This window comes from Winogradskyella sp., from assembly GCF_965228925.1.
GTDB lineage: Bacteria > Bacteroidota > Bacteroidia > Flavobacteriales > Flavobacteriaceae > Winogradskyella.
On the sequence record NZ_OZ245845.1, the window covers coordinates 3,921,656 to 4,036,998 of the forward strand.

At 36.8% G+C, this 115,343-nt stretch carries 105 protein-coding genes and 1 other RNA gene (1 of these 106 cut by a window edge); 40 read left to right on the forward strand and 66 right to left on the reverse strand.

Features of this window, described 5'->3' with window-relative positions:
• The first annotated feature begins 23 nt into the window (after positions 1-23).
• Positions 24-2,192, forward strand: coding sequence for a tetratricopeptide repeat protein (locus tag ACO052_RS16330; RefSeq protein ID WP_422104859.1), 2,169 nt, complete (start codon positions 24-26; stop codon positions 2,190-2,192).
• 11 nt (positions 2,193-2,203) lie between these two features.
• On the opposite strand, the gene ACO052_RS16335 is transcribed toward ACO052_RS16330, so the two are convergent.
• The 3 genes from ACO052_RS16335 to ACO052_RS16345 form a co-directional block, all read right to left on the reverse strand.
• Complete coding sequence (locus ACO052_RS16335; protein ID WP_422104860.1) at positions 2,204-3,601, reverse strand: hypothetical protein; 1,398 nt, start codon at positions 3,599-3,601, stop codon at positions 2,204-2,206.
• On the reverse strand, positions 3,598-4,152 hold the full coding sequence (locus ACO052_RS16340) for an RNA polymerase sigma factor (RefSeq protein WP_422104861.1): 555 nt from the start codon (positions 4,150-4,152) through the stop codon (positions 3,598-3,600). The genes ACO052_RS16335 and ACO052_RS16340 overlap by 4 nt, the downstream gene beginning before the upstream one ends.
• A gap of 99 nt (positions 4,153-4,251) precedes the next feature.
• The gene (locus ACO052_RS16345) at positions 4,252-5,529 is read right to left on the reverse strand and encodes an LVIVD repeat-containing protein (RefSeq protein WP_422104862.1); all 1,278 of its coding nucleotides are present in this window, start codon (positions 5,527-5,529) and stop codon (positions 4,252-4,254) included.
• A gap of 286 nt (positions 5,530-5,815) precedes the next feature.
• On the opposite strand from ACO052_RS16345, the gene ACO052_RS16350 reads away from it, so the two are divergent.
• Both ACO052_RS16350 and ACO052_RS16355 read left to right on the forward strand, forming a co-directional pair.
• Positions 5,816-8,053: an AAA family ATPase gene (locus ACO052_RS16350; protein WP_422104863.1), complete on the forward strand. Its 2,238-nt coding sequence runs from the start codon at positions 5,816-5,818 to the stop codon at positions 8,051-8,053.
• Positions 8,054-8,065: 12 nt separating this feature from the next.
• Positions 8,066-9,058, forward strand: coding sequence for a hypothetical protein (locus ACO052_RS16355; protein ID WP_422104864.1), 993 nt, complete (start codon positions 8,066-8,068; stop codon positions 9,056-9,058).
• Positions 9,059-9,089: 31 nt separating this feature from the next.
• Here the strand turns inward: ACO052_RS16355 and ACO052_RS16360 are convergent, their stop codons facing one another.
• The 21 genes from ACO052_RS16360 to ACO052_RS16460 form a co-directional block, all read right to left on the reverse strand.
• The gene (locus ACO052_RS16360) at positions 9,090-10,628 is read right to left on the reverse strand and encodes a YifB family Mg chelatase-like AAA ATPase (protein WP_422104865.1); all 1,539 of its coding nucleotides are present in this window, start codon (positions 10,626-10,628) and stop codon (positions 9,090-9,092) included.
• 104 nt (positions 10,629-10,732) lie between these two features.
• Complete coding sequence (locus ACO052_RS16365) at positions 10,733-12,031, reverse strand: ATP-binding protein (RefSeq protein WP_422104866.1); 1,299 nt, start codon at positions 12,029-12,031, stop codon at positions 10,733-10,735.
• Positions 12,032-12,325: 294 nt separating this feature from the next.
• Positions 12,326-14,089 (reverse strand): DUF4157 domain-containing protein, encoded by a 1,764-nt coding sequence (locus ACO052_RS16370; protein WP_422104867.1) that lies wholly within the window; start codon positions 14,087-14,089, stop codon positions 12,326-12,328.
• A 12-nt stretch (positions 14,090-14,101) separates the two neighbouring features.
• Positions 14,102-15,358, reverse strand: a complete 1,257-nt coding sequence (locus ACO052_RS16375; protein ID WP_422104868.1) for a DUF4157 domain-containing protein — start codon at positions 15,356-15,358, stop codon at positions 14,102-14,104.
• Between the two features lie 20 nt (positions 15,359-15,378).
• Entirely contained in the window at positions 15,379-17,136 is a 1,758-nt protein-coding gene (locus ACO052_RS16380) for an eCIS core domain-containing protein (protein ID WP_422104869.1), read from the reverse strand.
• Between the two features lie 42 nt (positions 17,137-17,178).
• On the reverse strand, positions 17,179-17,664 hold the full coding sequence (locus ACO052_RS16385; RefSeq protein ID WP_422104870.1) for a hypothetical protein: 486 nt from the start codon (positions 17,662-17,664) through the stop codon (positions 17,179-17,181).
• A 32-nt stretch (positions 17,665-17,696) separates the two neighbouring features.
• Positions 17,697-19,082 carry a DUF4157 domain-containing protein gene (locus ACO052_RS16390; protein ID WP_422104871.1) on the reverse strand — a complete coding sequence of 462 codons (1,386 nt, stop codon included), beginning with the start codon at positions 19,080-19,082 and terminating at the stop codon, positions 17,697-17,699.
• Positions 19,083-19,094: 12 nt separating this feature from the next.
• On the reverse strand, positions 19,095-20,579 hold the full coding sequence (locus ACO052_RS16395; RefSeq protein WP_422104872.1) for a contractile injection system tape measure protein: 1,485 nt from the start codon (positions 20,577-20,579) through the stop codon (positions 19,095-19,097).
• Between the two features lie 6 nt (positions 20,580-20,585).
• Positions 20,586-21,146, reverse strand: a complete 561-nt coding sequence (locus ACO052_RS16400; protein WP_422104873.1) for a hypothetical protein — start codon at positions 21,144-21,146, stop codon at positions 20,586-20,588.
• A gap of 19 nt (positions 21,147-21,165) precedes the next feature.
• A complete protein-coding gene (locus ACO052_RS16405; RefSeq protein ID WP_422104874.1) occupies positions 21,166-23,727 on the reverse strand; it encodes a hypothetical protein in 2,562 nt (853 codons plus the stop codon).
• The gene (locus tag ACO052_RS16410) at positions 23,724-26,765 is read right to left on the reverse strand and encodes a hypothetical protein (protein ID WP_422104875.1); all 3,042 of its coding nucleotides are present in this window, start codon (positions 26,763-26,765) and stop codon (positions 23,724-23,726) included. The genes ACO052_RS16405 and ACO052_RS16410 overlap by 4 nt, the downstream gene beginning before the upstream one ends.
• Positions 26,762-29,974, reverse strand: a complete 3,213-nt coding sequence (locus ACO052_RS16415; protein ID WP_422104876.1) for a hypothetical protein — start codon at positions 29,972-29,974, stop codon at positions 26,762-26,764. Before ACO052_RS16415 ends, ACO052_RS16410 begins: the two co-directional genes overlap by 4 nt.
• Before the next feature lie 8 nt (positions 29,975-29,982).
• Entirely contained in the window at positions 29,983-30,396 is a 414-nt protein-coding gene (locus ACO052_RS16420) for a GPW/gp25 family protein (protein ID WP_422104877.1), read from the reverse strand.
• Positions 30,397-30,407: 11 nt separating this feature from the next.
• Positions 30,408-30,698 (reverse strand): PAAR domain-containing protein, encoded by a 291-nt coding sequence (locus tag ACO052_RS16425; protein ID WP_422104878.1) that lies wholly within the window; start codon positions 30,696-30,698, stop codon positions 30,408-30,410.
• A gap of 2 nt (positions 30,699-30,700) precedes the next feature.
• The gene (locus tag ACO052_RS16430; protein ID WP_422104879.1) at positions 30,701-32,368 is read right to left on the reverse strand and encodes a phage baseplate assembly protein V; all 1,668 of its coding nucleotides are present in this window, start codon (positions 32,366-32,368) and stop codon (positions 30,701-30,703) included.
• A gap of 2 nt (positions 32,369-32,370) precedes the next feature.
• On the reverse strand, positions 32,371-33,138 hold the full coding sequence (locus ACO052_RS16435; RefSeq protein WP_422104880.1) for a hypothetical protein: 768 nt from the start codon (positions 33,136-33,138) through the stop codon (positions 32,371-32,373).
• Positions 33,135-33,308 (reverse strand): DUF5908 family protein, encoded by a 174-nt coding sequence (locus ACO052_RS16440; RefSeq protein ID WP_422104881.1) that lies wholly within the window; start codon positions 33,306-33,308, stop codon positions 33,135-33,137. The genes ACO052_RS16435 and ACO052_RS16440 overlap by 4 nt, the downstream gene beginning before the upstream one ends.
• A gap of 11 nt (positions 33,309-33,319) precedes the next feature.
• Positions 33,320-33,772: a phage tail protein gene (locus ACO052_RS16445; protein WP_422104882.1), complete on the reverse strand. Its 453-nt coding sequence runs from the start codon at positions 33,770-33,772 to the stop codon at positions 33,320-33,322.
• Between the two features lie 3 nt (positions 33,773-33,775).
• Positions 33,776-34,210 (reverse strand): phage tail protein, encoded by a 435-nt coding sequence (locus tag ACO052_RS16450; protein WP_422104883.1) that lies wholly within the window; start codon positions 34,208-34,210, stop codon positions 33,776-33,778.
• 16 nt (positions 34,211-34,226) lie between these two features.
• Positions 34,227-36,134, reverse strand: coding sequence for a phage tail sheath C-terminal domain-containing protein (locus tag ACO052_RS16455; RefSeq protein ID WP_422104884.1), 1,908 nt, complete (start codon positions 36,132-36,134; stop codon positions 34,227-34,229).
• Between the two features lie 11 nt (positions 36,135-36,145).
• Positions 36,146-36,829 (reverse strand): DUF4255 domain-containing protein, encoded by a 684-nt coding sequence (locus ACO052_RS16460; RefSeq protein ID WP_422104885.1) that lies wholly within the window; start codon positions 36,827-36,829, stop codon positions 36,146-36,148.
• A 385-nt stretch (positions 36,830-37,214) separates the two neighbouring features.
• On the opposite strand from ACO052_RS16460, the gene ACO052_RS16465 reads away from it, so the two are divergent.
• The 4 genes from ACO052_RS16465 to ACO052_RS16480 all read left to right on the forward strand — a co-directional run bounded on the left by ACO052_RS16465 (position 37,215) and on the right by ACO052_RS16480 (position 39,965).
• Positions 37,215-37,904 (forward strand): hypothetical protein, encoded by a 690-nt coding sequence (locus ACO052_RS16465; protein WP_422104886.1) that lies wholly within the window; start codon positions 37,215-37,217, stop codon positions 37,902-37,904.
• A gap of 363 nt (positions 37,905-38,267) precedes the next feature.
• The gene (locus tag ACO052_RS16470) at positions 38,268-38,594 is read left to right on the forward strand and encodes a hypothetical protein (protein ID WP_422104887.1); all 327 of its coding nucleotides are present in this window, start codon (positions 38,268-38,270) and stop codon (positions 38,592-38,594) included.
• Between the two features lie 50 nt (positions 38,595-38,644).
• Positions 38,645-39,322 (forward strand): sensor histidine kinase, encoded by a 678-nt coding sequence (locus ACO052_RS16475; protein ID WP_422104888.1) that lies wholly within the window; start codon positions 38,645-38,647, stop codon positions 39,320-39,322.
• Positions 39,312-39,965: a response regulator gene (locus ACO052_RS16480; RefSeq protein WP_422104889.1), complete on the forward strand. Its 654-nt coding sequence runs from the start codon at positions 39,312-39,314 to the stop codon at positions 39,963-39,965. The genes ACO052_RS16475 and ACO052_RS16480 overlap by 11 nt, the downstream gene beginning before the upstream one ends.
• Positions 39,966-40,042: 77 nt before the next feature.
• Here ACO052_RS16480 and ACO052_RS16485 read toward each other — a convergent pair whose 3' ends face one another.
• From ACO052_RS16485 to tilS, 4 genes are all read right to left on the reverse strand, one after another.
• Positions 40,043-41,005 (reverse strand): YheT family hydrolase, encoded by a 963-nt coding sequence (locus tag ACO052_RS16485; RefSeq protein ID WP_422104890.1) that lies wholly within the window; start codon positions 41,003-41,005, stop codon positions 40,043-40,045.
• Positions 41,006-41,211: 206 nt separating this feature from the next.
• Positions 41,212-42,864 carry an adenine deaminase gene (gene ade / locus ACO052_RS16490; protein ID WP_422104891.1) on the reverse strand — a complete coding sequence of 551 codons (1,653 nt, stop codon included), beginning with the start codon at positions 42,862-42,864 and terminating at the stop codon, positions 41,212-41,214.
• 61 nt (positions 42,865-42,925) lie between these two features.
• Positions 42,926-44,494: a T9SS type A sorting domain-containing protein gene (locus ACO052_RS16495; protein WP_422104892.1), complete on the reverse strand. Its 1,569-nt coding sequence runs from the start codon at positions 44,492-44,494 to the stop codon at positions 42,926-42,928.
• A 130-nt stretch (positions 44,495-44,624) separates the two neighbouring features.
• On the reverse strand, positions 44,625-45,938 hold the full coding sequence (gene tilS, locus ACO052_RS16500) for a tRNA lysidine(34) synthetase TilS (RefSeq protein ID WP_422104893.1): 1,314 nt from the start codon (positions 45,936-45,938) through the stop codon (positions 44,625-44,627).
• Positions 45,939-46,056: 118 nt separating this feature from the next.
• Here tilS and ACO052_RS16505 point away from each other — a divergent pair, with 118 nt between their 5' ends.
• A complete protein-coding gene (locus tag ACO052_RS16505; RefSeq protein ID WP_422104894.1) occupies positions 46,057-46,746 on the forward strand; it encodes a hypothetical protein in 690 nt (229 codons plus the stop codon).
• Between the two features lie 6 nt (positions 46,747-46,752).
• Here ACO052_RS16505 and ACO052_RS16510 read toward each other — a convergent pair whose 3' ends face one another.
• Positions 46,753-47,337 carry a hypothetical protein gene (locus ACO052_RS16510; protein ID WP_422104895.1) on the reverse strand — a complete coding sequence of 195 codons (585 nt, stop codon included), beginning with the start codon at positions 47,335-47,337 and terminating at the stop codon, positions 46,753-46,755.
• Between the two features lie 80 nt (positions 47,338-47,417).
• The gene (locus tag ACO052_RS16515) at positions 47,418-48,710 is read right to left on the reverse strand and encodes an anthranilate synthase component I family protein (protein WP_422104896.1); all 1,293 of its coding nucleotides are present in this window, start codon (positions 48,708-48,710) and stop codon (positions 47,418-47,420) included.
• A gap of 77 nt (positions 48,711-48,787) precedes the next feature.
• On the opposite strand from ACO052_RS16515, the gene ACO052_RS16520 reads away from it, so the two are divergent.
• Positions 48,788-49,678 (forward strand): aldose 1-epimerase family protein, encoded by an 891-nt coding sequence (locus tag ACO052_RS16520; RefSeq protein WP_422104897.1) that lies wholly within the window; start codon positions 48,788-48,790, stop codon positions 49,676-49,678.
• Between the two features lie 44 nt (positions 49,679-49,722).
• A complete protein-coding gene (locus ACO052_RS16525) occupies positions 49,723-51,078 on the forward strand; it encodes a DEAD/DEAH box helicase (RefSeq protein WP_422108076.1) in 1,356 nt (451 codons plus the stop codon).
• A gap of 96 nt (positions 51,079-51,174) precedes the next feature.
• On the opposite strand, the gene ACO052_RS16530 is transcribed toward ACO052_RS16525, so the two are convergent.
• From ACO052_RS16530 to ACO052_RS16555, 6 genes are all read right to left on the reverse strand, one after another.
• The gene (locus tag ACO052_RS16530; RefSeq protein WP_422104898.1) at positions 51,175-52,008 is read right to left on the reverse strand and encodes a mechanosensitive ion channel family protein; all 834 of its coding nucleotides are present in this window, start codon (positions 52,006-52,008) and stop codon (positions 51,175-51,177) included.
• A gap of 32 nt (positions 52,009-52,040) precedes the next feature.
• The gene (locus ACO052_RS16535; RefSeq protein WP_422104899.1) at positions 52,041-52,214 is read right to left on the reverse strand and encodes a hypothetical protein; all 174 of its coding nucleotides are present in this window, start codon (positions 52,212-52,214) and stop codon (positions 52,041-52,043) included.
• Entirely contained in the window at positions 52,198-52,794 is a 597-nt protein-coding gene (locus ACO052_RS16540) for an RNA polymerase sigma factor (RefSeq protein WP_422104900.1), read from the reverse strand. The genes ACO052_RS16535 and ACO052_RS16540 overlap by 17 nt, the downstream gene beginning before the upstream one ends.
• 86 nt (positions 52,795-52,880) lie before the next feature.
• Entirely contained in the window at positions 52,881-53,285 is a 405-nt protein-coding gene (locus ACO052_RS16545) for a DUF2721 domain-containing protein (protein WP_422104901.1), read from the reverse strand.
• Between the two features lie 114 nt (positions 53,286-53,399).
• Complete coding sequence (locus ACO052_RS16550; RefSeq protein WP_422104902.1) at positions 53,400-54,653, reverse strand: alpha/beta hydrolase-fold protein; 1,254 nt, start codon at positions 54,651-54,653, stop codon at positions 53,400-53,402.
• 19 nt (positions 54,654-54,672) lie between these two features.
• On the reverse strand, positions 54,673-55,074 hold the full coding sequence (locus tag ACO052_RS16555) for a MotA/TolQ/ExbB proton channel family protein (RefSeq protein WP_422104903.1): 402 nt from the start codon (positions 55,072-55,074) through the stop codon (positions 54,673-54,675).
• 370 nt (positions 55,075-55,444) lie between these two features.
• Here ACO052_RS16555 and ACO052_RS16560 point away from each other — a divergent pair, with 370 nt between their 5' ends.
• From ACO052_RS16560 to ACO052_RS16570, 3 genes are all read left to right on the forward strand, one after another.
• Positions 55,445-56,356, forward strand: coding sequence for a sensor histidine kinase (locus ACO052_RS16560; RefSeq protein ID WP_422104904.1), 912 nt, complete (start codon positions 55,445-55,447; stop codon positions 56,354-56,356).
• Positions 56,349-57,080 (forward strand): LytR/AlgR family response regulator transcription factor, encoded by a 732-nt coding sequence (locus ACO052_RS16565; RefSeq protein ID WP_422104905.1) that lies wholly within the window; start codon positions 56,349-56,351, stop codon positions 57,078-57,080. Before ACO052_RS16560 ends, ACO052_RS16565 begins: the two co-directional genes overlap by 8 nt.
• Before the next feature lie 69 nt (positions 57,081-57,149).
• Entirely contained in the window at positions 57,150-57,740 is a 591-nt protein-coding gene (locus tag ACO052_RS16570) for a hypothetical protein (protein WP_422104906.1), read from the forward strand.
• Between the two features lie 129 nt (positions 57,741-57,869).
• On the opposite strand, the gene lpdA is transcribed toward ACO052_RS16570, so the two are convergent.
• The 5 genes from lpdA to ACO052_RS16595 all read right to left on the reverse strand — a co-directional run bounded on the left by lpdA (position 57,870) and on the right by ACO052_RS16595 (position 62,699).
• Positions 57,870-59,270: a dihydrolipoyl dehydrogenase gene (gene lpdA / locus ACO052_RS16575; protein WP_422104907.1), complete on the reverse strand. Its 1,401-nt coding sequence runs from the start codon at positions 59,268-59,270 to the stop codon at positions 57,870-57,872.
• Positions 59,271-59,278: 8 nt separating this feature from the next.
• The gene (locus ACO052_RS16580; protein ID WP_422104908.1) at positions 59,279-59,833 is read right to left on the reverse strand and encodes a porin family protein; all 555 of its coding nucleotides are present in this window, start codon (positions 59,831-59,833) and stop codon (positions 59,279-59,281) included.
• 81 nt (positions 59,834-59,914) lie between these two features.
• Positions 59,915-61,519, reverse strand: coding sequence for a S41 family peptidase (locus tag ACO052_RS16585; protein WP_422104909.1), 1,605 nt, complete (start codon positions 61,517-61,519; stop codon positions 59,915-59,917).
• Between the two features lie 94 nt (positions 61,520-61,613).
• Positions 61,614-62,240, reverse strand: coding sequence for a CPBP family intramembrane glutamic endopeptidase (locus ACO052_RS16590; RefSeq protein ID WP_422104910.1), 627 nt, complete (start codon positions 62,238-62,240; stop codon positions 61,614-61,616).
• A 3-nt stretch (positions 62,241-62,243) separates the two neighbouring features.
• Entirely contained in the window at positions 62,244-62,699 is a 456-nt protein-coding gene (locus ACO052_RS16595; protein ID WP_422104911.1) for an Lrp/AsnC family transcriptional regulator, read from the reverse strand.
• Positions 62,700-62,862: 163 nt separating this feature from the next.
• On the opposite strand from ACO052_RS16595, the gene ACO052_RS16600 reads away from it, so the two are divergent.
• Complete coding sequence (locus ACO052_RS16600) at positions 62,863-64,077, forward strand: aminotransferase class I/II-fold pyridoxal phosphate-dependent enzyme (protein WP_422104912.1); 1,215 nt, start codon at positions 62,863-62,865, stop codon at positions 64,075-64,077.
• 13 nt (positions 64,078-64,090) lie between these two features.
• Here ACO052_RS16600 and ACO052_RS16605 read toward each other — a convergent pair whose 3' ends face one another.
• Positions 64,091-65,113 (reverse strand): metal-dependent hydrolase, encoded by a 1,023-nt coding sequence (locus ACO052_RS16605; protein ID WP_422104913.1) that lies wholly within the window; start codon positions 65,111-65,113, stop codon positions 64,091-64,093.
• Positions 65,114-65,288: 175 nt separating this feature from the next.
• Here ACO052_RS16605 and nhaC point away from each other — a divergent pair, with 175 nt between their 5' ends.
• Positions 65,289-66,779: a Na+/H+ antiporter NhaC gene (nhaC, locus tag ACO052_RS16610; RefSeq protein ID WP_422104914.1), complete on the forward strand. Its 1,491-nt coding sequence runs from the start codon at positions 65,289-65,291 to the stop codon at positions 66,777-66,779.
• An 81-nt stretch (positions 66,780-66,860) separates the two neighbouring features.
• Here nhaC and ACO052_RS16615 read toward each other — a convergent pair whose 3' ends face one another.
• From ACO052_RS16615 to katG, 3 genes are all read right to left on the reverse strand, one after another.
• On the reverse strand, positions 66,861-67,664 hold the full coding sequence (locus tag ACO052_RS16615; protein ID WP_422104915.1) for a prohibitin family protein: 804 nt from the start codon (positions 67,662-67,664) through the stop codon (positions 66,861-66,863).
• A gap of 135 nt (positions 67,665-67,799) precedes the next feature.
• Positions 67,800-68,270 carry an ankyrin repeat domain-containing protein gene (locus ACO052_RS16620; protein WP_422104916.1) on the reverse strand — a complete coding sequence of 157 codons (471 nt, stop codon included), beginning with the start codon at positions 68,268-68,270 and terminating at the stop codon, positions 67,800-67,802.
• A gap of 105 nt (positions 68,271-68,375) precedes the next feature.
• Positions 68,376-70,589: a catalase/peroxidase HPI gene (gene katG / locus ACO052_RS16625; protein ID WP_422104917.1), complete on the reverse strand. Its 2,214-nt coding sequence runs from the start codon at positions 70,587-70,589 to the stop codon at positions 68,376-68,378.
• A 266-nt stretch (positions 70,590-70,855) separates the two neighbouring features.
• Between katG and ACO052_RS16630 the strand changes: the two genes are divergently transcribed.
• Positions 70,856-71,575, forward strand: a complete 720-nt coding sequence (locus ACO052_RS16630) for a hypothetical protein (protein WP_422104918.1) — start codon at positions 70,856-70,858, stop codon at positions 71,573-71,575.
• Positions 71,576-71,638: 63 nt separating this feature from the next.
• Positions 71,639-71,878 carry a putative signal transducing protein gene (locus ACO052_RS16635; protein ID WP_422104920.1) on the forward strand — a complete coding sequence of 80 codons (240 nt, stop codon included), beginning with the start codon at positions 71,639-71,641 and terminating at the stop codon, positions 71,876-71,878.
• A 75-nt stretch (positions 71,879-71,953) separates the two neighbouring features.
• Here ACO052_RS16635 and ACO052_RS16640 read toward each other — a convergent pair whose 3' ends face one another.
• Positions 71,954-73,579 carry an ABC-F family ATP-binding cassette domain-containing protein gene (locus tag ACO052_RS16640; RefSeq protein ID WP_422104921.1) on the reverse strand — a complete coding sequence of 542 codons (1,626 nt, stop codon included), beginning with the start codon at positions 73,577-73,579 and terminating at the stop codon, positions 71,954-71,956.
• Between the two features lie 133 nt (positions 73,580-73,712).
• On the opposite strand from ACO052_RS16640, the gene ACO052_RS16645 reads away from it, so the two are divergent.
• Positions 73,713-75,179 carry a hypothetical protein gene (locus ACO052_RS16645; RefSeq protein WP_422104922.1) on the forward strand — a complete coding sequence of 489 codons (1,467 nt, stop codon included), beginning with the start codon at positions 73,713-73,715 and terminating at the stop codon, positions 75,177-75,179.
• Positions 75,180-75,212: 33 nt separating this feature from the next.
• On the opposite strand, the gene fsa is transcribed toward ACO052_RS16645, so the two are convergent.
• The 4 genes from fsa to ffs form a co-directional block, all read right to left on the reverse strand.
• A complete protein-coding gene (gene fsa, locus ACO052_RS16650) occupies positions 75,213-75,866 on the reverse strand; it encodes a fructose-6-phosphate aldolase (RefSeq protein WP_422104923.1) in 654 nt (217 codons plus the stop codon).
• A 136-nt stretch (positions 75,867-76,002) separates the two neighbouring features.
• On the reverse strand, positions 76,003-76,401 hold the full coding sequence (locus ACO052_RS16655; protein ID WP_422104924.1) for a hypothetical protein: 399 nt from the start codon (positions 76,399-76,401) through the stop codon (positions 76,003-76,005).
• Positions 76,402-76,447: 46 nt separating this feature from the next.
• Positions 76,448-77,251, reverse strand: a complete 804-nt coding sequence (locus ACO052_RS16660) for an SDR family oxidoreductase (RefSeq protein ID WP_422104925.1) — start codon at positions 77,249-77,251, stop codon at positions 76,448-76,450.
• Between the two features lie 128 nt (positions 77,252-77,379).
• Positions 77,380-77,478: signal recognition particle sRNA small type (gene ffs / locus ACO052_RS16665), an RNA gene on the reverse strand.
• Positions 77,479-77,575: 97 nt separating this feature from the next.
• On the opposite strand from ffs, the gene ACO052_RS16670 reads away from it, so the two are divergent.
• From ACO052_RS16670 to ACO052_RS16685, 4 genes are all read left to right on the forward strand, one after another.
• Entirely contained in the window at positions 77,576-78,604 is a 1,029-nt protein-coding gene (locus tag ACO052_RS16670; protein ID WP_422104926.1) for a glutaminyl-peptide cyclotransferase, read from the forward strand.
• 7 nt (positions 78,605-78,611) lie between these two features.
• Complete coding sequence (locus tag ACO052_RS16675) at positions 78,612-79,001, forward strand: acyl-CoA thioesterase (protein ID WP_422104927.1); 390 nt, start codon at positions 78,612-78,614, stop codon at positions 78,999-79,001.
• 147 nt (positions 79,002-79,148) lie between these two features.
• Positions 79,149-79,913 carry a carboxypeptidase-like regulatory domain-containing protein gene (locus ACO052_RS16680; protein WP_422104928.1) on the forward strand — a complete coding sequence of 255 codons (765 nt, stop codon included), beginning with the start codon at positions 79,149-79,151 and terminating at the stop codon, positions 79,911-79,913.
• A 120-nt stretch (positions 79,914-80,033) separates the two neighbouring features.
• Positions 80,034-81,602, forward strand: coding sequence for a right-handed parallel beta-helix repeat-containing protein (locus ACO052_RS16685; protein WP_422104929.1), 1,569 nt, complete (start codon positions 80,034-80,036; stop codon positions 81,600-81,602).
• Here ACO052_RS16685 and ACO052_RS16690 read toward each other — a convergent pair.
• Together ACO052_RS16690 and ACO052_RS16695 are read right to left on the reverse strand one after the other, a co-directional pair.
• Positions 81,586-82,131, reverse strand: a complete 546-nt coding sequence (locus tag ACO052_RS16690) for an RDD family protein (RefSeq protein ID WP_422104930.1) — start codon at positions 82,129-82,131, stop codon at positions 81,586-81,588. The two genes, ACO052_RS16685 and ACO052_RS16690, sit on opposite strands and share 17 nt — an antisense overlap.
• Positions 82,132-82,286: 155 nt before the next feature.
• Positions 82,287-83,228, reverse strand: a complete 942-nt coding sequence (locus tag ACO052_RS16695) for a DUF5694 domain-containing protein (RefSeq protein ID WP_422104931.1) — start codon at positions 83,226-83,228, stop codon at positions 82,287-82,289.
• Positions 83,229-83,426: 198 nt separating this feature from the next.
• Here ACO052_RS16695 and ACO052_RS16700 point away from each other — a divergent pair, with 198 nt between their 5' ends.
• Positions 83,427-84,461: a sensor histidine kinase gene (locus ACO052_RS16700; RefSeq protein ID WP_422104932.1), complete on the forward strand. Its 1,035-nt coding sequence runs from the start codon at positions 83,427-83,429 to the stop codon at positions 84,459-84,461.
• On the forward strand, positions 84,458-85,141 hold the full coding sequence (locus ACO052_RS16705) for a LytR/AlgR family response regulator transcription factor (protein WP_422104933.1): 684 nt from the start codon (positions 84,458-84,460) through the stop codon (positions 85,139-85,141). Before ACO052_RS16700 ends, ACO052_RS16705 begins: the two co-directional genes overlap by 4 nt.
• Before the next feature lie 2 nt (positions 85,142-85,143).
• On the opposite strand, the gene glyA is transcribed toward ACO052_RS16705, so the two are convergent.
• Complete coding sequence (gene glyA / locus ACO052_RS16710) at positions 85,144-86,418, reverse strand: serine hydroxymethyltransferase (RefSeq protein ID WP_422104934.1); 1,275 nt, start codon at positions 86,416-86,418, stop codon at positions 85,144-85,146.
• Positions 86,419-86,530: 112 nt separating this feature from the next.
• Between glyA and fahA the strand changes: the two genes are divergently transcribed.
• A complete protein-coding gene (gene fahA, locus ACO052_RS16715) occupies positions 86,531-87,823 on the forward strand; it encodes a fumarylacetoacetase (protein WP_422104935.1) in 1,293 nt (430 codons plus the stop codon).
• Between the two features lie 354 nt (positions 87,824-88,177).
• A complete protein-coding gene (locus ACO052_RS16720; protein WP_422104936.1) occupies positions 88,178-89,359 on the forward strand; it encodes a hypothetical protein in 1,182 nt (393 codons plus the stop codon).
• 116 nt (positions 89,360-89,475) lie between these two features.
• Here ACO052_RS16720 and ACO052_RS16725 read toward each other — a convergent pair whose 3' ends face one another.
• The 3 genes from ACO052_RS16725 to ACO052_RS16735 all read right to left on the reverse strand — a co-directional run bounded on the left by ACO052_RS16725 (position 89,476) and on the right by ACO052_RS16735 (position 92,511).
• Entirely contained in the window at positions 89,476-90,312 is an 837-nt protein-coding gene (locus ACO052_RS16725; protein ID WP_422104937.1) for a PD-(D/E)XK nuclease domain-containing protein, read from the reverse strand.
• Positions 90,309-91,040: a sensor histidine kinase gene (locus ACO052_RS16730; protein WP_422104938.1), complete on the reverse strand. Its 732-nt coding sequence runs from the start codon at positions 91,038-91,040 to the stop codon at positions 90,309-90,311. Before ACO052_RS16730 ends, ACO052_RS16725 begins: the two co-directional genes overlap by 4 nt.
• Positions 91,041-91,770: 730 nt before the next feature.
• Entirely contained in the window at positions 91,771-92,511 is a 741-nt protein-coding gene (locus tag ACO052_RS16735; protein ID WP_422104939.1) for a class I SAM-dependent methyltransferase, read from the reverse strand.
• A 354-nt stretch (positions 92,512-92,865) separates the two neighbouring features.
• Between ACO052_RS16735 and ACO052_RS16740 the strand changes: the two genes are divergently transcribed.
• Positions 92,866-94,080, forward strand: coding sequence for a hypothetical protein (locus ACO052_RS16740; RefSeq protein WP_422104940.1), 1,215 nt, complete (start codon positions 92,866-92,868; stop codon positions 94,078-94,080).
• Positions 94,081-94,281: 201 nt separating this feature from the next.
• Here ACO052_RS16740 and ACO052_RS16745 read toward each other — a convergent pair whose 3' ends face one another.
• The 8 genes from ACO052_RS16745 to ACO052_RS16780 all read right to left on the reverse strand — a co-directional run bounded on the left by ACO052_RS16745 (position 94,282) and on the right by ACO052_RS16780 (position 99,477).
• Positions 94,282-94,887 carry a hypothetical protein gene (locus ACO052_RS16745; RefSeq protein WP_422104941.1) on the reverse strand — a complete coding sequence of 202 codons (606 nt, stop codon included), beginning with the start codon at positions 94,885-94,887 and terminating at the stop codon, positions 94,282-94,284.
• 539 nt (positions 94,888-95,426) lie between these two features.
• Positions 95,427-96,149, reverse strand: coding sequence for a VOC family protein (locus ACO052_RS16750; RefSeq protein ID WP_422104942.1), 723 nt, complete (start codon positions 96,147-96,149; stop codon positions 95,427-95,429).
• Between the two features lies 1 nt (position 96,150).
• A complete protein-coding gene (locus ACO052_RS16755; protein ID WP_422104943.1) occupies positions 96,151-96,666 on the reverse strand; it encodes a hypothetical protein in 516 nt (171 codons plus the stop codon).
• Positions 96,667-96,730: 64 nt separating this feature from the next.
• Positions 96,731-97,558: an ABC transporter six-transmembrane domain-containing protein gene (locus tag ACO052_RS16760; RefSeq protein ID WP_422104944.1), complete on the reverse strand. Its 828-nt coding sequence runs from the start codon at positions 97,556-97,558 to the stop codon at positions 96,731-96,733.
• Positions 97,548-97,808, reverse strand: coding sequence for a hypothetical protein (locus ACO052_RS16765; protein WP_422104945.1), 261 nt, complete (start codon positions 97,806-97,808; stop codon positions 97,548-97,550). The genes ACO052_RS16760 and ACO052_RS16765 overlap by 11 nt, the downstream gene beginning before the upstream one ends.
• Before the next feature lie 68 nt (positions 97,809-97,876).
• A complete protein-coding gene (locus tag ACO052_RS16770) occupies positions 97,877-98,440 on the reverse strand; it encodes a Crp/Fnr family transcriptional regulator (RefSeq protein ID WP_422104946.1) in 564 nt (187 codons plus the stop codon).
• A 36-nt stretch (positions 98,441-98,476) separates the two neighbouring features.
• A complete protein-coding gene (gene ytxJ / locus ACO052_RS16775; RefSeq protein ID WP_422104947.1) occupies positions 98,477-98,854 on the reverse strand; it encodes a bacillithiol system redox-active protein YtxJ in 378 nt (125 codons plus the stop codon).
• Between the two features lie 149 nt (positions 98,855-99,003).
• Complete coding sequence (locus tag ACO052_RS16780) at positions 99,004-99,477, reverse strand: methyltransferase family protein (RefSeq protein ID WP_422104948.1); 474 nt, start codon at positions 99,475-99,477, stop codon at positions 99,004-99,006.
• Positions 99,478-99,735: 258 nt separating this feature from the next.
• Here ACO052_RS16780 and clpB point away from each other — a divergent pair, with 258 nt between their 5' ends.
• From clpB to ACO052_RS16800, 4 genes are all read left to right on the forward strand, one after another.
• Positions 99,736-102,342, forward strand: coding sequence for an ATP-dependent chaperone ClpB (clpB, locus tag ACO052_RS16785; protein ID WP_422104949.1), 2,607 nt, complete (start codon positions 99,736-99,738; stop codon positions 102,340-102,342).
• Between the two features lie 165 nt (positions 102,343-102,507).
• Positions 102,508-103,371, forward strand: a complete 864-nt coding sequence (locus ACO052_RS16790) for a TraB/GumN family protein (RefSeq protein ID WP_422104950.1) — start codon at positions 102,508-102,510, stop codon at positions 103,369-103,371.
• Between the two features lie 75 nt (positions 103,372-103,446).
• Positions 103,447-104,043 carry a TetR/AcrR family transcriptional regulator gene (locus ACO052_RS16795; protein WP_422104951.1) on the forward strand — a complete coding sequence of 199 codons (597 nt, stop codon included), beginning with the start codon at positions 103,447-103,449 and terminating at the stop codon, positions 104,041-104,043.
• Positions 104,044-104,092: 49 nt separating this feature from the next.
• On the forward strand, positions 104,093-104,581 hold the full coding sequence (locus ACO052_RS16800) for an acyl-CoA thioesterase (protein ID WP_422104952.1): 489 nt from the start codon (positions 104,093-104,095) through the stop codon (positions 104,579-104,581).
• 245 nt (positions 104,582-104,826) lie between these two features.
• Here the strand turns inward: ACO052_RS16800 and ACO052_RS16805 are convergent, their stop codons facing one another.
• Entirely contained in the window at positions 104,827-105,471 is a 645-nt protein-coding gene (locus tag ACO052_RS16805; RefSeq protein WP_422104953.1) for an OmpW/AlkL family protein, read from the reverse strand.
• A 339-nt stretch (positions 105,472-105,810) separates the two neighbouring features.
• Between ACO052_RS16805 and deoC the strand changes: the two genes are divergently transcribed.
• From deoC to ACO052_RS16840, 7 genes are all read left to right on the forward strand, one after another.
• Positions 105,811-106,473 (forward strand): deoxyribose-phosphate aldolase, encoded by a 663-nt coding sequence (gene deoC, locus ACO052_RS16810; protein ID WP_422104954.1) that lies wholly within the window; start codon positions 105,811-105,813, stop codon positions 106,471-106,473.
• Between the two features lie 27 nt (positions 106,474-106,500).
• Positions 106,501-107,199 carry a purine-nucleoside phosphorylase gene (gene deoD / locus ACO052_RS16815; RefSeq protein WP_422104955.1) on the forward strand — a complete coding sequence of 233 codons (699 nt, stop codon included), beginning with the start codon at positions 106,501-106,503 and terminating at the stop codon, positions 107,197-107,199.
• 75 nt (positions 107,200-107,274) lie between these two features.
• On the forward strand, positions 107,275-108,165 hold the full coding sequence (locus tag ACO052_RS16820; RefSeq protein ID WP_422104956.1) for a histidine phosphatase family protein: 891 nt from the start codon (positions 107,275-107,277) through the stop codon (positions 108,163-108,165).
• Positions 108,166-108,330: 165 nt separating this feature from the next.
• On the forward strand, positions 108,331-109,077 hold the full coding sequence (locus tag ACO052_RS16825) for an SDR family NAD(P)-dependent oxidoreductase (protein ID WP_422104957.1): 747 nt from the start codon (positions 108,331-108,333) through the stop codon (positions 109,075-109,077).
• A 10-nt stretch (positions 109,078-109,087) separates the two neighbouring features.
• On the forward strand, positions 109,088-109,906 hold the full coding sequence (locus ACO052_RS16830; RefSeq protein ID WP_422104958.1) for an SMP-30/gluconolactonase/LRE family protein: 819 nt from the start codon (positions 109,088-109,090) through the stop codon (positions 109,904-109,906).
• 10 nt (positions 109,907-109,916) lie between these two features.
• Complete coding sequence (locus ACO052_RS16835) at positions 109,917-111,149, forward strand: glycosyltransferase family 2 protein (RefSeq protein ID WP_422104959.1); 1,233 nt, start codon at positions 109,917-109,919, stop codon at positions 111,147-111,149.
• Between the two features lie 43 nt (positions 111,150-111,192).
• A complete protein-coding gene (locus ACO052_RS16840) occupies positions 111,193-112,467 on the forward strand; it encodes an ATP-grasp domain-containing protein (RefSeq protein ID WP_422104960.1) in 1,275 nt (424 codons plus the stop codon).
• Positions 112,468-112,507: 40 nt separating this feature from the next.
• Here the strand turns inward: ACO052_RS16840 and ACO052_RS16845 are convergent, their stop codons facing one another.
• A complete protein-coding gene (locus tag ACO052_RS16845; RefSeq protein ID WP_422104961.1) occupies positions 112,508-113,272 on the reverse strand; it encodes a DUF6503 family protein in 765 nt (254 codons plus the stop codon).
• 108 nt (positions 113,273-113,380) lie between these two features.
• On the opposite strand from ACO052_RS16845, the gene smpB reads away from it, so the two are divergent.
• Complete coding sequence (smpB, locus tag ACO052_RS16850; RefSeq protein WP_422104962.1) at positions 113,381-113,839, forward strand: SsrA-binding protein SmpB; 459 nt, start codon at positions 113,381-113,383, stop codon at positions 113,837-113,839.
• Between the two features lie 112 nt (positions 113,840-113,951).
• On the forward strand, positions 113,952-115,343 hold the 5' portion of the coding sequence (locus tag ACO052_RS16855) for a DUF5686 and carboxypeptidase regulatory-like domain-containing protein (RefSeq protein WP_422104963.1). The gene runs 1,071 nt beyond the window's last position; only the first 1,392 of its 2,463 coding nucleotides appear in the window; the start codon lies at positions 113,952-113,954; its stop codon lies off the right edge, out of view.

Genomic DNA, 115,343 nt, shown 5'->3' on the forward strand with positions numbered 1-115,343 from the left:
TATTAATAAAATAATTAGTCTCAATGTCCCCTGAAGTAAAAAAGAAATGGATTAATACCTTAAAATTCTTCGCCGCTTATCTTGTAGCGGCATGGACGTTTTTACAGTTTGTAGATTGGGTTCTCAATCGCTATAATATTTCACCGCATTGGGTAGATATTTTGCTGTGGTTTTTTATAGGTATTAGCCCTTCCCTACTCATTTACCTTTACCATCAGGAACGTTTAAGTAAGCGTATCGTAAAACTGAGAGAGAAAATTTTAATCCCTCTAAACTTTATTATTCTGTTTATTGGTTTATACTTCGGCTTCGGTAACACGGATTTGGGTGCAACAACTAAAGAGGTAAAATACACGGACGAACAAGGGCTAGCACAAAGTGAAATCATTACTAAAGAAGAATTTAGAATTGGTGTACCCATATTTGGCTTTAAAAATTTAACCAAAGATGAATCCTTAAATTGGATGCGCTATGGCATTGGTAGGTTACTCGAAGAAGACCTATATCAGAATAAAAGTTTGAGTCCATACTTTTCATTTATTACTAATACACGCACCAAAATAGAAGAAGCCTCTCTTTTTAATGACTTTTATATTGATGGCGACTACAAAAAAGAAGGCGATAATTATGTAATCAATGTTTTTAAGAAAAAAGCGACTAATGGTAAGATTTTAGCACAAGACACCTTCAGTGGTGCTGAGTTTTTGCCGCTAATCGATGAGATTACCGTGTTTATTATAGAAAATTCAGGATTCGTAGAAACTAGGCAATTACGCTATCTCGATTATCCCATCAATGAGTTTATGAGCGACTCCATGACAGCCATCAAAGAATATATCAATGGGAATTACACCAAGGCGGTCGCCATTGACAAAAAATTTGCGCTAGCCTATTTGGCCTATGCCAAACAATCTCTGCGAGTAAGTAGAGGAAAATTAGAAGTTCAAGATTTAACAGATAAGGCTTTTGAAAATAGAAATCGATTGCCCTTACAAAAACAACTCGAAGTTCATATTCAGCGTAATCTGGCCTATGAAAATTTTGAAGATGCTGCCGAACAGGTAAAGCTACAATTAGAAGTCGACCCACATAATGAGTTCTATAATCAAGTTTTGTTTAGTATATATGGCGAGACCCAAGAAACGGATAAGTACTTGGAGGCGTCGTACAAATTATTCGATATAGATCAAGATGCTGAGACCGGTATGAACTTAGCGATTGCTGCTTTGGTCAACGGAGATGATGACTTATTAATTCAAGAAATTAAGAAGTATGAAATCATAAGTCCAAACCTTAAAATATTTAGATTGCAACCTCTATTATTTAAAGGTGACCTCAAAAAGGCTGAAGATCTTTTGGAGGATATAGGGACCCTCTATCCTGGATATCGATACCGTGCTAGTGTTTACGATTCCGCAGTGGTTTATCTTAAAAAGAACGGATATAACATCAATAGATTTAAAAACTTTGAAGGAACCTACAGGGCCGGGTTTAATGAGCAGGTTCATACATTTTGGATTGAGCATAATAGAGTTATTCAGTATGTAAAGAACCAGATAATGTATGCGCTTTTGCCTGGGGGTGATCATATTTTAGTTACTGGTTTCATTAATAATGAAACCTATAAATACGAACTTATATTAGATGATAATGGTAAACCTATCGGCTATCTTTTTCATGAACTATATAATAAGAATAAGAATCTATACTGGTACTGGAAAGAAGACGAAGTCATAAAAAAAGCACATGAGGCGTTTGATAGTGGTAATCATGAGGAGGCCACATCCTTATATGAAATTGCCTTACGAGAGAATCCTAAGCACACCTATTTAAAGAATACTTTAGACCATTTGAATTATATTGTGGCAAAAGGCAAAGATTCTATACAATCACAAAACATATCTTTTGCGGGGGATTATGGGCCTAGAAAATTTTGGGTAGAAGATGGAAAATTTTATTACAAGCGGAAAGATGCCAATACTGAATTGCCTAAAGTAGAGCTATTGCCCATTTCTGAAAATCGTTATATGGACTTAACACGCTTAGGCACAATTATGGCCTTTGAGGAGGATCCATCCGGTAAAATGGCTTCGAAAAGTTACAGTTTTATTGTGGGTGAAGATTTGGAGTTTGTATGGAGACATAGTTCTGGAGACGATAATGCGACTAATTATTTTGTGAAGGATGATTAGATTTTTTCACTTTAAAGCTTATAGCGTAATCCAAATAGAATTCTCAATTGCGTATTGGAAAATTCCTGATCGGTAGTATTTACAGGTTTCTGAAAATAATTATAGCTCGGCTCTACAAATAGATTCATCTGCTTCGTCAACTGATAGGACAGATTCGAGTTCAGCGTCGCCCCAAAAACCGTCGCCTCAACACCTATGCTTTCTCCTATTTGCTCACCATCCAGAAAAGCTCTGTTATCCGTTAAAAAGTTGACATTACCACCGATACCTAAAGACAAGGCATATTTTTGATTATTGAGTACTTTATATGAAAATTCTAAGGGGATTTGAAGATAGTTGAACTGTTGCTCCAAGGTCCCAAAATCCGTTGTGGTTTCAGAACTGCCATCTTGACTAGCAAAGCCTGGAGACGCTACAAAAAAGATTTCTTGATTGCTTATGATGTTTTGTGGACCTCCCGAAAGCATAGGCGTATCTGCGCTGAGATAACCAATATTGTTAATCTCTTGACCTAATACATTATTACCAATACCAGATTTCACCACCAACCTGTCGGTCAGTGCATAGCCCACTCTTACGGTGTATACAAAATTGTTTTGCGACGTGGTATTTACCATGGTGCCTTGAAAAGAGGCATCTGAGGCCGTATTTGACAAGCCGCCTAAGGCCTCGACCGACCATTTAGAAACACCTTCAAGTCCAGTATTCAGCGTGTCCTTGGTTGACTCGTTTTCAGCCATCAGCACTTCAGAAATATCTAAAAGAGCAGGTTCTTTAGGTTTTGGAATGGAGTCATTATGGGCAATGCCTTTATCCTCCATACTATCCATAGCGCTTTCAAGTTCGCCTTTTGAAATTGAGACCGCCTCCTTAGCAGACTTTTTAGGTGCTTCTTCTTGGCTAGCTATGGCATAGTTACGATCAAATTTAGACGTCTCTTCTTTTTTATCTTGGGGCTTTTCAATACTATGTTCTGCCAAATTCTTCTTTTGTGCTTTTTGCTTTACTAAATTTTGATGGGATCGTTGTTTTTGATTCTCTACGTTATCGATTATCCCTTTATTGTTATTGGTAGTATCTGGTAAGGTTTCTTCGTCTTCTGTAATGGTAATTGCTTCGTTTATAGTTTTAGTAGTACGGTCTTTCAATTCATCAATCGTATCATGATCTTCGGTATGCTCTATATCTGTAATTTCCTTGATAGGACCGTTGTTATTGTCCAAATTGCTAAGCATATACCCAACAAATACTACCAATATAGCTGCAGCCGAGCCCCATAGCCAAAATACGCCACGACGCTTCTTTTTAGGATGCAGTCTAGCTTCAATATGATCCCACAATTCCGATGGAGGCTCCTTGGAAAAATCCTTCAGATCGCTATATAAATCTTCTATATGATCCTTCTTCATGATACTTTTTTACTTAATTCCTCATTTATTTTGGTTCTTAACATACGCTTTGCCCTACTCAATATGGACTTTGATGTGCCCTCTGCCATATTCAACTTTTCGGCGATATGCTTATGGCTCTCTCCCTCTAACACATAAAGGTTGAATATGAGCCTATAATTATCAGGCAATTGTTGTATGTGTTTTAACAGTTCATCTTGAGATATCTCGATACCTAAGTTAGGTGTCGTATCCTCAAACGTATTGGTTGCTTCCGTATCTTCAATGGCCACATGGACTTGGCGCTGCTTTTTCCGCAACACCTCAATGGCTTCATTTACGAAAATTCGTTTGGCCCAACCTTCAAAACTCCCCTTAAATTTATATTGTCCTATCTTTTGAAACAGAATAATGAACGCATCCTGAAAGACATCGTCTGCTTCGGTCTTGGTTTTCATATACTTTAGGCAAATACCATACAATACAGGAGAGAGCAGCGTGTATAATTCGCGCTGCCCTTCCCGATCTTTCTCAACACATTTTTGTATGAGTATTCGCAGTTTTTCGTCCAAGCTGGTTCTTATCTATATATGTATTATAAGGGTTAAATTTATTAATAACTAACAACATCAATAGACCGCCACCTAGAGTAAAGGGCTTTGATGGTTTCTTTAGAATTGAACTGTACTGATCAATTCTAATCCAAAATCCTCGGTATAGTCATATTGATGAATGACATTTTCTCCAACGGAGATGAGATGTGAGGATAGCGGAATAACATCTTTCGACACCACATTATAGGTATTTTCTAAAACAATGTTATTCGGGTTTTGTACATCGAATACATTGATACCTTGATCATTGCACACATACAAGACCTCATCTTTAATACCTAAACCATAAGGACTAGACAGAAAGTATGTGGAATATTCCTGGGGTGCACTAATATCGGAGATATCAATAACATTAACTTGATCTTCTATGGACCCACAACTATTTCCTCCTCTCACGGTAATATAAGCTGTATCGCCTTCCACCACTACGGGATCACAGCCAGTAGCGTGTAAAAATGAGGATGTGTAAGCCGGACTGAAGGCATTCTGCAAACCAACAATGTGCATTCCATTGGTTGCTCCAATAAATAAATAGTCCTTTCTTATGTAAGTGGTTTCGAGCACAGCGCCACCAAACCATCCTTCCATCCAAGTTTCTCCGACGAACGAAATATTATTATAATCAGTGATATCAAAGGTTAACAAAGAGTAATCACTTATGGTATATAAGGCGTTATTGTAGATCTGAAATTTTGCATAAGAGCCCCCTGTACCCACTTCATTGGCCGAAACTGCTCCAGCCGTATCTTCTAAAAACAAATTGAAATCCCAGTTATAGATAGCAGGATCGTTTTCAGCTTCTTGTCTTTCCATGTAGATGGTTGTATAATAGGCTACAAACTCATCCTCATTTATAGAGAAACTAGACTGAAAATATGATGCATCTGTAGGAAATGTAGCATAATACGGCAACATATCTTCCTCTACATTAACCATTTGAATGGCATTTAAATTGTTAATATCAAATACCACTAAATCCATAAAGTTATCCGCATATAAGATATTGTTCTTTATGGAAATATCATTAACGCCTTCTAGCTTGATAAAGCTTAGGTTCTGAGGAGATTCCGGGTTTTGATTATCGAAAATATGTATGCCCGAATTTTGTGCGATATAAAACAGCAAATCGTTATACACGTATATCTTACCATCTGAATTTGTGGGTTGCGCACTTTCGATGGATATATCATTTCGAATTTCGGATTTAGACTTAATCACAGGCACGGTTACGGCAACGGGATCTGTAATTCCAATTGAATCATCATCATTATTACAATTGATAAGCTGTAGGCAGAGTGCCACAACAAGAATGAAAGGTAAACTTTTGTGTTTCATATGGGTTGTTTTCTTATAAGATGAAAAAAAAATAAAAGGTTGCAGTGTTTTTGTGAAAAAGATATTTCAGTTACTTATTGACTTATCTGCTCTACTCGCAAACATTACTTGACAAAAAGCATTAATAGTCTACTCATTTTTTGTATTTTAGGTGATGCACCGAATTACTTTCGATGTTGATAATTCATCTCCTTAGACCTAATAGCATTTTTTAAAATTTAATAACCATACAGATTTACAGGTTTGTTAAGATTATTATGCATTTTAAATTAAAACATTTTGTATTATGATCAAACATAATAGAGGTCCTGAACCACCATTTTTTAGAGAAGATGTTATTCTTAGGGCAAAACATTCTGATGATCTCTTTTACGAGCAAGAACAAAATATACGTGCTCAAAAAAGATCACATACTCAGGAGGAAAATCTCATTACCGAACATAGGATTGAAACTATTCTTCGCGATGAGTTCAATGGCAAATGTGCATTCTGCGAACAGCAGGTTGACAGAAAAAATCTTTACCCTCTAAACCATCGCTTAAGACCTCGCCGCTCGGCAAAAAATCTTAATGGTGAAGTAGCACCTGACCACTACTATTGGTATACTTATGAATGGAAAAATCTCTATTTAATATGTAATGAGTGTAACGAACACAAATCAACCTTTTTTCCTGTAAAATCCTTTAGAGCAGATAGTAACATTGAAATTGAACAGGTTGATCGCGTAGAGGAAAGACTTTTTATTGATCCTTGCACAGAGGATCCGGAAGAACATTTTTATTATGAAGATGATGGCAGTATCCAAAGTAGAACGCGAATAGGACAAGTAACCATTGAGTTATTTCAATTAAATAGGATTAGCCTTAAAAATCGAAGGAAAGTCTTAGTTAAAAAGCTGTTATCGAGTAATTCAATTACTTCAATATCTTCAATGAATCTCAATGAAGAATTTATTGGATTAAAGCGGTTTTTTCTCAGAAAAAAAATATCTGAAAACCCATATTTAGCAGCTGATTTGACTGAAGTTATATCAACGAAAGATAAAGATCCATCTCTCGGCGAGAAAATTTTTGTTGACGTCGTTGAAAAGTTTAAACAGCAAGAGGAATTACAACATAAAAAAAGTGATAGTCCAAAAATACCCAAGGAAACATTCCCAAAAATAGATAGAACTGTAGAATTTGTCCAATTACATTCCTTAGAAATTACAAATTTTAAAAACATTACTAATCTCCGTTTTGAGTTTCCTCAAGACACCTCAAAAGGTACAAGCTGGGCTTTCTTTTTAGGAGAAAATGGTTCTGGCAAAAGTAGTATTATACAGGCGGTGACCCTTGCTTTAATTGGTGAAAGTGCTAGGAAGAAATTAAACCTAAATCCTAAGGAGTTCTTACAACGTGGAAAACGCAAGTGTACCGTAAAGCTCGAAACCAGTCAGGGTATTTACAATCTTGTTATTAGATCTAATAGCATTGAAGGCACCAATGAGGCCACAACAACATTTGTTATTGCTTATGGTTCAACAAGACTAATGGCAACTACAAGAGGTATAAAAGAACAAAATCATAAGTATCGTATTAAAGTGGGGAATCTTTTTGATCCTACTTTAGGGCTGGTCAATGCAGAGAAATGGTTATTAAGTCTAAAAAATAAAACCGGAAAAACTGACGACAAAAAGATTAAAGATGAAGCAACTTTTAACTTAGTCTCTGTTGTCATAAAAGAAGTTTTGGGTCTCACTAAAAAGCAGAAAGAAAAAGATGATGAGGGCAATATCATTGAAAAAAATGGTGAAATCTGGTTCATTGAGCCTGGACGACCAGATATGGTTCTTTCTACATTAAGTGATGGTTATAAAGTACTCATAGCACTTGTCTGTGATATATGTCGAACGATTAATGAAGTATTGACTAAAAAGAATGTAATGCATTCGGATTTTCAAGATGTCCAAGGTATTATAATTATTGATGAACTTGGAACTCATCTTCACCCTAGGTGGAAAATGAGAATTGTTAAAGCATTAAGAAGGGCTTTTAAAAAGATGCGATTTATAGTGACATCGCATGAACCTTTATGTTTAAGAGGAATACAGGATGGTGAGGCTATTGTCGTAGAATACGAAGATTCTGATGTGACGATAATAGATGATTTACCTGACCCATCCAAGTTTAGAATCGATCAGATATTGACTTCGCCTTTTTTTGGTTTGTACTCTGTTGTCGATCCTGAAGAAAGTGAGACCTTTTACAAATATTATGAGCTTTTAAGAAAACAAGAAGACGCCAACCTTAGTTCTGAGGATAAAGAAAAGCTTGGAGCTGAACTTAAATCCTTATCTGAAAAAGTTAAGCAATATAACCTCATGGGAAACACGCTTAGGGAAGAGCTTGCGTATTACGCTGTAGATCAATTATTGGCAAATCAAAAAGAAAAAAATAAGATAGATTGGAATGATCTTAAAGAGCGTACAAAAAATCATGTAAATGATTTATGGAAAGAATATGAGGACGAAATAAAAGAATAATACCTATTGCAAATGATTAAGATTAAACGCACAACAAAACCAGCATATTTAGATGACCCAAAAGTACTCGAAGAGACTGCAGAAGCAATAAAACTGTTTGCCCCTAATCAAAGCATTACACCATCACTGACCAAAAAGCGTAAGGAATTTAAATACAAGCGATATTCTCACGCAGCTGTTAAAGATGCTTTGAAAGATATGTGTAACAACAAATGTGCCTACTGCGAAAGTTCATTTTTACACGTATACTATGGAGATATAGAACATTTTAGACCTAAAAAATTTGTTGGCACCAAGAAAGATCAAAAGATTCCTGGCTATTATTGGCTGGCTAACGATTGGAATAATCTATTACTGTCTTGTCTATTCTGCAATCAGGCAAAAACCCAGATGATCGAAAAAGAAGACGAACTCATTAAAATCACTCTAGGCAAACAAAATCAATTTCCACTAAGCAATCAAACACTTTACAACAGAACACGTTCTCATATCAACTGGGAAAATGGTAACGATAAAAAAGACGATAAAGCGCGTTTAATTGTTAACCCTTGTATTGATGACCCAGAGAAGCACTTTAGTTACACTAAGGAAGGTATTGTTATTCCTAAAAAAATTAAAAGGAACAATAAGTTTATTGATGATCCAAAAGCCTCAGCTTCCATAGAGGTATATGCCTTGCAGCGCATTTATTTGGTACAAGAACGAAAAAAACGATTAGTTAACCTTGATTTGCACATCAATAGCGTAAGAGAGGTTTTAAAGAAACTTGATGACATGGATTTTAACTCTAATCCGGTGATTATTAACTATTATCAAGATAGGTTAAAAGCGGAAATAGAAACACTATTTTACTTTACCCATAGAAAAATGGCATATGCTGCTATGTGCAGACAATTCGTTTATGAATTTCTTCAATCTAATTTAAAGAAAACAAAATCTGTTATTAGAAAAGTAGAAGAAAGTATTCATAAAAAAATAGACCAAGGGGACATAGAACTTGTTTAGTAATATATGAAAAAGGGCTTCCTTTTTAAATCTACCCCAGCCACCCCTCGCGGTCCAAACTTCGGTACTGAATGGCTTCGCTAATATGGCTGCCAATGACATTTTCGGAATGTTCTAAATCGGCTATGGTTCTGGCGACTTTTAGAATTCTGTCGTAAGCTCTGGCAGATAAGTTTAAGCGTTCCATGGCTGATTTGAGCAACTGTAAAGAAGCTTCATCTAATTTACAGTATTCACGGATTTGTTTCGTGTTCATTTGTGCATTGTAATGCACATGCTCTAAGGCTTCAAAACGTTTAGTCTGTAGGTCTCGAGCTTCGGTAACGCGCTTTCTAATGGCGACCGACGACTCGCCTTTCCGATCGTCAGACAATTTCTCAAAAGGGACTGGTGTCACTTCGATATGAATATCGATACGATCTAGCAATGGACCAGAGATTTTGCTTAAATAGCGCTGCATTTCTGCTGGGCTAGACGTTACAGGCGCATCAGGATCGTTAAAATAGCCTCCTGGACTTGGGTTCATGCTAGCGACCAACATAAAGGACGATGGATAAGTCACCGTAAACTTTGCTCTAGAAATGGTCACTTCCCGGTCTTCTAAAGGCTGGCGCATCACTTCTAGTACGCTGCGCTTAAACTCGGGTAATTCATCTAAAAACAACACGCCATTATGAGATAAAGAAATCTCACCAGGCTGTGGGTAGGCGCCTCCGCCGACCAAAGCTACATCACTAATGGTATGATGCGGACTTCGAAATGGTCGCTGTGCCATTAATCCTGCATGTGCCTTAACACGACCTACTACTGAGTGTATCTTAGTCGTTTCCAAAGCTTCATGGAGGGTCATGGGTGGTAAGATGGAAGGGAGTCGTTTGGCCAACATGGTCTTACCTGATCCTGGCGGGCCAATGAGTATAATATTATGGCCACCAGCCGCAGCAATTTCCATACAGCGCTTAATACTTTCCTGGCCCTTGACGTCGGCAAAATCAAATTCTGGAACATCGAGATTTTTATAAAATTCTTTTCGCGTATCAATTATGGTTTCTTCTAAGGGGCCTCCTTTATCAAAGTGGTCGATGACCTGCGTAATAGTATCAACACCATACACCTTTAAATCATTAACGATAGCTGCCTCCTTAGCATTTTGAGAAGGCAAAATAAAATGTTTAAACCCCTCTTCCCTAGCCTTTACGGCAATGGGCAAAGCCCCTTTTATGGGCTGCAAGCTACCATCTAAGGATAATTCGCCCATGATAAGGTAATCTGCTAATTGGTCGGCTTTTATTTGATTTGATGCTGCCAATATACCTATGGCCAGGGTTAAGTCGTAAGCTGAGCCTTCCTTACGCAAATCGGCAGGTGCCATATTGATGGTAATCTTTTTACCGGGAATACGATAACCATTATTCTGCAATGCCGCAGCGATACGATAATTACTCTCTTTTATGGCATTATCGGGAAGTCCAACAAGGTGATAGCCTATACCTATATCCACATTGACCTCAACGGTTATGGTTGTGGCCTCAACACCAAATACGGCACTTCCAAATATTTTTTTGAGCATGAACGATTAGTTTTTCTAAATGTAGGAAGATTCCCTAAAAAAGCAAAACCCTTAATTGTATTATCAACAAAAGTTATTGTTTTAGGGCTCATTTTAATGCCCCGCTAGGCGTACAATGATTTAGGCTCAACAAATATTTTTTCTTCTTTTAAAAACTCTATTTTTATGGCGGAAAGCAGATCCTGAAACTCCAGTTTTTGTCTTTTCTGCTCTGCCAACTGAAGACAACAATACGCCATGGAATTATTAATCTGGGCCCCGGTGAGTTCGTAGGTGTTAGAAATTAAACGCAATGTTTCCTGTTCTGCCTTAAGTGTTTTTGGCAATGCCATTTCCCATAATTGCAGACGCTCTTCTGAATCGGGTTTTATAAAATTTATGATAGCATTAAAACGTCTGATAAAGGCCTGATCGATATTGTTTTTATAATTACTTGCTAAGATCACCACGCCATTAAAATATTCTATACGTTGTAACAGGTAGCTCACGCTCTGGTTGGCATAACGATCTTGGGCATTACGTGTATTGGAACGTTTTCCGAATAATGCATCGGCTTCATCAAAGAAAAGTATCCAATTTTTGTTTTCGGCACGAATAAAGATTTTCTCAAGATTCTTTTCGGTTTCTCCAATGTATTTTGATATAATCTGGGATAGGTCTATTCGGTATACGGGGCGATCGAATTCCTTACCCAACAACGAAGCCGTTAAGGTTTTTCCAGTACCAGAAGGGCCACAAAACAGGGCCTTATAACCAGGCGCCATACGCTTTGCCATACCCCAATCCTTCCGCAATAGCTCTTTGTGTTTAATCCATAAACGTATATGGTTGATTTGAGCCAAGGTATTGGTATTCAGCACCAAGTCCTTCCACTCCATTTGAGTTGCAATTTCCTTGGCAGGAAAATCTGGACCGAAACGTGGTTTTAAGGCTTCACCATACATTAATAAGTGCATACTCTCTGCTGGTACTATGAGTTTCCCGCTCATATATGGCATGCCTTCTTTAACAGCTTCCAGAAATAATACTTGATCCTTATAAAACCAATGGTCTTCGTTAAAATAGTTAATCAAATACAGTCTTTTCTGCATATCATTCCCAGCTAGAATATACTGAATGGTTTCGCCAGTTGGCTGCATACTCCTATACTTATCCTCTTTAACGCCGCCCCATTCTGGAAACTCACCACCTTCCGGATAGAGCCCTTTTAAGATGTCATCATAAAATCCTGGAATGATATGGGGCGCAATGGTTAGCAACAAGATTAATCCCTCCTCATGCGTTGTTGAGCGCCCCAAGACTTCTGAGAACAAATTCTGAAATGTATAATTAACAACACCCTCTTCTCCTTCAGGATTGAAGCGCTGTATGATATATTGTTTTAGACTATCTAATATCATCATTTTTATACGATTTGCAGTTCATAGTTCTTTAACCGACTAACGGTTTAGTTTTCATTCGGCCTAAAAAAAGGCTTTTTTACTTGCTTTTTTAGCCTATTTACTTTGCATCGTTTCGACCATAAAATTAACCTGTTTTTAATGTTTTAAGTAGGGGTTTTTCCTGTTATTTAAGGGGTTTTAACCTGAAAGTACATATTATGCATCGAGAGTCAATGCTAAACCAAGATCGCTTTTTGACTGCTTGTAGCACTATGTACTTTTTTAAATTTTGGAATGACACTGTTAGTATCTTAATCAATCCTCACTTGGTATGTTACTTTCACTAAGGTTACGTATAAGATGATTTAAAGAATTTTCGCAGCACCATAAGCCCAATGCGTTTAAAACATCATGAACCATTCTAAGGTTAATTACAGCTAAACTTTGATCATAACGACCACTTGTATGCTCTGTTTCTATATTTATATACCTGATTCGGTTAGCGATAGCATTAGTTAACGCAGTTATTAATATCTGACGAATATTCTGAGTGACTGAATTTGCTATAACAACGTCAAAAATCGTATCACTAATAATTGATTTTATTTCCTGAGATTGATTATTAAAAACATTTTCCACAAAAATATTAATCACTTCAGAAACCTCATAAATATCACTAACATCATGAATGTTATTCATCATAATATCCAAAAAATCTTGAGGAAGTCTGTTAACAGTGCGAATTGTATCTCTCAATAATATTAAGGGTAAATGACCGAAAAGAGTAGATAAATCCGTATCACCGTCAAAGGTGTTATCCTGTAAAACTGTATTCTCCCTTCCTCTGTTCCTAAGAATGTCGTAATCGCTTCGATTAGAAGTCCACACTACTCTATCTATATGGTCTCTATCGTTCATCACACCTTCCTGAATGGCATCAGACTGAATCCAACGTATAATATTTGTAGAACCCTGATGAGCTGTCGATCTTCTTCGTTCTGAATTTTGAATCACATTATTATGCAATGCAACTACAGGTTTTTGAAAATTACTGCTACACCTTTTTAAGTCGTTATAAAAGCAACATATTTTCGTCATATCAGCATCTCTTAACCTTCTATGTCTTCTTAAAAAAGTAGCTCTATCGGCTGCATTATCATCACAATGACTAATCACTTCATGCGAAAATATTTCATTTGGATCTGTTCTTGTAACAACACGACCGTTCATAAGTGTTCTAATCGGATTTCTTAAAAGCCTTGGGCTATTACTGTTAGATGCTGAATCCTTGACATCTATTAAATTATAGTTACAATTATTGTGTAGCAAATTAGCTACTGCTTTTGAGTTACGTTCGTCATTATGAATATGAACTAAACATGCGCAAGACTGATCATTCTTAGCATGAAAATCGTGAATTCCATCCTCACAACTAGTACTTATATCGTCTTGCGATTTTTGGATTAATTTCTTTCTAATTCCACCTTGCTGTATTGTATGTGTCAACTCATGTGCCAATAGGTGCTTTCCTGAATTAGAGTTTGGATTGTATTTCCCTTCATTAAAATAAATATCATTACCGACCGTAAAGGCCTGAGCATTTAAATCTCTGCTCATTTGAATGGCTTGCGTATCTGTATGAATCCGTACGCCCGAAAAGTCCGTTCCAAAACGACTTTCCATAAAACGCTGAGTCCCTTTATCCAAAGAATGGCCATTGCCTTGACTAGAATTGATTTGCTGGGTTAATGCTTGTGAAACTACTCCAGCTTCTGAACTATGGCTTTTGCGTTGAACCACAGGTGTAATCTCGGATGCTAGTGACTTCTTTTGGACCATTTCTTCTTCACAAGCTGCACATTTACGCTGTAATAGAGGTCCTGAATGTTGTTTGGCATGGATATATGAATCGCTCATGCCTAACACCTTATCCGCCATGGCATCGGCTTCTGCTTCATAAACATCATCAGCTGAACCAATAGCAAGTTTTCTTTGGATTACAGGAGTAGGAGACACAAATGCCTTTGGTTGGGTTTGTGCTTTAGATGGGGTGCTATGGTCGTGAGATACTGCTTGCATTTTTCCTATTACTTATTTGGTCACAGCATTACTAGGAATACTGGAAGGCATTCCAACTACAGCTTTTGTAGGAACCACTGGAATCGTTCCCTGCTTTTTGCTTGCTATTTTTAGTGCTATTGGTTTAAAGTATTGATTTATAAACATTAAAAATCGTAGTCTTCCAGATCCGCCAGCTTCCTCAGCTATAATGAGGACTTTTTTCTTCCCGATAGTAACCCAAACGAGCCCTGTTTTAATCGTTCTTTGGCGCCTTCCTAAATGTGGTTGTGGCGGAGTAGTTCTTGTCTTTCCAATACGTAAAACTAGGTCTCTATCTTTGGCATAGCGCCTAGATTCATTATATGCTACTCTTCCTTTATGCCAGATACCTCCTCTATCGTTAAAGGTATGATCCCACCAATCTGTTGAAGAGTCATAATCGTTTGGCGTGCCTCCACAATTTGCATATTCATGACTGCTTGTAACAAGATTTCCATAATCATCATAAAAGCATTCATTTTGTGGGTCGGATGGTGTTGGCGATCTGTCTTCTATTATTCCATCAAAACAACAATGAAAGATGCAAGAGTTTCCAAAGTATTTTTTCCATCCTTTAGGCGTCTTTTTAGGTTTCTTTGTAGGACATGCTAAAGCCCTCTGTATTTTTAATTGAGCTGTGTTTTTACTTTGTTGTAATGTATGCGTCAACTCATGCGCCAATAAGTGCTTCCCAGAATTAGAGTTTGGATTGTATTTCCCTTCATTAAAATAAATATTATTACCGACCGTAAAGGCTTGAGCATTCAAGTCTCTACTCATCTGAATGGCTTGCGTATCTGTATGAATCCGTACGCCCGAAAAGTCCGTTCCAAAACGACTTTCCATAAAACTCTGAGTCCCTTTATCCAAAGAATGACCATTGCCTTTACTTGAATTGATTTGTTGAGTTAGTGCCTGTGAAGCTGTACCTGATTCTGAACTATGGCTTTGGCGTTGAACCATAGGTGTAATCTCGGATGCTAATGACTTCCTTTGAACCATTTCTTCTTCACATGCTGCGCATTTACGCTGTACTAAAGGTCCTGAATGTTGCTTGGTATGGATATGTGAATCGTTCATGCCTACCACCTTATCCGCCATGCTATCGGCTTCTGCCTCTAGCGGATCATTAGGAGCACCTATTCCTAACTTTTTTTGTATTATAGGTACAGGAACTGGTGGCACAAAGGCTTTAGACTGACTTTGTGTTTGGGATTGGGTGATATGTTTTTGAAACGTTGCTTGCATGAGATCCTCAATGTTCTATTCTAAGGATTTGTTGTTCTTTTATGGGAACGATACTTTTCCAATACTTCTTTTGCATATTGTTCTTTATGTGGGCTACCGTTATAATCTCTTACGGCAGTTTCCCAATTTTGAGAGCGCGCATACTTTTGGAATAAAATTCTAACCCCAACTGCGATTTGAAGTGAGGCATTTTTATCAAACTGTTCTGTTTTGAAACCAGAAATTCCAGCAGTATATTTGGCAACTCCTTTACGCTCTCTGCCTATTACTTGTGTTAATCCACGTGCTTTACCACTACTAACAGCTTTTTTATTAAAACGTGATTCTCTCCATATAAGAGCCTTCATCAAGTCTGGATCTAAAGGATTAGGATTGCCCTTACTATCAACGGTTTTAAAAAGTCTGTTATAATAAGTAACCCAATACACTATTTGCGTATCATAAGTATTAGGATCTACTGCTGAATCTTCTGACTTTGCACTACCCCATTGGAAAATAGCTCCATTATCCAAAGTTGGTGATATAACTTGAGACTCTACATTTTCTCTAGTCAGAGTTAATGTATCTAAGTAGTTGTCCGTCGCTTTCATCAGCAGAGTAGCTTCTGTTGCAACACCATTAAGCATTTTATCTTTTGAAAGTTTCCTTAATGATCGCTGCGTTAAACGCTGAGCAAATGGGTTTCTTATTCTCATTGATTTACCTTCACTTTTACTTATATAATATAAGTGTGAATCGGCGTACATTAATAAATTTTTCCTGTCATGATCTCTAACATTGCTATATATAAGACGCATAGCTCTATGGGTCGGAGTACTAATGTTGTAATGTCTCATAATTTTTCTAAACATCCTATTCCAGCCTCGTCCGTTGTAATGCAAGCAAAATCCAGGCATGGGATAAGCCTGATTTATTAAATATTCAATATATTGTTTTCCATAGTTTGTGTTCTCCCTTACATGTCTTCCGAGTATATCAGTAAATTCTGTCCCCTTACCTTTTGAGATAATACCAAAGTCTATTAACCGCTTAACAAGTATAGATTTTTTAGGCGCCGCAGTATGGTCTATTTTGCACTTATTGGATGGTTCAACTTTTCTTTGATCTATATCTGACTCCTGTTTTTGTAATTGTATTGTTAGTCTTTGGATATTTTTTTTATGAATTTTACCTTCTCCTTGTTGTAAGGTATGCGTCAATTCATGCGCCAATAGGTGCTTCCCAGAATTAGAGTTTGGATTGTATTTCCCTTCGTTAAAATAAATATCATTACCGACCGTAAAGGCTTGAGCATTCAAGTCTCTACTCATCTGAATGGCTTGCGTATCTGTATGAATCCGTACGCCCGAAAAGTCCGTTCCAAAACGACTTTCCATAAAACTCTGAGTCCCTTTATCCAAAGAATGACCATTGCCTTTACTGGAATTAATTTGTTGAGTTAGTGCCTGTGAAGCTGTACCTGCTTCTGAATTATGGCTTTTGCGTTGAACCATAGGTGTGATCTCGGATACTAATGACTTCCTTTGAACCATTTCTTCTTTGTATGCTGCGCATTTACGCTGTACCGAAGGTCCTGAATGTTGCTTGGCATGGATATGTGAATCGCTCATGCCTACCACCTTATCCGCCATGCTATCGGCTTCTACTTCATGAGCGTCATGAGCTGAACCAATAGCAAGTTTTTTTTGAATCACTGAAATAGGAGATGCTTGCACAAAAACTTTGGGTTTGCTTTGTGGTTTAGACTGTTTGGTATGTTCGTGATTTATAACTTGCATATTAATTTTGTCTACCTTATAATTTTAATATTTATTTCGGTTTTAAGTAACAGTTATGGTAACATATTCACTTGTTGATTTTTTCTGCCAATTCAAAATATCCTGTTCAATATTTTCACTCTTAATGTCATCAAATTTTTCTTCAAAACCATATCCAACAGTTGCCTTGAGTTGATATTTACCTGGGCTCAAACGAACTTTATCTTCCTTATTCCAAATCATGTTAAGCCGCAAAGGAAAAATTAGTTTAAGCTTTCTATAAAACGTTTCTTGTGGACCTACTTTTTTCCTATTAGGATTGAAATATCCGAAAACCTCGACACCTGGCCTCATCTTCTCTCTAGCCAAAGAGATATGTATCTTTTCTCCTTCTTTTTTCCATACGAACCAATCATCATTTACTATCCAAATAGGCTCACGAAAGTTATTCTGAATTTCTATATGCAATAGTATTTCAGTTGGTGTTAAGTTCGTTTGAACATCAACAATTTTGACGTTAACAAATTCTTTTTCATCCTCACTAAGCATAATTAGATATTCTAAATATTAAAAGTCTTGTTTTAAGGAAGTATTTCTCCGGCTCTAACAGGAATATCTTGCGAAATAGTATAACGTGTTCCATTTAGACGGTTATATTCCCTCCTCCATCTTTCACACACTAATTTAAATCTGCTCCAAGTAACTGACCCGGGTGTAGCAGAAGTGCCTTTTCTATGTGAAAATGATTCTCCACAATAAGGCTGTCTGTGTGTTCCTCGCCGTTCTATTCCATGTTCATCTCTGATTAAGTTTTCTCTTTCAACAGTCGCCTGATGGCCACCTTCTCCTCTAGGTTTCACATGATCAGCACCATGAGTGCCCTGATCCATCATCCAAGCATGTCCGCATAATTCGTGACCCAAAATTAGCCAAGGATCGATGTCAACTAATCTCCCAGAGGCTGTAGCCGCTCCCCAAGCTTCTCTATCATTTGGTGACGGCGCAGTAACAATTCCACCCGTTCCTCCAGAATGAGGAGTGTTACCTCTAGTCGCATTATCAGGAATGGTATGAGGCCAGGTAGAATCGTCTATTTTTATTCTCCAGCGATTTGAAGACTTAACCATATCGCAAAGGCATCCACAACCTGTAGGGGTTGACGGCACTGCAACAATAGAGCAAATACCATTAAGACCAACTCCTACTTCACCACTATTATTAACATTAATATTTCCATCGGGACATAATCTTCTCAAATATTGTTTTGCAATATTTCTGTTAGTATCCACAACTCCTCTTCCCGTAGGATTGGCGATAAGACTTGAAGGATCTTCTACAACTATACTTCTTTGTATTTTTCGTTGTACCGCTCCTTGCTGAACAGTATGCGTCAACTCATGGGCCAACAAATGCTTTCCTGAATTAGAACTTGGATTATATTTCCCTTCATTGAAATAAATATCATTACCTACGGTAAAGGCCTGAGCATTTAAATCTCTGCTCATTTGAATGGCCTGAGTTCCTGTGTGGATACGAACACCTGAGAAATCAGTTCCGAATCGACTTTCCATAAAACCTTGGGTGTCTTTATCCATGGCTTGACCTCCACCTCTACTTGAATCGATTTGTTGTGTTAAAGTTTCTGAGGCTGTTCCTCCCTCTACACCATGACTTTTTCTCTGAACCATAGGTGTAATTTCAGTTGCCAATGATTTCTTCTGCACCGTCTCTTCTTCGCAAGCGGCACATTTTCGCTGTACTAAGGGTCCTGAATGTTGCTCAGCATTCACCTGAGAATCGCTCATGCCAACCACCTTATCTGCCATAGCATCGGCTTCTACTTCATAAGCATCGTTGGATGATCCAATAGAAAGCTTCCTTTGAATCGTTTGTGTTCCAAAGAATGGTCCATTATCTTTTTTCTGAATAGCAGGTTGAGTTATATGTTGTTGTACTAATGCTTCCATCTGATTAAATTTTTATAGCCATTGACATGTTAAAAAATGTTTCATCCAAGGCGTCTTTATAGTTCCGATGCCCCATGGTAAGTGATCTAAGAGTATATCAACACTTTGATGCTCTACGATAAGTTCATACTGTGCTTCTTTGTATTCTGTGAGCTTGGCATTGCGCTGTAAAAACGTATCTCGTAACGTTGCTACAGACGTATCCTTTAGTATAGACCAATGTGTAATCACTGATTCCAACAATTCTTGACATTGTACTTTTTCTTCTTTAGTAATGTCCCAGTCTGTTTTAACAGCAGTTGCTACGGCGACCCCGCAAAGGATTTTATTTAGGACCAATTCATTTTCAAAAATTTCTGCTGTTCCATAAACCAAATAATGCATCAACAATATGGCGCGATGTTGCAAGACTTCATCTTTCCATTGACTTGCCTCGAGATAACCCAATCGTTCAAATAACGGCACTAAAAAAGGACTTAAAATTACTATACCAGAATTTTTAATATACATATAGGATGTATCATCCTGAGATTCATTGTGACTATACCCTTGCAAAGCTTCTAAGATGGATTCAATATCAGTGTTTGTTGCATTTTTTAAAGACGTATCATCGTTTTTTTGTTTGGTGTTTGTATTAACTCCCGCTACTTTAGAGGCAATACTAACTAAGGTCTTCTGAAACCCTTTAAAGATAACCTTATTTTTAAAGGTCTTTGAATGGATTCTTGTTTGCCAGATTTCGATATGTTTTATGAGTTCTGGCTCTGATATACTAAAATAGGTATGCGCCGATTTTAAAATAGCATCGGTCAAGGTTTTTGTGTTACAATTTGGACCTGAACTGTTTATGATCGTTATCCATAACAAGTAAAGCGCAAATGGCTCCAAGGATTTTGGACCTTGCTTTAAAATAGCCCTAAGACCATCAATATCTTTTGTAACATTTAGCGTATCTGCCAATGCACGCTGAAGTTGATGAGGAAGATTTAAGACTAACCGCAAAACAACATTATGCAATAGTTCGGAGTCTTGTTCAATCGCATTGAACAACGCATCGGAAAACTGCTCATCAACCTTAACCACATTCATAATATGGCTTAAACGATCGGTAGATGTGTTTAATGACAATTTACCTTCTGTTAAATACTGTAACAATAGCTGTTGATATAGGAAATCCTTGGAAACAATTTTGTGATTATTGGATGTAGTTTTCTCATTAACTTTTTGTTTTTGATTGGCTGCAAAAAATACTTCAACTTGTTCTAAAATGGCACTGATCAAGTTGTGCTTCCAATTCGACATGGTTAAATTTGGAATGGACACCTCTAATGTTTCAACCTGCCATACATGATCAGAAACATCATACCTGCTTAATAGTTCGTCTAGTTTTGGGTACAAGGTTTGTTCAAAAACATATCCTATTTCATGCTGAATATGTTTTGCAGTACTTTGTTTGGCACAAGAGATTTCGATATGATGCTTTTCTATAAAGTTCAAGGTCTTCTAACTAAATTTTGGAGCATGAAATTGTAACGAAGTGTACACTTTAATAGCATTAGTCCTTTCCAACTGACTAACAAAAGTTAATGCAACTCTTCTTTGGGTAGACAGCTTAATACTCAATGTTCCTATTTCTATTTCATTAATATTATTTTTCTTTCGAATTGGAATAGCAAAAGACATCTCCTCCTTAAATTGGGCATTATTGTTAAAAAATTTCTGAAGTGTTGAAAATAGTCGGTCAGGAACTTGGAATAAATACGTAAAAACAGATTCAGAGTTCGTTTCAATCTTAAATGTAAAATTAACTGACTCGCCTTCCAATCCTTTGAACGAATACCATATTGCACCAACGCTATTACCACGTCTACCTATTAATTTTTCTGCCTTTCCATCATTAAAAAAATGAAATGGTTGTAAGCTACTTGGGCTACCGCCTCCTGTAGTATCATTTTCAGTATAGTCCAATAGTTTTGTTAAAACATCCCGAACTTCTGATGCTTTATTGTTTCCTTCGTCTTCTATTGCAGCTATGGCTGCTTCTACTTGTGGTCGTGTTGCCATAATATTAGTGTTTTAAAAATTATTGATCATTTGTAAAAAAGTCGTTGCAATCAAAATCATTGCCGTCAAAATCGGCGACAATAGGTTTTGGTGTTTCAGATTCAATGACGATATTGATATTGTCGCCTTCAGAACAGCAGATATAGGGCAAATAGAAATCGGCCACTATAGTTTTCTGAATAGCTGTATCGTTAGTTGGCTCTGCCCGCAAACCAGTTAAATAATTCGTTACGATGTTTTGGTTAAAATATCTCGCTACCGCAGTATTAAAATTATTAGCGATATGGCTAGAGATATGAGCTCTATAATCTAAAAGGGCTCTATTTACAGTATTGAAACTTGGATCGCTATTATCCATCCGACGCGATTCTAAGTAAGGATTATGTGTTTTTCTTTTGCGAAGTACATTTTCATTGGTAATTCTATCAACGGAAGCCTCCGTAAATTTAAATTTCGCCACATACTCTCTGACAAATTGAAAAAACAGCGGATTAATAAAAATTGGTGAAGACGCCTTTTGGAAAATAGAATAGTCGCTATATACCATTACAAAAGTCCCTCCTGAAACCACTCCTGCTTGATGTTCTAACCCAGGGTGTTTTTTTGAAAACTCAGATAGGAAGGTCGATTTTACACCACGAATCCAACGGTTTATAGCTTCTTGATAGATGACCGTAAAGCTGTCTTCTAAAATAATAGCATTAAAATCTTCTAAACGATTTTCAATTTCCTGTAAAACGGCTGAGTTGTTTCCGCGTTGGACAAAATCGATACATGCATTATGCAATAGGAATATATCATTTAATTGTTCTAAAGCATCATAAAACGTTTGATAATTTTCTAAAAACTCGGTTAAGTCCTCAGTTAGAAGCGTTTTGAATTCGTTTACGGTATCCTCGAGGCTTTTAAGGAAACTATCATTAAATACAGCATAGGCTTGTTGAACTGCAGCTTTGTTAGTCTTTAGCCAATTCACTATAAAATCTGTTGTATTAATGAGCCTTGTTTTGGCGAGGTCATACTCAATTTCCAAGTCATCCCAAGTATTTCTATCATTATTAAAAATAACAGTGCGTCCTGTATCATCGACGGCATTTATACCCACAACTTTAAACGGTAATCGATATTGCTCTTGTAATGCTGTTACTTGAGTTAATGCTTCTGTGTATGATTTACCGACATGACCTTCAATTCTAAAAAAGTCATAATCCTTTATGTCATATTCCAAAGGGTTTGTTACATGGGAAGCACCTGGATTATATTGCGCCGCATGATAACTCAATATATTTTTATGTTGATGCCTTCTTGTCAACTGAGGTGACCATTTTGTATTGAGTTCTGGGATGTCTGAATAATAAAACGGTATGGCCTTTTCGGATAAAGGCACTTTTCCCAAGTACGATGGTGTTATTTTTATACCTTCTTTTAATACGGCTTCTAGGTTGAGATTAAAAGTGCCCACTTGCCTTATTAATTTTTCTAAAAGTCCCTTTAATTCCTGTTCTAGCTCTCGTTCGCCGGACGCCATTATCCCTGTCTTTATAAAGGATGTTCTAAACTTAGCCAAACTGTTATCGTGAGATACAACTTCGGTAGCAATTTCTGCTGATCCTAAGAGTATGTGAAATGGGAACTTCTGTTTATCTGGACAGCATAGACTTGGGTTACATAAATGAAACTGGGCAATTTCATTATGGGTGTCTACTAAATCTGAAATCCAGTCCCAAATGTACTGCAAGTAATTCCCGTTTTTATTCTGGTTAACTACTGAAATTATTCTGCCCGAGACCTCATGAAGTCTAATATAATTATCTAAACTACTGAAGGCATCTGCATAATGATCGTGCAGCACATTGAAACTATTGTTGACTAAGGGAATGGATTTTTCTATTAAGCTTTTGTAGGATCCCAAAACATCAGCTACGATTTTCAATTCTGTTTTAGGAACATTATATCTGGGTAATACCAGTGGGTCGAAATAAACACGATTACAATGATTGAGGTCAAACTCAGATTCCGACAGTACATCAGCGTCTACCAAAAGTGGTCTTACTTTAAACTCTAGGCGTTTGCCTTTGTCATCACAATCCAATGACTCACAATTTTTCAGATTATTTAAGCTGGTTTCTACCAAAAGCATGACCACTTTGTTTTCTAACATAACAGCCGTAAGCGGTTGCTTTTCATCGTCAGTGGCATCTGAGGGCAGTAATTCTATAGACGTCTTAAAAGGTTGGTACATATTTGCATACTGATACAAATCATTGAGATAAGTGAGATCATCTTCTATTGCTGGATTTAAAAAGTTTTCCGCTAGGTTTACTGTCTTAAAATGTGTAAAGGTTGCGGCTTCAAATGGGATTAAATAACCCAATGAGGTCACACCTACACCACAATTGATACGTATACTTGTTGTGTTAGGTTTCGTAATCTCCATTCCACATACCAAGCCCATACCCAATAGTTGCACTCTAGAGGCGCGATCTTGCTCTTCTAAATAACTAATGAATTTGTTTAAGTGCTTTTGACTTAATACTTGATCGGCTTCAAAAATGGGATAGCTGTTATTTATTAATGTCATGGCTCAATTTTTTTAAGTGTTCCTAACGAACTGTTATTTAATATTATTGGATTGTCTAATTCACTCACTTTACAATCGTAAAGTATGCCACTATCATAAATTGTATTTAATTCCTTGAATACTACGATTAATTCCGAAAGGGCAAGGTTGTATTGTTTTTGCTGAGTTTTGCTTAGATTTCCCATACAATACTTCTGTTTTAATTTTTTATAGGCTTCTAACCATTTTTTATAGGCGTTTTGAAAAGCTAGCATATCCGATCTACCGACCCAGCATATTTTTATCATACAATGTGCTGGAGCTTCTTGTCTGCAGAGCGTTTCGGCATATTCGCGGAAATATCTATTCCTGAAGCGCGCCAACCAACCGGGTAAAACCAATGTTGCCTTAAATGAATATGGATCCATGTGATCTTCTGAATAGCAATCGTCATTAAGGCATACAGTTAAGAGGTCCTCATCTGTAAGGTTCTCATCAGAAACCAAAGGCCTTAGCAAGATATGTTCTAACAAATAGAAATTCTCTAAATGCGAATTGAGCCCTTGATACAATTTTGAGATATAGTCCTGAGCTTCTTTTTCACTTTCAAAGGCTTTATCTAATCTTGCTACTTTTTTGTGATCACTATTTATAACATAGATATAGGATTTAGAAAATGTAAATACACGATAAGCACTAATCGTATGAAGTAGCTCATGTGCTAATTGCCAATGTGCCTCTAATGGTAAAGTCACTGAGTTTAACAAGCGAAATTTCAATTCCCCAATAGCTGTTTGATAGGTCCATGTTTTCTTAGGAACATTATCAACTATATCTCCTAATACAATGGAATTAATCCCCAACAGTGCAGCAATTCTTTTTTCGTAGCCGCCTCTTTGCTCAATACCCCAAGGATAAGCCTCATCTGCATTGGTTACTTGGCAATAATTAAACCCCAAGCCGCGCGCATAGCTCAGTTTTGGATATTGCATCAAAAAGCGTTGCTTATCATCTATCAGCTCCTGATTCTGAAGCGTAAGTTCGGCAAGCCCCTGCGCATTTTGTTGTATCATATGTGTCATAAGCACATAGTCATTAAACGACTCACCAAAACGGGCCATTAAATGGTCTAAAACACGATTTCGTCTATCATAAAATGTGGCTTCTGTTTCGTAAATTGATCGATCACTGTCCCTCTCTCCATGCAATAGTATATTTTCAAAATCTTTGCTGTAAGCCTCATCTGCAAATGTTATTTCATCAATGCCACTGATGGTATTGACGTACTTTGGAAAGTAGGTTTTATCTATTTTATCCAACTTATCGATATCGAGATCAAACAGATGCTTAGCTTGGTACAACTGATTGAAAAAATCTGTCAATATCTGATCAAAATGTAACAAATAGGCTTTTAATTGTTTCGCTTGCGCTTTGCGTAAATCGGAGCTCGTTGTTAATAACTGTCCTTCCCCTATGCGATAGGTCTCAGGAAAGTCGTTTTGTATGCTGTAATATTCATTCAACTCATAGTATTGCCCTTCTGGAATAGGGAAATCATTGCTAGGGTTTTCTAGTTTTAGGCTATTGTTCTGTGTTTTTAGGTAGACAATTCCTTGACTCAGTTCTAAACCACCTGCCTCTGGTATCATAAAAGGAATACTGTCCCTAAACAACAAAAGCTTGGACTTGCCGTAAGCAAAAACAGCTCTTTTTTGTCCATCCAATGTGAGGCACCAAGCTTGATTTTTTGCGTCTTCGAGAGGTTTTCCATCAGCACCATATGCTGTTAAAAGCACATTCTTCACTGATTTAACCCCTGGTATATCTAGAACTGCAGCTATAATATCTGAGGCGTGAATGCAATCTTTTAAGTCAGCTTTCAACACATCTTCATCTAATAGAAAACCATGTGTCAATGATGGCCCACTAAATATCTCCCTTGGTGATTTGCCCATATTTAGCATGTCACCAAGCGTATAAAACGGTATTGGTGGGGCGAAGATTTCATCAATCGTCTGATTTACTTTTGCAAGGATTTCTTCAGCATCAAAGCCGTTTTCTAGTTCTAGATCCGCGCATATACCAACATCTATATTTCCTATCGTCTCAACACATAACCAATCTTCTGTCAGATTTCTATTTTCGCAAAGGATGTGATTGACGACTTTGAATATTTCAACAACTTTTTGTTTCTTTTGCGCTAGTAGATCGATGACATGGCTAATATTTTTTACTACATTAAAATAGTCTTTAACCGTATTTAACTCATCTGGATCTCTAGTCTTAAATAAAAGCGTCAAGGTTTGTGAATTATTACTACTTCGCTGAATAGTAACAGTAATCGTTCCGTTGTGATCGTCAATAGACTTAAGTTCTATTTTAGAGGGTGTATTCATTAACCTTAACCAATCGGCTTTATAATGATTCCAACTATCAAACTCAAGTGTGATATCAACTTCTACAAAATTGTTATCGTCGTCTAACCAGGCGTATTGTAACGCGACGTTGTTTAATTCTCCCAAAGTCATGTCGTCGCTTAGTTCTATGACCACTTTATTGAGTCCACGAATCGGCAAACGCTGTACATCATCATAATCATCGAGTGATTTTAGACTTAATTTATCTTCTTTTAGATTGACAAAAACAGGGATTTCATTATCTAATGGTAGATTGTGGTCTGAGGCATTTTTTTCGTGCTTACCGTAAATAAGCCAAGCATTGTTAATGCCTTCCACATCTATAAGTACTTTTCGATAATCCAGTACCGTCAGCGGGGCATTGGTAAGAATTTGTTTTGCCGTAAAAAAGGACTTGTTTTCAATTTTACCATTGGCATTTGCCAAAATATGTTCAATATCAAAATTGGTTCTGTAACCTAACTCTGTTATGGCATAGCAGAGTATTTCCATTATTGTAATCCCAGGGTCATGGGCATTATAGTCTGTCCATAATTTGTGCGTTAAGGATTCGATATACCGTTGTCCTTCTTTCCTTAGAAAATCAAAATCTTCTGCTGGTTTTAGGGTTCTGCCTTTATCTATATAAAAATCTGTTTTCATGAGCAGCAATGTGTTAAAGGAGTTATGTCATGAGTATCAGGAACAAACAAACTATAGACGGTTTTGGGAATGATTTTATCAATATCCTTCATCTCAGAAACGATGCTATCTGAACTTTCTTCAAGGATAAAATGATCGACTTTAAAATCCGAGATATAGTCTACATAAGTTTGTTGCTCTATGAGATGAATTAGGCTCGATTTATTTATTGGTTTTTGAAAGTCTATTGAGCCATCATCACTATAAGCCCAAGGACTTAAAAATGCATTGATGGTATCCTGTAATTGTTGCTTATATAAATTTGTATCTGCCCCAGGAATTTCAATGTATTTCACACTAAATCGAAGCTTCAACTTTTCTAGCCTTGGGGCTTTCACCGCTAAACGAACGTGCGGACTAGTTCTGTTTTTGATAAAGGTTTCTATGCGTTTCATAGTCCCTAAATCGACCAAGGGTTTATTGGAAGCCCTAGTTTTTGCTACAGGAATGAGCGTGACATATCCTGCACTACTGTTATCCAATTTGACATTGTCATAGCGATGATGGTTTAAGCATTTGACTTGAAATACTTCCGGAAAATTATCCAATACCAGCTTTTCATAATCCCAAATCGTAATGGCCTTTCCTTTGTGACGTAATCGTTCACTGGTCCTTTGATAAAAACGGTTTTGATCTTCTCTCGGCCGTCCCGAAAAAGAGCTGTAGGGTTGCTCTATTTTCTTGATATTGCGATTGGTAGATTGGAGCTTGGAGATGGTTCTGGCATCGGTATGTTCTATAAAGTCTGTACCTTTTAATTCAAAATCCACTAAGGTTGCTTTTAAGGCTTGGTCATGAATACCTATTAAGTCGCATATGGCATCAATGCGTTCTGGGGCTTGGATACGTATCCACCAATAATCTGAAGGCCATTCGGTCTGATCCTTTAGTTTAAGGTCATTTGGGCTGTTCAAGGTCACAATGCCCGATTGCGTAAGTCCATTGGTAGCATCGTTAATGGCATTACTTTCAAAATCGACCCATTCCGTTCCATAAAGATAGCTCCATGTTAAATCGATAGCTTCTAGTCTTGGATTTGCTGTACCATCGGCTACTTGAAACAATAAGTTTAATGCATTGCCGCCTTGAATATCCTTTATCCCAATAAACAATTCGCCTTCATTGGTGTAAGGTGGTAAAATGCGCATTCTTTCTGTAGAAAACACCTTGTAACCCTTAGGGTAAATCTGATAAAGCCCATAAGTATTTTGCGTCTCTGAAACAGAGAAACTTGCCGATACTGAATAATTAAACGACATCTCCAATATATTTGGCACATAAGGTAGTGCGGTAGCGCCCTCTGTCTTCTTTGCTTCTTCGATATAGTTATTTAAGAAGGTATTGTTACTATACGCCTCATCGTCTAGAACAAACTTAGCAAAACCCGAAGCATCCCCTGTTGTAATAGCTTCGTCCTCAGTGAAATCATAAGGAATCAAACTCGTATTAGTAAAGGCGTAATTTGAGTCTAAATCGCCATCTATCCAAGTGCCATTATTAAGAAGCGTAAAATTGGAAGAACCTTCCATATTAAAACGAACATAAGTCGGCACATCAGTGACAATATTTAATATATCTGGGGTATTAATATTCCAAACCCTCTTTTGAGCCACGCCCTTTACTAAGTTAACTGGCGCATCCGTGGTGATATTAAAGGTTCCTTGAGCACCTTCTTTCTGAAAGAATTCCTTGCATGCAAATATCAGTGCATTTCCGTTTTTTGGCAGCGCCCCATAAGGCTCAAAGCTTTTGGTGTGATCAACTTCTCCTGTATTATTAAACAATTTAAATTGCTTGTAGTTGGTAACCGTAATGTCTAGGTCGACTTTGTTGAAACTCTCATTATCTCCGGTCTTGCTGATTATTTTTAAAACTGGAAATGGTGTATTTATAAAAACACCTTCATGAACTTCAGGGTCAAAAGGAACAATGCCTTTCTCATCAGAATCTATGGTTAAAATTGTAATATTATTTTCAAAATTCGCATCAGCTTTATGCCAACCTTCTTCTCCTGTGAGATAAAACTCAAAATGTTCCGGCTGTATCTTAACGCTTTGGGTGTCATTGTTCCAAAATGTTAATTTAATATCACGTTTGCCTCCTCTGAGATATAGCAGCGGTGATGCCAAAGCAAAACCTATGTCATTGTATACGGTTTCTCCAGGAAAGGCTTTCCAGCTATCACCAGCTGCATTTAAATCCGTAACATCTTGAAAATAATAGGCCTTATCTCTGATACTACTTCCATAGATTTGAGCGATTTTGGCCTGATTTATTGCTGTATCTGATGCCGATTCGTAGTATTTGTTTCTGCCTTCACTGTCCTTACCCGCCAAAAAAACACTGCCCTTTTCAATTAGAAAAGCTGATGCATTTTTGTGTGGTTCAATACATAGATGCACCGCATCAGGGTTTGCCACCTCAGGATAAAGGTTTAATATTTTGTTGTAGTAAAAATCGAGATGACGTTCGGTAAACTCGTTAAGATTGTCTTGTGCAAATCCGAATAACTTCAAAAATGCTAAATACAAGGCATATTGCGGCGAATGCTTTGGATAGGTATCTAGATTCTTAGTAAGCTGATCTTGACTCTTGTTTTTCCATTGTTGTAATAAGCCAAATATATTTTGCACTTTCTTATTAAACAAATGATGCTGAAGTGTGAATAGTAAATCGGTCGATAAAGCCAACTCCTGCTGCACCGTATCAATTAAAAGTATTAAATTGCTTTGAGTATTCTTAAAATACGCTTTGATTTCAAAATCATTTGGGAGCTCCGCTATTTTGTCTGTTAATCCTATAACGGTTTTTGATATCGCTTGAAAAAATGGCAACACTATATCGCGTTGATCTGCCAGTACAGGCACAAAAAGCAATTCTCTTTTTTTCAATTTAAAGTCTTGGATCAATGCAAGAATATCCAATTCCGTAATCTGTGCCAGAATAGCGGTGGTTTCCCACTGAAAAAAGGTATCCCATCTATCCGTTAAGACATTATTATTATCATAAAAATTAATCTGTTGAGATAGCTTGTTGGTGCCCACAATGAGATCTGCTATCGTACGCTCATCGAGATGTATAAAACCTGGCTGCAATGCCTTTAGCATTCTGCCGGATTGTTTGGTTCCAGGTTTTTTATGTGTTGCTATGTCTATATCACAGTTGGCCATGATGCTCTTTAAGTTTTGATATAAGTGCCTTCCTTAATGTAAAAAGGATGCACGTAATTAAGCCTAGAATTGGTTGTTCTTATTTTATATTGAAGCTGAATATTTATCACGCCCTCTTCGGCCTTTGGACTCGTAAAGAAAATTTCTTCAAGATCTATTCTTGGTTCGTACAAGAGGATCGCCTTTTTGATAATGGTTTTCAGTTTCGTTAAAAATGTAACCGTGATGCTCTCAAATGGCATTACATGTATGCCACAACCATAATCGGATAGCAATACACGTTCACCCAATCGCGTCGACATTAGTATTTCTAGGCTTTGCCTAATGTCTTCCTCATCACTCACAGTTTCTACGGTTCTTTTATGCGGATTGAATGTTGGTGGAAAGCTCCAGCCTGTTCCTAAAAAATCGTCTTGATCCATATCCTATGTTTTTATCCTCCTATTATTACTGTTGGACAACCCATTACAATAGTCCCGCCATGGGCTGTGGAATCACCCATACGTGCCGCTGGGTTGCCAGATATCATTACACTAGATGAGCCTTTTATAATGCTATCTGTTGGCCCAACACAAGTGCAAGAATCACCAACAACGGCTGCTGGCTGCCCGCCTATCAGCACAGTTGTATTGGCACCTGGCAATATGGGACCACCAACGTGGGGTTTTGGCCCATCTGACATGGGACACACATGCATATCGTTTAATCTAGCAGCGTTGGGCATAATTAATTCAGTTTTATAAGTTGGCCAGATATTTCCATAGTGGAGCTGGCCTTTATCGTACTCTGCTGACCTTCTACCTTAATATTTCCCTGAGCTTTGAGGCTGATATCCTTAGTACTTTCTATGGTGATACCATCACCATTCATGACTATTTTATTGCCATTCTCATCTTCTAACACAAATCCTTTTTCAGCATCACTTACAAGGAGTTTATTGCCTTTATCCGTACTAATCTCAACTGATTTATCATCATCATTAATAATGATCTTCGTTTTCTCTTTTGAAACGATGCCTTGAATGTTGTTATCGGCTTCAATAGGAAATGGCATTGGATTAGAACTGCTATAGAGTTTTCCAAGAATTACAGGAGTATCTGGATTGTTATTGATACAGCCTAAAATGACTTCATCATCGACCTCTGGAATAAAAAATGCGCCGCGTTCATTACCTGCCTGAAATGATGATAATCGTGCCCATACGCCTTCTGCCGAATCAGAAATTGATGGAATTCTTACTCTTACCCTAAATTCACTGGCTGGATCTTCTTCTAATTGTGTTACAATACCTATTTGAAGCCCTTGCATACTATTGGTTTGCCCTATTAATGCTGCGCTACTACTCGGTGTGCTTTTGCTGATATTTTGAGCAAAGGATTGGTTGTCCTCTAAACCAAAAGTATACTCCGTATCCCAGCAACCATTTTCAATAGTATGGTACTCTGTTTTGATAAGCAATGCGGTACCATCGATATCTGGATTGACATTATCAAACTCCATATAAGTACCATATTTTGCCGTTAAATTTCCAAAGGTTTTTACTTTTCCCTTTACTGTAGCTAAACGATTTTTTGCCGCTCTGGCCTCAGTAATTTGAGCAAGTGTTTCCGTATTATAAGAAGATTGGCTCATATCTATGACCTCTCTCCCACTGCCATTGCTCACATTGGTAGTGCTTTCCTGGGTTTCAATGGATTGTGTTTCTGGATTCCAGTAGCGTACTTCAATATCTGAAACACTATCTTCTTGCTTAGCTTCAAATTCAAAAACATTAACTCCATTTTGGGCCAAATAACTGGTGTCACTTGGTTCTTCCGTAATGTCTGCAATAGTAAAAATACCTTCCCGCACTGTAGACATCATTCCAAGACTATCGAGATAACTTACCAGGTAATCCCAAGGTGTTATGTTCTGAGTTTTACTAACGGTTTCTTCTCCTAAAGCCTCTAATCGAACTTCATTAGTCATATCGACCTCACCAAGAAAACGGTCCATTTTTTCGGCAAAGGTTTCGTCAGCGACAACATCCTGTTGACTTGTTAGGTTAACAGCAATATCTTTACATTCGATCTTGGTTTCAAAACCTTCGGTCCCTTCAGCATTTTTTTCAACCCTATGGATAATACCTTTGAATAGTGTTTCAGCAGCTTCTCCAGTATTGGTGCGTACTTCAATCTCGTCGGTTACACTTAGTGCATCACTTTGCAGTGTATCACCCTCAGCATCTATTTCTGGATTTGAGGATATAAAGTGCAGTTTTGCACTGGGAATTTTATTTAACTCATAATTCACCTGCAGCTTTTTTAAAAGACTATGCAAACCCTCATTGGTGCCATTGATTAGGATCTCCAATTGCAGTGTTTTGTATTCAGGTGTATACGGAGTATCTGCCATGGTTATTTGATTGGGGGAAACATTAGTTTTTGTCCTGTTTCGAGTTTTCTAAAACTCAACAGACCATTCGCTTTTGCAACATCGATATAATACTTGTTCTGACTATAAGTTTGCTCTGCCATCAGCGTAAAACGATCTTGTTGATTCACAATTTTCATATGCGTTACATCTGGCGACTGCTGATTTTGTTCGGCTTGCATTTCCTTGTAGGATTGTGTCCCCTTGAATTTACATGTCGCCTTTGCCCTGATGGGTCTACCGTCTCGCCTAAAAACACTGTATTCTACTTGCATACTAACAAGCCTACATTTCATCTCGAATCCACCCCAAAGCAAGTGCAGATATCGTGTTTCGTGTGTTTCGCCATTATAGCCCAAAAGCAAATCTTTGAATTGCTTAAGTTCTTCTTCAACTGTATCTGCCTCCTCAAAAGGGTTAGAAATGGCTGGTTTTAGTACATCGACCAGACTATCTAAAAGTGGTAATTTCTCCACTTTACCTGACTCTATTTTGGCCGGTGGTATCACCCCCGAACTATCAAAAAGAAAATCGAAAGAAACTTCTTCTCCTCCAATACGATTGAACTTTAGGTTCTGACTAGAAGCTCCCATAGCCTGCCCTTCACAAAACTGCACTTCGTGATTTAGCGTATACTTATCTGGGTTGACCTGTACAAAGATTGTACTAATAGCCTCGCTTTCATTGTAGTCATCGTTGGGATAAACTTCAATGCGCATTTTATCAATGATTCCTAAAGCACCCTCTATCATCGTTCTTGTTGTTCTTTAAGTTTTTCTAATACTTCGCGCGTGCATTTTTTGATAATATCCGCCTTTAACCGTTCTACATCTTGATGTTTCTGAACAGTGACCACATTGGTCTTAACAGGCGACTCATCTACTACTACCTTAACCAGCAATTCTTTAATTTCTATAGCCATTATAATTGGATTTAAGGAATAGGTAATTCTTTAAAAAATTGATATTTTAATGTAAATGTTTCGATAACCAGCTTATTCTCTTCTGCACTAAAATCAGAGGTTTCGAGAGCAATCGGTATGGCCTGGGACACATACCAAACTTTGACCGGATTATGATTTTCATTGAGTAATGAAATCACCAGATTTGCCGGATGGTATACAAAATCATTGAGTGCTTTTGTAGTCCACATTCTAAGTCCAGAGAGTTCGTTTGTAAGCCCTCGTTTTAGAACCAGATTTTCATGAGTGGTCCGTTTAGGTAAGGTAATCTTATATTGATTTTGGCCTCCCTCTGAAATCGTTTCGGTTTCCATGGTTGCCTTTAAGCCGGCTACACTCTGAAATTTAGTATCGATACTAAACTGGGGCAAAAGCTCAAATACAACCGAAAAATGATATCCACTCAATGGCATGGTGCTCGACATGTTTTAGACGTGTTCCATGGTAAATCCGTGATTGGCAATCTCAACCGTGTCAATAGCATTGGCATTTTCGTCTGCCTTAAGATCAGTACATTTTAAAGAAACGATAAAGCAATCTTTTACCTTCCAAACAATGGCAGGCTCATGATTTTCATTTAATAGCGAAATAGTAATATCTCGTTTTTCGACCGTATTCATGGCCACAGTGTTGTACCAATCATAAAATTCGTTGTCGTTATGAAACACACCTCGTTTCAAGGTAATGTTACTGAGCTTATGCATACCTGGCATTTTATGCTTGAAATATTCTGGACTAGAGCCTTCTCTATATTCTAGGACCTCTACTTCTTTATTAAGTCCTGATACTTCTGAAAATCCTATGCGTGTACCTCCCCATTCTACTCTAAAATGGAACTTTGGTAATGGATAAGTTGTTGACATAATTAATTATTTTGTATTATGATTTTTGTTGAGTTTGAATAAATTCAAGAATAATAAATTCGGCTGGACGCGATGGTGCGTAACCTATTTTTACGATCATTCTCCCTTCGTTAATATCTTGGGGAGACATAGTTTCATTGAGTCCAACACTCACGAAGAAGGCATCTTCTGGTTTAGATCCGGCCAGAGCGCCATCGCTCCAAAGTGTAGTCAAGTAGTTTTCTATCATACCTTTAACATTGACCCACGTTTGCTTTACATTGGGTTCAAAAACAAAGTTCATACATGCCTTTTTGGTGGACTCTTCAATCATATTGGCCAAACGACGTACATTGACATAGCGCCAGTCGTTACTATTACCATCTAAGGTTCTTGCACCCCAAACCAACAAGCCTTTACCCGTAAATTTTCTGATGGCATTAATGGATTTGCCTGACTCATGAATATTCATATTGCCCTGTTCTTTGTGGGTAATATCATCCGTAAGACCTATAATACCATTGACACTGGCATTTGCCGGAGCTTTCCAAACACCGCGTGTAGCATCTGTATTGGCATATATTCCCACAATAGCACCACTCGGTGGTACAGTATTCATGCTTTTGTTTAAACCGCTAAGAATAGATGGATAGATTGGTAGTTGGGATACTAAATCATTCTCTTTTTTCAAATCATAGTCTGCAATCGCCGAAATAACAGCGTTCACCGTGTTTGTTACTTGTGTATGTAGTTTATTTAAGTGTGACTCAACTTTGGGGTAGCTCACATTATCATCACCAGTATCTGGGTTGGCACTTATTAGTTTTGCATATTGATTACCCCCTGCAGTTACGGTAAAATCAGTAGCTCCTCCTTTCCAACTGTTATCATCAAAACTATCATCTGCTACTGCTCCTCCAAGCACTATGGTATAAGTAGTATCCGAAAAACTTTCTATTTGATTTTCAAAATCAAAAAGCTTTTGAGCTAATGGACTTAATGCATTGCTTATTAAATTGGCCACAAATTCCTGTAGCTTATAGGGAGCATCGTTACTAAGCGTTGTAGGATTATTAAGTAAGCCTAAGAGATTCCAACACTGTGTTACATAAGCATTAACCTTAGCTTCATCATCTATGGGAGAGGCTGGTTTTTCTTTATCGCCTTTTAATGGGTTGGTAGTCCATGAGTTCTCCAATGCCTTAAGTTCTGAATGCATGGTCTCATAACCAGAGATGTCATTGATTAAAGCGGGATATTTGGCTTTAAAATCGATACCATTGCCTTGAATATCCATAAAACGATAAGCATAAGTAAAGCTCGATTGCAAATAAGGATAATATGCAGCGCCATATTTAAGATTCATATTGCCCACGGCATCACGGAATTCTTCAGAATCCTTTTCTAAACCATTAGAAGGTTTTTGTACTACGTCCATTACGGTAAAGCGATCCATAAGATCCGCACATTGCATAAGCGCGTGATTTTGTACCAACCCAAGATTAGTTGCACCGAGGTTTACACCATCTGGAAACAACAATAAGGTAACTTCATCGACTTTTTCCAATAAGTCTAGACCGGCGTTAAAAGGATCTGCCGAAGCGAAAGGTGTTGCCGTTTTGTAATCGCCTAATGATACAATATAACATTCACCTCCACCATTAGAAAAAAACAAGCGTAAACTGTTATACAGTTTAAATTCACTTTCAGTAACATCAAAGGTCAAATCGCTTCCAGATTCAGTTATTGAAATGGTTTTAGGTTTTGGAGCCCCTCCAAAATGGTCTTCATATTCTAACAATGAAGTGACCTTTACCGGCTCCGTCGGTCCCTTTTCTGTATAGCCAACAAATGCTGGTATTGCCGTTGCTACTTGAGCAATACTTGGAGGAAATCCATTAATCTCATGGATATAAACTCCGGGTGTTTTAATTGAACTTATCATAATTTTTAGTTTTATGTATTTAAAATAATATCATTACTTTCTTCGATTTGCCCAGTAATATCATCGCGATTTTCATTCCATAGTTTGATATTTACACGCTCAACAACACCTCCTCCATCTTCTTCATCATGTTGTATGGTAATCATCCGCATTTTATAGAGGACTGAAGGCATATACTTATTGCCCAGCATCGACCAGAGCTGATTAAGCTCACTGATCTTTAAGCTTTCCATATCCAAAATAATTTTGAGATGTTCTTGTGTACTTGGATCTACTTCTGTCACCCCATTGATGTAAAAGACGTTCTGCTCCTGAAAGCAACGGATAACATGTTCTAACTTTGTAAGACCATCCTTGTACTTGTCCGTTTTTTGATCCTTATTGTATGATGAAAACAATAACGATATGACTAAATTTTGAGCAGGGTTTTTGTATTTCTGCACAGACGAATTTTGTGATGTATTTGGAAGGTAGACGTTTGGGGTTTTGGCTACTGTATCTTCTTCAATATTAACTATAGAAAGTGTGATTGGCGAGGTAGAAGGTAAAAACTCATCACCGTCATTAAGCGTTGCAATATTTATAATCTCAACAATAGCATTGACGTTACTGTTATACGTATCGATTTTTGATTTTAGAAATTGTAGTGTTTGGTTTATGGTATCCATTAATTCTGAAGCTCTTGATATAAACAAATTTCACCACCCATTTTGCTTTGCGACGTAACCGACATCAAATTCATTTTTAGGTTTTTGTGAAATTGTTTGCAACTATTTGACACTACAAAATTGGCTGAATTAAATACAGTACAAAAGAGCAATTTGACCCATTTTGCAATAGGTTTTTTTTGAAAAGCTTTGCGTTATTTTCCGTGTTGGTTTGGAAAATAAGACCCTAGCTCATAAGGGTTTTTCCCCTGTTGAGAATAGGATTTTTCATAAAAAAATCTTGCGAATTATTTTTAGACACCTGATTTCTAAATAGTTAAATTTATTTAGTGGATTTTTAGGTTCTATATTAGAGCTTATTAAATAAATTTCGTTATAGCTTTGCATCAAACCCATTTTAACCTATAGCATTATGAAAAGAGATTTTTTTTATGTGATTATTATTTTACTACTGATTTTAGCTTTGTTTAAATTTGGTGTTTTCGACCAAGACAGTCCTCAAAGTGATGTCTACAGAAAACACATCATTTCTATTGAAAGTGCAAAAGAATTAAGGGCAGAATATCTAACGAATCGAAAGGAATTATTTCAACCGGAGCTTCGAAGAATCTACGAAGACTCCACATTTGAAGATACGGAATTTGTTTGGTTCCCTTTAGAGAGTATAAGATCTTATCTCAATTTTATAGATAATATTCAGGCTAATCATCCTGGTGAAGACATTAGTGGCTTAAGACTCTACTTTATGGCTTATCCAAAGTCTTCAATAAAATATAAAGGGCAGCAAAGTATTTTTATGGTCCCAACTGTGAGATATCAGCATGATAACAATAGCTACGAAACCATGAATAACCTTCCTTTTTACTTAAATGGCGCAGAACCCGAAAATCCTTTTGGTGGTAAAATAGCACTATACACGGATTTAATGTCTAGTTACCTATTAAAAGATCGACTCAATAATTTTAACAAAAGAAGAGCTAGTGAAGCTCAAAAGGCGAGTTTGGGCTTTGGATTTAGTACTACATTAGATTCTGCTAATATTTTAAATAATACTAGCACCATTTTTAATGAAAGTCAGGCATACCCGCCGCCTAAAAGCTAAAAATAACATACAATGATTACAGCATCTTTTGATGTTACATATTTTTTAAAAGATTCTATAATATATTTAGAATTATTGACAGCTTTTGTTGCTTCTTTTTATTATTACAAATACAAGGAAACAAGATTAATTTACATATTATGTTTGCTATGGTTTACAGTTGTAATAGAGTTTACTAGTTATTTTTTAGGACCGAATAAATTTAATTTAATCCAGACGAGTTATTGGATATACAATTATATTTATCATCCTGTAAATTTTACAATACTGCTATTTGTGTATTCACTTTTTTTAAATAAAAGTGTATATAACAATCTAGCAAGAGTTTTTACAATAGGTTTTCTTCTTGTTTATTTTTTAAATATGTTCTTTCAAGATTACAAAACCGAACTCATTACGCTACCATTTATTGTAGGTGGTATTTTTATTATCCTCTCAATAAGTTTCTACTTTATTGAATTGCTTAATTCTAATAAAGTACTGTACGTATCCAAGAATTTGCTGTTTTGGGTAAGTGTTGGCCTACTCATTTACTTTGCCGGTAAAATTCCTATGCGTTTGGCTAGAAACTATTGGTATGAAATAGCGAGTTATGATGCCTTGAGTATAACGGGAAGTTTACTCAGTATAATTATGAATATTTGTTTTATCATTGGCTTTATATGGAGCGAGAGACGTTATCTATATTAATTTCTGTCATTATTGTCATCTCATTAGTTATTGCAATAATCTTTCTTTTTATGCTATTTCAAAGCAAAAAGAACAAGCTGCTCATAGAACAAAAAGAGGCGGAAAAAGCATTTGGACAGGAGTTAGCAAAAGCGCAGATTGAAACACACGAAACTACCTTAAGAAATATAAGTTGGGAACTACATGACAATATTGGTCAGCTCATTACATTGGCCAAAATTCAAATTCAAAATGATCATAAAAAAGAGGATGTAAAGCAAGTTTTGGATAAGGTCTTAAACGAAGTAAGAGCGCTTTCAAAATCGCTCAATTCAGATGCACTAAAAAGAATTAGATTAACAGAAGCGATAAGGCACGAAATGAGCCTGTTTAATCGTTTAGAGTTTTTGCAAGCCGAATTAAAAATAAATGGCGATGAACAAAAACTAGACGACAATGATGCGCTTATTCTATTTAGAATTTTGCAAGAGTACTTTTCTAATGTTATAAAACATGCTGGGGCCTCAAAACTTGTCGTATCTTTAGACTTTAGAGATAATGAACTTCATATCTTTGCTAAAGATAACGGTAAAGGATTCGATATGAATTCCAATGACGGTAAAGGTATTGGGTTAATTAATATGAAAAATAGAGCACAACTTTTAGGTGCAGAATATGCTTTAAATTCAGAAATTGATAAAGGAACTTCGTTAACTATAAAACATTTTATCCATAACCATGAAAATTAAAACTGTCGTTATTGTAGAAGATCATAAGCTCTTATCCCAAGCTATAGAGGGGCTAGTGAATTCTTTTGACGGTTTTAAAGTACTGTATTTGTGCAGCAATGGTCAAAAATTATTAGAAAAACTCAAATTTCAAAAAAATATCCCTGACCTCATATTAATGGATATTAATATGCCCATTTTAAATGGCATTGAGACTACCAAGATATTAACTAAAGAATTTCCAGAAATAAAGGTGATTGCCTTGACGGTAGAAAGTGATGATAAACTCATCCTTGAAATGCTAAAAGCTGGTGCGAAAAGCTATCTATTAAAGGATGCGGAAAAAGAAGTTTTGGAAACGGCATTGAACCATACAGAGTCTTTTGGATATTATCATACGCCAAAGATTTCTAATCTCCTCATAAATTCTTTAAATGATCAAGAGAAGTACGAATCACCTCATCTTAAGGAAAGAGAAATAGAGTTTTTAAGGCATGCCTGTTCGGAATTGACCTATAAGGAAATCGCCGAAAAAATGTATCTCAGTCCAAAAACAGTAGACGGTTATCGGGATACCTTATTTCAAAAACTTAATGTCAAAAACCGAATTGGCCTGGTATTATATGCCATAAAGCATAAAATATTTAATATCAACATTAAATAGGAGGTTCTAAAGGTCCGATTCTAATAATATAGCAAAGCGCTAAAGATTCCATTTTTTAAAAAAAACCTAGGGTCAAATTAATTCAATTCAGATACGAACTCTAATGCCCGTCGCTCATTGTAATACACATTCCCTTTATCGATAAATCCAACATGCCCGCCATATTTGGGCATTTCCAAATACACATTTGGGTTTTCTTTAGCTTCTTTTACGGGGTAGCAGCTAGCAGACAAAAAGGAATCATTAAGGGCATTGATAATTAATGATGGTATTTTAACATTAGGAAGAAATTGCAAACAACTGGCCTTGTCATAATAATCATAAGCATCTTTAAAGCCATGTGCTCTAGACGTATAAACATGGTCAAAGTCGATTAAGCTTTTAATGGAATTGTAGTCTTCTATACTGATGTCATTAGGAAATTGCTCTAGCTTAGGCTTTAATTTTTTCTTGAGGTGATCCAAAAACCGGATGGCGTAATGCTTGTTCTTTAGACTTAATAATGCATCACAAGAGCCTTTTAAATGACAAGGAGTAGATACAGCAATGACCGCTTTCAATTCCTTTGGCACATGATTACGCTCACCAACATATTTTAAGGCCATATTGGCGCCTAGGCTGATGCCTTTTATATAAATATCGCTATAGTCCTTATGCTTTAGAATATAGTTTACAACGGCCTCCAAATCTTCCGTGGCACCAGAGTGGTAACTACGATATAGTTTATTGGGCTCACCGCTGCAGCCTCTAAAGTTTACCGCACAAGCGTCAATACCGTTGTCATTAAACAGCTTTGCCGTACCTGTTATGTAAGGCCGCTGTGCATGGCCTTCCAATCCGTGTAAAAGAATAACGACCTTATTCGATGTTGAATTGGCATAACTCCAATCTAAATCCAAAAAATCACTGTCAGGTAATATAATTCGTTCTCGGGTTTGTTCTACTCCATTAACGGTTCTCGCTAAGCCTGAAAATACGGTGGATACAAAACTCCGTTTTGCCCAAAATGGTGGTTTATAAGTCGATGTTATGATTGGCATGTTCAAAAATATAATAAAATGTCAGTTCTAATGAAATTATTTTATACAATTTTTCCTACATATTTGGCTACCTTCATAAGTCTTACAAGGCGCACAGATGGAAAGGTATCGAGAGCCTTTTCAATGACGTCTCAATAGTTCTACTTAGCACTTCGACAAGCTCAGCGTGACACCTGTCTGCCGACGGGCAGACTCGAAGTGACAGTCTACTGTACTTCTAAACTTGTAAATTGAAAAGCGGAGCCATCAAACAGCCCTTTATCGCTTAACTTTAATGATGGAATAACCAAGAGTGCCATAAAGGATAAACTCATATAAGGTGCATGAAGTGAACTACCTAGATCTTTTGCCATTTCATCCAGTTCTGCATACTGCTGACCAATAGTTTCAGCATTTTGGTCACTCATGATGCCCGCAACTGGCAAGGGCACTATTTTCTCCTCAGAATGGCTTACGGCACAAATTCCCCCTTTGTGTTCTATAATAAGATTTACGGCCTTGCATATCATCTCATCTGAAACGCCAACAGCAATGATATTATGAGAATCATGTCCTACAGATGACGCAATAGCCCCTTCCTTAAGTCCAAAATTCTTAATGAATGCTATGGCAGGATGATCGTCTCGATAGTCCCGATAGCTATCGGGATCGGGATTGTAACGATTAACCACAGCCATTTTCAACACATCTGTTTCAACATTAGAAACTAAATTGCCATCTTCTATTGTGGAATCTGTGATGATTTCATTGGTAATCAACTCGCCATCTAGACATTCGATAACGCGAATATGTTGGGCATTGGATTCGAATCTAAAATCAGATTGGTCTTTTTTGTCTGTATTGAAATTATTTAAATTTTCAAATTCGACGGATTCGATTTTTGAAATACCATGATCATAAACCAATTCACCATTGATATAGGTTTGAAGCGTCTTAAAGTCTTTTAAATCTTCTACAACAATACAATCTGCTTTATCACCAACTTTAAGCTGACCAACATCAAGGTTATAATGCAGTACAGGGTTGATACAAGCAGCCTGAAGCACTTTAAAAACATCAATGCCTTTTGCCACTGCTCTAGCACATAATTGATTGATATGTCCCAAGAGCAAATCATCCGGATGCTTGTCATCGCTACAGAACATCATGTGTTCATAATGGTTGTCCAATAAGTCAATTAAAGCCTCAAAATTTTTGGCAGCACTGCCTTCGCGAATAATGACTTTCATGCCTTTCTGAAGCTTCTCTAGGCCTTCATCATAACTAAAACACTCGTGATCCGTAGAAATCCCGGCATTAATATAGGTGCTCAAATCATCTCCCCGCAATCCTGGTGCATGGCCGTCTATTGGTTTGTTGTAATGTTTTGCCCATTCTAATTTTTGAAGCACTTCTGGATCCTTATAAATCACCCCTGGATAGTTCATCATTTCTGCTAAGTACTTAATATCTGGATGTGCCATCAGCGCTTTAATAGCTTCTGAATCAATTACCGCACCAGCAGACTCAAAGCTCGTTGCCGGGACACAAGATGGTGCTCCAAAATTGAACTTAAAGGGTGTTTGCTTGCCATTGGCTATCATAAACTCTACACCCTTTACCCCTAAAACATTAGCAATTTCATGTGGGTCGGAAACGGTGGCTACAGTACCATGTTTTACAGCAATTTTTGCAAACTCCGATGGTACCAACATGGAACTTTCGATATGGATATGGGCGTCTACGAATCCCGGAAGGATAAAGTGGTTTTCATCACAATCCTTCGCTGCGATTGAAGCGATTCTTCCGTCTTTAATAGTTACCTCACCCTTGAAAATTTTACGGTTGGGTATGTCTACGATGTTGCCTTTTAAAATCAAATTGTCTGTATTTAAAAAAAGCGACCAAATAGGCCGCTTTGTAAAAATATAACAATTTTAATTATTGTTTGATTATTCTTTCTACTGTTATACCCTTATTAGATATTATCTTAAGGAAATAAACACCTTTTTCTAAACCTTCTAAACTAATATCATGGTTAAATGAAGCTTGATCTAAATTTACCTCTTTAAGTAACTTAGAGTTGATATCGTAAATATTGAATTTCAAAAATGAATGATTACTTTTTATAATTATTTTATTGTCTGTTGGATTTGGATAAATCGAAATATCTTGATCTTCTTCAATCTCGTCAATATTTAAGGTATTATTAGAATATCTAACTAATGCATAATCCCTATTACAACAAACGGTAAAACCGCTACCACCCCCAACAATGATCTTACCATCCGGCTGAATATTTACCGTGTTAGCATTATAGGAACTACTAGTTCCAAATAATTCTAATCGTACTCCATCGCTACTGAAGGTAGTATCTAGTGTCCCATCGGTATTGACTCTTAAGGTTAGAAAATAGAAATCATTAGACGTTGAAACATATCCACCAGATATAATTGCTTTATCATCCGGCTGAATCACCATATCGTATGGTATGTCCTCACTTCCATTATCAATATCTATGACGAGGTACCCATTATTACCAAATGTAGTATCAATGGTTCCATCGCTATTGTATCTTAATAAAGCAATATTAAAATTATTTACAGTGACATGTTGGGCAACGGCAAAAATCTTACCATCACTTAATTCTCCAATAGATATTATTTCTGGATTTCCACCCGAAACATCAGCTGTCGATACTATACCGGTACCGTTAAATGTGGTATCGAGGTTTCCTGTTGGTGTAAAGCGCATTATAACATATTCCCCACCGGTTTCTCCTCCCATAACAATTCTGTTGTTTTGGTCTACAAACCCTCCAAAGCCGTTAGCATTTACGTCATTTACTACATTAGCAGTTTGCTTTCCGTCAATACTAAACTCTGTATCTAAAAATCCAAACGGGTCTACCTTTGCCACAGCAAAATATCTATCAAAATTTATTTCCGCAGAGCCCATCATTATTACCGAATTGTCCGGCAACATTACAGCATCTTCACATTCAGAATCGATACCCAAGTCAAAGAAAGTTTTGCCATTTGTTCCGTAAGTGGTATCTAGGGAGCCGTCGGAATTTAGCCTAATTATAGCAAAGGATTCTTCAGTATTATCCGACGGAATTCTTGGACAAGTACCTGCTAAAACTATCTTTCCATCCGTCTGAACAAATACTTTTCTGGCAATATCAGTTTGGTTACTCGATGTACTATAACCTCTTATATCGACACTTACCAATCCATTGATTCCAAAAGTACTATCTAGAGTACCGTCTGGCATATATCTGGCCACTGCAAAATCAGTCCCAGTTGTTGAATTACGCGCTGACCCGGCCGCTAAAATTTTTCCATCAGTTTGAAACGCGATATCAAAAACCTCATCCGTTAATCCCAAAAAATCTGTAGTGACCCTACCTCCTGTCCCAAAGGTACCATCAAGGCTACCATCCGATTGGGAATAGTTGAAATTAAAATTGAGGCATAATAAGGTAATGACAAAGTAAATCTTCTTCATATATAATCTTTAGTTTATATTTAATTTTACAATTATAATACTTTATTACAAAGCATTGTTGAGGCATAAATTAAATATCTATTACTTTCTATTAAAATTTATCGGTTCAATTTCTAAAAACATCGATATTCTAATTCACTCCAATTCTAAGGATTTTCTGTGTTTGATTAGTGACTTTAAATCGGTCATCGGCGCGCATTCCAACAACCCAAACAATGTTGTCCTCCGAAGTCAATACCCAAGTATGTTCTTTCTCTACTGCAGAAAGCTTTTCATCCTTAAGATATTTGCTCACCTTTTTTTTGCCTTTCATGCCTAATGGATAAAACACATCTCCAGATTGGTGCAAACGTAACTCCAATGGAAAACTAAGTTTAGATTTGTCTACAAAAATGGTGTTGCTAGAATTATCTTTAAGCTTATTGGCTTTTTCAAAGTGTAAAATACCTATGGGTGTTTCAATCGATTTCTCAGATTGACTCATAATAATGGGTGCTTCGATTTGCTCTGAATGACTATCGGCTAAAATTAAAAACTCACGATGCTTAATTAATCGGTGTGTGCTAGACTTCACATACTTCCCTGTTTTGGCATCCATTAGTTCTACAACATCATTCCACTCCGTAAATCCGAAATCCTTGAACATTTCAAAAAGATAGGCCTTCGGATTATTCACTTTCTTAAATTCTGAGATTTTATACGTAATTCCATAATCAGAAATGTCAACTATGGCACGCTTCGCAACGGCGTTTAAACTCTCTTCGACGATATCAGCCGTGTCATTTAAATAACTCAAGGTGTCCTGAAAACTATTCAATAATTGTGGATTGATTTCTTTCAGAATGGGGACCACTTCATGACGTAGTTTATTTCTCAAATATTTACGTGACGTGTTGCTACTATCTTCGCGCCACTTAATTTGATGCTCCATAGCAAAAGCCTCAATCTCTACTCTAGAAAACCGTAATAAGGGCCTTACGACATGGTTATTAACTTCTGGAATTCCTGTTAAGCCATTTAAGCCTGTTCCTCTGGTAAAGTTGATTAAAAAGGTTTCTAAATTATCATCGGCATGATGGGCCGTAAGAATAAAATCGAAATCCAGTTGCTCGGCCAATTCCTCAAACCAATGGTACCGCAATTCTCGCGCCGCCATTTGGATAGAAAGCTTTTGTTTATCGGCATAAACCTCCGTATCAAATTTTTGAATAAATACTTCAACATCCAGCTCCTCTCCTAATTCCAAAACAAAATCTTCGTCAGCATCGCTTTCCTTTCCCCTTAAATTGAAATTGCAATGTGCTAATGCAAAATCAGCGTTGAGCATCTTACACAAGTGCGAAAGCACTACACTATCAATACCTCCAGAAATACCAATAAGTAATTTTGCTGAACCTAAGAATGGTAGACGATTATTAATATATTCCTCAAAGGTTTTAAACATGGTATAAATATACAATATTGGCAATGCCTAACCACTGGTGTTTTCTTTAAAATGACAATTGTCATAGAAAAGACAAATAGTTATCAATAGCTTTAAGGACATAAAACATCATTAGCTCATGAGTACCTTTAAAGAAATCTCGTCAAAATCTGCACAAACTGCTTTTGATAAAAAAGTACTTTCTGCAGTACCTCATTTGCATCCTTATGTAAAACACAGGATTTACATCGCTGAATCTACTGGTATTTTACCAAAAAACATGTACTCATCCAATGGCATTATTGATGAATGCATTATAGAGCTTTACAGCAATGGCTTTAATATTGAAGCCGAAAGAACGGCCGTAAAGCTAGAGCTATTCAAGCTCGTAGATAACTATATGAATCTGCTCTTTAAAAAGGAAGCCTATCACAAGACGACTATAAGCACGGACACTATTCTGAAAGACGAACTTTCTAAATTGGGCGAAGATTACACTATTGATGCCGATTTAGATTTGATCTTGAATACTGAGCTCAGCGATATCTCGTATCAGCAGGACCATCACAACCATTTGTATTTATACGATGATAAGCAAACCTCAATACTTAATGCTTTTGAGCTGGAAGATTTATCCAAGTCTGAATCACCGAAAGTTTTTGGTCGATTTTATAGTTGGTTGCCTATAACTATTTCAAACATTGTTGATCTCTACATCTTTGGAAATTTAGACTTTGATGCTATTGCCAAAATCAAAAATATTGAAACATCACGCGTAGTGCTCATTTTCGATCGCGTAAAAAAGAGTTTCAGAAGGCATTTGGAATGAACGCCTTTATTTTTTTAAAAACAACACCCAATCCCATTCGTTCGGGTCGCCAATACCAACGCTTGGAGTATATAAGAACAAATTAATTTCACTATTAGGATTGTTATTCCTAAAGTCTGTTACCTCTTGCAAATTGGAAATTGAATTCCATATGGCCGAATAATCAATTGTATCTGGATAATACGCAAAATCATCATACATTACTGTCTGAAAATTAGCTTCTGAAGGCATCGGCACCGGATTGGTATTATTTTGAAAATCATCAGGATTAATTAAATTTTCAGGAAATGAGCGTTGTCCAGTTCCCATCCAAACTATGGAGCCATCAAATATCATTTCGTTTAATTCATCATAATACAATGCGATGTTACCAAAATCACCAGGCGCCTGGTAGTTTGAAGATATTGTAAAACTTTCAACACTAGAGTCAAAAACGTACTTTTTACCTCCTTCAAAAGTATTGGTCATAAAATCAACTTGCAATAATAGAACTTCGCTAGCAGGATCTATATTATTATCATCGTCATCAGCGCAGGAAACAAAAATTAAAAAAAGTAAGATGGTAAGTACAGAAGAAAAATTAGCTTTCATAGTCTATATTATTTGATGTCTATACTATATAGATGTAAAAAAATGAAAAGGTTGCAGTAAAAAATTTGAATTATGAATATTTAAGACTCGAGTACTTCGCGCATGGCTTTGGCCTTAACTAGGCATTCTTCATATTCTTTTAAAGGATCACTCTTTGAAGTTATAGCGCTACCGACTGAATAAGAGATATAGTGTTTCGAAGCATTATAGAGAATACTCCTAATGATCACATTAAAATCGAAATCCCCATTTGGAGAAAAATAACCCACAGCGCCAGAGTATAAACCGCGTTTAGTTTCTTCTAAGTCTTCAATAATTTTCATCGCTGAGATTTTTGGGGCACCCGTCATGCTTCCCATCGGAAATGTAGTTTTTAAAATTTCAACAGGAGCTACGTTCGAATCCACTTCAGAAGAAATGGTAGAAATCATCTGATGCACTTGTAAGAACGAATATACTTTACATAATTCTTCAACCTTAACACTACCTTTTTTAGCCGTATGAGATAGATCATTACGAACCAAATCCACTATCATTATATTTTCGCTGCGCTCTTTTGGATTATGAGCCAATTCCTCTAACAAATACAAATCCTCAATCTTATCATTTGATCGTTTTGCTGTTCCTTTTATGGGCTGTGAAATGACTTTTAATCCTTCTTTTTTAATATAACGCTCCGGCGAAGCTGATAACAAGTACTTGTCGTCAACTTTTAAAAATGTTGCGAATGGAGGCTTAGAGATGTCATTTAAATGATTAAAAGTCATTATTGGATCAATGGTACTATCTTCAGCATAAAACTCTTGGCAAAAATTGGCTTCGTATATATCTCCTCGCTTAATATGGGCCAGCATTGTATTGACTTTTTCGAAATAGTCGTCTTTATGGATTCTAAGCTTAATTTTAATACCATTACCCGTTGGTTTACTAGCTTGGCCATTTAGTTGCTTAATGCTGTTCAGGTCCGTCTCAATCTCATCTTCCACAAGCCTCAGATATCGGATTTCTACAGTATCATTTTTAAGTAAAAAAAGTTTTTTAGGTTGGAAAAAATAGAGTTCGGGAAGCTCTATCCCGTCAAAATTATCGGACCTCAAATCTTCAATACTATTCTTAAGATCGTAAGTTAAATAGCCAAAAATCCAATCTTTAGTGACTTGCTGGTACTCATCCAAACGATCAAATGCGTTGTGATCATCTGTCTGCAAACTTGTAAACGCATCTACCGCCAATATAGCATCATAACTACGTAGTTTGTCTTTGTGATGATTCGAATCTAGCCAAACGACATCATCATATTGTTGTGCCCAAGACAATAATTGTCTTTTGAAATTCTCGGAATGTTTTAATGGATAAGTAAGTGATGTTCTCAATAGATCATTTTAGTTTTGCAAAAATAAACAGAATACTTTTAATGGTATAAGTCTTATATTTCGACAAAATAAAAGTAATGTACAGTCTTAAAAACGAAAGCCTCAAAATTGGTATAAAAGGCAGAGGTGCAGAATTATGCAACATCACTTCTGTAAAATCGAATATTGAATTCCTATGGCAAGCCGATCCTAATATCTGGGGAAGTCATGCCCCTAATTTATTTCCAATTATTGGGGCCTTAAAAGATGACACCTACTACTACAACTCTAAAGCCTACAACATGCCTAAGCATGGTTTTGTGAGGCATAATGAAGATTTTGAAGTTGTGGCGCAATCTGAATCTAAAATTACATTTAAGCTAAAGTCTAATCATACACTAAAAGCAATTTACCCTTTTGATTTTGAATTTTTACTGACCTACGAGCTTATTGATAATGTGCTTCACTTACATCATTACGTAAAAAATACGGATAGTGGAGCCATTTATTTCTCTTTGGGAGGTCATCCTGCCTTTAGTTGTCCTTTGTACGATGACGAACGCTATACGGATTACATTCTCGATTTTGAACAAGCTGAAAGTAGCGAATCCTATATTTTGAATATGCCCACTGGGCTAGTCACTAAAAAGACAAAACCGGTTTTTACGGGATTGCATAGCATTCAGTTAAGACCAGATTTATTTAACGAAGATGCCTTGATTTTTAAAGACCTTAAATCCAGAAAAGTAACTTTAAAGCATAAACAAAAAGGAAAAGTGTTGTCCGTGACATTCCATGGGTTTCCTTATTTGGGTATTTGGGCAAAACCCAAAGCTCCTTATGTTTGTATAGAACCTTGGTTAGGTATTGCAGATGCCGAAAGTACCAATCAACAATTTACAGAAAAGGAAGGTATCATCGCATTACAGCCTGATACCGATTTTAAAGCGAGTTATAGCATTGAAATAGATAAAGCCCATTTAATCTAACTAAGTAGATTAATAGTGGTAGTTTTGCAGCAACTATGGAACGATTGACTTTTCAATACTTAAATTTAAACACACCGCTTTACAATGCCATTGATGATCTGGGTTTTGAGCACCCGACACCAATTCAGGCTGAGGCCTTTAATGTCATAGCCTCTGGTAAAGATGTTGTGGGTATCGCCCAAACAGGAACGGGTAAAACCTTTGCCTATATGCTACCTATTTTGCGCCATCTCAAATATTCGAGGCAAGATAATCCAAGAGTTCTGGTACTTGTCCCTACCCGAGAGTTGGTTGTGCAGGTTGTCGATGAAATTGAGAAACTTTCAAAGTATATTAATAATCGCGTTTTAGGGGTTTATGGCGGTACTAATATCAACACGCAAAAACAAGCCGTCGCCCAAGGCCAAGATATTATAGTAGCTACGCCAGGAAGACTCTATGACTTAGCAGTTAGTAGGGTTTTACAATTAAAATCCATTCAGAAATTGGTTATCGACGAAGTAGATGTGATGCTCGATTTAGGGTTTAGGCATCAATTGATGAATATCTTCGATATCTTACCAGAACGTCGGCAGAACATTATGTTTTCTGCGACGATGACCAAAGATGTGGATGAATTGATTACGGATTTTTTCATTAATCCGACCAAAATTCAAATTGCGGTATCTGGTACTCCTCTAGAAAACATTGAACAGCAACGTTATGATGTCCCCAATTTTTTCACTAAAGTCAATTTACTAGAACATTTACTGAAAGACGATCATGCATTTTCTAAAGTGCTCATATTTGTGGCTTACAAGAAAATGGCCGATCGCCTTTTTGATATGCTCGAAGACTTATTTCCAGGACAATCGTGTGTTATTCATTCTAATAAAACGCAGAATTATAGACTGCGAAGTATTGAGCAGTTTAGAGAAGGTGAACATCGCTTGCTCGTAGCTACGGACGTGATGGCGAGAGGCTTGGATATCGATGATGTTACTCATGTTATTAATTTTGACACTCCCGAGTATCCCGAAAATTACATGCATAGAATCGGTAGAACAGGGCGAGCTAAAAAACAAGGGCATAGCCTGTTATTTTCAACGGAAAAGGAACAAGAAGCACGTGAGAAGATTGAGGACTTAATGCAACTACAGATTAAAACACTTGCAATTCCCGATTCGGTGCAGATTTCTACAGAACTCATCGAAGAGGAACGCCCTGAAATAAAAGAGCGCAACAACCCTATAAAACGGAAAAAAGACGATTCGCCCGGATCTGCATTTCATGAAAAGAAAGACAAGAACAAAAAGGTCAACCAAGGTGGTTCTTACAGGCGTGAAATAGCAAAAAAATATAAAAAACCTAAAACGCGAGGAGACAAAAATTATAATCGACGCAACAAAAAACGCAGATAACAGAAAAAACCTCTTTTGTACTAAAGAGGTTCTTCTTTTTAGGTCAAGTACGGCAGGACCACATTTTATAACCAGATAAAATCTATAACCCTAACCTTATAGTCGATCCTGCATTTGTACTTGATTATCCATAAGATCATTTATTGGTACTATTAATTTGCCCTCAGCGTTTTTTAAGATTACCGAAATACTCTTTACTTCTTCTACGGTGTAATTCTCATTGTTAAAAACAATGTTCTGACCCACTTCGAACATTTTTCTAGCATAAAAGGTGTGCATAAGTTTGGCAACTACGGTTCTAGCCCCTAATCCAAATGCTATAGCAAAAGCTAAAAGAAAAGCCGCCATAATCATTGTGATATTACTAGTAATAATCGTCGTATCGATACCAGCTTGATTTAAAGCCGTAATAGAGATAAATATCAATAACAAAAAGAATACGATCTGGCTTATAATCTTTCCTCCAGATAAATCCATGGATTCAAAGAAGGATTTCAGGCCTTTCTTTACAAAATTGGCGAACAACAAGCCTAATGTAAAAATGATCAATGCTGCAAAGAGCTGCGGTAAATATGACAGCAATTCGCTTATTTGATTAGAGATAATCTCTAATCCCATAACATCAGACACCATTATAATTAAAATGATGTACATCACCCATTTTACGAATTTTGAGACAATCTTAATGGTATCAAAATTGAGGGTTTTTCCCTCTACGATTTCAATGTCGTTTAATTTGTCATCGAGTTTATTGGCCTTGGCCAATTTAAGTACCTTTCTTATGGCCTTAACCACTAATTTTGTGACCAACCAACCCACAAACAGTATGACCAAAGCTCCTAATGCCTTTAAAGCTACTGCCATAAATTCTGGCCACATTGATGATAATGACTGTAGTGCCGTATTTTTAAAATCTGTTACTTTTTCCATACTTAAAATTTATGCTAGGGTTTACTAAGTATTTATTTTTCTCTATTTCGGCTTACGGTATCTATGATATAGCCGATATTATACGAAAACAGCTCGGCAAGCTCCATCAATAGCTTAGCCATGGCAATATCGTGCATGACCTTAGCTTTAAGCTCTGGCGGAACTTCCTTCATGGGCTGATTTATTTGCTTAAATGGATTCTCCATCTTTCGTATATAGGTTATTGTACTTCTGTACAAGTTTTTCTTTTGCTCGTTTTAGGCGCATTTTCACCGCGCTCTCACCAATATCTAAAGCGTCCGATAATTCCTTTATGGATAGATTATCTTGGTACTTTAGCAACAGAATCATTTTTTCTTCTGGAGCTATCAACTCCATAACGCGTTTTAACTGCTCTACTCTCATACTTTCGAACTCACGCGTAGAATCCACATCCTCTCCAATATTTTGGATGTCAACATTCTCTGAACTTACCGATTGCTTCTCTAATTTTTTAGCCGTATTTCTGGTAACGTAATTTACGCAATGATTATATGTAAACGCATATAACCAAGTCGAAAATTTTGACTTCCCCTTAAAGCTGGCCAACTTTACAAATACTCTTAGAAATACATCTTGTGTTAGGTCCTTAGCCTCATCCACACCATTAGCAAACCCATAACATTTATTGTAAACCATAGATGCATATCGATCATAGAGCACCTCAAATAACAAGGTGTCATTTGTCTTTACTATTGCTTCTACGAGCGCTTCATCGGTTAGGCTATGAACGGCGTCTGTTGTCAAGTTGGTTTGTTAGTTCTTTTATCTTAGTTGGTATAGGTTTAAGACACCACTTTTTTAGTGAAGTCACATTAATTATAAAAAAATTCTTACTGCTTTAAATAGTCTTCCATATCGCTGAGATGATGCCCTAAGGCTTGGGTCGAAATTTGTATTTCCCTAATTAAAAAAGCCAATGACAAAATAAGTAGCAATAATGCAATGCCAAACATCCAAACTGCTGATGTATGTAAGTCTATATAAATTAAGAACATGGTTAAAACGCACAACAAAAGACTGGATATACCAAAGATTTGCATCCAACGCGTTAAGTTTAATCGCAATTTTAAATTGTCGATCTGGCGTATTAGGGAGGCTTCTTTCTTTTCTTTATATTTTTCGCTCAAGTTTCGTATCACCGCTGCATAGGCTAAAAAACGATTGGTATATGCTAGCATGATTAAAGAAATAGCTGAAAATAAAAGTGCTGGTGTGGTGAGGGTTAGTGCTTCCATTGTTATGTTTTTACAAAATTACTAAGCATACCCTTACAAAGCATAAAAAAAGCGAACTTTAATAAGTTCGCTCGCTTAATTGTCTATTCGTACATGTTTTATCCTGTTATATTTCTAATTCTTTAAAGCATCCAATCTATTCTTATGATAGGTACTTTTACTAATTTCATAAGCCTTTGTAGCATATTTTATAGCATTGGTTTTATCACTTATAGTTTGATAATAATCTACCATAGCGTCATAGGCCTCAGTGCCGTTGGGATAGTATTCTATGGCTTTGCTGATAAACAGCCTCGCTTTTTCGTGCTGACCAGTTTGGAAAAACATTTGGGCATACCCCACAAAAAGTTCTTCTAGCATTGGTGGTGAGTTATACCCAAAATTTTTAGTGTATATCTCCTCTTGCGTTTTCAATAATTGGTTTAACTCGGACAATGTTGTTTCGCTATTGTTATACTTTTGAGGGCTTATAAACTGGTACCATTTAAAAACATGTACCAATCCATCTCGTATTGAAGGCAATGGAACCGTACCATGTAAATCTTCAGGATAGACCTTCCAAGAAAAATTCAATCCATTAGTAACTTCGTCGGACACAAACTCAGAGAATTCTATAATTGAGCGTGCAAACAAGGTAAACTCGCTTTGGTCGTGCTTTATGTTTTCTAAAGTAATCGATTCATCAAACATGTGAAGCTGTTCTGCTGCCAGACTCACAAAAAGCGATTTATTTTCTAGGTGTTTTGATGCCAGGACCGCTTTGCACTGTTTCAATAACTTCTGGTCGTCCCAATCTAAGCTGGGGTCTATAGCGATGTAATTATTGAACAAGTGGGCGTGATTTAACAACATATTTATGGTAAAAAGCCCTCCATAAGAATGCCCAATTAAAGTGCGGTGCGTTGTTGTTGGAAAATGGCTATCAATATGTGGTATTAATTCGCTTTCAATAAATCTTACAAATTGATCTGCGCCTCCAGTTTTAGCACTAAATGCTGCTCCATGTCTTGATTTAATTTCTGAAGTTGTTAAATCGAAAGTTCTATTGGTTGCATTAGATAGACCTACCAAAATCATATGCGGCATATAATGCCCCCAATAATTGTCGTATACCGTCACTAAATTATTCTTTAATGCAAAACCATCTAAAAGATAAACTACAGGATATTTTGAATCACTGCTTGGATTATAATTTTCAGGAAGTTTTACCCAAAACTTACGATAGGTCTTCTGTACATTTGAGTTGATACTGTCGACCAAATCAGTAACGATTAACTCCCTTTCTTTGTGATGGGCTTGTGCTTTAACCAATAAATTAAAACACATAAATACGATCAAAGCCAATGGCATTTGAATTCTATTTTTCATGTCACTGAGTGCTTTTAATTTATGCCTTATCAGCATTAATTAACCATCGTAAAATCAATATGCCTATTCTGGCAATAATAAAAGTAAATAGACCAAAAGTGGCCGTGAGCAGTGATACTTTAAGACCTCCCGCAAAGATCGCGGGATTAGGATCTCCCAAGGCCTCTACAGAATCAAAGGCCGTAATAAGGCCTATAACAGAGGCAAAAAAACCTATAACCAAACCGAGTAAACTCGTATCAACGGTTAAGCTGAGCATTTTTTCTGCCTGTTTTGTGTCTTTTTTAAGACTTAAAAACCCTTTAACCAAGAGAAAAAGCGAGAGCAGTAAACAGATTAAAATTAAGGACATAAAAAAAGGACCACCTTCTCTAAAACGGTCGGCAAACTGAGTAGTCAGTAAAGAAATTGTGAATTGCATAGTGTGTAAATTTAGTTATAGTTTTTAATTAATAACATGTTTGTTTTTTGATTGTGATTTCAAATCTATAAACAACACCTAAGCCATTTTAAGTTTTGCGACGAATCACCGATTTAGTGCGCGATATGACAACATGTTGAAACCAGTGTTAAATCCGTCGTTCGTCTACAAAAGCATCATCCCGGTTAAAAAATGTACTATTATTGTATTTCATTACGCATGCATGTTTACGAAACGGTTTATTCTAAAAAAAGTAGGTCAAGTACTGCTCCATCTCTTATTTTGGACAGGAGTCTTATTTTTTTATACATATTTTTTTAGTGTTGGCACCAAAAATTTAAGCGAAACACTCTCCTTTTCACTATTTTTAATGCCTATTACCATAGCGACGACTTATGTGTCGATATATAAATTAATACCCGATTACTTGGTCACTAAGCGCTATTGGCTGTTTGCACTCTACAGCGTATATACATTCATCATTTCTGCATATCTCGTCATGGCCTCTATATTCTTTAGCCTTATTTATATTTCAGGTTTTGAGTATGCGGAAATGAATCCTGCCACCAAGAATATTCTGTTTATCATGGCAGGTGTTTACTTAGTAGTCTTTGTTGTAAGCGCTTTTAAGCTTTTAAAACTCAATGTAAAGCAAACCGCGAAAACCAAACAATTAGAGACCAAAATCCTAGAAGCCCAATTAAAGTTGAAAGAACAGGAACTCAACTATCTAAAAATGCAGATTCATCCGCACTTTTTATTTAATACCTTAAACACGATGTATGGCTATGCATTAAAAAAAGCTGAAGAAACCCCTGAAATGATTTTGAAACTATCCAATCTTTTGGACTACCTGCTATACCAAGTCGATAAGCCCTTAGTAGCGCTAGCGGATGAAATCAATCACATTAAGGATTATATCAGCTTAGAGCAAATGCGGTTTAATGACACCTTAGATGTGCATTTTTCTGAAGAAGGCTGTTCAACATCTATCGAAATTGCCCCTATGTTGTTCTTGCCCTTTGTAGAGAACAGTTTTAAACATGGCAAAATTGAAAGTGGTGTTCTAAATATTGATATTTCATTAAACTGCAAAGATGATTGTATTGTTTTCAGTTGTAAAAATTCGCATTCAAAATCAACTTCAAAATCAGCAGGTATAGGGTTAGAAAATATCAAAAAGCGTTTAGAACTGTTGTACAACAACCGTTACGAGTTAAACATCATTGAAACTGATCAGGTATTCGAAGTACAACTTAAACTCATGTTAGCCAATGTCTAAAGCCATTTCTTGTATCATTGTTGATGATGAGGCTATTGCACGAGAGGTCATTGCCTCTCATCTATCCCATATTGAAAACATTGAGGTCTTGGCGCAGTGTAAAAATGCCATAGAAGCCTTTAATTTCATAAGTAACAATGCCGTCGACTTAGTCTTTTTAGACATTAATATGCCCGAAATTTCCGGAATAGCCTTTGCCAAATCTATCAACAAGGCTATTAAAATCATATTCACTACGGCCTACAGAGACTATGCTGTTGAAGGTTTTGATTTACAAGCCGTAGATTACCTTTTAAAACCTATTGCTTTTGAACGTTTACTGAAAGCCGTAAACCGCTATTTTGAAATAGCGACCAATTCTAAAAAAGCATCTACGTTATTATCAGAACATCAAGACTTTATTTTTGTACGTTCTAACCGAAGGATGCTCAAAGTCGATTTTGATAGTATTCTATACGTTGAAAGCTATAGTGACTATGTAAAAATACACCTCAATTCTTCAATAAAGTCTAATTCGGTGGAGACTATTGTTACAAGAGAAACTATAAGTGCTATTGAGGCTAAACTTCCCAAAAAACATTTTTTACGAATTCATCGTTCCTATATTGTCCGTTTATCGAAAATTCAATCGTTTACTAATGAAGAAGTTACAGTTAATCGAATTGCGCTGCCCATTAGTCGAAGTTATAAGAAAGAAGTTTTAAAACTTCTGGAAAATTTCTAAGTTTATGTAAATAAAAGTCCAAATCTAACGTTATCATAGTCTCTGGCTATAGTAATTTTTAACCGCTTGATGAACGATTACCTACATAATACTATACCTAATCTTAAGCCTTTTGATTATGAGCGTCACCACGACTCTCATTTCATTAATCAGCAATGGGTATTGGTTAATGGTATTTCCAAAAAGAAATCGGTTTACACCTTTAGGGATGATAATATTTTAGAGATTGAAAGAAAAGACGCTACGATTAAAACATCCTGGACATTAAGCATTCATAATATTTTCACCATAGAAACTGAAGATGGCATCATTACCGTAAAGGCCTATTTTAAAGATGATGACATCTTAGTACTCAATCATCAAGACAAGCAAGAATTTGCCTTATACATCAATACAACCAACTACGATGAGGACTTAAATTCTGTCGAAGATATTCAATCTTTCTTAAAGGAAAAGTACAGGAAAAAGGTGAGCAATGTTATCTATGAGCACGAGTTCTACTATATCTCAGAATCTGAAGAATTTGGACCTAATACGGTTGAGGAACTTACCGCAAAAGTAAAAAATGAAGATATAAGCGCTTATTGTTTTGTGCGCGACATCAATGAAGATGATTACTCCAAACGCCTACGTATTGTTGATTTGATGCAGGAGCTTTAGGCTTTGAGATATAAAAATCATAAAAAAAGCGAACATGGTCACTGAGCTTAGTCGAAGTGCAGTTCGCTTTTTGTTTTAGATTCTGAAATATTTAAACACAGGCAGGTTTAGAATGACAATAGTCTTACTTTAAACATGCAATGGTCTATTATCCGTAGCCGCTAATGCTGCTTCTTTAACCGCTTCAGCAAATGTCGGATGTGCGTGCGAATATCTGGAAATATCCTCTGCAGAGGCCCTAAATTCCATAGCCGTTACCGCCTCGGCAATTAAATCGGCGCAGCGCGCACCGACCATGTGTATACCTAAAACTTCATCGGTGGTTTTATCCGCCAAGATTTTTACAAAACCATCAGTGTCACCACTTGCTCTGGCTCTACCTAAGGCCCTAAATGGAAACTGCCCTACCTTATATGCAATATTGTCGGCCTTTAACTCTTCTTCCGTTTTACCAACTGCTGCAACTTCTGGCCAAGTATAAACGACTCCCGGAATTAAGTTATAATCGATATGTGGCTTTTGTCCCGCAAGGGTTTCTGCCACAAATACACCTTCTTCCTCTGCTTTGTGGGCCAACATGGCACCTCTTACGACGTCACCTATTGCATAAATATTAGGCACAGACGTTTGCAAATGGTCATTAACTTCAACTTGTCCTCTATCGTTAATTTTAACACCAGCGGCTTCTGCATTTAAACCATCCGTATATGGACGACGGCCAACAGACACCAAACAATAATCGCCTTTAAACTCTACGACTTCTCCCTTTTTATTTTCAGCTTTCACAAGGACCTCATCACCATTTCGCTCAACAGATTGTACTTTGTGAGACATCATCATTTTACATTTAGCCTTCTTGAATACTTTGTTTAATTCTTTAGACAATCCGGCATCCATTGTCGGTAAAATTCGGTCCATATACTCAATGACCGTTACCTCAGCTCCTAATCTGTAATACACCTGTCCTAATTCTAAACCTATCACACCACCACCAATGATGATTAAGTGTTTCGGAACCTCCTTAAGCTTTAAAGCTTCCGTCGATGTGATTATTCGTTCTTTATCTAGTGTTATAAAAGGTAGATTGGATGGCTTAGAACCTGTAGCTATAATAATATTTTTAGCTTCTATTTCGCCAGCGTCCTTTCCCTCAATTTTAATATGTGTAGCGTCTATAAACGATCCTAAGCCTTCATAAACGTCGATATTGTTCTTTTTCATCAGGAAGTCAACACCTCCCGTGGTCTGGTCCACAACGGCCTGCTTCCTAGCAATCATTTTTTCTAAATTGACCTTTATATCACCAGGAATCTCAATGCCGTGCTCTTCAAAGTGCTTGGTGGCCTCTTCATAATGATGAGAAGAACTCAATAAGGCTTTACTTGGAATACACCCTACATTAAGACATGTACCGCCAAGGGTAGAATATTTTTCTATAATTGCAGTTTTCATCCCTAATTGTGCACAGCGAATTGCTGCGACATAACCACCGGGACCCGAACCTATTACTGCGACATCGTATGAATTCATAGTATATGCTATTTTATTTTAAATTGAAATGCTAATTGAAATGCTCTATTTTGATTTTTTGTATCTGCTGTGGTGACATCAGTTAAACCTATGTAATACCTTAATGACCCACTAACTTTGTCGGAAATGGCATAACTAGCACCAACATTTATCCCAAAATCCCTATCAAAAAAATCGGATTTTACGTCGGCCTCAGAACCGGTACCATTTTTGGCGGTCACTAACAGACCCACTTGAGGGCCGGCATCAAGACTCAAGGCTTTTGAAACAAAATACTTAGCGATTACTGGTAATGCCACATAGTTTAATCTTACATTAGGATCATCCCCTTCATTTAATTCAAATCCGTATACCGTAAACAATAATTCTGGCTGCACTTTAACATCTTTAGTAAGCCCTATTTCCATAAAAAACCCTGCGTGAAAATTAATTATTGACGAAAGGCCATCGGTACCATCTCCTGCCAAATTTGCAATATTACCACCCGCTTTTATGCCATAGGGATGTTGCTGAGCAACAAGGCTAAAAGAAACAAAAAGTAATGCAACTAAAAGTATTTTCATGTAGACCCAAATGAAAAGCAAAAATACAACTTAGTTTAGTGATTTGCGAATCTAACGACTAATATTAAAGCCGTCGTTTTTTTACTTTCTTTCGATGTCTTCCAATACCCATTCGAGTTCTGGGTCTCTCTGATTTAATCTATCCTGGTAAGTTGGTAAAATTTCAACATCTGGCTTCACACCATAACCATCAGGTTCAGTTTTATAAGGAGCATCAATATGCGCTAAACCAATTCTTGCTTTTACCTTTGTATTTGGTAATTCATAAACCTTATAGAATCCAGCAACGGTACCATTATAAGCCCCACCTGTTTCTTCACCAACGAAAGTCGCTCGTTGATCTCCATGTAACTTGGTAGACAATACTGAAGATGCTGAAAACGAATTACCGTTGATTAATACGTAAATCTTCCCTTTAAAATTATTAGGTTTAGGGTCTTGCTCTCTAGAGGCTTTGAATCTGTAATATAATTGTCCGTTTTTCTTCTTAGTCTTGCACAATTCATAACCATAAATAAATGGCGACAATATACCGGCAAGTATCTTTATGCCAGTCGGTCTCGAATTGCTCATTGTATATTTTAAAAATGGGGATCTCGTATTAATTTCACTTGGATTAATCATCACAAAGTTCTCATCCGTAAGATAGGAATATAAATATGTAATTTCTTTAAGACGACCACCAAAATTATCTCTTAAATCTATAACCAGAGTTTCTGTTTGTAACGAATCAATAGTTTTAAAGGTATCATCATAAAACGCCTTGTAGTTTCCATTGGAAAATCCTCTAATTTTCATAACGGCTACAGAACTATCAGGTCCAACAAAATCTAAACTTCTATTATATTCATCACGCAATGCGCTATAACCATACTTACTGTTATATCTACGCTTAGCCTTTGCTTCACGTTTTTTTGCTTTACGCTCTACTTTGGTCAGCTTCACCTTGGGTGTTTTTATGGGCTGAAGCGAATCTTTTGCCAAGGCGGTATCCAAGTCTTTTGATGCATACTTATCCTTAAGCCTGCGCTTGTAGTGTTTTACAAATGTAGAGTCAGAATTTCTGAAGGTTAAGGATATACTGTCAAAACGCCCTTTGTCGCTTAGGTAAAAACGCATAAATCGCGTCCCCACAGCCCGATTATAGAATGTGGTATTGTACCCATCAGAAGCAAACCGCTTTTTATATTGTTCAATGAGCCCTAAAGGATTCTCATCTTTAATCTCTAGCACTTCGCTTCCAACAAGTACTGAGTCATTACCCCTTGCATTGACGACCAAAAGTTTATGATCAAGATATTCAAAATCGAGATTGTTAATATCAAATTTTGTTTTATTTAAAGCCTTTCGTTCTTTTCTTTTGAATTGCCGAGATGGTGGAGATACTGACATGTGACCTTGCCCAACAAATCTTGTCACTTGAGACAACTGCTTATAAAATGTACGACTATCCATGGGCTCTTTAATGGACTTCTTTAGGCTATCGAACTTAAAGTCCAAAGTCTCTTTTGAACTATACTGGTATAAACGTGGATGGTGACGTTTTAGTTGTTTGTAGACCTTGTCCACATCTTCATGTAAATCTTCAACAGCATGTAGTCTGGTGATTTGTAAATTGTGTTTTTCTACGCTTGCGCAAGAGGCTAAAACCAATGGGAGGCTTAGCATAAGAATTAGCTTTTTCATTAATAATTAATTGATGGTTTTTACTTTAAAATCCCTTTGTACTCTTAAAGACGTAAAAAAAATAAAAATGGTTGTCTCAACTTTCAATTTTTTATCACGAAGGAAATCCGAGCATTTCGCCCATTCCGATCGTGAATAACCAACAGCCATAAATAGCATGCTCAATAGACACCAAAAGTGTGGATTTTGTCTTTTTGAATGTTAATGCGAATAAAATACCTCCTATAAAAGTTAAAAACATCACTAAGGTGTTTCTAAAGAAAATATGGGCCAAGGAAAATAGCGCTGCATTTACCAATATAAAAACACCGTTGGTCCTAAACAAGGATTCATAACGCTGAAAGAAAAATGTTCTATAGATCAATTCTTGCGGATATACCGAGAAAAAAGAATAGATAAATAAAATCATGACCCAAAGATTAGGCTTTGTTTTTACAACAATGAATAGATTTTTATCATCTACCATATACATATATACTGAGGTAATTATAGCTATTGCTACAAATTTTATGGCGGTTCGTTGCCAGAATTGTGTCCAGTTGATATGCTCTCGAAGCTTAAATTTATTATGCTCCACTTTAAGCAGCACATATACAATATATATAAAGCCCCCAAGCCCGATGAGTAGTTTTACCCAAATAGGAAACTCTAAAGCAAAACTAATCGGAGTTATTACAAATATTAAAATAAACTCTATGAGTCTATAGCGTATACTTTTCATTAATTACAAAGTGATTGCAGTGGTGTGTTTTACTTCGTTTATCATAAACATACTGTGTGTGCTGCCAATATGATCAATTTTTGTGAGCTTTTTCACCATAAATTCTCTAAACGCTTCCATATTCTCAACCTGTACCTTTAATAAATAATCATAATCTCCACTAATATGGTAGCACTCTAAAACCTCCTCTAATTTACGAACTTCCCGTTCAAATTTCATAACATAATCTTGAGAATGTTGTACCAGCTTTACATGGCAAAACGCAACAAATGCTTTATTGACTTTCTTTTTTTCAATTAAGGCTACATAATTACTAATAATACCTTTTTGCTCTAACTTTCTAATACGCTCATAAACCGCTGTGACCGACAGACCAAGCGTATTTGAAAGTGCTTTGTTGGTCTGTTTGCAATCCTCCTGTAGTAGTTTGAGCAGCGTTTTGTCTATATCATCTAACATTATTTAAACGATTTTTCGGATAAAACTATGTGTCTGTTAAAAATATAGATTTTTTTTCTAATAAATTAATATTTATAAGTTTTATTTTCTTTAATATTCATTATATATTGATTTTATGTCTAATAATTAAGAAATTTGCATATAACCAATTAAGTCAAAAACCATGAAATTTAAACCTGCTAATAATATTCAAGATTTACAGTATTTTGGCGAATTTGGTGGGGTTAATCCATCCATATCAGATTCATCTACCTATACATTCTTATCGGCTAAAACCATGTTTGACACCTTTGAGGGCAATGCCGATGGCTGCTATTTATATTCTCGGCACTCATCCCCATCGAACTTATATTTGGGCGAAGCTTTGGCGGCAATGGAAGGGACCGAAACCGCAACGGTTACAGCCTCTGGTATGGGAGCAATTACCCCTGTTTTATTACAACTTTGCACATCCGGAGAGCACATTGTAAGCAGCAGGACTATTTATGGCGGTACTTATGCGTTTTTAAAGAACTTTGCGCCTAGAATGGGCATTGCCACTTCTTTTGTAGACATCACAAAATTGGATCGTGTTGAAGCGGCCATAACCTCAAAAACCAAAGTCCTATACTGTGAGTCTGTTAGTAACCCTTTATTGGAAGTCGCGGATATTAAAAATTTAGCGCAATTGGCCAAAAAACACGGCCTAAAGCTCGTTGTCGACAATACCTTTTCTCCCCTATCCGTTTCTCCCGCTAAATTGGGAGCAGATGTCGTTATCCATAGTCTGACAAAGTTTATCAATGGCTCTTCCGATACGGTTGGTGGTGTGGTTTGCGGATCGCAAGACTTCATCGATCAATTGCGAAATGTGAATGACGGTGCGGCTATGCTTTTAGGGTCAACCATGGATAGTTTGCGTTCTGCTTCTGTTTTGAAGAATTTAAGGACATTGCACATCAGAATGCAGCAGCATAGCCATAATGCTATGTATCTGGCAACTCAATTTGAAAAAGATGGCTTAAGAACCGTCTATCCGGGTCTAAAGTCCCATCCATCACATAGTTTATTTAAATCTATGATGAATGATAAGTACGGTTTTGGTGGCATGATGACCATCGATGTCGGTTCTTTGGAAAAGGCCAATGAGCTTATGGAACTTATGCAAGAATGCAATTTGGGCTATTTGGCCGTAAGCTTGGGCTTCTATAAAACCTTGTTTAGTGCACCCGGCAGTTCAACATCGTCCGAGATTCCCGAAGATGAGCAAGCTGAAATGGGATTAAGTGATGGTTTAATTCGCTTTTCAATAGGATTAGATGCCGATATAGAGCGCACGTATAAGATGATGAAAAAATGTATGATAGAATTAAACATTCTTGAAACTGAGCTGGTTTAAACCCCCGTTACCTTCATTGTCCTTTTAAACGTATCCAAAGCGCATTCATAGCAAAGCCAAAATCACCTGTTTCAGGCTCAAAGGGTTTCATATTTAAGCGATCCTCATCCTTGTACAACATAAGATTAAAAATCGCTTTATAGCCTTTGCGCGTCTTCATCATAGGATACCTTAAGTCTTTATAGAGATAGTCGCCATTATCTAATGATTCTATATTATAATAATCATTACTGAACCAGGCCAAACCTTTGATGTCGTCAAAATCATCTTTGCTCAGATCTCGTGTTTTGGGAATTGTTTTCCAGTCAGAAAAACGATTGGATGTATCAAGCAATGAATAAAATCCCACCTGATAATCATCCTCAGTTTCTGCAATACCATACCAAAGTATATTATTTAAAATAGCGGGTTGTGTACTAAATCTAAAATAGCTAATGTTTTTATCATTTAATGTGTTTTTAAAAATAGTATCGATATAAGTCTTATTAAAAAGTGTTAGCATCATATAAAAAGAGCTAATCCCAATGCCTATTTTAAGCCAAAGTCGCCTCCGTGCCTTTGTTCTCTTATAAAACATCAAAATAATCATACAAATAAGAAAGGGCGCTGTATACAAAGGATCTGCTACCGCGATGTTATTAAGAGCCACTCTGTAATTTGAAAATGGCGCAAAAAGTTGGGTCCCATAGGGCGTAAAACTATCGAGAATTACATGGGTAAACAGGGACCAAAAGAAGAGCTTTATCCAATCACCTTGGTTAGTTGTATCTGATCGCTTTCCTGTATCGTAAAGTTTATGAGTCAACCAACCAAAAAGAAACGCGCCTAAAATCGAAAACAAAATGGAGTGCATAAATCCTCTATGGAAGAGCATGGCATCAATTTCGTTACCGTATAGTGCAGCACCAACAAATGTGTCCAAGTCTGGTATGGTACCACCAATGGCACCAAATAGTAAGGCCTTATTGCCAATTTTCTTGCCGAGTACAGCTTCACCACAAGCAGCACCTAAAACAATTTGAGTTAATGAATCCATAATGCCATGCTAAAATACCAAATTCAAAATTCCAATTCCGAAAAACTTTCTGATCAAAGTCTAGAAAAGACCACAATTGATTTCCCGATAATCCAAAGACACAAGGCGCATCGGCTTATCAATTTGCAAATCGCTTTACAAAATCGTAACATTACAAAACTAAACTGAACTAAAAATGCAAGACGGCAAGAATATTTCTGAAATTAAGGTAGATGACCAGAAAATAATTGATAACACAGAATTAAACATATGGGAAGCCTTGATTCCGTTGATTGTTTTAATCGGGTTACTCGCATATAACGTATTAGTCGCTTTTGGAGACTATTCAATTGAAGGTCCAAACCAATTTGCACTTATTTTTGCTGCCGCAATTGCTGCCATCGTTGGCTTTAGAAATAAAGTATCTTATAAACGGATGCTCGAAGAAGTTGCTGAAAATGTAAAATCAACGACTAGTGCGATATTAATTCTTCTTATGGTAGGCGCTTTAGCTGGAACTTGGCTCATTAGCGGTGTAATCCCTACTATGATTTATTATGGTTTACAAATATTAAATCCTACTATATTTCTGGCCGCATGCGTGGTAATTTGTGCTATTATTTCTATTGCGACAGGGAGTTCATGGACAACATCAGCAACTGTGGGTATTGCTCTCATAGGTATTGGTGGGGCCTTGGGAATCTCATTAGGTATGACAGCAGGTGCTGTATTATCTGGTGCCTATTTTGGCGATAAAATGTCCCCATTGAGTGATACTACCAACTTGGCACCGGCTATGGCAGGAACGGATTTATTCACCCATATTAGATATATGGCATTTACAACGGTACCAACTATAATAATAACGCTCATGGTTTTTATTATTATCGGTTTCACTCAATCTACTTCTGGAAGTACGGATACATCAGAAATTACAAATTTAATTGGATCAAAATTTAATACTTCGCCATTGATATTTATAGTTCCTATTGTAGTTATTGTATTGATTGTTAAAAAAGTAAAGCCTTTAGTAGCACTGTTCATTGGTACACTTTTAGGAGGAATCTTTGCAGTAATTTTTCAACCCGATATTATTAAAACATTATCTGGTTCTGAAGTTGTTGACTTTAAATCTTCCTATCAAGCTGTTATGAATGCGATAACCATAGAAACAAAGTTAGATGCTCCTGAAGATTATGAAAAGCTATTTAAAGCAAAGGGGATGTATGGTATGTTAAATACTGTTTGGCTTATCGTTTGTGCTATGGTATTTGGCGGTGTTATGGATGCCATTGGTGCTTTATCGAGAATCACAAAAGCACTATTAAAAATGGCCAAATCTATCTTCGGATTATTTGTAAGCACCGTCGCTAGCTGTCTGGCATTAAATATAACTGCGTCAGATCAGTATTTGGCCATTGTAGTACCAGGAAAAATGTTCAAAAAGGCTTACGAAGACAGAGGGCTGGCTCCAGAAAATCTAAGTAGAACATTGGAAGATTCAGGGACGGTGACTTCCGTCCTTATTCCTTGGAATACATGTGGCGCCTATCAATCTGGCGTGCTTGAGGTAAGTGTAGCTGATTATTTTTTCTATGCCATATTTAATTGGCTAAGTCCTTTTACAACCTTACTTTTTGCCGCATTTAGAATAAAAATTAAAATGCTAACCAGTAAATCAAGTTAGCTGAAGTTTAAACAAAAAAACAAATCGTCTAAAACTTATTTTAGACGATTTATTTTTTAATCTATCAATTGGCAGCACCGTTTATTCATCGTCAACAATTAGAGGTGTTTCTCCATTGGTCACAATCACTTTAGCATTTGACGAATTACTAAGCTTTTCAAAAGCTTCTATAGCTCTTAGACGTAATAAAAGCTCATTTAAGCCCATGCTTAATACTTTATTCGCCTTTGCCTGTCCTTCAGCAGCAACGATATTAGCTTGCGCTACACCTTGTGCTTCAATCAGTTTACGCTCATTTTCTAAACGTTCTCTTTCTAAAACAAATTGCATTTGTTGCGCACGTTGCTCTGCCGTGAGTTTTTGTTCAATTGCTGCCGATAGTGATGCCGGAAGTACGATGCGCTTCATTAACACCTGTTCTATAACGATTCCTTTTTCATCTAAAGTTTCATTAATCATGTTTTTAACTTCTTCTTCAATAGAAGCTCGGTTGCCGGTATGCATATCTTTGGCCATAAACTTAGCGCTTACATCTGCTAATGCAGAACGAAATACAGGAGCGATTAATTCTTGTTCATAATTCATTCCTACATTTTCTAGCAAAGACTTTACCTGAGTTGGTCTTACACGGTATAAAATCGACATCTCAGAACCAATCGTTAACCCTTCTTTTGATGGGATATCTAAGTTAATTTTGAAATTAACAATACGTGTTGGCACTTTTATATAAGTCGCAACTAAAGGGTTGTAAATTTTAGCTGTTTGACTTATGGGTTCGCCAATTAATTTTCCTTGCCGGCGCTTTATAGCGACTTCATCCTGACGCACGACAACACATGAACTAAATAAAAATAAAAAGAGTAACAAATAGTAGAGTGATTTCATAGCATATATATTTTTAGATTACTCTTATAAAGATACGCTATATAAGGGATAAACGCTATTTAGAACTGTTATAAGTATCCTAAATTTTGGCGGAAAATACTTACGAATTCTTAAAAATTCCTAAAACCGATTCTTCTAGCTTAAAATACCCGTTAACTCTTTGAAATTCTTATCTTTCGCATGGTCTAATGCTGTTTTTCCATTCATATCGACAATGGTCTTATCGGCTTGATTGGTCAATAGTGTTTTCACTACTTCTTTTTGATTGTATTGTGCTGCAAAACTCAAAGCGGTCGTGCCATTATTATTTTGAGCATTGACATCCGCCCCACTTTCGATAAGGAGCTTTACAAGCTCAATATTACCTTTAAAACTCACACCTATAAGAGCCGTATTACCCGATCCGTCTTTTCCATTGATATTGGCCTTATGGTCAATCAATAGTTTTGCAATAGCTTCTTGGTTAAAATAAGTAGCAAATATAAGCGGTGTAAAGCCTCTAGCGTCCTCAGAATTTACCAAGTGGGGATTATGCTGCAACTGCAATTTCAAATTTTCGACATTACCTGTTTGTATGGTTCTAAAAAATAATTCTTGTGCATTCATAGTATTGTTATAAGATTAAAGTTCCGATTAATAGCAACAACAATTAAAAAGGGAATGCACAATCGTATACGCATTCCCTTTTCACAATTTGCTATTAACCAATTCTTATTTTAAATCAAAACGATCTAAATTCATCACTTTAGCCCAAGCCGCTACAAAGTCATTGACAAATTTTGCGCCACCATCATCTGCTCCATAAACTTCGCATACTGCTCTGAGCTCGGTATTGGAACCAAAGATCAAGTCGGCTCTTGAGCCTGTAAACTTAACCGCTCCTGTTCTACGGTCCCTACCTTCAAAAATAGTATCATCATCAGAGGTTGCACTCCATGTATACGTAAAGTCTAAAATATTCGTAAAGAAGTCGTTAGATAAGTGTCCGACATTATCCGTAAATACGCCGAGGTTAGAATTATCGTAATTAGCGCCTAGAACACGAAGACCACCCACTAAAGCTGTCATTTCAGGAATTGAAAGCGTCAATAGGTTAGCACGGTCAACCAATAAATCTTCTGCTGCCACTTCCTTTAGTTCTGAACTGATATAATTTCTAAATCCATCAGCCAAGGGCTTTAAATACCCAAATGATTCAACATCGGTTTGTTCTTGGGAGGCGTCGCCGCGACCTTGCGTAAATGGTACAGAGACGTTGTGCCCAGCATTACTAGCCGCTTCTTCAACTGCTGCATTACCTGCTAAAACAATTAAATCCGCCATGGAAATGGTTCCGCTGAATTCGCTTTGAATACCTTCGAGTACATTTAGCACCTTATTCAATTCGTCTGGGTTATTCACTTCCCAACTGCGTTGCGGCTCTAATCGTACACGCGAACCATTGGCGCCACCGCGCATATCGGATCCTCTAAAGGTTGATGCAGAAGCCCAAGCCGTTTTAACTAATTCTGATACCGATAAACCTGAAGCTAGAATCATTTTCTTTAAAACTTCTATATCCGAATCGCTCAAGGTATAATCTACTTTTGGTATTGGATCTTGCCAGATTAATTCTTCACTAGGCACCTCTGGACCTAAGTAACGGTCAATCGGTCCCATATCTCTATGTGTAAGTTTAAACCATGCTCTTGCGAAGGCATCTTCAAAAGCTTTATGATCTTTATGGAAACGCTCTGAGATTTCTCTATAGGTCGGATCCATCTTTAAAGCCATATCCGCCGTTGTCATCATTAATGCCTGTTGACCGCTACCGTCAGCTGTCGGTGCCATACGTGCATGAGAATCTGCCGTCGGTGTCCACTGGTGCGCTCCTGCTGGACTCTTAGTAAGTTCCCAATCATAATTCAATAGCACATCGAAATAATCAGCGTCCCAGCGTGTTGGGTCGGGTGTCCAAGCGCCTTCTATACCACTTGTAATGGCGTGCTGCAATACGCCTGTTTCAAACGTATTTTTCCATCCGGTACTCATTTCTTCAATTGAAGCTCCGTGTGGTTCTGCTCCAACATATTTTTCGGCATCGGCCGCTCCATGTGCCTTACCAAAGGTATGACCTCCGGCGACTAAAGCTACAGTCTCTTCATCATTCATGGCCATACGCCCGAATGTTATTTTAATGTCATGGGCAGACTTTAATGGATCAGGTTCGCCATTAGGACCTTCTGGATTTACGTAGATTAATCCCATGTGTACAGCGCCAAGATGTCCTTCCAATTCACCGTCACTAGTATCGTAACGATCATCATTATCTAACCAACCTGTTTCACTTCCCCAGTAAATATCCTGTTCTGGTTCGTACACGTCTTCGCGACCTCCAGCAAAACCAAATGTCGGGAACCCCATAGATTCTAAAGCCACATTTCCTGCAAGTATCATAAGATCAGCCCAGGAAATCTTGTTGCCATATTTCTTTTTTACAGGCCATAATAATAAACGTGCCTTATCAAGGTTACCATTATCTGGCCAACTGTTTAAAGGCGCAAAACGGTGTGTTCCTGTACCAGCACCACCACGTCCGTCACCTACTCTATAGGTTCCTGCACTGTGCCAAGCCATACGGATCATTAATCCTCCATAATGACCATAATCTGCTGGCCACCAATCTTGAGAATCTGTCATTAAGTCGGTCAAATCTTTCTTGAGCTCATCATAATTGACACTATTGAATGCTGCCGCATAATCAAAGCCCTCACCCATAGGGTCATTCTTTGACGCATGCTGTCTTAAAATATTCAATTTCAATTCATTAGGCCACCAATCGCGATTTTGAGTACCACCACCTGCAGACTTTTTCTGTGTTCCACTTAAAAAAGGGCATTGGCTAGCATCGCCACTGTTAATGTTGTAATTTCCTTTATTGTCCATATCTATAGTTTAGAAGTTGTTTTTAATGTTCGATAAAATTAAAAAATTAATGAGCAGCGACTAAAATGCAGACATACTATATGTTTATTTTTCCATAGGTATTATCTATTATTAATCTATTTAGAATAATTTCAAATAATAGCAATGTGTTTACTTTGTTTAATAGGTTCGCTGGTTAAGCCTTAATTTTGCTTAGAAAGCTTAAACAGATTTGTTAAATTTTTGTAACTAAGGCAGAGTAGTCTTATTTTTAAGAAAAAAGAAAAATGCAACTGAAAAAGACGAATATTGAGGATAAGCTAAAGGCGCTCAAACGCAAAGGCCAAATGGAGACGAAGATTATCGATGACGTCAAGGCCATTCTGGATGCTGATAACAAAAAAGATGAGGAGATTCTGAATACCTTGTCTAGCGGCCATACTTCTGATCACAATGATTTTGTTTTTGACTTATTGGAAACTGACCGTATTTATCATATAAGTCAAATTAAAAAAACCTGTGTCAATTACAGGTTGCGTTTTTTAGACACCAAGCTTTTTAAAGGCGAATTGCCCTATGAAGCCATCTCCAAAATAAAACAGCTTGAAAAGGCACACAACACCGAATTGAAAGGCTTTAAAATTATCGCACCAGCCAAGTTGTTTAAATTGGAACATTACGATGATCCACTTCTCTTCGCCCCCATAGGTAACGGTTATTACTATTTGATTCATAAATGGGGAAATGACCTTAGCGCGTTTAGAAGAGCAATTATGTGGCCTGTTAGGGATTTTGAGAACTTTGTGTTTTGTATGTTCATTTTGAGTATTCTACTTACTGCCGCTATCCCTGAAGGCGTATTTTCTAACAAGGCAACTGCAGCTAATGCGGGAATCGTATTCCTTTTTGTGTTTAAATCTGTTGTTGCTGCCGTGATGTACTACGGGTATTTGTCAGGAAAAAACTTTAGTGCAGTAATCTGGGACAGCAAATACTATAATACCTAACTAAAGAATTGTTAGATTCCCTTGATTTTTGTAACTTATAGGTACAAAACAACACCTATAGTTATGAGCACTTCTGAATATACAAAAATATTTTACGGCAACTTTATTTTAGTCACTCGTGTTAAAGATGAGTTGGAGCGCCTTGGCATTGTCCCCATTATTAAAGATGAGGGGGAATCGCAACGTTTGGCGGGTTATGGCTCATTGAATCAAGGCTATCAGGAAGTCTTTGTCCATAATGATGAACTGGACAAAGCTACGGCTATTGTAACACGAGTAAAGGCTGAGATGGAGGCTTCTTAAATAAAAGTATTGCCTAAAGAGATGCTGAAATAATCCCGAAAGCTTTCGGGACAGCGTGACTGACACATACCTTATTTAAACGGTCACCGCATACATCCTCTCACGCTGCTCTTTAATCTTTTTATCATTCATATATTCGTCAAAGGTCATATAACGATCAATAACGCCATTAGGCGTTAACTCAATGATACGGTTACCAACCGTTTGTGCAAACTCATGATCGTGAGTCGTTAACAATACCGTGCCTTTAAAGTTTTTCAGCGAGTTATTGAAAGCCGTAATACTTTCCAAATCCAAATGGTTGGTGGGTTCGTCCAACATTAATACATTGGCTCTTATCATCATCATACGGCTTAGCATACAACGTACTTTTTCACCACCTGATAAAACATCTGCTGTTTTTAGAGCTTCTTCGCCACTAAAAATCATTTTTCCCAAAAATCCTCTTATATAGACTTCTTCGCGCTCTTCTTCTGTAGTGGCCCACTGACGTAACCAGTCAACAAGCGTTAACTTGTTATCAAAATAGTCGCTATTGTCTAATGGTAAATACGACTGTGTCGTTGTAACTCCCCAAGCATACTTACCTGCTTCTGCTTTTTCTTTTCCGTTAATGATCTGATAGAATGCTGTAGTCGCTCTTGAGTCTTTCGAATAAACCACGACCTTATCTCCTTTTGCCAAGTTGATATCTACCCCTTTAAATAACACCTCACCATCCAAACTAGCTGATAAGCCTTCAACATTTAAAATCTGATCTCCCGCCTCCCGCTCACGTTCAAAAATTATCGCAGGATAACGACGGCTACTCGGTTTTATATCAGAAATGTTCAGTTTATCGATCATTTTCTTTCTACTGGTCGCTTGCTTTGATTTTGCAACATTAGCAGAGAAACGACGAATAAATTCCTCGAGTTCCTTCTTCTTCTCTTCAGCTTTTTTGTTCTGCTGTGCACGTTGCTTGGCAGCTAGTTGCGACGATTCGTACCAAAAGGTATAATTCCCAGAATAGTGGTTTATTTTTCCAAAATCGATATCAGAAATATGTGTACAAACAGCATCGAGAAAATGCCTGTCGTGAGATACCACAATGACACAGTTATCATAATTGGCCAAGAAGTTCTCTAACCAAGAAATCGTCTCATAATCCAAATCGTTTGTAGGCTCATCCATAATGAGCACATCTGGATTTCCGAACAAGGCCTGCGCTAATAACACACGTACTTTTTGCTTACCATCCAAATCCCCCATCAAGGTATAATGCAAATCTTCTTTGATACCTAAATTAGAAAGCATGGCCGCTGCGTCACTATCGGCATTCCAACCGTTCATTTCCTCGAACTCAACTTGAAGCTCGCCAATTTTCTCAGCATTCTCGTCGGAATAGTCGGCATAAAGCGCATCGATTTGAGATTTTAATTCGTATAGCGGTTTGTTACCTTTTAAAACGGTTTCCAACACGGTATCCTCATCGTGTTTGTTATGGTTTTGCTCCAAAACAGACATACGTTTGCTAGGCTCCAAGTGCACATGACCAGAAGTAGGATCCATTTTTCCTGCTAAAATTCTTAAAAATGTAGATTTTCCAGCACCATTAGCACCGATAATTCCATAGCAATTACCGTTATTAAAAGTGGTATTCACCTCATCAAAAAGAACACGCTTACCAAATTGAACAGAAAGATTAGAAACTGATAACATTTTATAGGCTTTAAATTTTCGGCAAAAGTAGAAAATAAAAGCCATTGAGCGAAATAAATAAACCGTATAACAAGATTTAACTAGGTCTTAACAAGACTTCAATATTGCAAAACATATTTTTGTCTAATAACTTATGGTAAGATTCCCAATGTTGACTAGGTACATTATATGCTCTTTTGCTTTACTGTCTATAACTCTTGGATGCAAAGTAGATACAGGTGGTGAAGGTGATTATGCTTTTGTAGGTGGAGAAATTATTAATCCAAAGAACAAAAATGTAATACTTTATAACACCGAAGGTAAAGTTATAGACTCTTTAACCTTAGATCTAAATAACAGATTTGTCTACAAAATAAAGAACTTAGAGCCCGGTCTATACTCATTTACCCATGGCGGGGAATACCAATTAATTCTTTTAGAACCGAAAGACAGTGTGATGTTTAGACTGAATACCTACGACTTTGATGAGTCCTTGGTTTTTACTGGTGTCGGCGCCCGAAAGAATAATTACCTGATAGAAACCTATTTGGCTAATGAACGTGAAGAAAGCAAACTGATGAAGTACGCCAAAATGGAACCTGAAGCCTTTAATGAATTTATTGAAGAAAGACGCCTACGGGAATTGACCAAGTTTCATAATTTCCTTAGCGACAAACCAGAGTCTGAACTCTTCAAATCCATTATAGAAGCGAATATTAACTACTACTCTTATGCCCGCAAGGAAATCTATCCGTTTGCCTATTTCGGTAATAACAAATTAATACACATAAAGGATTTACCCGAAGATTTTTATGATTATAGAAGTACGGTAGATTACAATGCAGCGCATCTTGCCCATCTGTATTCCTACAATAGATTTCTATTTTTTTATATCGACAATTTGGCAGCACACGCCTACTATGAGAATAATCCTTTTCACAGTAAGTTCGATAGGCACAGAATGGATTACAATAAATCAAAATTAGATTTAATAGATAGCATCATTTCTGATGAAACGATTAAGAATAGTTTGTTAAAGTACAAGACCAGAGATTATGTAAGCCACAACCATACCGAGGCAGATGCTGATGAAATGCTCAATTATTTTCTGTCAAAAAGTACAAGTGAAGAAGATAAGGCAAGTATGAAAGAGTTAGTCTCGTCTTTAAAATTACTGAGACAAGGCAATACGATCCCTGATTTAGCCATCATTAATTATGACAATTCTGAACAAAATCTAAATTCTATTATCGAGCGACCTAGTATTATTTACTTCTGGTCATCCAACTCAAAACTACAGTACCGTAATAGTCACTATAAAGTAAAAAGTTTAAAATACGAATTCCCCAATGTCGACTTTGTCTCCATAAACCTTAACAGTAATGATGACAAATCTTGGAAAAGCATCATAAACAATTACGACTTCCCAAAGGATAAAGAATATAAATTTAAGTATCCAAAAAAGGCAAGGAAAGTATTAGCCGTTAACTATTTGAACAAGGCGATCATTGTTAACGAATACGGCATGATATTGCATCCAAACGTCAATATTTTTAAATCGGATTTCACCGAGATGCTAGGGGATCTTTTACAAAAAAAGCATCTTATCGCTAAACAATAAGATGCTCTTATACTCTATGTTTTGGAATAGGTTCTAATTCCCTTTCTTGTAATCTGCTAAGAATTTTTCTAATCCTATATCTGTTAATGGATGTTTTAGAAGTCCGATGATAGACGATAAAGGTCCTGTCATAACATCAGCTCCTAATTTGGCACAATCTATAACGTGCATCGTATGTCTCACTGAGGCTGCTAAAATTTGCGTATCAAAGGCATAGTTGTCATAAATATGGCGTATTTCTGCAATTAGATTTAAACCATCCGTAGAAATATCATCTAAACGACCGATAAATGGTGAAACGTAAGTTGCACCAGCTTTAGCGGCAAGTAAGGCCTGACCAGGTGAAAATACCAATGTCACATTGGTTTTAATGCCTTTATCCGAAAAATATTTACAAGCTTTTACACCATCCTTGATCATCGGTAACTTAATCACGATTTGATCGTGCAACTCTGCCAATGCCTCTCCTTCCCTAACCATACCTTCAAAATCAGTTGAGATAACCTCAGCTGAAACATCACCATCAACAATATTGCAGATATCTACATAATGCTTCATAATATTGTCTACACCTGTAATGCCCTCTTTTGCCATTAAAGATGGATTGGTGGTTACACCATCTAAAATACCCATATCCTGGGCCTCTTTAATCTGATCAAGATTGGCCGTGTCAATAAAAAATTTCATAATAAGCTCGTTTTATTTCCCTTCAACAGAGAATCTATTTAGTTGTGTTTTAATTGCCGCGAATTTACAACTAATCCTTAGGATGATTTAAAAAAAATCGTCAAAATATATTAACAATTTACCAAGAGAAAAACGGTTATTCTATAATTATCGTATAGGTTTTTGAAGTCTCTTGATCGCAAAGAATACTTTCATTATTATCATTAAAAGGTCCTTCAACAAAAAGGGATATGGTAATGTCATAAGTCCCCGCTTCCACAGGTCTACCTTCTATACTAATGGTTCTGTAATTTACAAAGTAATCCATGCCCTCTGGCAATCCGAACACATCAAAGAAATAATCATAATCATCGTCTCTGGGTTCATTATTAACTTCGCCGGTAAGTTGTTTGTAATAATAGGTTTCTGTCGATCCAATTGGGAATTGCGCATTGGGTAATTCGGCCTCCACTGGAATAACACAATCAAAAATAGACTGACAGCTAAAAGTGAAAAAAGAAAGTGATAAAAGTAAAAGAAAGTAACGTTTTTTCATGATAGCTAAGTTTGGTATGTATACCACAAATAGCGTACCACAAATGTTAAATCTTATAATGATTCATCAGTAGCCTTTCGTAGACCTTATCTGGAAGTATACGCTTTAAAACAATAGAGAACTTCTGCATAAAAGCACCTACTTTATAATGGACTTTTGGTGATGTTGTGCGTATAATTTTATAAATAGCCTCTGCCATATCTTTAGGATCATTACCATCATCAACATGCGCATTCATCATCTCTAGGGAGTGACTGTATTTTATCTTATATGGTGAATCCTCTAAAACGGGGGCATGGTAACGTCCCGCAGCAATATTGGTTGCAAAATCGCCCGGAGCCACATTGGTCATAGCAATGTTAAAATCTTTCAACTCCATCCTAAACGCCTCGGTCACTAATTCTAAAGCCCCTTTACTGGCACTATAGACGCCTCGAAAAGGTAATCCCATATACCCGGCAATAGAGGTGATATTAATAATCAATCCCGAATGTTGTTGACGCATGGTTGGTAATACGGCCTTAATCACGTTAATAGGTCCAAAAAAATTGGTCTCAAAGTTTCGTTTTATCTCAGCATCTGGAATTTCTTCAAGGGGTCCTGTAATTCCAGCACCTGCATTATTGATTAAAATATCTATTTTAGATTCTTTTTCTAAAACTTCTTCAACGCACTTAGAAATCGTTTCGGGCAGGGTGACATCTAAAGCTACGATAGGAAATTTACTATCAGGATAGTTCTTCGGATTGCGACTAGTGCCATATACTTTAAATCCTTTAGTCTGTAGAAACTCTCCAATCGATTTTCCGATACCTGACGATCCCCCTGTTATTAAAACAACTTTGGACATTTTATTGAGTTAGAAGTTGGAAGTTAAAAGTACGAAGTTTGAGAATAATAAAAAGAATTTAGAACCAAGAGATCCTGAATTTACTTCGGGATTATTTTAACTTATAATTTTAAAAACGCTACAATAAAAAAAGGCAAGCTACCTACATCACACCGCTACGACCGCGTACCTTTGCTACGTTCCCGTCCTGGAGGATTAAGCAGGAGCTGGTTGTGTAGGACTTGCCGGCTGCAAAGATACAACCTTTTAATATTTTTACAACCAAAAACAGTCATTTTTAAACTGAATTATATTTAATAACTTGCCAAAAATCTTCAGACATCTATGCACGTATATAAATCTACCGTCCTCTGCGCCTTAGCCTTATTGCTTATAAATTGCGGAAATACCAACAGCGCCCAGCTAACAGGTTTGGCTATTGATACCAAGGTAAAGTCCATTTTATTGGGAGATACTCTGGACTTATCCATTAAAAACCCCAAAGCATTGAACATCACAAAAGTGACGTATCAATTAAATGGGCAGGCCATAGAAAAAAATGCAGTGCTAAATAATACGACTTTGGGCGACAAAACGCTGACTGCTGTTGTTGCTTACGATGACAAAACTGAGACCTTAACGAAGTCTATAAAAATATATAACAATATCATACCTTCTATATATACGTATGAGATTGTCAATACCTATCCGCACGATATCACATCATATACTCAAGGCCTTGAGTTTTATAAGGGTGAATTGTATGAAAGTACAGGTCAGTACAAAGAATCGAAATTGAGACGTGTCAATTTTGAAACCGGAGAGGTTTTAAAAAATATTAATCTAAGCGACAATTTTTTTGGTGAAGGTTTAACCATTTTAAATGACAAAATCTATCAGTTAACTTGGAAAGCGAGACGTGGTTTCGTTTACGATGTCAATTCTTTCGAAAAACTAAGTACCTTCAATTATAGTAAAAGTAAAGAAGGCTGGGGTATTTGTAATGATGGTCAAACCTTATACAAATCGGACGGTACGGAAAAAATATGGCTTTTAAATCCTGAAAATCTAACCGAGAAGGGTCACATCCAAGTCTATACCGAAAAGGGCAAGATTCCTAGTTTAAATGAACTCGAATGGATTGACGGTAAAATTTTTGCCAATATCTATCAACGCAACGGTGTGGTGATTATTGATCCTAACACCGGAGGCGTTGAAGGTGTTATTGACTTTAAACCACTTCGAAAGCTCGTTACGCAACACGATAAACTAGACGTGCTCAATGGTATTGCCTATCACCCTGAACGCGGGACCATTTTTGTTACAGGAAAAAATTGGGATAGACTTTTTGAAGTAAAACTAAAGAAGCAGTAGTAAAGCATTGCAAACCTACGAGAAAACCATTACAGTCTCGGAAGAGGATCTAGATCAACTTAACCATGTTAACAACGTCCGCTATGTACAATGGGTGCAGGATATGGCGGAAGCGCATTGGCTTCAAAATGCAACAAAAGCTATATTAGACCACTATTTTTGGGTTTTGGTCAGTCATCATATCGATTATAAAAATCAAGCTGTGTTGGGAGATCAGCTAAGGCTTAAAACTTATGTCTCTAAGTCCGAAGGTATTTTTTCGATACGGCAAGTGGACATTTACAATGCTTCAAACGACAAACTCATTGTTAAATCAGAAACCAAATGGTGCCTTATGAGTATTAAGACTAAAAGGCCCACTAGAATTCCAGCAGAGATCATTACACTATTCGAATAAATTCTTCAGACAAGCCAATGTCCTACTATAAACCTGCTTTCCCAAGCCACGTTTGAGGAAGTTAACATTAATTTAGGTTAAAGTTTTTTTAATGGGCCTAGACGTATCGTATTTATCACTTTTCTTTAGCGCACCAATCATTTCAATATGCGACGCTTCGTTTTTATAATATTAGTGTTAGGTACAAATAGTCTTGTTTTAGGGCAAACTCTAGAAGGAAAAGTATACGATTCAAAAGCTGTTGTAAAGAACATCAAGGTTCTAAACAAAACCCAGAAGAGACTTACGGTGACCGATAAGGACGGTAACTTTAGTATTCCTGCAAAGATAAATGATACCATTTCATTTCAATCCGTATTCTATCACCCTAAAGACATCATCGTCACCCAAACCCATTTTGATGATCTTAATGTCTTTGAAGTCAAAAAAATTGTCAGTGAATTGGATGAAGTCACCATTAAAGCTGATCCTGAACAACCTGTCTTTGAAGAAGAAACCTATAATGAGGAGCTTCAAAATTTAATTCAGGAAGACATTAAGCGCAATCCTCACCTCTATCAACCACCAGGGGCGACTTATGGTGTAGACTTTATCTATCTCATTGGGCAAGTGGCGAAGCTGTTTAAACGAAAACGGCCTAAAGTCCCTACATACAAACTTCTCACTTACACACAAATAGACTCTTTATTTAAGAAAAGTACATTCTTTAATGAGCGACTCGTTACTGAAGATCTCAACATCCCTGAAAACAAAACAAAATTGTTTTTTGATTTTTGTGAGGCCAAGGGCATTAGCTCAGAACTATTACAGGATGGAAAAAAGATGATGCTATTAGAACAATTAGTTTTAAATAGCCAGTTATTCTTGCTCTTGCTCGAAGAGTATGGGGAACAAAAGAAAACTAAAGATTAGGAATTACAAGCTCCCATTCCTGTGGCCGCTTGCGCTCAGCGTGACATAATCTTTTAATTAAAACAAATACATAATAATTCATAACTTCAAAAGTTATATTTTAGAGCCAAAATTAGTTTTATGAAGCGATTGCTATCATTTTTCATCTGTTTAGGAATTATAGTAATGTGGAGTTCTTGTCGTGAGAATTTTGAATTTTCGCCAAGTACTGGAAATTTAGAATTTGAAAGAGATACCGTTTACCTAGATACCGTATTTACCAATATTGGTTCTAGCACCTATAATCTCAAAGTTTATAACCGAAGTGACGATGATATCGTTATCCCTACTATTCAGTTAGAAAACGGCACTGGTTCCTTTTACAGAATGAATGTCGATGGTACCACCGGACTTGAGGGTGACCAAGAAGGTAAGTTTTTTGAAAATGTTGAGCTTTTGGCAAATGACAGTTTGTTCATATTTATAGAGACCACAATTGACATTGAAACCCTCTCGAGCACAGATACCCAGTTTTTGTATACAGATCGTATTCTATTTGACTCTGGCAATAACCAGCAAGATGTGGATTTGGTGACTTTGGTAAAGGATGCCGTGTTTATATTTCCAAGTAGAGATGAAACTACGGGTATTATTGAAACCTTGACCTTTGATGTCGATGGTGATGGCACTCCTGACGAAACCACCTTACAAGGTCGATTTCTTGAAGATGACGAACTTGCATTTACCAACGAAAGACCCTATGTTATATATGGCTATGCTGGTGTAGGCGCAGGACAAACCTTAACTATGGAACCTGGAACTAGAGTTCATTTTCATGCTGATTCGGGGATCATAGTAACGGATGGCGGCACACTAAATATAAATGGTGCCTTGAGTACCGATTCAGAAGCACAGGAAAATGAAGTAATTCTTGAAGGCGATCGTTTAGAACCTCTTTTTGCAGATGTACCAGGGCAATGGGGAACGATTTGGTTATTTAATGGCAGTATGGATAATACCATTAATTATGCAACCATTAAAAATGCGACTATAGGTGTGCTTTCAGAGGGGAATCAAGAGGCAACAAATGATAAATTAACCATAAGTAATTCCCAGATTTATAACTCTAGCGCTTTTGGTATTTTAGGACGAGCTACATCCATAGCTGCCGAAAATGTGGTCATCAATAATGCTGGGCAATCCTCTTTTGCAGGTACTTTTGGCGGTAAATATAATTTTACACATTGTACCATAGCTAATTATTGGAACAACAGTTTTAGGCAATTCCCTGCGCTCCTACTCAATGATTTTATTGTAGATGAAAATAATACCGTCTTCACCAACGATTTAACAGAAGCCAACTTTAATAACTGCATCATTTACGGTAATGACAATCCCGAATTTTTATTAGAAAACGAAGGGGCTGTGTTTAACTTTAAATTCAATAATTGCTTATTGCGTTTTGATAATAGCAGTTTAAGCGGTACTGGAAACTATGTGTTTAGCGATATGATGTTTTACGAAGGTAACATCTTTAATACGGATCCCGATTTTGAAGCTCCATTTGAAAATCTGATGCGTATTGGACAAGATTCAGGGGCCAACGGCATTGGCAGTGCCAGTTTCATCATTCCAAATGATATCCTTGGAGACGCACGTACGTCGCCACCAGATGCGGGAGCTTATAACAGTACTATTTTTGAGGATTAGTATTTTGATTACTCACCAAAGTATTTAAAAGTTTATCATAGAGTGTTCTCCGGTAAACAAAAGCCATTATAAAATAGACTACAAATAGTATTGAACCCAATAATACTAAGTATCTGAAATCAGGGTTTTCCTCAAACCAAACTGGTGTTGGTAAATTCAATCCGATATGAATCAGCTCCCATGGCAGTAATTTAAGTGCTGTTCTTTTTATACTTTTAGTCTTAGAGATTTTTGATTTTGTTTCAGAATCCAAAACCTGTAGCTTCAAAATACGTTTGCCAAATGTCGCTTTACGATCTGAAGGTTCAGAAGTTATAAAATACAACCATGTTGGTAAAGATATGGTCAACCATACATAGCACTGTACATTCCACCCATTCCTAAACCAGTTTTCATCCATACCAAAATGAGTTCTTATCGGAGGCATAATGAGCCATTGAAAAACTAACATCAATACCACGTATATGATACTAACATCAATAAAATAAGCCAAACTACGCTTGAGAATATATTCCAATTTTATCTTCATAATAAGGGTTGTTTATAAAGCAAACCTATTTATGAATGTTGTCGATTCTAAATCAAACCAACTGAAATGTTATTTTATGCTGATGAATTGTGATGCATCAAATGCACAAATAACGCAAAATCATAATGCAATGACGGAAGGATAGAATTACGATTTTACTTGATGTAGTCTTTAAGATCGTGATACATAATTACCTTTAAATCAGGGTCTAATCGTTTCAATTCATCACTAACAGCTTTGGCATGGCCAGCACCTACGATTAGGACACTACGCTTTACAGAGTTATTTTTTAAGACCTCTAATATATTCTTCGCCATGTTTACATTGCGCTCATCCCATTTTTTTATTTGTAGGTCATAATCCTCACCGCTAAAGCCTTCGAACCGCAATGAGTTTATTCTGTAGTACAAATCCAAGGTTTCTGGCTTATTGATATATCGCCCTAATGACCATGAGGCGCCGGCAAATATATTTCCCCAAGTATCCTTTCGCATGGCTTTTTTAAATGCTTTTTTACCTTCTTTAGTTCCGGCTTTCAAGCTACGTTGCCATGCTGGCCAGTATCCGCTATAGCCTTCATGGCTGTCAACACCATAAACCTTTTTCAGTTCTAATTTTCGCATTAATTGAAAGGTTAAATCTGGATTTTGATTCCCATATGGTTTGAATTTTTCTGTAGCACCATGTCTTGCAAAGTATCCATACATTCTATGATTACCTTGATCACCAATACTTAAATAATAAGATTGTAGTTTTTTAAATTGAATACTATCTAATTCTGTATTCGGCGTTTGTTCTAGCACATCTATTTCGTTTTTAGCCATAATGAATGTGTCTTTCTTTTTAAGATAGGCCTCCTTAAAACGTGAGTTCCATTCACCCATAGCAGCGGTATCTCCCTTTTTTGAATACTCAGCCATTATTAATTCTGGCTCGTATTTTAATATCTTTTTAAGCATCGGCTTGTAAGCGCGCTTAACAATGCCCGGTAATTGGTGCATGTCCCCTACAATAAGAATTTCTTGCTGCTCTTGTGCACTTACACTGCAAAACTGAATTAATAGAAGTGTTAATAGAAGCTGAGATAAATGTTTCATAATTTTTCTTTTTAATGACATTCCAAAATTCACAATCTTGTATCTCATAAAAAAAGAGAATCTGTAAACTGCCTAAACTCCTCTGTAAAATTTTAAGCTCATATATTCATCTCAAAAGCCCTCATGTTGACCGATAAAAATTCTGAGTTTACAGATAGGTTTTTACCATTACAGGTATATTTTATTAGTTTCGCATGTATGAAATTCGACTTCAAAAAACTCGGTCTGTGGTTCCTATTTTATTATTTGGTCACTGATGTCATCAGAGGACTTTTAGAAACTGATACGATTGCTGAAGCCTTTAAATATCATATACAGCCTCATATCATTGCTTTAACCATTTCCGTAGGTTTTATCTTTTTCCTTTATGCCATAGTATCCTATTTCATATTTTATAAATGGCATAATAAAAAGCCTTTTTGGCTTAATCTCATAACAACCCTCATCTGTGCTCTAATCATCGTCTATTTGCGTTATCTCATTGAGGAAGTACTTTACAGAACCATGTTTGGATTTGGAAATTATAAAGAAGGGGTGTCTATGTCTTATTATATATTGGATAACTTCTACTACGTCTTTCAGTATTGCGCTTTGGGGATTATTTTTTACTTCTGGCAGTATTCAAAATTCAAGGATGAACGCACCAACCAATTGCTTTTGGAAAATCAGCGCATGGAATTGGACTTGTTACGCTCTCAGACCAATCCGCATTTTTTGTTCAATACACTAAATAACATATATGCGCTAGTTCATATAGATACGGATAAAGCCTTAGGCGCCATAGAAAAATTGTCTCTATTATTGCGCTATTCCTTATACAAAACCAAGACTCTAGTTCCTTTGGAAGATGAGATATCCCAAATTAGAAATTTTATAGATTTGGAAAGTCTTAGACATAAAGAACAACCAGCTGTAATGCTTAACATCGAAGGGGTCACAAAGAATATTCAAGTCCCTCAATTTTTATTATTACCTTTTATCGAAAATGCTTTTAAACATGGTAAATTGCATAGCAAAGCGCAACCTATTGAAATTAAAATCACAGTAAGAGATATGCGCTTAGATTATAAGGTTATAAATGAAATCGCTCAAAAGGAAAAAGACAAGGTTGGTGGTTTAGGTTTGGATAACCTTAAGAAGCGTTTAGAACTATTATTTCCTAAGCAGCATTCATTTTTCTGCAAAGCAGAACATTCAGTATTCAAAGCTCATCTTCAAATCCCTTTAAAATGACCTGTATAATCATTGACGATGAACCCCTAGCTATTAAACTACTAGAATCCTATATCTCCAAAATTGAAGATTTAGAGTTGGTTGCTACATACAATAATCCACTGGATGCGTTAAAACTATTGCGCGAAGCTTCCGTAGATTTGATATTTCTTGATATTCAAATGCCTGAAATCACCGGAGTTGAGTTCAAAAAAATTATTGGTCCAGAGGTAAACGTTATTTTTACTACAGCTTACTCTGAATATGCTTTGGAAAGCTATAATCTCAATGCGGTAGATTATCTGTTAAAACCTATCACCTTCCAGCGATTTTTACAAGCCGTTGAAAAAGTTCAAGAAAAAACTATCAAAACGCCTTCGGATGATGGCATTGATTACCTCTTCGTTAAGACCGAATATCGACATCAAAAAATTAGCTTTTCAGATATTTTGTTCTTAAAAGGTCTCAGCGATTATGTGGCTATACAAACAAAAGACGGTAAAGTACTCACGTTACAAAACATGAAAGACTTTGAACAACTCTTACCAAAACATAAGTTTATTCGTGTTCATAAGTCCTACATTGTGAGCTTAGAACATATTGCATTTATAGAACGCAATCGCATCGTCATACAAGGAGAATATATTCCTATCGGTGCCACTTATAAAGATGCGTTTTGGAAACGGATCAATGGGCAATAACACTAGGCATTAAACAAAGGTCTGCCACTCATCAATGCATTGACTTTCTTCGCAACGCCTTCTAAAACAGTGTCATTTTCATGGTTATTGATGACCTCATCAATTAAATCGACGATATAGGTCATGTCGTTTTCTTTTAGACCTCTTGTGGTAATGGCAGGAGTTCCTATTCTAATTCCAGACGTTACAAATGGAGATTCTGTATCGAAGGGCACCATATTTTTATTAACGGTAATATCTGCTTTAACCAAGGCATTCTCAGCATCCTTGCCCGTAATATTCTTATTGCGCAGATCGATGAGCATCATATGGTTGTCCGTTCCGCCCGATATTAAATGGTAATCCTTAGCAACAAAGGCTTTCGCCATGGCATCCGCGTTATGCTTAACCCTTAACATATAATGCATAAATTCGTCCGTTAAAGCTTCTCCGAATGCAATCGCTTTTGCCGCAATAACATGTTCTAAAGGCCCGCCTTGATTACCAGGGAAAACACCTGAATCCAATAAACCGGACATTTTACGAAGCTTTCCGCTTTTTAAGGTAATACCAAAGGGGTTATCAATATTTTCTCCCATCAATATCATACCACCTCTTGGCCCTCTTAAGGTCTTGTGTGTGGTCGTTGTCACGACGTGGCAATGTGGCATGGGATCATTGAGAATACCCTTAGCTATTAATCCCGCAGGATGTGAAATATCCGCCAGTAAAATAGCACCAACATTGTCGGCAACTTCCCTAAACTTGGCAAAGTCCATATCGCGAGAATAGGCCGAAGCCCCTGCTATGATTAACTTAGGACGTTCCTTTTCGGCAACATCAGATAGCATGTCATAATCGATATAACCTGTATCCTTCTTTACACCATAAAACGTAGGGCGATATAATTTACCTGAGAAATTGACCGGAGACCCATGCGTTAAGTGACCACCATGTGACAAATCAAATCCTAAAATTGTATCACCTGGCTTCAGGCAAGCATGAAACACCGCCGTATTGGCCTGACTTCCAGAATGTGGCTGCACATTGGCATAAGCTGCTCCAAACAAGGTTTTTGCACGATCGATGGCAACACGTTCAACTTCATCTACTACTTCACAACCTCCATAATAACGCTTTCCGGGATACCCTTCTGCATATTTGTTGGTTAATACAGAACCTGTAGCTTCCATAACTTGGTCACTAACAAAATTTTCGGAAGCAATTAATTCTACACCATCCAATTGGCGTTCTTTTTCGGCAGCTATAAGTTCAAAAATCTGTTCGTCGCGTTGCATAAATAATTTCTATATTTAAATGAAAATCAAAAATAGTAAAACATTAGTTTTAATATTAAAAATTATGTAGGTTTGAATAGAAATTAATGAACATATAATCAACAATAACAATATGCCGCTATCAGCAAATAATCCAAACAGAACATCATGGTTATACGTCAACAAATATTCTGATTTTCCCATTCAGAATATTCCCTTTGGTGTGTTTTTAACTAAAGAGGACATCATCACCATCGGAACGCGAATTGGGGATACAGCCATAGATCTTGGAGCACTGCATCAATTGGGTTATTTTGATGGCATTCCGTTAACGGATGATATTTTTCTTCAAGATTCCTTAAATGACTTTATTGCTGATGGTCGCAAAACTTGGCGCGCTGTGCGTAACCGTGTTGCGGAAATTTTTGATGCCACTAACGAAACGCTCAAGAACAACACCAAGCACAAGGAGATTATTTGTTTTAGATTGGACGAAATTGAAATGCAGATGCCCGTTCATGTGGGTGACTATACGGACTTTTATTCCAGTAAGGAACACGCCACCAATGTAGGTTCTATGTTTAGGGATCCTGACAATGCACTTATGCCTAACTGGTTACATATCCCTGTAGGATATCACGGCCGTAGCTCTTCGATTGTTACCACACACATTCCTATTCACAGACCACAAGGGCAAACCTTACCAGAAGGAGCAGACCGACCCGTTTTTGGTCCGAGCAAGTTGGTCGATTTTGAGCTAGAAATGGCTTTTATCACAACGGATGCCAATGACTTAGGTGAGCCTATCCCTGTTGACGAAGCCGAAGAATATATTTTTGGACTGGTGGTCTTTAACGATTGGTCGGCAAGAGACATTCAAAAATGGGAATATGTGCCTTTAGGACCTTTCTTAGGAAAGAATTTTGCATCGACCATGTCCCCCTGGATTGTTACACTCGATGCACTTGAACCCTTCAGGGTAGCAAGCCCTAAACAAGATCCAGAACCGCTACCTTATTTACAGACCAAAGGGAAACACAGCTTTGATATCCATTTGGAGGCAGGTATTATTCCAAAAGGTGGTAAAGAAACTACGGTTTGCAAAACCAACTTCAAGCATATGTACTGGAATATGGCCCAACAGTTAGCACACCATACCATCAATGGTTGCCCGGTAAACTCTGGTGATATGATGGGAAGTGGTACTATTTCAGGTCCGACTGAAGATTCTTATGGTTCCATGCTAGAGTTGACTTGGAAAGGCACCAAGCCTATTAAACTAAAAGATGGTACAGAACGTAAGTTCATCAATGACTATGATACGGTAGTGATGCGAGGCTATTGTGAAAATGACGATGTACGAATAGGCTTTGGTCAGGTAAAAACACAGTTACTACCCATATTTAATCCCAAGAAAAAGAAGTAATTTAAAATACGACGACCTTATAAATAAGAAGCTCGGAGTTAATTTTAATTTCGAGCTTTTTTGTTAGTCTTCCTGCCCACTGCCTACTGTTTACTGCTCACTGTGTACTGTTTACTGCCCACTGCCCACTGCGTACTGCTTACTGCCCACTGTTTACTGCCTACTGTTTACTGCCTACTGTTTACTACCAATCCCCCCTAAATAACTAATAATCAGAACTGTAAAAATTTTGGCATAATCATTGGTTTATACTTTGTATAAGATCCTGAAACGAGTTCAGGATGAGTTCAACTAACCATGTTGCTTCATTTCATTAGAAATTTGCAACAATGCGTTTCACTAAAATACAAGATTATGAAACGATTTTTACTTTTAACCGTCCTTGTTTCGGTACTCGTATCTTGTAGTGCCAAAAAACAAATCGAACAAGCTATCAGTCACGGTGATTACGACCAAGCCATTTCTGATGCTTTAAGGAAACTAGAAAACAACAAAGACAAAAAACGTAAGCAAGCCTATGTCTTTATGCTAAAAGATGCTTATGATAAAGTCTTGGCTGAAGACTTAGCGCACATTGCCCATCTTAAAGAAGATGGCAATCCTGAGTTATATAAAATCATTTATGAAACCTATGCCGATTTAGAGGCTAGACAGAATGCTATAAAACGTGTAATGCCTTTGAGAATTGAAGGTAGAACCATTCACTTTTCATTTAATGATTATAGCAGTGCATTGGTAGATTACAGATATAAAACCTCCGATTTCTTAATGGATAAAGCGCTGGATTTATTGGATACTGAAGATAAATTCAATGCGCGTGAAGCCTACAAGCTATTTGATTATGTGGATAACATTAATCCAAATTTTGAAGACGTTAGAAGCCTAATGCAAGAAGCGCATGCTATGGGTATGGACCATGTACATGTGTCCGTAAAAAACGAAACCCATCAAATCATACCACAACGCCTAGAAGCTGAGCTTTTGGACTTTAACACCTATGGCTTAAACCAGTTTTGGACGACCTACCACTCTATTGTAGATGATAGTCTGGATTACGATTTTGCTATGGAATTACAACTAAAGCGTATTAACATATCTCCAGAACGTATCAACGAAAGGCAGTTGTTAAGAGAACGTGACGTTGTGGATGGTTGGGAATACCTGTTGGATGAGCATGGCAATGTGGCTAAAGACAGCCTAGGTAATGATATTAAGGTCGATCGAATTATTAATGTAAGAGCCCGGTTTTTTGAAGTCCTGCAAACCAAATCTGCACAAGTCATTGCAGAAGTGGTGTATAAAGACTTGAGACAAAATCAAGTCATCGATTCCTTTGCGATAGATAGTGGCTTTACTTTCGAAAATGTCTTTGGGCATTTTAGAGGTGATAGACGTGCATTGAACAGAAACGATAGAGCTTTGATAAGACAAGGGCAAATCGCTTTCCCTAGCGATGAGCAAATGGTCTATGACTCTGGCGAAGATTTAAAACTACAGTTAAAAGATATTATTAGCCGTTATCGCTTAAATAGTTAGTGAATTAAAACCTCTCACATCAATTTAACATTCCGAAATGTGAGAGGTTTTTGTTACAGTTATAGGTTTCTTTAAACTATGGTTTTGAATCCAGCTTTTTTATGGGTTATTCTTGTTTAATGAGACATTTTCTGTGTAATATATTCACTAATGTTTTTCTCATTCCTATCAAACTTTACTCCTACTAAAAGAATTTCCTTTTGAGATCCAAAATACTTCTGAAAATATTTTCTTTCATGGATTTGCTCCAATGCAGATTCTGCGTCGGTAAGTTTAAACTCCATTAAATAAATATAATGATCAGTTTCAATTACTGCATCTATTCTTCCAATATTTGTTTCCATCTCTGAGTTAATATCCATACCAATTAAATCAAGAATTACTTGAATATAGCCATGATAATAACTCTCTTGGGTTTTCATGTTATATGTCAATCCCGCAAAGATTGACTGCATGATTTTTATGAATTGATCCAAGTTGTTTTCTTCTAGAGAAGCCTTTAACCCTTCGATTTTTGTAAGTTGCATCTTTTTCGATTTATCAGCTAGCCTTTCATTTTTTTCTAAAAAAGAATCCTTCATCCTTTGGAAAAAGAAACGCCTTTTTTTATCATCAATTGGAATAGGTTTACTAATATAATCCGAAGCCATTAAATCTTTTACGGCAATAACAGCGTCATCAGTTTCTGGGTATGCAGTAAATAAAACAACCCTCAATTCTGGATTTATTTTTTTTATTTGTTCTAGAAAAATCATTCCTTCTTTCGGGCTATTAGGAAATTTTATATCTAATAAGAGATTATCTGATTCACCCAAGAGTACATGTCTCAATGCCTGTGCTATAGAACTGCATTTTATTATTTCAAAACCATAGTTATTAAATAGCAACTCAGCTTTATTTAAAAACTCAACATCATCATCAGCCCAAATAATTCTAATGTTCTTACCTCTCATTTTAAAAATTTTAAAATTGCAGTAGTCCCAAGGCCTTCTTCAGATTTAACTTCAATTGTACCGTTAAGTTCTTCTTCAAGAATCCTTTTTGTCACTGTCAATCCAAGGCCCGATGCTTTAAGGTAAGTAGTAAAACCAGGATCATAGATTTTATCTAAATTCTCAGTAGAAATACCACGTCCATTATCTACAAACCTAATTTCTATATAGGCATCATTATTATTTATCTCGATTGTGATTAATCTATCTTCTATAGATGTATCAAAAAAAGATTGAATACAGTTGAATAAAATATTAATAATGATTATTGTGAATTGATTCTCTTTTCCAATTATTGAAATATTTTTTTGCACATTTACATCCACTTTAATCTTCTCCTTATAAAATCTAGATGCCATCAAATCAATACAATTTCTGATGCTCTCCCGTATATCTATATTTTTCTCTTTTGCGGTACTTCTATTACCCAACAAATCTTGCAATTTATTCAAATCATCATTGAGCATTCCGGCCGAACTTTTAATATCCTTGACTCCCCTTTTTATTCTCATAATATCATACCTCTCATTACTCCTTAATTCATTTTCTAATAAATAGTGTTCTAAGTTTAATATGTCAATATTTAACATGTCAAATTTCTGTACAAAATCATGAAGAAATACACGAATAAGAGTTTCAAATATCAAAATTCTACCTGAGTCACTAAAAAATAAATCTTGGTCTGACATTTTCTTTTAATTCTAGATACGCCTTTGTGCGGTCGATTATAATTTATCTAAAGTCTATTTCTGAATGCTTATAATATTAGTTCAGTTCAAATTGACTTTAACATCCGGAAATAAAGTTAATCTATTGAAGCGGTGATATCAATACGTAGAACTACTTAATCTTCAAAATTTATGGTTACTCTGGTTAAGATTTAAAGCTACAGTTAAAAGACATTATTAGCCGTTATCGCTTAAATAGTTAGTAAAATAAAACCTCTCACATTTCGATGCTTCGACTTTAGCCTGTCTTGAGCGTAGTCGAAAGGCTCAGCACAGGTAAGCTCAATGAACGTGAGAGGTTTTTTATTAAGCCAACACTTTTAGTACGTTTTTTCACGCAACCATTTTCCTTTTTTTACGTCTTCTATCTGAAGAAGCATCTAACTAAAAAATCAATCACAATGAAACAATTTACTATTCGATCTTTGGTCATATATCAATCATTTTTATGCTTTTCTCAAGATCCTACTGTTTGTATAACCAGTGATAACGATGACCAAAACGTTTTAAAAATTAGTAAGAATTAATTCATACGACAGGCATGGCCCATATTTGGGTCTATCACCCAAATAGCCAGTAAAAAAAGAGGTGGTCTAAGTAAGGTATTAATTCTGTTAATCTTCATTTTCACTCAGAATAATACTTTTTTAGTCGCCTCTTTTGAAAATACTTTCGGTGTTTAACGTATTCTTTAACCCTTAGGTTCATAGGTCAACACCACTCTAAAATGGCTTCTCGTAAAATAGGAGACCAATTTATTCCCCAACAACAACTGTCCTAACTTCCCTAAAACATTGGGTGAAGTCCATGTTGTTTTTACATGTTTAAAGCCTACTTCACTCACCAATTCGGACCATGTCTTTGGGGATTGGTGTTTTTCCCATTCTATAGATTTGGTAAAAACAGAGAATGGATTCTTAATTTTATAATCGTAGAAGAAGTTTCTATTACTGCAATCCGTCATAATCAAGGTTGCTCCTGGGTTACAAAATTTGACCAACAGATTAAAATAGTCTAAATAATATTTTCTAGCCGCTTCATCTTCTTTTAAAATGACACAGGCTTCCTCATTAATATGATTTACAGAATTTTGCATGAGTATAATATCAAATTTCTCAGTATCCTCGGGTAGGTTTTCAAGTACCTTAGTCGTCAGGCTGATATTATTTAGATTACCCAATTCTTTGTTAATTTCTTTAAACTCTTCATTGACTCCTGAAGTACTCCCATCAAATTCTGGTTCCATAACAACGGCATGCTTTGCTCCATTTAACGCGAGATAAAACGAATACAATCCTGAACCACCACCAATATCCAAAGCGCGTTTATCCTTAAAGTTGACGCCTTTAAACAGCTGTTCCTTAATATAAAACTCTATGCGTTTTGCCGAATAGACGACTCCGCGTTTCTCTAATAGTTCAAAATAATTCATGTTGGTATAGATTTAAATAATGGTTTGTGCGAAATAAAAATTGAAATAACAGTTTCAATCGAATAGGCTAGAATTTAGGTATGGTTGGTATTGCCTATGTAAACTCTTAATTTATTGGCAAAAGATGAAATTTATTGGTCTTAGAACAAAAAATCAAGACCAAGTGCAGCCTAAAAGGTTAGATATCATGGCTTTTCGATGGAGACCTATACCTTTTGAATCTATAGTAATGCTATTTTAAATGGTCTTTATCTCAAGAGCAATTTATACGATTTCATTGATCATAATTTACTTTTGTTTGATGACACTTTTTTGATTTTACGATGCTTTACTGATAACTAAAGCCACCTAAACATGAAAAAGCTATTCAGACTCTTCTTTTTATTTTTTGTCTTACATCCTTTCGCTTCCAGAGCACAATTATCCCATTATGTCCCAACACATTACCAGGGATTGTTTAATATGCAGCCCTCTAGTGCACGAGCAACAGGTATGGGGCTAACTACCATTACTTTACCTGGTGTTGAAAACGCATTCTACAATCCTGCCACCATAGGACTGGTAGAAGAAAAAGTCAGTGTACATCTCAACTATGCTTCTGGCAGTGAGGTGTACAGAAAAGGCCGATTTCCATTTATTGGCGCCACTTATCGTATCAATGATAAACTCATTGTAGGGATGAGCACCTTTTCTTGGTTAGACGATAAAGACTCACCATGGACGACCATAATTGGTATTTATAATGAGCCTGTCGATGGTAGAAGAAGTCAATCATGGTATAACTTTATAGCGGCTTATGAGATCATACCCCATCTACAATTTGGTGTTTCTGGGAACTATTTGGTTGATCGTTCGGTTGGACCTGGCACAGTCACCAATTCAGAGTTTATCTTATCGGCTGGTGCTATCTATGATAGAGCCGTAAACTTTATAAAATCGGATAAGGTTCAAAGACAAAATATTCGCGTAGCTGCAAGTTTGGTTAATGCCCTAATGAAAAACAGAATAGAGCAAACCTTTGAAGACAACCTCAACTTTAGAGATTTACCGATCCATTTGACCTTTGGAACAGCATATCAGGTTCGTTTGCCTTTTAGTCTGGGCTTTATAGAAGGTCGATCATTTTACGAAAGTATGCCGCGACATGTGGATTTGGCACTGCACTTTCAATATAGAGATGTCTTAAAAGGACCTGAAGATGATGTCGTTAACGCTAACCACGAGTTCAATTCCGCATTTGGAATTGGAGCTGAAGCCTGGTTTTTAGATTTTGCAGCGCTGCGCATGGGTTACTATACAGAAAAGCGTCCTTCTGGAAGACGTGAAGATGGAGGTCTATGGGTAACAGACACTAAAAGAGGCTTCACCTGGGGATTTGGGGCCAAACTGCCATTAAACGAGTGGACCAATAAAGCATTTCCTTTTACTACAGAAGTTAATTTGGTAACGAGCACCGTCTTAAACGAATACGCCAATAATGGCCCGACAATAGAGTCTTATTTTGATGGGAGAGATTTCTTGTTTGCCATTGGAGTTAACTTAAAATTGGTGAATAATAGTCAACCTTAAACAAGTAGGACTATAGGTTTTAATATTGTTCTTAAAAACCTCTCAATTTGAAAGGCTTTTTCTATTGCGTTTATAGGTTTTATGCATTTATTTTAACCTTTTTCTGTCGCGTTGTATAATATGAAATTTGTCTTTATTATAAGTAAAGAAGCTTTGTGGATGTCTGAAAATTAGATATACATGTTATTAGGTATATCAGTTCTATTTGTCCCTCTCTATTTTGGGAAACTCAATATTTATGGATTTTAGTAGAGAGTTAATTCCATCAAGCATTTTCTCCAATAAATCATCAAAGAAATTTGAAAATACATTTTTTGACTTCAGGTTTGAAAGGATTAAAATAAAAATTAAAGGAACCAATATCAAAAAAAATAGGGATTCACCATTCTCTGTTGCAACTGAAGAAAATGAATGTTCAAAAAAAAGAAATACGGCAACTACAATAATTTTAAATAAATAATTTATTAAGTCAAACCTTTTAAATTTCATCAGTTCTCTTGACCATCTGGTATTTTCTTTTACCAAGGCGGAATACTGTTTAATATCTCTTCTTATCAATTTAGCTGATTGAATGAAAAAGATTACTATACTTGGTATAATTACTGAGCTAGTCAATACTCTGAAAAAGATATCTGAGTTATTCTTCATTATTGCATAGCGATAAATAATTAGTCCTAGAGATATAAAGAATAAGCTAACAAGATTAACTATTAAGAAAAATTTTAATCTTTTGACATATTCTCTAATTGCTTCCTTTTTTCCCCTTTGAAGTGGTAACAAGGCAGGTCTTTGAATTTCTTTATCCATTAATGTTTTTAACTACTTGTTTGTTTATTTTTAACTTCATTATTTGCTTGAATTGTCAGAATATATAAGTCTTTGTATAAATTAATTAATATTGGTATTAACGTCGAAATTGCAAAGATTCCTCTAAAAATCAATATTAGTATTTTATTCATTTCATCTGTGGTGAGAAGGGAAACTATATAGGCAACTAAATATTGAACTCCTAACCAAATACACAAAAAAAATGCATTTAGTAGAACGGACCAAATGCCAATTAGAAAACTATATAATTTAGACTTAGCCTGATCTTTTATGTTATTATTAGACATATAGTTTTTATGTTTTGTCGTGCAAATAATTGATAATAAAGTTAATACTCATTTATAAGTTTAACAGAACTAATCGTTTCAAGCAAAAAGTATTAGACAACTGATTATACATAAGGCCAAGTTGAGTTCAGTTCTAATATTTCCTCTAAGTTCAGCACGGATACGCTAAATTAAACTTTAAATTCGCAGAAATCAATACGTAGAACTACGTAATTTCAAGGAAGTTAAGGGCTATTTAACCTCTTGAATATAAAAAAAGGCTTGGCCTGAGTTATCCGTCATAAGGAGGCGTTCCCCTTCATCAAAGACCACATTTCCACCATTATCCAGAATAAGACTTTTGGCGGTATTCAAATCCTTAACACCAAAGGTACAGACCCAATATTCGTATTTACCTTTGAAATTATTATGAATTTGCAGCGCATCAGCAATATGTACCTTATTCTGGGTATAGATTTCGAAGTGGTCATTGCTGGTCTTTACAAAGGTCCAGTCAAAAATACCTTCATAAAATGGAATGATGTTTTTGGCATCAGAAATATGAAGTTCGTTCCAAATAAGGGTGTTGGCTTCATTTTCTGTACGCGTAGATTTGAGATGATCACCTTCATAGATGGTAAATCCGGCCCCTTGGGGATCCCTAATTAAAGCTACTTTGCCAAAACCGTCTAAGCTTTGTTCCATCTCTATAATCCCACCCAATTCGCGGGCCTTAGCAACCGTATGCTTGATGTCATTCACCTGAATATAGGTCATCCAAAAATGGGGCATACGCATTTGTTTAAACTTCTCTGGGGTTTCGTACAACCCTACAATATCCTTATCCCCTTTATAAGCTACATAATATTGATAATCCTTATGATAGAACCAACCAAAAACGGTTTCGTAGAAGACCATTGTTGATTTTGGTGTATAGGTCGATAAATCGGCGAAAATAATAGTATTTGGTTTCATATTAATCCGTTTTTTGACGTTTCCAGGTTTCGGTATAAGGCTCCCTGTCAAGGGTCATTTTTAGCTCTAATTTGTCAATGGTTTTTAAGGTTATAAGGACTTCATAATTTAAACCATCTGGCATATAGAGTCTACCTCTTTTATAAACCCCATCTTCATAATGCATAGCGCTCAAAAAATAATCACTTTTATCTCCCTTTGCCGTGTATTCGGTGCTACCATCATTATAATAATGGATTTTCCCTACATAAGCTCCTTCGTGTTTTTCAATCTCATAAATGCCCATACCATAGTCATTTTTCATCTCCCAGACACCAATAATTTGGTCCGCTTGCGCACTATTTAAATTGACGGTCTGTTCTGTCTTAGAAGCATAATACTTCTTAGCATCCATCTCATGTTGCATAGCAACAATGGAGTGTGCTATCGCTTGTGCTTTTTGTTTTTCTACTTTAGACTCACAGGACAATAAAACTATAAATAGTGTTAGAAGCTTAAAAAATGGATATGCTTTCATCTGTTAATCTTTACTAGGATACTTCAAAATTAAAACTCTTAAACCTCACAACTTTTGACTTAAATCAAAAAGCACTTATCCGTTTATAAATTTCTTTAAGGCGCAACCATTGTTGGTAGAATAAAGGCAAACTGACCATACTTTCGATATACTGATAGACATACATGATCAAGGCAAACAAAGCGCCGTATTCTGTGATGCCTGCAGCCACTGAAATCACGATAGCAAGCAGCAGAAAAAAAATCATGACTATCCAACTTAACGAAAAGTTGACCGTCTCTAAATCGGATAATTGTATATTGATTTTTGTCAATCGGGAAATGTGATTTTGCAATTCGTTTTTAGGGGATTGGCTTAAAGTATGGACCTGCGTTTCCAACTCATTATTATAGGCTGAGTTATAGGTAGTAATTTTTTTAGAACTCAACCCATATATAAGCAAGACCAAGATACCCGCAGCTAGCGCAAATAAAAATATGTAGCTATTTAGTGAAAGAATAATAAAAGCGATACCAAGCAAGCCTATGGTATGTTGAATTAGCTCTGGAATTTGATTTTCCATAAACTCGGTAATCTCATTAAGCATATGAAGGCGTGCTGCTTTTTCAGACACCTCAGTTGGATTATCGATCATAAGTTCTGAACTCATCGCTATGTATAGCTTCGCATAAAAGCGAGAATCCATAAGTCGCCGGATACCTCCAACAAGAACGAGTGCAATGCCCAAACCGCCTAAATGATAGATTGCGGTAAAATCCCTCTGTATGGCGCCATCCACAGCATAACCAATAAAAAGTGGTAGTAATATCCCCATAAATGCTTCCACAAGAATAAGAAGCAAGGTCAACGACAATCTAAAGGTATAGGTCTTGAGTATTTTATTAATATCCATAATACCAATCCATTACGGGTTCTGAATACACTAAACTGAGCAATGATAACATCACCCAAACTATAGAAATTAACCAAAATAAAAATGGGTTGTCATCTTTTGGGACATGATCCAAAAAAACAGCAACTTTAGATCTAATCCCTTGAATGCTCCATATTAAAAAGACAATAGCAAAATAGAAAGTGCCCCAGTTAAAATAAAAAGCAAAAGGCATAATGGCCAAAGCGATAACAGACTTCCTGTACCTCATATGTATTAAATTTAGATACGCAATGTACTATGGGCAGAAGCTATTTTTTTTGAGCTATATCAAAAAATTTAGCGCTGGGCACGTATTCGGCTTAGAGTTTCTTGAGAGATGCCCAAAAAAGAAGCGATGTAACCGAGTTTTACTCGTAATTCTATTTGTGGAAATTTTCTGAGTAAAAGCTCATATTTTTCCTTAGCGGAAAGAAAAGACCAGCTCTTGGTAAATTCATCCAATACGGCCAAGATATCTTCAGCCATAAGTCTTGCAAAATTGCCAAAGGCAGGGAAATCGGCGATAAGCTTTTGAAAATCGGTAAAACTGATGCGATAGAGTATACTATCCTCCAAACATTCAATCGTTTCAAAACTTGGTTTTTGTAGATAAAAGCTAGACCAAGCCGTAATAAATTGTCCCTCAGCATAAAACCAAGAGCTCACTTGTCGACCATCATGAAGGTAATAATTGTGCAGCATCCCCTTTTCCACAAAATAAAGATCCTTAGCACGCTGTCCTTCTTGCAAAATGCTGTCTCCTTTTTTGGTCTCAATCCGTTGAAAAGCATTCAAAATAGCCTTCTTAAGCTCTGGTGTGATATAAGCATGTTGCGATATGTAGTGTAAGAGGTCTTGCATTATTGTGCCCAAATTAACAAAGCATTTAATCAGACTCTATACAAATCTACTCAAATCCAAGTCGTTAATAGCGCCATGGGAAGCTTGTGCCACTACTACCCTATTCTTAATCACTAACAACTGTGGCGACTGGTGCATCACCTGAAACTTATAACCCGTTTCGTTAGACACCTCGCGATAGCTCAATAAATCGAGGTAATAAAGATCTGCATTGGCATCCACATCATATAGTTCTATAAACTGGTTGATTACCATTCTGCTAATACCACAACGTGTGGAGTGCTTGAATATTAATTGGGGTTTGGTTTTGGACTTCTCTTCTATAGCGCTCAATTGCTCTACCGAATTAAGTGCAATCCATGGTAATACTTTTTCTTCTTTAGGTTCCTTAGAACCGAATAATTTTTTAAACATATTAATTACTTTTTCAATGTCAGTTCGAGTGTCTCGACCTTGAGTCGAGATGTATCGAGAACTCTATAGGCATCTCGATAGCCCTGCTGAGCCCGTCGAAGTACATTTTTCGTGCCGAAAAATCACTCGATGTGACAATCGTTATATCATCAAAACCAACGCTTCACCTTATTCATATAGTTTAAATAGTCGGCTTTAAAATCTCTGGTTAGTCTCGGTTCTTCAACAAAAATTACAAACAGGTGAAATGCAATGCCAACGGCAACGGTATACACCAAAAGCCGCCAAGATGCCGTAAAAAGCACTTCTCCGAATAAAATCAATAACATGCCTACATACATGGGATTTCTGCTGTATTTATATAGCCCCTTAACCACCAATGCCTTGGTGCGATGTGCTGGTGACAAGGTCCCTCTACCATCTACAATAAAACGGTACACGCAATACAATGCTATCGATAGCCCTACGAAAATCAAGAAAATTCCGAAATAACTCAAGACGTTTAAATCAGCATTTAAAATGCCCGGTAATTGATGCTGTAACAATATATAAGGAATGAGTCCCACAACAAGTCCAGGTTGAAGAATAAAAAACAGAAGGTTCTTAATATACAGTGTTAACATGGTTTCGCAAAAGAGACAAAACGTCACGCTATCGCACACTATATCGGACATTTTGTCGTTTTTCTCTTACCCTTAGGCAATGGTAAGATTATTGACTAAAGATAGTCAAACACAATAAAAAAACAATGCTGTTGTCGTTCAGAGTCTCGACAGTAAACGTCAGGAAGAAGAATCCCTAAATAGATTGCTTCGTCCTACGTCACTTCGACAAGCTCAGTGTGACAATTAGCAATGGCGATCAAAAAAGAAATAACTCATATGAATTTTAACAATTATACCATCAAATCACAAGAAACCATTCAGCGCGCACAACAGCTCGCTCAGGGTTTCGGCCATCAGCAAATAGAAAATGAGCATATTTTTAAGGCGCTTTTCGATGTTGATGAAAACGTATTACCGTTCTTACTAAAAAAACTGAACGTCAATGTGTCTATGCTCCAACAAGTTTTAGACAAAGAATTGGAAAGCTTTGCTAAAGTTTCGGGCGCAGACCTGATGCTTTCTCGCGAAGCAAGTAAAGCCCTTAATGAAGCGGCTATTATTGCCAAAAAAATGAATGATGATTTTGTGTCTATCGAACATTTGATTCTGGCCATTTTTAAATCCAAAAGCAAAATCGCACAAATCTTAAAAGATCAAGGGGTTACCGAAAAGGCACTATTGGCCAGCATCGAAGATTTAAGAAAAGGCGATCGTGTGACCTCTCAAAGTCAGGAAGACACTTATAATTCACTGAATAAATACGCTAAAAACTTAAATCAGTTGGCACGCGATGCCAAGCTAGATCCCGTTATTGGTCGTGACGAGGAGATTCGTAGAATTCTTCAAATCTTATCGCGTCGTACCAAGAACAACCCTATTTTAGTTGGTGAACCTGGTACGGGTAAAACCGCCATTGCTGAAGGGTTGGCCCACCGTATCATCGATGGTGATGTACCAGAAAATTTAAAGGACAAGCAAATTTTTGCTTTGGATATGGGAGCCTTAATCGCCGGTGCCAAATTTAAAGGCGAGTTTGAAGAGCGCTTAAAAGCTGTCATTAAGGAAGTCACCACAAGCGATGGAGATATCGTACTCTTTATTGACGAAATTCACACCCTAGTAGGTGCCGGAGGAGGCCAAGGTGCTATGGATGCCGCCAATATCCTAAAACCAGCATTGGCTCGTGGAGAATTGAGAGCTATTGGTGCCACCACTTTAGATGAATATCAAAAATACTTCGAAAAGGACAAGGCACTTGAGCGTCGTTTCCAAAAAGTGATGGTCGAAGAGCCTGATACCGAAAGTGCCATTTCCATTCTGCGTGGTATTAAGGAAAAATATGAAACACACCACAAAGTTCGCATTAAAGACGAAGCTATTATTGGAGCCGTGGAACTATCCAATCGCTACATTACCAATAGGTTCTTACCGGATAAGGCGATTGACCTTATGGATGAAGCAGCGTCTAAATTGCGCATGGAGATCAATTCAAAACCCGAAGAACTAGACGTTCTGGATCGCAAAATCATGCAATTGGAAATTGAGCACGAAGCTATTAAGCGCGAACGTGATGAGTCTAAGTTGAAATCTTTAAAAGCCGATTTAGCCAATCTTAAGGAAGAACGCAATGAACTCAATGCCAAATGGAAGAGTGAAAAGGAAATCGTAGAAAACGTTCAGAACATTAAACAAGATATTGAAAACTTTAAGCTAGAAGCAGAACGTGCCGAGCGTGAAGGCGACTATGGCAAGGTTGCAGAAATTCGATACGGAAAGATTAAAGAAGCTACTGAACAGCTTGAAAATTATCAAAAACAACTGGTGGAGCAACAAGAAACGGCTTTGATTAAAGAGGAAGTCACTTATGAAGATATTGCAGATGTTGTGGCCAAATGGACCGGTATTCCGGTAACCAAGATGATTCAGAGTGAGCGCGAAAAGTTATTAAAACTCGAAGACGAATTGCACAAACGTGTGGTTGGACAGGAAGAAGCCATTGAAGCTGTAAGTGATGCGGTAAGACGCTCTAGAGCAGGCTTACAGAACCCACAAAAACCTATAGGTACATTTTTATTCCTGGGAACGACTGGTGTTGGTAAAACCGAACTTGCAAAAGCCTTGGCAGAATACCTTTTTGATGATGAAAATGCCATGACGCGTATCGATATGAGTGAATATCAGGAGCGCCATGCTGTAAGTCGATTGGTAGGTGCGCCTCCAGGATACGTCGGTTATGATGAAGGTGGTCAGTTGACGGAAGCTGTGCGACGTAAACCTTACTCGGTCGTCTTACTCGATGAGATTGAAAAAGCCCATCCAGACACCTTTAATATATTGTTACAGGTATTGGATGAAGGCCGATTAACGGATAACAAAGGACGGATTGCAGACTTCAAGAACACCATCATTATTATGACCTCTAATTTAGGAAGTCAGATCATCCAAGAGCGTTTTGAAGCGACCAAAGACATACCAACGGCTATTGAAGGCGCCAAATTAGATGTCCTAGGGTTGTTGAAGCAAAGTGTGCGGCCGGAGTTTTTGAATCGTATTGACGACACCATTATGTTTACACCGTTATCGAAGCAAAACATTGTGGATATTGTCGGCCTTCAATTAAAGAGTGTTACTAAAATGATTGCCAAACAAGGAATTACCTTCGATGCTACACCTGAAGCTAAAGCCTATTTGGCGGAAAAAGGCTATAATCCGGAGTATGGGGCAAGACCCGTGAAACGCGTCATACAGAAAGAAGTATTGAACCAATTGAGTAAAGAAATATTGGCTGGCCGTGTCACTACAGACAGTATAATTTTACTAGATGAGTTTGACGATAAATTAGTCTTTAGAAATCAAGGAGACTTGGTTGTAGAAGAGTTATGAACATACTGTAACAATATGGCTGGTAAACAGTCTTTATAATGATTGGTTGGTTTAAGCAACACCGAAATAAATTCGAAAAGCTATCGGATTTTGGACGTGTTGCTTTCCTTTTGTAACAAATTTGGTTTTAACGCTACAAATGTTTTAAAATTTAAACGCTATATAATGCAACGTATCTTATCGCTAAGTATTGTATCACTAATCACATTATTAACTATAAATGCCCAACAACTCGAGCATTCAACCTTGTGGAAAATTGAAGGTAAGGGCTTGGAACAACCCTCCTACTTGTTTGGCACAATTCATATCACCTGTAACGTCTCCTTGGATGATGATGTTAAAAAGGCCCTAGAAGAAACGACGCTTATAGTCATGGAACTCGATATGGATGATCCTAGTATGACCTCTAAAATGATGTCGGGTATGTATCTATCCGATGGAGAAACTATTAAAGACTATGTCTCAGAAGACGACTATACCGCTGTAGACTCCCTATTTACAAATCACATGGGAATGTCTATTGCATTAATGGAAAATGTGAAACCTTTTTTCCTAACCTCAATGTTATACCCAAAAATGTTGGATTGCCCTATGCAGTCCTTTGAATTGGAGCTCATGGAAGTCGCAAAGGAACAAAATGAAAGCATTGAAGGTTTGGAGACCATTGAAGCACAGCTTAAAGTTTTTGAGGATATCCCTCTAAAAGATCAGTATGCCGATTTAGTGCGAATGGCTAAGGATAATCTTGCCTACGATAAAGCTAATTTTGCCAAAATGCTCGAAATCTACGACAATGAAGATATCGTGTCTTTATTGGAAATGATGAACGACGAGAGCTTTCAAACCGTTTCTGGTCATCAGGAAATTCTCCTGGAAAATCGCAACAAAAATTGGATTTCCAAGATTGAAGATTATGCCAAAGAACAACCCACTTTCTTTGGTGTCGGCGCTGCACATCTCGCTGGTGAAAATGGCGTTATTAGTTTATTAAGACAGGCTGGGTATACCGTTTCTGCAGTTACTGAATAAGGCGCAATTAAAATATCTATTAATAAATAGTAAAAAATATACCAATTGGTATATTTTTTACTATTTTTGTTTCAGATGCTCACAAAATCCGAACATACCAAACAATATATTCTAGAAACCGTTGCCCCTATTTTTAACAAGCATGGCTATGCCGCTACCAGTCTTAGTGATATTACTTCTGCCACAGGACTTACAAAAGGCGCTATTTACGGCAACTTTAAAAACAAGGAAGAGCTTTCTATAGCGGCGTTTAAGCACAATGTGAAGAAGTTGATGGCATTAATTTCCAAACACATTGAAAAAAGTGACTCGCCAATAGGCAAGCTGTACCTCATTGCAGATTTTTACAGAGATTATTATAGCATCAGTAAAACCTATGGTGGATGTCCAGTTTTAAACATCGGTGTAGATGCCAATAATCAAAACTCCGAATTATTAGAAAAAGTAAGGGTTGTTATAGAGCGTATCCAAGATCAAGTGGCAACCATGATAGAGAATGGTATTGAAGCAGGCGAAATATCAACAGAAATAAATGCTATGCAATATGCCAAACGTATTGACTCCATGATTCAGGGCGCTGTTTTTATGACCTATACGATGGATGATGAGTTTTATATGAACGATGCTATGGATCAAATAGACACTATGATTACGAATGAATTAAAAGTATAATATTTTTTTAACCAATAATATACCGATTGGTATATTTAAAACAATAACGATGAATTTAGCTAAAACACTAGAAAGTAAAACCAAAATTAGATTTCAAGATTGTGATCCATTTAACCATCTCAACAATGGGAAATACACGGATTATTTTATGAACCATCGGGAAGATGAACTCATTAGGAACTACGATATCGATATTTATAAAATGGCTAGGTTAGAAGGTAAAAGTTGGGTGTCTAGCAGTAACCAAATTGCCTATTTAAAACCCGCTTTACTTATGGAAACCATAGTTATAGAATCGCAATTAATTAGCTTTGATAACAGTAATCTAAAGGTTGAAATGCGCATGTATAACGAAGACAAAAGTCATCTAAAGGCTGTTATATGGTGCGGCTTTGTACATTTCAATCTTTTAACACAAAAACGAGAAACACATTCGGACGAGATGATGGATCTTTTCGGTGCCGTAGTCAACCCAGTTGATGTCTCTATTTTTGATGAACGCGTAAAACAGCTAAAGACCCCAAGTAAGGTCCAATAAAAAAAGGGCTGTCTAAAAAGCCCTTTTCGCTGTCATTTCGAGCACTTCGCCTTCCAAAGTCTTGTACGCCCCGCCTGCCGGCTCGCCTTCCGAAGTCTCGTACGGAGAACAGGCAGACAGGGCGGACAGGCAGTCGAGAAAGCTATACCCCTTACTATAAATGCTTTTCGACTACTCTCAATATGACAATTTGATACATTTTGTGTTTCTAGACAGCCTCTTTGTTGACCATGCTATGTTTAGTTTTAAAACTTCATACCAACACCAAGTCCTAGTACAAAAGGATTAATATCAACATCGGCCCCAACTGTAGCCCCAAGTGCGGATGTGGCATTGACGGTAGCGTCCGTGTTGATAAAGATATATTTGGCATCGAGGTTTAAAAACCACTTGTCGTTAAGCATATAGTCTATACCTCCTTGAAATGCAATACCAAAACTATTCTCATAGTCTATATCATCAGCAACGGGCCCTTCATCGGCTCCATAAAAAATAGTGTAGTTGATACCAGCCCCTAAATAAGGTTTAAAATCATCGGCATAAAAGTGGTATTGTAAGGTTAAGGTTGGTGGCAATAACCAAACATCGCCTAAATCAATATTGCCAGCAGCGGTATTCACCGCATCGACCTCATGCTTTGCGGTCCCAAGTATCAATTCTGCCGCCCAATTCTTAGAAAAGAAATAGGTAAAATCCAATTCCGGTACAAAAGCCGTATTAATTTCGACATCACCGCCAATAGTCTCGATATTAGCAGATTCATTTGGAATAACGCTAATAACCCTTAATCTAATTTGCCACTTATTATAATCGTCAGTGGCTTCAGTTTCTTGTGCATTTAGGTTAAAAGCAAAACCTAATAGTAAAACATATAATAACAAATTTCTCATAGTATAATATTTAAATTTCCCACAAAAATAAAGGCATAAAACACCCTAAACACTGATAAATATCATGTATAAAAAACTTTAATATTCTCAATGAAATCCAAGTAAATTCTTCAAAAAAATAAGCACCTGTATAACAGTGATTTATAGCCTACTAAGTCATATTTTCGATGAAATGCACAATAAATTTTGAATTTTAACGTACACTTTAACGGATAAATCATTAATTTTATCGAGCTATTTAATTCCGACTCACTTAAGACATTGATCTTGTCTGGTATTCCCTCATAACAAATAGGGAATTACATAGTTATTTTTTTGTCAAAACCCTACTTATAATAAATGGAATTAAATAGATATATAGACCATACCTTGTTGAGTCCTTCAGCGACTGAAGCCGATATTCTCAATCTTTGTGAAGAAGCCCTAAAATATAATTTCTATGCGGTTTGCGTTAATAGCAGTTATGTGCCTATTGCCAAACAAGCATTGGGCCGCTCCGATGTTAAGGTTTGTACAGTTGTGGGATTTCCCCTCGGGGCCATGTCTACGGAAGCTAAAATATTTGAAGCTAAAAAAGCTATAGAGCAAGGTGCTTCAGAAATCGATATGGTAATGAATATTGGTCGTTTAAAAAGTAAAAACTACGTTGCTGTTCTAAAAGATATTAGTGATGTAAAGCGCGCCATTGGCCTGACGCCATTAAAAGTGATTTTGGAAATAAGTGAGCTCTCAAAAAATGAGATCGTAAAAGCTTGTGAAATTTGTATCGACGCTAAAGCCGATTATGTAAAAACTTCAACAGGATTTTCTAAAAGCGGAGCCACACTAACCGCAGTAAAAATCATGAAAAAAAGCGTTAAAGATCAACTAAAACTAAAAGCATCTGGGGGTATAAGAGATGCTGAGACGGCTTTAAAATATATAGAAGTGGGTGTACACCGTATTGGTGCCTCTTCTGGAGTGGCCATGATGACCAATCAAACCTCAACTTCTGCCTATTAGTTAAAACACTTTATGTAACTTTACCACATGAGTGTACACATTGGTGCCAAAAAAGGCGATATAGCAGAAACTATTTTATTACCTGGCGATCCTTTGCGAGCCAAATGGATTGCAGAAACGTTTTTTGACGATTACTTTTGCTTCAATGAAATCAGGGGCATGTATGGCTATACTGGCACTTACAAAGGCAAACGTATCTCAGCAATGGGCAGTGGTATGGGGATTCCGAGTATCTCTATTTATGCCAACGAACTCATTAAGGAGTATGGTGTCAAAAATTTAATTCGTGTCGGAAGCGCAGGGTCTTATCAAAAAGATGTCAAACTCCGAGATGTTGTACTGGCCATGGCCGCTTCTTCAACATCGGGTGTTAATGAATTGCGTTTTGGTGGTGCCGACTACGCGCCTACTGCAGATTTCGGATTGTTTATTAAAGCTGTAGACACTGCTAGGGCGAAAAATATTCCTATCAAAGCTGGCAATGTTTTATCTTCTGATGAGTTCTATGAGGATGATATAGAATCTTACAAAAAATGGTCAAAGTTTGGTGTCCTTTGCGTGGAAATGGAAGCCGCAGGATTGTATACAGTTGCCGCCAAACACAATGTTAACGCCTTGGCTATCCTCACCATTTCGGATTCTTTGGTCACTGGGGAACGCACAACGAGTAAAGAACGTGAAACTACCTTTAAAAGCATGATTGAGATTGCTTTGGAATTGGCATAAACTTATTTAACATACTTTTAAAAACAAACTATTTTTTCTAGTCTATTTTTGAGTGTATAACCAATCACTCTAAAAATGAAAACTTTATTCGCTTCTCTATCTCTTCTTTTTTCATTCACCATTTTTGCTCAAGATTTATCTGACAAAGCTCAAATAGAAGTTACCCTTAACAACTACATCGATGGGTTTTATCAAGGGGATACCACTAAACTAAAAGCAGCCTTAAAGCCAAGGCTCTATAAGTTTGGTTACTGGAAGAGTAAGAAGACTGGCAACTACGAGTATTATAAGCAGTTGACTTACGAAAATGCGCTTAAAATGGCCCAAAAAAACAAGGAAGAAGGCAATATACGTACGGAAACCAAAATGCGTAGTGTCAAAGTTCTGGAAATAAGCAATCACATTGCAGCTGCAAAAGTGACCGGAGCTTGGGGGTTGGATTATATGCTGCTTTCTAAGGATGATGGTAAATGGATGATAGAACAAGTCATTTGGGAAGGTCCTTTTGAAGACAAGTTTAAAGAGGAAGAAAAGACAACGACTTATTATTTAATAAGACATGCAGAAAAAGACCGATCCGATAAATCCAACAAAGATCCACACTTAACGGAAGCGGGAAAAAAAAGAGCAGAGAATTGGGCCAATGCCTTTGGTGATGTGAAGTTTGACATGGTTTATTCCACAAATTATAACCGTACTAAAGAAACGGCAATGCCGACTGCAAAAGCTCATGATGTCGAAATTACCTATTATGACCCTAATGCTATGAATCCTAAAGCATTCAAAGAAGCGACAAAGGGCAAAACTGTTTTAATTGTGGGGCACAGTAATACCACTCCTATGTTCACCAATGCACTATTAGGATCGGCCAAATATGATTACATGGCTGATGATAACAATTCTAACCTCTATATGGTTACTATAACAGGTGATTCTAAAACATCAACCCTACTAAAGGTGAATTAGCGTTTAGCCTTTGTGCATATGTTTGTTTTAGCTACAGAGATATGCCTTAGGGTTTAAATCTTAGATTAGTTTAAACGAGTTTAATTTCAATACGTAGATAAATAAAGTACGTTCAAAAAATATTAACTACTTTGGCATCATCAACTTAAACGGATGACGTAGATAATGAAAACAGTAATGCTATTAGGTGGCACCAAAGGTGTTGGAAAAGAAATCCTTAAAGCTTGCATAAATAAAGGTTACAATGTTGCTTTCTGCGGTCGCGATCAACAATTAGGACAGGAAATCATTGCCTCTTTTAACTCAGAACATCAATTATATTTTCACCAAATTGATCTCAATACCATTAATGATATTAAAGACTATTTTGATGCGGCTATTGAAAAATTTAAAAAAATAGATGCCTTAATCATCTATGCCGGTATTACACCTGTATCTTCCATAATTGAAACCGATGAGGATACTTATGATAGTGTGTTTAATATTAATCTTAAAGCACCGTACTTTCTTTTAAAGCACGTCTTAAAATCTATGATGGACTTTAAGTCGGGTTCAATTGTCTTTTTTGGTTCAGCACATATGGACTATGGGCAGGAAGATAGAACCGCTTATGCACTAACAAAAAGCACACTCTATACCCTCTCCAATCATATTGCACATCACTATGCTAAATATGGCATTAGATCCAATTACTTGGTCATGGGGTGGACACATACCGAAGGTGAATTAGAACTCAGAGCTAAAGAAGGTATCTCTGAAGACGAGCTAAAAAATAATGCTAGCAGCATAATTCCTATGGGAAGGATGCTAAGCCCGTACGACCCTGTGCCAGCAGTTATGCATTTTATATCAGATGATTCGGCAATGACGACGGGATCCATTATGCGCGTCACAGGAGGAGAATATATATAGATTACGTTTTATGACCTCAAACTTAATTTACTTTTCCCAATCTGCAGAACTTTTTGAAGGCCCTATTTTCGATTCGAAATATGAGCTCCTATATTTTGTTTCTATATTCGATCATCTGGTGTATTGCTACAATCCGAAGACGAAGGAAATGCTTAGTCTAAAACTGGATTCGCCAACGAGTAATGTATATATTGTGTCCGAAAAATTAGTGCTAGTCGCCTCTAAAAATGGTTTTTATGAGGTTGATTTCAAAACCTTAAGTGCTACCTATAAATTTCAAATTGATATTGCCGATTCGGTTCGCTATAACGATGGTATTGAAGATGCTTATGGCAGGTATCTTATTGGTACTATGGGCTACCCTGAAGTCGTAAAGAATGTGGGTAATGTCTATTCTTATCACAATGGCAAGTCCAATATCATTATAAAAAACACCACTATTTCTAACGGATTGGCATTTACAAAAGATCATAAAACGCTTTATTTTATCGATACACCGACTAAAAAAGTTGGCAAATACAACTATGATATTGAGACTGGTTCCGTCGCTTTTATCGATTATGTCATCGCGTTTAATGGTCAAGGAAGCCCTGATGGCATGTGCATCGATGAGAATGGCATGTTATGGATTGCTGAATGGGGAGGAGCATGCGTATCACAATGGAATCCGTTGACAGGAGAAAGAATAAACGAAATATCACTGCCCTATACCAATGTAACATCGTGCTGTTTAGACCAGGATGCTAACCTTTATGTCACAACAGCCAGAGCTGAAAGCTCGTCCAATTATAACAACGGCAGTGCTTTATTTCATATAAAATTAAATTAAACCTTTAATCATGAGCCTCACCAAGATTAGTGTTATTGTTCCTATTTATCGCATAGAGAATTATTTAGCTAAATGTATTGAAAGTCTATTACAGCAGTCATTTCAAGATTTTGAATTGATACTAGTTGATGATGGCAGCCCAGATAGCTGTCCTGAAATATGCGATAATTATGCAAAAAAAGACCAACGCATTAAGGTCATCCATAAAACCAATGGAGGTCTCCTATCCGCTAGAAAAGCGGGGTTAGACGCTGCCTTAGGAACTTATATAGCCTATGTAGATGGTGATGACTGGGTAGATAATTATTACTTAGATACACTTTACAGGCTCGCAGAATCCAATATGGCTGACTTGGTGGTCACAGGTCATTTTAGAGAATTTAATAGTAAAATCGAAACTATAAAACCAAAAGCTGCCGGTGTATATGACGCTGACCAAATACGGTCTGAAATACTACCAAATGCCATATATAATGGAGAGTTTTGTGAACACGGTATGTCAACTTATGTTTGGAATAAACTATTTAAGAAAGCCCTTCTTAAACAAATACTTTATGATGTTCACAACGATGTTATTATGGGAGAAGATGCCGCCATCACCTATTCTTATTTAGCAATTTCAAAGCGATTGGTTATTAGTAAGATACCGCTATATTACTATAGGCAAAGACATGATTCTATTGTAAAATCTATCGAGAATCCTAAAATTGAATACTACAGACTAGGGCTTCTCATGAATTTACTTAAAACAAAACTCAGTGCGATTATCGATGAGAACACCTTAAATAAGCAAATCAATTATTATTTGTATTCCCAGATTCTTGTGAGATCTGGTGGTCTTATTTATAACGATAAAACACAATCGTGGTTTAATCCCTTTTTGCAGACAAAACAAGGTTCAAAAATTGTAGTATATAGTTCTGGTTCATTTGGTCAGCATATTCTGTCGACCAATTTAAAAACGGATTACTTCAAAATAATCAAGTGGGTAGACGTGGATTTTCATGATCTGAAAATTGGTGATAATACCGTTAACCCAATTAGTTCACCATCAAATGAAGAATTCGATTTTCTCATCATAGCGACTATAAATCCGTCTATATATCGCTTGATTAAAACCGAACTAGAACTTATGGGAATAGAAAGCTCCAAGATTATAAAAATCGATACTGACGAAAACCGCATTAAAAATCTCTTGACCGATTTGGGATTTGACAACAACTATCTTTTTAATAAAGATTAAAAAAATACCAAGTCCTAGATTAACCATACAATATTGAAAAAGCATGAAAAAAATTATAATTCTCGGTGGAAATCCTGAAACTGCAGCCGTCGTTAATATTGCTAACAGCATGGGGTTATATACCATTGTTATCGATATGGGTATAAATTCACCCGCTAAACGCAATGCCGCTAAAAGCTACGATTTAGATGTATTTGAAGTAGAAAAAGTAGCACAAATAGCAAAAGATAATGAAGTTGATGGCGTATTAGTAGGTGTCGCGGATATTTTGGTTAAACCCTATAAGGATATCTGTGATATTTTAGGGATACCATGCTATGCGACTTCAGAAGCTGTTGAAGCCTTTTGCAGCAAAGACGGCTTTAAGAAATACTGTCTAGACTATAATATTCAAGATATCCCTGGCATATACATTAATGGTGTCGAAAATATTGATAAACCACATGGTTTAGGATATCCAGTAATGATAAAACCCGTGGACAATGGCGGTGGCGTCGGTATGAAAATCTGTAGAGATGAAGACGACTACAAAGCTTCTGTCAAAACCGCTTTTGGTTTTTCTAAAAAAGGGGTTGTACTCGTTGAACGCTACATGGACTGTGATGATATGGCGGCTTACTACACCTTTAAAGATGGCGTACCATACATTTCTGCAGTCTCTGATAGATTTACTACTAAAATTCAAGGCGATGCAAGCCCAGTTTGTATAGGTGCTGTTTATCCCTCAAAACATACGGATTTATTTGTAGAGCAAATGCATCCCAAATTATGCGAACTCTTTAAAGCGCTAAAGATTCAGAATGGAATTTTAAATATCCAATTCTTTGTAGAAGACGGTATTATTTATGCCTATGATCCTGGATTTAGGCTTCAAGGCGAAGCACCTCACTTTCATTTACTGGATATTCATGGATTTGATCATAGAGAAATGCTTCTCAATTTTGCACTTACGGGGAAATTTGGAGAGGACAATTTTGGTATGGTCAACGACCATAACTTTAAGGGTAAAAAAGCTTGTACGGTATGGGTGTTGTTAAAAGGCGGTAAAATCGCTCATATTGAAGGTATGGATGCCATAAAGGCTGACGACAGTGTGCATTCTGTTTTGGAACGTTTTAAAGTTTCTGACGTTGTTGAAAGGAGCTTTCTAGGTACCGAAAAACAAGTTTATGCAAGGATCTACTTAGTGGCCAATTCAATCTCGGAGGTCAATGAGAAGATTGCCAAAATCAAAAGCCTTCTCAAAATTACAGATACCGATGGTAACGACATGATTTTAGAATGGCTCAAGCCTTTTAAAGAGAATGACTATAGCTAAATATTCGGGAAAAACTGGATAAAACTGGCGCTGCGATTTTTCACTTTATTATTAACTCTACCTCAACATTTTCGAGTTCAATCTTTGAAAGGAGTTCTAGATTATTTGTATCAAATGCATTTCCTATGTCTACCAGTGGTAATGCATCACGCTTTGGTTTGTAATTGTCATAATCAACAAAACGTAAACCATTGACATACCTTTCGTTATAGGCTACTCTAAACCGCATTCCTTTGTCGTCATCCTCATCGTAAGAGTAGGCCAAGTAATCTGGCTTAAAGGTTGTTTTATCCACCCAATAGATAAAGACGTCTTCAAAGTCTTCACCGCCACCTTCCTCATTAAAGGTAACTTTGATTTTATAATAGTCTTTACTTTTAATTTGTTCCTCCCCTATTAAGGCTTTATTGACGGCTTTATCATTGAGTCCATAAGGCAAAACTGAAAAATAATGGACCGAATTCACTGAAGCCGAATATCTAGGAATCATTGAATCTGCCACTTTAACCGGAACTTGATTTATGTAACGTTGAAAAGCATTTCCTTTTAAAAAATCAAGAATGGTATCATTATCTCTTAACATGAATCTTGATAAAACCCTGCCATCAGGTGTATGTGAAGCTTTATAAGATTTATCTCTAAAATCAAATTTTATCACAACCACAGAAGAAGAATCGAAAAGATGCCCGCCGGATACCTCAATCGATTTATTTACAATGTCCTTAGCCGTTAATGCTTTTGATGGTTGTTCGTTTTTACAACTAAAAACTAAAAAGACAACTAGCAGCGCGTATATATGTTTCATAATTGCTATTTGAATATTGACAGTCGTAAAACTAAAGATTTGATTACAGCTTTCAACTTTTAAGGTATTACTTTTAACTTTTAATTTTAACAACTACCTTTGCCCTCTATGCAAAAAACGGTGAACATACTTAATAAAAAAGCAAAATTTCAGTACGAGATATTGGACAAATATACAGCTGGCATTGTACTTACGGGCACCGAAATTAAATCCATCAGAGCGAGCAAAGCTTCTATTGCCGAAAGCTTTTGTGAATTTAACGATGGTGGTGAGCTTTTTGTAATTAACATGACCATAGAAGAGTATGCCTTCGGTAATTACTACAACCACAAGCCTAAGGCAGAACGCAAATTATTACTTAATAGACGAGAGCTTAAAAAATTGGAAAAAGAGGTCAATGTTAAAGGCAATGCCATTATCCCTCTACGTTTGTATATCAATGACAAAGGCTTAGCAAAACTAGAAATCGCATTGGCTAAAGGGAAAAAACTCTACGATAAACGCGAAACTATTAAAGATCGAGACAACAAGCGCAACCTAGACCGTATTAAGAAAAGTTTTCGATAATTTTAAGACTGTTATAACCTTACTGCTGTTAATTTTAATCTATGTTTGAAACAATATAGGCAACCATTCGTTGCATTTGTACGTCTATATATGTAACCATCAATTGGAATCAATGAACAAAACTTTACTAAGCTTGCTGTGTGTTCTCTTTAGCAGTATAAGCACGGCCCAAATTATTGGCTCAATAACCGATACTAAAAACAACCCACTACCCTTTGTTAACGTTATCGTTGAAAATACTTATAAAGGTACCACCACCAATGACGACGGCTATTACGAACTCAATGTTTCTGAGGCTAAAACCTATACCATTGTGTATTCGTATCTGGGCTATAAAACCGTAAAAAAGAACGTTAATATTACACAATTCCCTTACAGAATTGATATGACGCTCGAGGAAGAATCCGTTTCTCTAAGTGAAGTTGTAGTCGATGCCGAAGATAATCCTGCGAATGCTATTATTAGACAGGTTATTGCGAAACGCAAAGAAAATCTCGAGAAAATCAATTCCTTCAAGGCAGATTTTTATTCCCGTGGACTCATCCGCATAAAAGATGCCCCAGAGAAGATTCTTGGTCAGGAAGTCGGTGATTTAGGAGGTGGTTTAGACTCCACAAGAAGTGGTATCATCTACTTATCCGAAACCATTTCCAAAATTCAATATCTGAGGCCTAACGCACTTAAAGAAAAAATCACGGCATCAAAAGTCAGTGGTAATGATAATGGTTTCAGTTTTAATAACGCACAAGATGTAGATTTTAATATTTATAACAATACCATAGAATTTGGAAACGAAATTGTATCCCCTATTGCCAATAATGCCTTTGGTTATTATCGCTATCGATTAGAAGGGGTTTTTTACGATGACCGTGGCAACCTCGTCAATAAAATTGCGGTCATTCCAAAACGTGAAAATGACCCGGTATTTTCAGGGATGATTTATATTGTTGAAGAGCAATGGACGATTTATGCTATAGAATTGGAGCTTACCGGAACACAGGCCAGAATTCCCGCTGTAGATATCATCGCACTTAAACAGAGCTTTTCTTTTTCCGAAAGCGACGCTATATGGGCCCTAATTTCACAAAGTATCGACTTCAAATACGGCATATTAGGCATAAAGGGTGATGGTAGATTTACTGCAGTTTACAGTAACTATGAATTCAACACCAATTTAACCCGGAAGGATTTTGGTGCAGAGCTCGTGTCTTTTGAAAATGAAGCCAATAAAAAAGACTCCTTATTCTGGAAAACAATTAGACCGGTCCCTTTGACTTTAGAAGAACAAACTGATTATATTAAAAAAGACAGCATTCAAATTGTAAGAGAGTCTAAAACTTACTTGGATTCCGTGGATCGCGTCGAGAATAAATTCAAGTGGGGAGATCTTTTGGGGTATACCTACAGAAACTCCTACAAAGACTATAGTCTAGGTTTTGATATCCCTTTGGGTGGTGTTCAATTCAATACAGTACAAGGCTATACAGGAAAAGTGAATCTGTTC

Coding starts and splice junctions, on each gene's coding strand:
- ACO052_RS16330 (WP_422104859.1), top strand. CDS start 24: ATGTCCCCTGAAGTAAAAAAGAAATGGATTAATACCTTAAAATTCTTC.
- ACO052_RS16335 (WP_422104860.1), bottom strand. CDS start 3,601: ATGAAGAAGGATCATATAGAAGATTTATATAGCGATCTGAAGGATTTT.
- ACO052_RS16345 (WP_422104862.1), bottom strand. CDS start 5,529: ATGAAACACAAAAGTTTACCTTTCATTCTTGTTGTGGCACTCTGCCTA.
- ACO052_RS16350 (WP_422104863.1), top strand. CDS start 5,816: ATGATCAAACATAATAGAGGTCCTGAACCACCATTTTTTAGAGAAGAT.
- ACO052_RS16355 (WP_422104864.1), top strand. CDS start 8,066: ATGATTAAGATTAAACGCACAACAAAACCAGCATATTTAGATGACCCA.
- ACO052_RS16360 (WP_422104865.1), bottom strand. CDS start 10,628: ATGCTCAAAAAAATATTTGGAAGTGCCGTATTTGGTGTTGAGGCCACA.
- ACO052_RS16365 (WP_422104866.1), bottom strand. CDS start 12,031: ATGATGATATTAGATAGTCTAAAACAATATATCATACAGCGCTTCAAT.
- ACO052_RS16370 (WP_422104867.1), bottom strand. CDS start 14,089: ATGCAAGCAGTATCTCACGACCATAGCACCCCATCTAAAGCACAAACC.
- ACO052_RS16375 (WP_422104868.1), bottom strand. CDS start 15,358: ATGCAAGCAACGTTTCAAAAACATATCACCCAATCCCAAACACAAAGT.
- ACO052_RS16380 (WP_422104869.1), bottom strand. CDS start 17,136: ATGCAAGTTATAAATCACGAACATACCAAACAGTCTAAACCACAAAGC.
- ACO052_RS16385 (WP_422104870.1), bottom strand. CDS start 17,664: ATGCTTAGTGAGGATGAAAAAGAATTTGTTAACGTCAAAATTGTTGAT.
- ACO052_RS16390 (WP_422104871.1), bottom strand. CDS start 19,082: ATGGAAGCATTAGTACAACAACATATAACTCAACCTGCTATTCAGAAA.
- ACO052_RS16400 (WP_422104873.1), bottom strand. CDS start 21,146: ATGGCAACACGACCACAAGTAGAAGCAGCCATAGCTGCAATAGAAGAC.
- ACO052_RS16405 (WP_422104874.1), bottom strand. CDS start 23,727: ATGACATTAATAAATAACAGCTATCCCATTTTTGAAGCCGATCAAGTA.
- ACO052_RS16410 (WP_422104875.1), bottom strand. CDS start 26,765: ATGAAAACAGATTTTTATATAGATAAAGGCAGAACCCTAAAACCAGCA.
- ACO052_RS16415 (WP_422104876.1), bottom strand. CDS start 29,974: ATGGCCAACTGTGATATAGACATAGCAACACATAAAAAACCTGGAACC.
- ACO052_RS16420 (WP_422104877.1), bottom strand. CDS start 30,396: ATGGATCAAGACGATTTTTTAGGAACAGGCTGGAGCTTTCCACCAACA.
- ACO052_RS16425 (WP_422104878.1), bottom strand. CDS start 30,698: ATGCCCAACGCTGCTAGATTAAACGATATGCATGTGTGTCCCATGTCA.
- ACO052_RS16430 (WP_422104879.1), bottom strand. CDS start 32,368: ATGGCAGATACTCCGTATACACCTGAATACAAAACACTGCAATTGGAG.
- ACO052_RS16435 (WP_422104880.1), bottom strand. CDS start 33,138: ATGATAGAGGGTGCTTTAGGAATCATTGATAAAATGCGCATTGAAGTT.
- ACO052_RS16440 (WP_422104881.1), bottom strand. CDS start 33,308: ATGGCTATAGAAATTAAAGAATTGCTGGTTAAGGTAGTAGTAGATGAG.
- ACO052_RS16445 (WP_422104882.1), bottom strand. CDS start 33,772: ATGTCGAGCACCATGCCATTGAGTGGATATCATTTTTCGGTTGTATTT.
- ACO052_RS16450 (WP_422104883.1), bottom strand. CDS start 34,210: ATGTCAACAACTTATCCATTACCAAAGTTCCATTTTAGAGTAGAATGG.
- ACO052_RS16455 (WP_422104884.1), bottom strand. CDS start 36,134: ATGATAAGTTCAATTAAAACACCCGGAGTTTATATCCATGAGATTAAT.
- ACO052_RS16465 (WP_422104886.1), top strand. CDS start 37,215: ATGAAAAGAGATTTTTTTTATGTGATTATTATTTTACTACTGATTTTA.
- ACO052_RS16470 (WP_422104887.1), top strand. CDS start 38,268: ATGTTCTTTCAAGATTACAAAACCGAACTCATTACGCTACCATTTATT.
- ACO052_RS16475 (WP_422104888.1), top strand. CDS start 38,645: ATGCTATTTCAAAGCAAAAAGAACAAGCTGCTCATAGAACAAAAAGAG.
- ACO052_RS16480 (WP_422104889.1), top strand. CDS start 39,312: ATGAAAATTAAAACTGTCGTTATTGTAGAAGATCATAAGCTCTTATCC.
- ACO052_RS16485 (WP_422104890.1), bottom strand. CDS start 41,005: ATGCCAATCATAACATCGACTTATAAACCACCATTTTGGGCAAAACGG.
- ACO052_RS16495 (WP_422104892.1), bottom strand. CDS start 44,494: ATGAAGAAGATTTACTTTGTCATTACCTTATTATGCCTCAATTTTAAT.
- tilS (WP_422104893.1), bottom strand. CDS start 45,938: ATGTTTAAAACCTTTGAGGAATATATTAATAATCGTCTACCATTCTTA.
- ACO052_RS16505 (WP_422104894.1), top strand. CDS start 46,057: ATGAGTACCTTTAAAGAAATCTCGTCAAAATCTGCACAAACTGCTTTT.
- ACO052_RS16510 (WP_422104895.1), bottom strand. CDS start 47,337: ATGAAAGCTAATTTTTCTTCTGTACTTACCATCTTACTTTTTTTAATT.
- ACO052_RS16520 (WP_422104897.1), top strand. CDS start 48,788: ATGTACAGTCTTAAAAACGAAAGCCTCAAAATTGGTATAAAAGGCAGA.
- ACO052_RS16530 (WP_422104898.1), bottom strand. CDS start 52,008: ATGGAAAAAGTAACAGATTTTAAAAATACGGCACTACAGTCATTATCA.
- ACO052_RS16535 (WP_422104899.1), bottom strand. CDS start 52,214: ATGGAGAATCCATTTAAGCAAATAAATCAGCCCATGAAGGAAGTTCCG.
- ACO052_RS16545 (WP_422104901.1), bottom strand. CDS start 53,285: ATGGAAGCACTAACCCTCACCACACCAGCACTTTTATTTTCAGCTATT.
- ACO052_RS16550 (WP_422104902.1), bottom strand. CDS start 54,653: ATGAAAAATAGAATTCAAATGCCATTGGCTTTGATCGTATTTATGTGT.
- ACO052_RS16555 (WP_422104903.1), bottom strand. CDS start 55,074: ATGCAATTCACAATTTCTTTACTGACTACTCAGTTTGCCGACCGTTTT.
- ACO052_RS16560 (WP_422104904.1), top strand. CDS start 55,445: ATGCCTATTACCATAGCGACGACTTATGTGTCGATATATAAATTAATA.
- ACO052_RS16565 (WP_422104905.1), top strand. CDS start 56,349: ATGTCTAAAGCCATTTCTTGTATCATTGTTGATGATGAGGCTATTGCA.
- ACO052_RS16570 (WP_422104906.1), top strand. CDS start 57,150: ATGAACGATTACCTACATAATACTATACCTAATCTTAAGCCTTTTGAT.
- lpdA (WP_422104907.1), bottom strand. CDS start 59,270: ATGAATTCATACGATGTCGCAGTAATAGGTTCGGGTCCCGGTGGTTAT.
- ACO052_RS16580 (WP_422104908.1), bottom strand. CDS start 59,833: ATGAAAATACTTTTAGTTGCATTACTTTTTGTTTCTTTTAGCCTTGTT.
- ACO052_RS16585 (WP_422104909.1), bottom strand. CDS start 61,519: ATGAAAAAGCTAATTCTTATGCTAAGCCTCCCATTGGTTTTAGCCTCT.
- ACO052_RS16590 (WP_422104910.1), bottom strand. CDS start 62,240: ATGAAAAGTATACGCTATAGACTCATAGAGTTTATTTTAATATTTGTA.
- ACO052_RS16595 (WP_422104911.1), bottom strand. CDS start 62,699: ATGTTAGATGATATAGACAAAACGCTGCTCAAACTACTACAGGAGGAT.
- ACO052_RS16600 (WP_422104912.1), top strand. CDS start 62,863: ATGAAATTTAAACCTGCTAATAATATTCAAGATTTACAGTATTTTGGC.
- ACO052_RS16605 (WP_422104913.1), bottom strand. CDS start 65,113: ATGGATTCATTAACTCAAATTGTTTTAGGTGCTGCTTGTGGTGAAGCT.
- nhaC (WP_422104914.1), top strand. CDS start 65,289: ATGCAAGACGGCAAGAATATTTCTGAAATTAAGGTAGATGACCAGAAA.
- ACO052_RS16615 (WP_422104915.1), bottom strand. CDS start 67,664: ATGAAATCACTCTACTATTTGTTACTCTTTTTATTTTTATTTAGTTCA.
- ACO052_RS16620 (WP_422104916.1), bottom strand. CDS start 68,270: ATGAATGCACAAGAATTATTTTTTAGAACCATACAAACAGGTAATGTC.
- katG (WP_422104917.1), bottom strand. CDS start 70,589: ATGGACAATAAAGGAAATTACAACATTAACAGTGGCGATGCTAGCCAA.
- ACO052_RS16630 (WP_422104918.1), top strand. CDS start 70,856: ATGCAACTGAAAAAGACGAATATTGAGGATAAGCTAAAGGCGCTCAAA.
- ACO052_RS16635 (WP_422104920.1), top strand. CDS start 71,639: ATGAGCACTTCTGAATATACAAAAATATTTTACGGCAACTTTATTTTA.
- ACO052_RS16640 (WP_422104921.1), bottom strand. CDS start 73,579: ATGTTATCAGTTTCTAATCTTTCTGTTCAATTTGGTAAGCGTGTTCTT.
- ACO052_RS16645 (WP_422104922.1), top strand. CDS start 73,713: ATGGTAAGATTCCCAATGTTGACTAGGTACATTATATGCTCTTTTGCT.
- fsa (WP_422104923.1), bottom strand. CDS start 75,866: ATGAAATTTTTTATTGACACGGCCAATCTTGATCAGATTAAAGAGGCC.
- ACO052_RS16655 (WP_422104924.1), bottom strand. CDS start 76,401: ATGAAAAAACGTTACTTTCTTTTACTTTTATCACTTTCTTTTTTCACT.
- ACO052_RS16660 (WP_422104925.1), bottom strand. CDS start 77,251: ATGTCCAAAGTTGTTTTAATAACAGGGGGATCGTCAGGTATCGGAAAA.
- ACO052_RS16670 (WP_422104926.1), top strand. CDS start 77,576: ATGCACGTATATAAATCTACCGTCCTCTGCGCCTTAGCCTTATTGCTT.
- ACO052_RS16680 (WP_422104928.1), top strand. CDS start 79,149: ATGCGACGCTTCGTTTTTATAATATTAGTGTTAGGTACAAATAGTCTT.
- ACO052_RS16685 (WP_422104929.1), top strand. CDS start 80,034: ATGAAGCGATTGCTATCATTTTTCATCTGTTTAGGAATTATAGTAATG.
- ACO052_RS16690 (WP_422104930.1), bottom strand. CDS start 82,131: ATGAAGATAAAATTGGAATATATTCTCAAGCGTAGTTTGGCTTATTTT.
- ACO052_RS16695 (WP_422104931.1), bottom strand. CDS start 83,228: ATGAAACATTTATCTCAGCTTCTATTAACACTTCTATTAATTCAGTTT.
- ACO052_RS16700 (WP_422104932.1), top strand. CDS start 83,427: ATGAAATTCGACTTCAAAAAACTCGGTCTGTGGTTCCTATTTTATTAT.
- ACO052_RS16705 (WP_422104933.1), top strand. CDS start 84,458: ATGACCTGTATAATCATTGACGATGAACCCCTAGCTATTAAACTACTA.
- glyA (WP_422104934.1), bottom strand. CDS start 86,418: ATGCAACGCGACGAACAGATTTTTGAACTTATAGCTGCCGAAAAAGAA.
- fahA (WP_422104935.1), top strand. CDS start 86,531: ATGCCGCTATCAGCAAATAATCCAAACAGAACATCATGGTTATACGTC.
- ACO052_RS16720 (WP_422104936.1), top strand. CDS start 88,178: ATGAAACGATTTTTACTTTTAACCGTCCTTGTTTCGGTACTCGTATCT.
- ACO052_RS16725 (WP_422104937.1), bottom strand. CDS start 90,312: ATGAGAGGTAAGAACATTAGAATTATTTGGGCTGATGATGATGTTGAG.
- ACO052_RS16730 (WP_422104938.1), bottom strand. CDS start 91,040: ATGTCAGACCAAGATTTATTTTTTAGTGACTCAGGTAGAATTTTGATA.
- ACO052_RS16735 (WP_422104939.1), bottom strand. CDS start 92,511: ATGAATTATTTTGAACTATTAGAGAAACGCGGAGTCGTCTATTCGGCA.
- ACO052_RS16740 (WP_422104940.1), top strand. CDS start 92,866: ATGAAAAAGCTATTCAGACTCTTCTTTTTATTTTTTGTCTTACATCCT.
- ACO052_RS16745 (WP_422104941.1), bottom strand. CDS start 94,887: ATGGATAAAGAAATTCAAAGACCTGCCTTGTTACCACTTCAAAGGGGA.
- ACO052_RS16750 (WP_422104942.1), bottom strand. CDS start 96,149: ATGAAACCAAATACTATTATTTTCGCCGATTTATCGACCTATACACCA.
- ACO052_RS16755 (WP_422104943.1), bottom strand. CDS start 96,666: ATGAAAGCATATCCATTTTTTAAGCTTCTAACACTATTTATAGTTTTA.
- ACO052_RS16760 (WP_422104944.1), bottom strand. CDS start 97,558: ATGGATATTAATAAAATACTCAAGACCTATACCTTTAGATTGTCGTTG.
- ACO052_RS16765 (WP_422104945.1), bottom strand. CDS start 97,808: ATGAGGTACAGGAAGTCTGTTATCGCTTTGGCCATTATGCCTTTTGCT.
- ACO052_RS16770 (WP_422104946.1), bottom strand. CDS start 98,440: ATGCAAGACCTCTTACACTACATATCGCAACATGCTTATATCACACCA.
- ytxJ (WP_422104947.1), bottom strand. CDS start 98,854: ATGTTTAAAAAATTATTCGGTTCTAAGGAACCTAAAGAAGAAAAAGTA.
- ACO052_RS16780 (WP_422104948.1), bottom strand. CDS start 99,477: ATGTTAACACTGTATATTAAGAACCTTCTGTTTTTTATTCTTCAACCT.
- clpB (WP_422104949.1), top strand. CDS start 99,736: ATGAATTTTAACAATTATACCATCAAATCACAAGAAACCATTCAGCGC.
- ACO052_RS16790 (WP_422104950.1), top strand. CDS start 102,508: ATGCAACGTATCTTATCGCTAAGTATTGTATCACTAATCACATTATTA.
- ACO052_RS16795 (WP_422104951.1), top strand. CDS start 103,447: ATGCTCACAAAATCCGAACATACCAAACAATATATTCTAGAAACCGTT.
- ACO052_RS16800 (WP_422104952.1), top strand. CDS start 104,093: ATGAATTTAGCTAAAACACTAGAAAGTAAAACCAAAATTAGATTTCAA.
- ACO052_RS16805 (WP_422104953.1), bottom strand. CDS start 105,471: ATGAGAAATTTGTTATTATATGTTTTACTATTAGGTTTTGCTTTTAAC.
- deoC (WP_422104954.1), top strand. CDS start 105,811: ATGGAATTAAATAGATATATAGACCATACCTTGTTGAGTCCTTCAGCG.
- deoD (WP_422104955.1), top strand. CDS start 106,501: ATGAGTGTACACATTGGTGCCAAAAAAGGCGATATAGCAGAAACTATT.
- ACO052_RS16820 (WP_422104956.1), top strand. CDS start 107,275: ATGAAAACTTTATTCGCTTCTCTATCTCTTCTTTTTTCATTCACCATT.
- ACO052_RS16825 (WP_422104957.1), top strand. CDS start 108,331: ATGAAAACAGTAATGCTATTAGGTGGCACCAAAGGTGTTGGAAAAGAA.
- ACO052_RS16830 (WP_422104958.1), top strand. CDS start 109,088: ATGACCTCAAACTTAATTTACTTTTCCCAATCTGCAGAACTTTTTGAA.
- ACO052_RS16835 (WP_422104959.1), top strand. CDS start 109,917: ATGAGCCTCACCAAGATTAGTGTTATTGTTCCTATTTATCGCATAGAG.
- ACO052_RS16840 (WP_422104960.1), top strand. CDS start 111,193: ATGAAAAAAATTATAATTCTCGGTGGAAATCCTGAAACTGCAGCCGTC.
- ACO052_RS16845 (WP_422104961.1), bottom strand. CDS start 113,272: ATGAAACATATATACGCGCTGCTAGTTGTCTTTTTAGTTTTTAGTTGT.
- smpB (WP_422104962.1), top strand. CDS start 113,381: ATGCAAAAAACGGTGAACATACTTAATAAAAAAGCAAAATTTCAGTAC.